Genomic DNA, 115,343 nt, shown 5'->3' with positions numbered 1-115,343 from the left:
TATTTTTCCATTCTCAAGGATGGGAACTCGTACCGAACTTTTTTATCTAAAATCCAAAATCTAAAATTCCCGGTCAGTGGTCAGGAGTGTAAAATAACTGGCAACTGACACAAAACTAAAACTTAAATCAAAATATTATGCCTTATAAGCTACTGTTTGTCTGCCTTGGTAATATTTGCCGATCGCCATCGGCTGAAAATATTATGAATCATCTCATTGACCAAGCCAGGTTAAATAATACAATTCTTTGCGATTCTGCCGGTACTGCTGGTTATCACATTGGTGCAGCACCGGATCGACGCATGAGTGCCGCAGCAGAGAATAAGTTAGGATTTAAACTCATTGGACAAGCTCGGCAATTTCAAATCCGTGACTTTCAAGAGTTTGATTTGATTTTGGCAATGGATCGTAATAATTATGATGATATCCTCGCTGTTGACCGTTCTGGGCAATATCATTCTAAAGTTAGGTTGATGTGTGATTTTTGCTCTACACACACCCTCAAGGAAGTCCCAGACCCCTATTATGGTGGGGTTGAGGGCTTTAATCATGTGATAGATTTACTGATGGATGCCTGTCAAGGTCTATTGAAACATATCACCCAGAAGTAATCATAAATATTATCATTCTCAGATCTCCGACTTCTTTGAGAAGTCGGGGATCTAATATATTTAAACGTAACCGTTCACAGGGGGTGAGAATTTATTAAAAAACCTGAAAGCTTTGTCTGTTGGGTTTTTCAGGCAACTTGACATATTAACGAATGGTTCTTAAATTGGCTAGAAAACGATTTGCAAACCGATATAGAGATTTTGCGAATTTCAAATGACCTAAAAAAATCAAATCTATAACGTTTTTCATGCTGTTTTCGTGGAATCTCATATAGAGTGTTTTTTGTACCCCCCGTGAACGGTTACGATTAAATATTTGTCTGAATCATGATTTCCAGGATTTTAGGATTTTCAGGATTATGAGATTAAATATTTGTCTGAATCATGATTTCCAGGATTTTAGGATTTTCAGGATTATGAGATTAAATATTTGTGATAATTCCGAAATTATGTTAATATTATAATTCAAAAAATGATAATAACTTGATTCTGACAATTATTTAAATGATAAAATCCGCTAAATCATTATGAAAACAAAAATCCTGTAAATCCTGAAATCCTGAGTATCCTGATTCAGACAATTATTTAAATGTTGGGTTTCCTTGCGTCAACCCAACCTACGCAAGTTCTTAAATTAAATCGGTAATAGAAAATTGTCGCTGTTTCTCCAAGTCGTGTAAATGGATTTTTTCTATATATATGGCTTCAGCATAATATTTATCTTTTTCTGGTTCGGTTTGAGGGTCTATTTTTTCCCATTGTTCCATAAAATAACGATAGCGTTTTTCTCTGAATACTCTTTCCATACAAGCTAGTGCTGCTTGGATAACGTGAGGAGTTCGCAATATTTCTGTTTTATTTTTTTCATTGAGATGAAATATATGGGAAACTATGTCTAATTCTTCCCCTAATTCTAAATATCTATTTTGCACACTAGAAATTAAATCAACTTCATCAACTATGAATTCTGCCATTTGTTGCCACAAAAAACGATGATGAGAAAGACTAAATTCTAAATTGCGGGTTTCTAAATCTTCAATAATTATTTGCCGCTGCTGGGAAGAATGAAGATAAATAATTAACAATAATGCCTCGGCTCGTTCTAGTAAACTCCGTTCAGTTGTTACTAAAGATAGCTTTGGGGTTTTAGTAGGTGGTCTGCTTGTGCGCGGAATTGAGGGTTTTATACTACCGGGTTTAATTTGAGTTAAGAGATTTTCAACTCTTAAAGGAATCAGTCTAGTATCTCCTAAACTCAGGATTTCTGCACAGTAGGAAACATAATAATTAAGTGTATCACTATTAACTATATTCTGCAATAGTTTAACTATTTGTTGGGTGACTTGTTGAAAGTCGGTGGCTTGTTTTAAATCTCGATTTTTAATAATATTTTGAATTTGCCAATCTAGCCAAAGTGGCGCATTTGTTAATAGTTGTTGATAATCTGCTGGGGTATGACTATGTAGATATTCGTCAGCATCTTTACCATTAGGTAAATTGAGAATTTTTAATTGGACTTCCCCTGTATAAGCCAAATTAGCAATTTCACCAATTGCCCTTTCTGTGGCGGTTGTTCCGGCTTTATCAGCATCGAAATTCAGGACTAATTGTTTGGATTCTGTGTAACGTAATAAGAGCCGCACTTGTTCTAAACTTAAGGCTGTACCGAGGGAAGCAACGGCGTTATTAATTCCGGCTGCATGGAGAGCGATCGCATCAAAATACCCCTCGACAACCACAGCTTGATCTACTTTAGAAATACCGTCTTTCGCTTCATCTAAAGCAAATAGGGTTTTCCCCTTACTAAATAATTCTGTTTCTGGAGAATTGAGATATTTCGGTTGTTCATCTGTTAAAGTTCTGCCACCAAAAGCAATAACTCTGCCTTGAATATCACGAATGGGAATCATTAGGCGATCGCGGAATACATCATAATATCCGCCCCCTTCTTTCCGGGGTTTAATTAATCCCGCTTGTTCTACCAATTGCACCGGATAATGTTTACTTTCCACCAAATAACGGTAAAGAGTTTCCCAACCCGCAGGAGCATAACCTAAACCAAATTGTTGAATTGTTCCTTGTTTAAATTGACGAGTTTTTTCTAAATACTCTAATGCTTTTTGTCCTTGAGATTGTCTTAAAGTGTGTTGATAAAATTGAGCAGCGGAAGCGAGAACAGTATATAATTGATCACGTAAAGATATCTGCCGTTGTAATTCTTGTCTTTGTTCAGGTTCTAAAGTTTTAACCGGGACTTGATAACGCTTTGCTAAATCTAGTACCACATCTGCAAATTGGCGTTTTCCCAAATCCATGACAAATTTAATTGCATTACCCGCAGCTTGACAGCCAAAGCAATAATACATTTGCTTATTGGGACTAACTGTAAAACTAGGACTTTTCTCATCATGAAAAGGGCATAACCCCACAAAATCTTTACCTCGTTTCCGCAAGACTACATACTCCGAGACTACATCAACAATATCAGCCCTGAGTTTCACTTCTTCGATAGTGTCTGGATGTAAACGAGGAATTTGCATGAGCAGTCAACGATTATAACTGACATCCATTATATAGCAGGAGTCACTGATTAAGTTAACCGGGCGGTTAGAAACCGCGTCTACACAAGCAAAACCCACCTGCGTGGGTTTAAATTCCTTGATTTTTCGTTAGTCCGCGTAGACTAACTATCCCTGCGGGACGCTAGAAGAACTTTTGTGTAGCAGCGGTTGATCTTGGCGTGGGGAAGCCATATTCTATGCGCCAGTCCTAAGAGGATGTTTGAAAAGTCGTATCCCGTAATTTTCATCACATTGTTACCCCCCTTTCCCCTGGGGGTAACAATAAAAATCCAGTTCCCTCCCCTTACTAAGGGCAGGGTTAGGGTGGGGTAAAAAATATTTGATACATCAACCATAACTTTTAAAACACCCTCTAAGTTGACACCAATAAACACTGCTAAACCCTATTCCCCATTACCCATTACCCATTACCTATTACCTATTCCCCATTCCCCATTACCTATTACATATCAGATGCACCAGTAGCAATCAAACGTCTGAATAGGGCTGCTGACCAACCAGTTTCTTTAAGTACCGCAGCGGAAGAAACTTCTACATAAGCTTGTTCAATAAAAGCTAAATCAATCATACAAACTTTAGCCAAGGCATCTTTTAATTCATCTGATTTACCATCAACTTTGAGTTTTTTGCCGACTTTATCAACCACAACTGCCATTGCTGGAACTACGTGCTGAGGAGCAATACCAATTTTCACATGAACCAAGCCAATATGCCAACGACATTTTGCATATTCATCGCCCCAATTATCCATCCCTGTAAACATTTGATTAAACCAATCAATAAAGGTGGCGTGTAAACGATGAACCCGTCCCTCAGTGGCATTTAAAATACCACTCATTTCTGCATCACGTCCCAGGAATTCATAGAAATGATTTGCCATTTCTTCAGCAACTGCTGTTCCCCAATCGGTATTTGCTTGCATTACCTTTTTATCTTCAGCCGTTAGACCAATCCGGGTTTCCATGGTGGTCAAAAAAGCGCGAGGTTCAATAGCCATAATGAATCCTTAAAAATAGTTAGGTGTGGATTTAATTAACTTTTGTTAATACTCTGTAAAAGATAGAGTATCAGTATTTCTCAAAATTTGGTATTCCTACAAAGGAGTGAATTCAAACACATCATGAGTACCACCTCTGAGAACTGAGTCAGTATGTGTTCCTCTCAACCGTTTACCAATTAGTTGTTCAACAGCACCCCAAACTGCACCCATAGTAAAAGTGCATTTACGGGTTGAACCTGCTACTTCACCAGCAGAACACAAGGTTTCAGTTGTATAGACTCTAATAACTTCACCGTCAGCCACAATCTTTTCAACGATACATAAACAAGTACCTTCTTTACCTAAAGCTTGTTTTAATTTATCTGCTGCATCATCTAATGAAAGTGTAGATCCTGCTAAACCTAAATCTTCAGCTAACTTTTTACCCCTAGTACGACCGGCTGTAGTTAGGGCAATAGCTGTAGCTTTTTCCCCAAGAGCTTCTTCCATACCTGTAATAGCAGATTTAAAACAGACAATACTATTAAAATCGCCTAGTTCTTTGCGTAATGACATAATTCAAATTCTCAGTTAAAGGATTCTGTTCATTGATAGTCGTATCTGGATTTAATTAATGTCTGTTTTTACTCTGTAAAAGATAGAGTATAGAAATTTCTCAAAATTAAGCTAGCAAGTAATTGGACAAAAATATTTACAGTCATTGCGAGGGAAGGGAAGCAATCACAACCCTGGCGATTGCTTCATTTCACTTCGTTCCCTATGGCTAACGCCACGCTGCGCTAACGCAATGACATTGTGTAATTAATTCTGTCTCACTACTTACACTGCGGCGTAAGTGAATGAACCATTTTCAATCCTTGTAGGCTATCAAATCTTCAGAGCTTTTAATGGTCATGCTATTTACGCCAACCTGTACTAGTAGCAGTAACAGGATTAATTAAGCAGTTTTACTCCGCAGAAAACCGACTAAATTTTTGAGAAATGATTGACTAACTGCTGGCTTTTGAGTAGGTTCTGGAATTGGTGCAACTATGGGTATTTCGTAAGTAGAAACTTCCTCGGTCATGGAGACAGAAGTAGCGGCAACCATAAAATGTTCTTCTGCTAAACCAATCACAATGAGACGGAAAGCTATTTGCAATACTGTATCTACGGCGAGATTAAGTTGATCGGCGATTTTGGCTAGGGCAACTTCACCATTGGCAAATTCCCATACTTGCCATTCTTGAGCATTTAGCTGTAATTTGGGCTGTTTTGAACTTAGACCTGATAAGCCAGATGTGGGATCTGGTAGTTTTTCAGCTAAGGCATTCCAGTCTCGTAATGCTCGCAATCCGATTAATATAACTTCGGTTGCGGACATACTCAAACCTGTCATTTCTCCCAATGGTAAAGCTGTAATTGGTTCAAATTTGAACTGACCATCTTTAATTTGAAATAAGGCACAGACTGGACGGAGAACCTGAGAGTTAAACAATAGTTTCAGTTGTTCTGGTTGGACTAAACCTTGGGATTTTAGGCACAGTCCCAAAGGTGAATTAATAAAACAGGAAGAAATGTGAGTCACCCTAGAAATTACCCGCTCACTTACCCATCCTCGTTGAGCAATTAACAATGTTAAACCTTGTTGATCTAAACGATCAGATGCAGCTACAACTCGTCCTTGATGCAGCCAAATATAATAAAGTTGCTTGGCGTTAGTTTGATTTTTGTCAGATGACAATTCAATATGAAGTATACCTGTCTTTTTGCCTTGATCTAAAAATTGCAGCAGTTCTGGCAAAGAAAAATCTGCAAAGTTACCATTAATAGACATAATCAGCCTCCTTGATGAAGAAGAGATTTATTAAAACCCAGAATTCAAAATCCCAATTTGTACTTTCAAAAAAGCTCTTAACTCTCAACTGCACAACTTTCCATTAAGTGTTGTACTAAGTGAATTACTGCTTCTGCTACTGAGTCTCTTTCGTTAGGATTCACCTTAACTAAAGGAGGCCGATTCTGCTCATCTACATAACCAATTGCTAAGTATATATCTTCCTCTGCCCAAGCTCCGGGACAATCTGTATGGCTAATACCGATGATCATCGGTACACTAACTCTCGCTTGCATGAAGTTGATAATATTCCGTGCTTGACGAAATTCTCTTGGTCTATGGGCTGCGATGAGTACAATATAAGCGTGTGCTTTATTAATCAAAATATCCCACATAAAGTCAAAGCGAGTTTGACCAGGTGTTCCGTAAAGGTGCAATGCCATATCTGGACCAAATTGCAATCTACCGAAGTCAAAGGCTACAGTGGTTCTTTTCTTCAGCAATGCTGTTTCATCAGTTGCACGGGTATCTGTATCTACAACTTCAATTTCACTAACGGAACGAATAAAGGTAGATTTACCAGCCCCTACAGTTCCTGTGACAACCAAGCGCATAATTTCCATCTTTATCACCCTTCGATACAAAAATGTTTACAGTTGCTCACATTTTTATTTTCTTCTTGTTTAATTCTGGCAAGGTTGGCACTATCCCGTACTCAGGCTGACACGACCAATCTAGCTACTTACTGCAAAAATAAACACATCCAATTAAGTAAAAAGTTCCCTAGAATCAGCAGTATTTATCTATTGGGGAACTCTGGATAAGTTAACCTCTAAGGTGATGTGATTTACATGAGGATCAGCTTTAATTCTGCTAGCACTCGTTTGATTTCTAGCATTAGTAATCCTTGTTTAGCACTTTCACTGGCTAAAACTAGAAGCACGGCATCTTGACCACAACCAGTTAAGATACCAAAGCCTTTATTGCCTTCTACAAAGATTCGGTCAATAGTTCCTCTGGCTAATTCCATACCAATTCTTTCGCCTAAGGATAACATAGATGCGGACATGGCTGATACCCTTTCTTCATCCATTCCACCTGGTAAGCTTGCTGCTAAAGGGAGTCCATCGGGAGTAACAAGTGCTGCTCCCTGTACATCAGTAGTAGCACTAACAAAGTTTTGTAAAACCATGCTGAGTTTTTCTGCGTTGATAGCCATGATGATTATTCTCCGTTGTTTTAAATGGGAAAGTGGGTAGGAAAATCAAGTAAATACGGAATTTAACAAACTCTTTTTACTTGTAGTAGTACAGTATCATTTATTTTAAAGAAACAATAATGGGACTGTGTAAATGGATGCCTCTTTTCTAGTATCCTTGTGATTTAAATTATGCACCAGTCAAAACTAAGATGATACCGAAAAAATACGGAATTTAGTTTTTCTTATTATTAATATAAGTTAAGATTATTGCTTTGTTTGTAATCTTAAGCTGTGTAACTTATATGACATCAGCTTTTGAGGTGATTTAATCGGTGTCAATTTTGGGTATTCTGTTTTAGTTTTTGTTGAGAGTGTCAACTATAGGAAGTTTTGAGTATTGTGTATTAATTTTTGTCAATATTATCAAGTATGTCTATATAAATGTGGTGCTGAGGAAAGGTTGTAATCTGATAATGACTACATCAAAGAAACTACGTGCTATTTATTTCAAATATCTTGTTCTAAGTATGTCAAAAAACTATTGGCTAGGATAGCAGCTTGTGTGCGATCGCGTAAATTCAGCCGATTCAACATATTGGTGACATGATTTTTGACTGTACCTTCGGAAATATACAGTTTTTTGGCAATTTCTCGATTATTATCGCCAATGGCAATTAACCGCAAAACTTCTTTTTCTCTGGGGGTAAGTTCCGTGAGGTGCGGTGGTACAGCTAATACAGCTTGGGGCAAAGTAGCCGGAAATTGAGTAACTAGTTTTTTGACTATTCCTGGTCCTAATTGGGAATATCCTTTGTCAACTGCACGAATGGCAACTGCTAACTCTTCTGAGGGTGTATCTTTGAGTAAATAACCCATTGCACCATTTTGTAATCCGGCTTTTACATATTCATCATCATCAAAAGTTGTTAATATGAGAATTTTGCTGTGAGGAAAATGCTGATTAATTTCTTTGGTAGCAGCAACTCCATCCATGATAGGCATTCTGATATCCATTAAAATTACGTTAGGTTGTAATTTTTCAACTAGATTAATTGCGGTTTGACCATTTTCTGCTTCTCCCACAATTTCTATATCTATTTCTAATTCTAATAAGGCTCTTAGACCTTGACGAATTAAGCTTTGATCATCTACAAGTAAGACTGTAATCATTTTTATGGGTAATGGGTAATGGGTAATAGGTAATAGGCTATTCCATTGCTATGTCTGGATATGAATAAGGGATATCAACTATTATTTGACAACCATGATTATGGCTGCTGTTAATCTGAAATTCGCCTCCTAATGCTAAAGTGCGATCGCGCATACTTTGTAAACCAAATCCAGTAGTATTTTGCCCCACTTCAAAACCTTTGCCGTTATCCTGAATTATTAACTTCAACCCTGCTAAAGTTGTTATTAATTCTAATTGAACTTCTGTGGCTTGGGCATATTTAGAAATATTCGTTAATGATTCTTGAATGATTCGATAAATAGGAGTGCTGATTTCCATAGGCAGTGGAGAGATAATAGAAATTTGACAACTGGGTAAAATGCCATTATAACGCTGAAAATCCGCTGCAAGAACCTTAATTGCCTCCTCTAATATTTGTCCCTGTAAAGGATGGTATCTCATAGTAGAAACCGATTGCCGGATATCTTTTAAGGCTTTTGAACCGAGTTCTTTTGCAGTGGCTAAAAACGTCATTGCTCTAGGTGTATCATGTTTTGATAACTTTAAAGCAGTTTCTAATTGCAGATTTAGAGCCGTTAGAGAATGTCCTAAAGAATCATGAATTTCTCTAGCAATGCGGTTGCGTTCTTCCAAAGTTGCCTGACTTTCAATTTTCAAGGCATATTGACGAAGTTTTTCGTTGGCAGCTTGCAGTTTATCTCTACCTTGCCGTTCAGCTAAAACAGTATTCATTAGTAGTAACACAAATACTAAACTTAAACCAAATAGAACCGCCAAACTAAAACTAAAAAATCTAAATCTTTCCTGCGCTATTGGTGAAAATCTTCCAGGAGGAATCCGTTGTCTCAGAGTAAATAGAAATAAAATAAATGAAGATAAAGTAACTGTTAATCGTCCGGGAAGTTGAAAAATCAAACAACTACGAGTTACCAAAATTAAATAGAGAAAGGGAAAAAGTCTCGCACTTCTACCACCAAAAAAACCAGTAATTAAAATTAAGATAACTTCCAATGCTGTATAAATGATTTTATTGGTTTTATTGAAAGTAGGCAATCTTAAGCCCATTAAACCAAAAATTGTTAAACTACAAATTGTCAATTCTGGATACATTGCCGAAAAGCGCGGTGAGGGAGATGGCATTAATGCCATTAACGCTGAAAATCCCAACAATAGCCATTCTAAATACAACAGAAATCGAAAAGGATGATTATTAAACTGAATAGGACGATTCATAATTGATTAATAATTAATACAGTCATACTAAACACGGGTGAGATTTAAACTTTTGCCAAATGATAAAGAACCCAGATGTGTAGGTGTTTAGCTCATGCTTTACCCCTACGTTTAGAATCAAACAATCAATCCGTTTTGAGTATACAAGGCTGAAATCCTCAACCTGACTCAGAGGGTGTTTGAAAAGTCATGATTGCTGTATCAAATTTTTTACCCCTCCCTAACCCTCCCCTTGTGAAGGGGAGGGAACTGGATTTTCTTGTTTCCCCCCTTCATAAGGGGAAAGGGGGGTAAAAATGTGATGAAAATTACGGGATACCACTTTTAAAACATCCTCCCATATAGCAGTATGCACTTGAATGAGACAGATAAGTAGCGAGACAGAATTAATTGCACAATGTTATTGTGTTAGCACAGTGTGGCGTTAGCCATATATAACGAAGTGAAATGAATCAATCGCCAGGGTTGTGATTGCTTCCCTTCCCTCGCAATGACTGTAAATATTTTTGTCCAATTACTTACATCATAAGCTGCACCCCCTGAATCCCCCCACAGCGGAGGAAGAAAAGGATAAACTTTTGATATTGGAGGGGTTTAGGGGTGGGGTTCTTGTATTTCACTCAGCTAAGAATCGCTATAAATATTTGTATCACGATTAAATTGAAATAGAATCGGAGTAGAATATCTAAATGCTAATGTCATGACTAAAGTAATGGGTGTAGACGTGACTTTTGCCTCATGTGGTTACTGGTGTTAGTCTCTATGATAGGAACATAGAAACCCGACATAACCAAACATAACCAAAAGGTAATTATGAAACTAAAGACATTATCACTAATTGCTGGTACTCTGGCTTTGACTTTAATCGCAACTCCCTTTGCAGTTCAAGCAGAACAAAATTCATCTTCACCCCAACCTGGTCAGGAATGGCAAAAAAAAGGTTCATTTAAAAAGTTGAATTTGACCGTTGAACAAAAAGCTAAAATGAAAGAAATTCGTAGCAATACCCGCACTCAAATTGAGGCTGTTTTGACGACGGCACAAAAGACTAAATTACAAGCTGCAATGGCAGAACATAAAGCACAACGTCAACAAGGACAAGAACAACGCAAAGAAGGACGTGGAAAAAGAGGTGATATTTTTGCTTCATTAGGCTTAACTGCTGAACAAAAAGCTCAAATTAAAAAAATTAGAGAGTCATCAAAACAACAAATAGACGCTGTATTAACTCCTGAACAGAAAGCGCAAATTAAGCAAATGCGGGAAAATATGCGTTCTCGTAGTCAACAAAATAAACCTCAATAGTTTTCAACTATTCAAATAAGATTAATAGGTCATAGGTGAGTATAAGAGGATGTTTTAAAATTTGATGAACAAATGTAGGGGCGATTAAGCTTGATTAGCGATTTTTGTGGAGCGCTGAGTGCAAGGCACACGCTCCGCAAACACTATCGCCCACAATATTAAGTAGTGAGACAGAATTAATTACACAATGTCATTAAGTTAGCGCAGCGTGGCGTTAGCTATATGGAACGAAGTGAAATGAAGCAATCGCCAGGGTTGTGATTGCTTCCCTTCCCTCGCAATGACTGTAAATATTTTTGTCCAATTACTTATAATAAAACCCTAACCTTTCACTGGTGTACCGCAAGGATAAGTAGCTGCTTTGGCATTACTACCCTGACTAACAGGCTTGTCCTTAACCGCTAGATAATCCTTTTGCAAAGTATTTAACAAAGCTTCCCGTCCATCATAGAGCCGCTTTAGGGGGCGTGGTGGACACTGATTCAGAACATAAGCCGTCACCAAAGGCAGAGCAATCGTACTGTCGGTATAACAAACAATAGCGCTAGGTAACTCATCTGGGTCAATCTTACCCCAACTCACCGCCTCTGCCGGAGTCGCACCGGATAAACCACCAGTATCAGGACGGGCATCAGTAAACTGCACAAAAAAATCATGTCCCCGTTCTTCCAATCCTAAAACCTCGTGAAGTTGCGGTTGTGTTTGTAATAAAAAGTTTTTAGGACTACCACCACCAATAATTACCGCCGCACTTGTCCCCTCATTTTCTCGCGCCCCATAAACAATCGCTGCGGTTTCGTTGACATCAATGGACGGATCTATTACCAGCTTTGAACCTTCTAAAGCCAAAGCGGCGACATTCATCCCTATGGAACTATCCCCAGGAGAAGAAGTATAAATAGGTACGCCACACTCATAAGCTGTCGCCAATAAACAGGAATTTTTCACACCCAATTGCTTTTCTATTTCCCAGACGCACTTACCCAGTAAATGATGAAATTCAGCCGTTCCCATGGGTTTTTGGAAAGGTTCAGCTTGGAGAACTTTGCGAATAAAAGCATCGGTTTCTAGCAGTACATCATAACCAAAAACAATGTCATAAATTCTAATTGTCCCCTCTTCCCGCAACTTAACATCATCTAAAAAAGGACTACCAGCAAATAGTTCAAACCCCAAACCATAGTGCATATCATGGTAAAGATTCGCGCCAGTGCTAATCATCCAGTCAATAAAACCATTGCGAATTAGGGGCGCAAGGGCGGAAACCCCGAAACCTGCCGGTGTCATCGCCCCAGACAGGCTAACTCCCACAGTGACACCCTCTTGAAATACTTCCTTAGTCAGCAGTTGACAGGCTTCCCGCAACCGGGCTGAGTTGTAAGCGGTAAAATAGGTATCAATCAAGTCAACCACGCTAACATTGTTAGACATGGGAATAGGTGCAATTTTCTTACCTGGCTTTTGTGACATTTTTGGGAAATCCTGAATAGTAAATATGCTGAATCTAATGTTATCGTATTCAAATGTACGGAAGTTGCTAAAATGTTCTGAAGCGATATAAATTAGTGACAATGCTTAAAAGAATACTTTGGGAGTCATCCAATTTTCTATTTCTATTTAAGTAAATTCAAAGGTATATCTAAACCAATATTTGCTATTATTAAACATAACTAACTTGTTATTAATTATGGCACAAGCGTTAGTGAGTCTCTCTGAAGGAATCGCATCCGAACCCGCACCATTGGAATTTACCACTGATGGTGTCATTAGGATAGGCAAAACTCGTGTAACACTAGATACGGTAATTGCTGTTTTTAAACAAGGAACAACAGCAGAAGAAATTGCTTACCGTTATCCATCCCTTAAACTTGCTGATATCTATGCTACCATTGCCTTTTACCTCAATCATCAACAAGAAGTGGAAGCGTATCTACAGCAAAGACAGCAACAAGCACAGGAAATTCGCAGGATGAATGAGGCAAAATTTGACCCCCAAGGGTTGCGTGATAGATTGCTGGCGAGGAAAGCAGAACGGGAAGTATGTTGAAACTGCTTGCTGATGAGAATTTTGATAATACTATTGTGAGGGGATTGTTGCGACGTAACCCAAATATTGATATTGTCAGAGTCCAAGATGTTGGTCTTTTGGGTGAAGATGACCCGACTATCCTGGCATGGGCAGCCCAAGAAAACCGAGTTTTACTTACTCATGATGTCGCTACAATTACAAACTATGCCTATAAACGAATCACACAAGGTCAGCCAATGCCAGGAGTTATTGAAGTTATTACAGATACACGAATTGGGCAGGTGATAGAAGATATTCTGCTTCTGATAGAGTGCTGTTTAGAGGGAGAATTGACAGGACAAATTTACTATCTTCCTCTGTAAAAATCAAATCGTACTTAAAGGAAAATGGTGATAAAATGGGCGAAACTTAAGATATTTGGAGCATAGAGGTTATTATGGGTGACGCTAAAGATTACTCGGAAATTAAGTATATAGGATTTACGCATTGACAAGATTCCCCAAATATGTGAGATGTGAGGTAAATTTTATCCCTTGTAGGGTGCGTCAGACACGATATTTTGACAAAAAAACAGATTCCCTCTATCTGACGCACCCTACTCAATAAGTTATTCCCAAAGCCGAAAACGACCCAATTTCCTTCATTCATATCATGGTAAATTTGTACAGTGCGTAAGTCCTATGAGATTGAATCCCACCGAGAATCATTCTTGACATTTCTTGAAGAATTACAAAGGGAAATTACAGATAAAGTTTGGGAATTAGAAATCAGTAGAGAGCAATTAGAACTTTGTTTTAATGTTGGTTCGATTGAGATATAAAATATAAGCAGAGTAAAAGCTTAAAAAGAGCGACTTAGCGTTACTCTGCGGCGAAAAATGCGATTTCTATGGAGTGCTTCGCTATCGCTCTTTTTGGTTTACAATAAGATTATTTCAGAGGATTAAGTCAGAAACCGATGCCAACCCTCACAGACATTTCCACTTTGATTGTTAGCACACCAGGTACTTGTGGTGGTCGTCCGCGCATTGCAGACACTCGCATTACTATTCAGTATATTGTCAATGAGATTAAATCTGGTATCACTCCAGAAGAAATTATTGAAGATAAGCCTTTTTTGACAATTGCAGGTATTTACACTGCGTTGGCTTATTATTATGCTAATAAGGAGTTACTCGATGCTGAATTTGCCGCATATCAAGAAGAATGTCAGCGACTCGAAGCAGAATATAAAACAGGACATCTCTCGTGAATCGTATTTGCTTCTATTTGGATGAAGACACTATAAAAATCGCACTTATACAAGCATTAAGAAATGCTGATTTGGATGTTGTTACAGTTACCGATGTTAAGAGATTGGGTTATGCCGATGAAGAACAACTAATATGGGCAACAGAACAAAAGCGAGTAATTTATAGTTTCAATATCGGTGATTTTTGCAGATTACATCGTGATTTTATGGCTGAGGATAAAAGTCATACTGGCATAATTTTGGCTTCACAACAGCAATACTCAGTTGGTCAACAACTCCGAGGATTATTGAAACTGGCTGCTGACAAGTCAGCCCAAGACATGGTTAACGAATTGGTATTTCTTAGTGCTTATGTTTAAAAATTACTGAAAAAATAAATGCTATCAATTTTGAATTATTAAGATCGCAGCTAACATAATTTATATAATTTCTGGTCTATCATGACTCATGAATTTATTAAAGCCGAAAAATTATACTTCATTGTCTTAGTGTTAACAGTTATTTATCAACAGGGTTTATGAAAAGCGACACTCCAGAAGAATTAAATCCAGATCAAGAAATTTCCCGGTTAATTGATGAGGTGATTTCATCATCCCAAACTGATGAAAAATACCGTCAGAAAATGCAGCGACGGAAAGAAGTCCAAGATCAAAGAATAGCTAAAGCCATACCGGAAAAAGGTTTAATTATCGTCAATACTGGTCATGGTAAAGGTAAAACTACAGCGGCTTTGGGAATGGTGTTGCGATCGCTCGGACATGGATATAAAGTAGCTATAGTGCAGTTTATCAAAGGCGCATGGGAACCAGCAGAAAAACGCGCTTTTAGCCATTGGGAAAACCAACTGGAATTTCATGCAATGGGAGAAGGCTTTACATGGGAAACTCAAGATCGTGATCGTGATCTTGATAAAGCTGCTGCTGCTTGGGAAAAATCCCTAGAATTTATCAACAACCCAGACTTTAAATTAGTTCTCCTCGATGAAATTAATATTGCTCTGAAACTGGGTTATTTACAGGTTGAAGAAATATTAGCAGGTTTAGCTCAAAAACCAGCAGACAAGCACGTAATTCTCACGGGAAGAGGCGCACCACCGGCATTAATTGAAAAAGCCGATTTAGTCACTGAAATGACATTAGTTAAGCATCCTTTTAAGGATCAAGGGGTGAAAGCTCAAGCAGGAATTGAGTATTAATTCAAATTAGTCATTAGTCATTGGTCATTAGTCATTGGTCATTGGTCATTGGTCATTAGTCATTAGTCATTAGTCATTGGTCATTAACTTATTTCTCCCTGCTTTATAGCATTTCCTAATCATATCGAGTATATTTATAGCCTCCTCCTCGCTTGCGGGGAGGGGTTTGGGTTTGGGGTTCTTGTACTTCACTAAAAATGCTATATCCCAAGGATAATTATTTACGTTCACCTACTTATTTAAAACCATCGCTTTCTTGTTGACATATCTGCAAAATTTCCCTATCATTAGAACTTACAGAACTCAACTGATGATAGTCTTGTAAAGTTAATGAATAAGGATAAGTTGTGAACTCATTTTCATTAACTTTAGGGATCGTACTTGCTGTAGAAACCTCCATTACACCAACTTCACCGGGAGAACTTTTCACTGTCATTGCTAATTCTCCTGACTTAGCCAAAGTTCCTTGAAAACAACTAAATTCAGAGTGAGGAACATACAAAGCACCAATAATTTTACTTTGTTGTTTTTGAAAGAGAATGTAACCTTGTCCTAATTCATTTGGTGTGGATGATTGTCCATAAAGATAAGTCCCATCTTGTTCGGGAAATTGGATTTGTCCTTTTCTCCCCAATTCTCTCATATTTGTAGATAATGTTGTGATATTTTCTGTTAACTTATCAGTAGAGATTTGATTAGAAATATTCACTGGTGATTTTTGCATACCTTCCTCTTTAATCACAGCAGAATCAAAGTTAATCTGTCTTTGATTTATGGGTACTACGTAATTAGTAGTTAAGTCCGTTGATGAGAGGAGTTTGTAATGTTGTTGACTAGAATAACTAATACCCAAAATACCAGCCGAAACAATTAGTCCAACAATGGGAAATTTAAATTGGCTAGAAGTCATTAATTTGGAAATATGATTAAGCATCGGATTTCTCCTGTAATAAAGTTAACTATTGTTGTTTCCTGGATTTTTGCCATAATAACTGAATACTCATTACTGACGATTCCCTCAAAAGTTTTATCTATATATTTAATTTTAAATTCAGCAAAAACTCACTATTTATGTAAATTTGGGGAATAATCTCAGATTATCATTAGTTAATAAATTTTATCCATCACTTCATAAAATCCTCCACTGGAGGGATGTAAAATCGAGATTGAAAATTCTCAGCCTGTTTCAATGTTTAATTCTTGTATTGATTTGCCAGTAGATACAACTTCCCATCTACAGATTTCGCAAAATAAATCAGAAATTTGCAGAACTTTTGTTATTTCCTCCAAAAAAAATCGCCCCCTGTTTTCAACTCAGGAGGCGCATCACCAAGAGGGATGCTTCAATATACAATTCTGCGCGTATACTGTTTTAGCTGGCAACGTATTCTTTGACATTAGCTCGACGGCGACGTAAATGTGCAAGGGCTTGATGCTCTAACTGGCGGACTCGTTCCCGACTGAGGTTCAACCGTTCACCAACTTTCGCCAAGGACATTTCATTTCCATCTTCTAAACCAAAGCGTAAGGCGACAACTTGACGCTGTTGGGGTGTGAGTTCTGCAAGTAAATTATTCAAGTCTTGACGTAGAAACTCTTGAGTAGTGTAATACTCAGGGGAAGGACCGTCATCTTCCAACATTTCTTGTAATTCGGTATCTTGGTTTTCACCGACGCGCACATCTAAAGAGACTGGTTGACGCGCCATATTCAGATATTCACGAATCTGAGCCGGTTCTAACTCCAGTTCTTTGGCGATTTCTGTCGGTGAGGGTGATCTTCCTAGCTTTTGTGCTAACTCCCGTTGAACTTTTTTAATTTTGTTCAATTTTTCGGTAATATGGATTGGTAGGCGAATGGTTCGACCTTGTTGGGCGATCGCTCTGGTAATTGCTTGACGAATCCACCAGTAAGCATAGGTTGAGAACTTATAACCCCGCATAGGATCAAATTTCTCCACACCCCGTTCTAATCCCAAAGTACCTTCCTGGATTAAATCCAGAAATTCCATATTTCGCTTTTGATATTTTTTCGCAATAGCTACAACCAAGCGTAAATTAGCCTCAATCATTTTTTGCTTGGCTCGCTTACCTTGTACCATCAGATGATTTATTTCTGTTTCTGATTGATTAACACGGGCAGCCCATTCTGATAAACTAGGTTCATGATCAATTTCCTTGCTCAAAGCTTCTTTAGCTTCTAGCAGCGTCATCATCTGCTGTACTTGTTTACCGTAGACAATCTCTTGTTCACGGCTTAACAAAGGTACACGACCAATTTCTCGCAGATAGGTTCTGACCATATCAGCGGTAAATTTCGCATTGACATTCTCTGTATTATTTTTAACTGTAGCCATTGGTGCTTTTATCCTCTACTCCTTAAACATAATCAATATTTTTTTAACAAAGGCAATTCGTAAGCTTACAATATACATCACTGGATATGAAAAGCTACCATCAAGCATGATTGATATTGATCCAACCTTTATGAAGATGTTGTTAGTCTAAAAATATGTCTCCTTACCCTCTCTATAATTTTGATTTTGGAGTTTTAGCAGAAATACATTGGGTTGGTGGCTAGAATTCTTTTGTTTAAGTTATCTAGTAGTCGTTTTGAAAACGGAGTCAGTATGAGTTTACATTGGTTTTATGTTACGACAAACAGAGCCAATAGTAAAGTTCCCAGATAATAAATACTCCAGTAATCAAGCTAAAAAGTTGATGATTATGGAAACTATTGTTTTTTAACTTCCAAAAACTGTGTTCGCATATCCATAGTGACGCGAAAATCCCTCGAAAGTTGCTTTTGATTAGCCGGATAACCGAACTTGAGCTATTTGGGTAATTGGTAATGGGTAATGGGTAATGGGTAATGGGGATTCTAACTTCTTTCTTCTCCCTGAACTCCTGACTCCTACTAAAATCCTAAATCTGCTTTTGCTAGTTCAGCAGCGGTGAACACTTCCTCATCTGTTTTTTCTTCCCAAGCGATCGCACCAATTTCGGAATAAAAGGTAGAATCATAGGGACGAGTCCGCACGACTACTGGCATAGGAACAGCATGACCCAAAATTAGTGCTTGTTGTTTAGAGTCCAACTTAGCTAAGACTGAGCGTAAACCACCCGCACCAGATACACCTGTAAAAATAGCATCAATATCTTTTTCGTCATTCAGCAAAGCGGTGATTCGAGTCCCAATCTGAGACATGACTTCATTATCTATCCCTGATGGACGTTGATCAACTACCAAAAGCGTGACAAAATATTTTCGTAGTTCTCTAGCAATAGTTCCAAAAATTGTACTTTGTACCACTCCTGGGTCAAGAAAGCGGTGTGCTTCCTCTATTGTAATCATTAATGGTGTCGGCCGATCCAAAGGATTTTTACTTTGGAGAAATTTATCAGCTTTTTTGACATAATGCTCATGTATCCGTCTGGTAATCATATTTGTCACCAACATATATGAGAGCATATTGGACTGGGAACCAAATTCGATAACTACGTTTTTTCCAGCTTCTAAAGATTGGACGATATTTTTAATATAATTTTGCGGACAAGCACTTCGCATATATTTTAAACTATCTAAGCGAAAAAGTTTCCGCTGTAATGCCATAATTGAGCCTTTGTGTCCGCGTTTTTCGTCACAAAACATCTCAATATCTTCATTACTCATATTTAGTAATTGAATAATCCACGATTTACCCAACTCTGTAAAGAGGATATTAGCATTATCTAAAGCCGCTTCTGAAAGTCCTAAATCACGATTACATAGTTTTATATCTTCAACTTCGACCTGTTCATAGCTTAGATATAGTTCTTGTGCGTCTCTTACACCTCGGCGTTTTGTTGAATCTGGATCAAGTGTGTAAACTTCAACTTGTCCGGGAAATAGTTGTTTTAAACCTTTTACAGTATTAACGTTCTTTCCTTCTGCGACTGCTTCCCAACCATATTCTGAGTGCATATCAAAAATCAAGTTAACAGCCGCATTCTTACGAATAACCCCAGCTAAAATTAAGCGCGTTAGGAAAGATTTCCCAGTCCCCGATTTACCAAAAATCCCATTACTCCGTTCCACAAAGCGGTTTAAATCAATGCAAATCGGCACATCCATATCTAAGGGTTTACCGATAGAAAAGTTGTTACGATGAGGGTCATCTTCCCAGCCAAACACTTTGCGGAAGTCCTCCTCATTGGCTTCGTAAACTTGGCTAAAGTGACTAGGAATAGTTTTCACAGGTAATAATTCCATCGTCGTACTGGTTTGGGGTTGAAAGGATGCTAAACCAGTGGACGATGGGATAAAAGAATTAGGGGATTTACCATTGTTAGAAAAGCCAGATTCTGAAGATTCAGGGGTAAACATCAACATGGGTGCTAAGTTGATCATCCCATAAGTACCGCTACCTGCTAATACTTCGCGCAAAAAACTATCTTCCCAATTGGGAGGACTAGCTGTAATGCGGTCATTCGCCATACCCAAGGATACATCTGTTAGCATACAGAAAAAGCGCGATCGCATCCCCTGTACCACGAGAAATTTACCTACCCGCATATCTTCCACAGAAATATCTGGGTGTAATCTGACCTCCAAACCCCCAGTCAGAGAACCTTCAATAACAGAACCTAATGGTAATCCCAAATTCATTTTTGTTTGTTGTTCGTTGTTCGTTGTTATAGCAGGGAACAGGGAACAGGGAACAGGGAACAGGAAAAGAAATTATTACCAATTACCAATTACCAATTACCAATTACCAATTACCAATTACCAATTACCAATTACCAATTACCAATTACCAATTACCAATTACCAATTACCAATTACCAATTATTTAGTCAATTTGAATGCTTGTAGGTGCATTTCCTACGGGTGGTGTGATTCCTGGTAATGGTTTTCTAAATTGAGAGTAGATGCGATCGCGCCAAGCGAAAAATGCTTCATAATGAGGATTATTGGCTATACTTGCTAACCCTTTCCCTCTGAGAGATACAGGTAAATCCAAATAAGCACCATCAGGAAACTTCAAAAGCATGGATAAACTAGCAACTGTTAAATCGGCTAAAGTTGGTTCATCACCTGTTAAATAAGGACTACCCACTAATAATTGGGTAATAATATCCAAATCTTGTTTTAAGCTAGTAACAGCCGCATTTACCACATCTGGGGTAAAACCGACACCAAAACCCAGCGCTGACAGAAAATCACTAGGAACACCTTCCACAACACTTCTGAGAATATCTGGAGTAGAAACTGGTAACAACGACTTACGAAAACTCTGATCTTGACTAATAGCTGCAAATAGAACCTTTCTACCTTTAACACCTATAGATTCATCAGCCCAATCTTCCAATAATAAAGTCAAAGCGCGTTTTTTGGGATCTATCGGTATCAGCGGATAATCCGGGTATTCTGAATCTAAATATTTAGCGATTTCTGTAGAATCAGCAATATATCTATTGCCATCTTTTAACACTGGAACTTGCTTTTGTCCAGTTAAACGAAATAATTCTAACTGGCCAATTCCCGGTGCAACTTCAATTTTGCGATACTCTAGTCCTTTATAATCTAGGATTAGACGAACTTTTTCGGAAAATTGAGATAATTCCCACTGATATAGTTCTAGCATATTGTATATTCGGCAACTTGTTTAGTCGTTAATTTTATAATTGTATCTTTAATTCTTAGCATTTTTCCTGTAAATTTACCATTTTCTTGGTTAAGTTGTTGCCCATCAAGTTGGAAATCAATCGAATTTGTGCAACAATCAGGTTCGGATTTTTATGGACATAAATTGATTTAGCACTGTTCGAGATACTTGAAATTTTCCCAATAGTTCATAGCATAAAATAGCATAAAATAGCATAAAAGTGTTGAACTTGTTAGAGGATGTTTGAAAAGTTTTTAATGTATAAATAAATCCCTCTGGTAAACCTCTCCAGTATTAAATGTTGTTCCTTTTCCCTCTCCTCTTAGGAGCTACGGTGTACACACAAGTTATCAAATCACCATTATTCCTCAAATTACCCCACCCTAACCCTCCCCGATGCTTTGGGGAGGGAACTAATTTTTCCTTAATCCCCCCTTCATAAGGGGGGATTAAGGGGGGTAATTTAACTTGTGTGTACGTGATAGCCTCTTAGGAGAGAGTTAGGGAGAGGTAGGGAAGGGGGGATAGGTTTCATCTAATACTTTTCAAACAAACTCTTAGATATTATAAATATTCCTACTCCTGACCACCGATTTTTAGATTCTTTGATCACCTTACCTCAATTTTTGCGAAAAATCTTGTTCCTGAGTCAAGAACCTTTTTGGTTGGCAAAATGTGATAAATCTTGGTATAACTTGTATGCAATCAGGATAAACAAAATTTATGAACGCTAATTACAGCAAATTGTTGCCCAAAATCACAGCAATTATGGGATTAATGAGTATCGCTCTTTTAACTACTATCCCATCTCCAGCCAAAGAAGTCCGCAATCCCAGACCAAATATTTTCAATGAACCACCTTACAATCGTGGTAGCAAACCTAGTGAAACCGCACCGGTCGCCGAACCCAGCCAGCCAGCAACAGAAGTCCCCACTACACCAGTTAGCAAACCCACCCAGTCGACATCAGTGAATTTAGTGACTTTGCTTGAGAAGAATGAATCTTTTAAAACTCTCGCTAAAGCTTTAAAAGCAGCGGGACTTACAGAAACCTTACAAGGAAAAGGTCTTTTTACCATTTTTGCGCCTACAGACGCAGCATTTGCAAAACTACCAGCGGACGCATTAAAGGATTTATTGAAGCCAGAAAATAAGGAAGTATTGGTCAAGATATTAACTTATCATGTAGTCTCTGGTAAAGTCCTCTCCACTGACTTAAAATCTGGGGAAGTGAAAACCGTAGAAGGGGGTGCTATTAATGTTAAAGTTGACCCAGTTACAGGTGTAACTGTAAATGATGCCAAGGTAACTCAGGCAGATATCCAAGGTAGTAACGGTGTTGTTCATGCAATTGATAACGTAATTCTGCCTCCTGATTTATAGATTTTTGAGATTTGAGTGATGAAAATTCGCAAATTAAAATCCCCGAAGCATGAAAAATCGGGGATTATAATATCCGAAAACACTCAGCTTAAACATGATAATTTAAACTGGGTTTTCCTAGAACATACCAATCAGACTAACGAGCCTTAGCAGTAGCCTTAGCTTCAGTTTGCTTTGCTTCTTGAATTAACTGCATCATCAATTGTTCCAGCTTTTGTGCTGTCTGTTCTTCTTGGTGTAAGTTTTGCTCCAACAACTGGACAACTTGGTTTTGTCCCATTTGTTCCGCTATCTTAATTAAACTACGATAACAAGTGATTTCCAGTTGTTCAATCCTCATGTGCCATTCTGCCAGTCCTAAGTCGCTAATTTTGGCATTATCGGCAGCTAGAAGTGCAAATTTTTGACCTTCACTAACTAAACCAGCCGCAACATCACAGGTAATTCGTTGTGGTTGTTCTCCTAGAATACTTAACACCTGTTTCAGGTTTTCGATATGCTGTTCGGTTTCTGGAATATGTGGCTCAATTACAGCTTTCAATTTACTGTTTTGACAACATTGCCACATCATTTGCTGGGCTTCTAAGAAATGATTTTCAGCATCGAACATGATGTTCATTTCATAGATAAGCTGCTGTTGTAAGCTGGTGATTTTTTTCGTACCCGGGCGATCGCTAACTAAAACCATGATCATTCTCCTAATGGTAATTTCGCTGTCTTTAACAGTCGTTCCATTAACCCTACGTCTATTCCGATCTATTCTCCTCTTACTAAAGACACAGTATAGGTGTGAAGTTTTACTGTTATTTAAGTGACGATATCATACCAAAGTCTGAACTATGATTTGTGTGATCTCTTTGATTTAGATGATTAATGGGTTTATTATCGCCAAAAGCATCTAAATCGTCAGAATCACAAGAATCATAGTTTAGACTGCGCTAATTACGTTAAAGTAAAGATAAATTAAGAAATTGCTGTCAAATAAATGGCTGCTCCAAGTTTAGAAGTAATTGCGACTCAGTTAGAAAGTCCAAATTTGCGCGATCGCATGGTAGCTCTTGCTAGTTTGCGTGATATATCTGCCGATGATGCAGTCCCTTTAATTAAAAAGGTTCTAGATGATGAATCCCTGCAACTGCGCTCAATGGCAATATTCGCTCTAGGAATCAAAAAAACCCCAGAGTGCTATTCTATTCTGGTGAAAATTTTAGAAACAGATCCAGATTATGGCATCCGCGCTGATGCTGCCGGTGCATTGGGATATCTAGAAGATAATAGAGCATTAGAAGTGCTATCACGGGCATTTTATGAAGATACGGACTGGCTGGTGCGATTTAGTGCTGCCGTATCTTTAGGTAATATCAAAGACCCTCGCGCCCATGATATTCTCATCCAAGCGTTAAATAGCGAAGAAATAGTCATTCAACAAGCGGCTATTTCAGCTTTGGGAGAAATCCGCGATATAGATTCTGTGACACATATTCTCCGTTTTGCCCAATCAGAGGATTGGTTAGTGCGACAACGACTAGCTGAGGCTTTAGGCAATTTACCGACTCCTAAGAGTGTCTCTGCCTTAAAATATCTAGAGAAAGATAGTCATAAAAACGTTGCTGAATCAGCCAGGATTTCTCTACAAAGACTTGAAGAAACCAATAACCAACAACCTTAGTTGAACTTAAAGTCGCTTCCTAGTTTTTAATAATAAAAGGCATTGTTAAAATTGTGATGCAGGACAACTTTATTTATGAACATTGAAGAATTTTTTGAATTAAGTGCTGGAAAGTGGTTTTCCCATCGCACCAGTCACCATTTAGCGTTCAAGCAGTCAGAAGACGGCAAATCGGACATCGTAATTGAGATGTTAGCCGCTGATCATCCAGAAGTAATTGAACTGTGTGAACAGCATGAAATTGCGCCAAATACGGCTTCCTGTGGGGCGCGAGTTATCTGGAATGGCACAATGGAATGGGACGAAGAAAAACATCAGGGTTCGACTGTTTTAGTCACAGTCCCCAATATAGATAACCCAGATGAAGGTAAATTACTCCGAGCAATGGGTTATGCCGAAAAAGCCCCCGTTTCTGGTAGCTATAAAATCGGTGACGATGGTGCTTTAACTCTGATTACTGAGTATGAAACCATGTGGTCTGAAGAAAGGCTATGGTTTGCCAGTCCTAATCTACGGATGCGGATATGTGTGCTGAAGCGATTTGGTGGCTTTAGTATGGCTTCCTTCACTTCTGAAATCCGTATGGGTAGCACAGATGCTTCTAAAAAGGCTACTGAAGCCGCTAATTCGCAAAAATCCTAGACTAAGTAGTGAGACAGAATTAATTACACAATGTCATTGCGTAAGCGTTGCGTGGCGTTAGCCATATGGAACGAAGTGAAATGAAGTGAAATGAAGCAATCGCCAGGGTTGTGATTGCTTCCCTTCCCTCGCAATGACTGTAAATATTTTTGTCCAATTACTTACAATATTGAGGTTGGTAATGGGTCATTGGTCATTAAGTAGGTGAACACAATAAAACCAAACTGTGTAAAGAAATGTAAAATCGCCCAAACCCTCTTCACTCTTGCCTCTTGCCTCTTGCCTCTTATATATGCAACAAATTAGCTAAAACTTGGGGTAATGGTAAAACAATCAACAGTAACAAAGCCATTGACATTAATCCCATAAAATCACGTTTATTATCTAATTCCGTGACATCGTTTAAAGCAGGTTCGTCAACTAAGGGAACAAATAATAAAATAATTGCCCAAAATAAAAATTCTTCTCGGATAAACGAAAGCATTAGTAATAATAATCTGGCAACTTGACCAATAATCACAGCAGTTCGTTGTCCAAACATAGCATGGACAATGTGACCACCATCTAACTGTCCCACAGGCATCAAATTTAATGCGGTGACAATTAATCCTAAGAAACCTGCAATTGCAACTGGATGTAAATCAATGGCAGATTTTGCAGTTAATTCACTTCCTAAAGCCAACTTTGAGAGTAAAGCTAATAGAATTGAATATTTAGGATTGAGTGCATTGGGGTTTAAAAGTCCGGCTTTTTCGGGTAAAGCTACTATTTCTGAATGAGCTAAACCCCAAATTAATAAAGGTATAGTCATAATAAATCCTGCCAATGGACCAGCCATACTCACATCAAATAACGCTTTGCGGTGAGGTATGGGACTCTGCATTTTAATAAAAGCACCAAATGTGCCTAAGAAGAAAGGTATAGGAATAAAATAGGGTAATGTGGTGCGAATTTTGTAGAATTTTGCTGTTAAATAATGACCTAGTTCGTGAGTTCCTAAGATAGTTATTAAGCCCAAAGCATAAGGTAAACCCTGAAAAAATAATGTGAAATCAGATTCTAGTTGGGTGATATTAAAACCCGCAATTTTCAAGCCGATAAAAGTGGTGCTGAATAAAGTTGCTACTAACAATAGTAATGCTAAGACTGATTCGGAAATTTTTTCTGCGTTTTGTTGGTGATTTTGTTTAACTGCTTGGGGATTGGGAACTAATACAAAGAAGGGTTTATCATTCATTCCTTCTTGAAATATGACTAAGAAGCGATCGCCAAATTGTCCTTCAATATTAGTTTTAATTTGCTCATAAGCCTCACTAGCCATAGTTCGCAACTGTCCCCGACAAATTACTGCTTGGGGACGGTACTCAATATTTTGCACATAATAGACAGACCAAGGAAAGCAGTTTCGTAGTCGGCTTTCTTCTGCTAAGTCTATGGGACGGACAGGCGCTGTTTCTAGGGGAGGATGATTATTTGATGGTGATAGATTTTCTGGAGATTGATTTTCTGGATTTACGGGTAATTGCCGACCCCGATTAAACAATACCCAATATAATAATAAACAACCTCCCGATACCCAAAGAATCAATGCTGATGGGGGAGCTTGTTTAGCACCATATATCAGCGTCCAACCAGTCAATACAAATGCAGGTGTCATTAAAACCAGCCACAATAACCATACAGGGGTTCTTGTAGCCCGTGCAACGCTTTGTTGCATCATTAAATAAGTCAATGACCCCAGAAGGAGGAGAAACCAAAATGCCATATTATTTTCACTATGTTTGATAAAATGCCTTACCTATAATTTTTGTTACAGATTTTAATTATAAGCAAGACTGCACGCCTTAATTTTTCAATCACAGTTCACAGTCATGGTGAATACACTGTAACCTGATTGTTCACCACTCCTCAGTTTGAGTTTTTTCATTTATGTCTTCTTTTCCCCAGCAGTCGAGTTACAAGACTAAACCACCACGTTCTATCTTGACAAAAAGCCCGTCAACGCCAGAAAATCCTCTGATTTTTACGAATAACAGTATTTTTGCCTTTCCACCTAATCGGGACACTTTAGGAGGGACATCTTACTTCATTATCAGCAATGAAGGAAATATTCTCATAGATTGCCCAGCTTTAGAACAAATAAACCAGGATTTTTTGTCCTCACATGGGGGAATTCGGTGGTTTTTTATCAGTCATCGTGGTGCTATTGGTAAAGCCGCAGAATATCAGCAAATCTTAAATTGCGAAATTCTCATCCAAGAACAAGAAGCCTATTTATTGCCCGGTTCAACTGTCACCACTTTTACTCATGAGTTCACTCTCAATGCCACAACGCAAATAATTTGGACACCGGGCCATTCTCCGGGCTCTTCTTGTTTATATTATCGTGAATTTGATGGCGTGTTATTTTCGGGACGGCATTTACTTCCTAACCAGCATGGTGAACCTATGCCACTACGCACTTCTAAAACTTTTCATTGGCTACGACAACTTAAAAGCGTTAAGTTATTAAGCGATCGCTTCACACCACAAACTTTAACTTATTTATGCCCCGGTGCTAATACAGGCTACCTCAGAGGTAAACCCTGTATAGACCAAGCTTACCAAAAAATCACCAACTTGAATTTAGGGGAATAGGTGACAGGTGCTACGCCACGGGGACAGGGGGCAGGGGGCAGGGGGCAGGGGGCAGGGGGCAGTTAAGAGGGGGCAGGGGGCAGGGGGCAGGGGGCAGGGGCAGGGGCAGGGGCAGGGGGCAGGGGGCAGGGGCAGGGGGCAGGGGCAGGGGGCAGGGGCAGGGGCAGTTAAGAGGGAATAGGGAAAGAAATTCTTACCAATTACCAATTACCCATTACCCATTACCCATTACCAAATTCTGACTCAATAGTTCTACAGCCGCCTGATATTGAGTATCTGCCTTTGTGCCGATTTGCTCCCGGTTAAGTGATGGTTGGGGAATAATTTGATCAGGCTTAATTCCCAACTTATTAATATCTCGATGGTTAGGAGTTTCATATTTAGCAATTGTCACCGCCAAACCAGAACCGTCGGACAATTCAAACAAAGATTGAATTAAACCCTTACCAAAAGTTGTTTCCCCAATTAATTGGGCGCGATGATTATCTTGTAATGCACCCGCGAGAATTTCACTGGCACTGGCAGTTCCTTTATTAACGAGAATTACTAAAGGATCTGTGGTTAAAGCCGGTCCAAAGGCTTCATAGGTTCCCTGAATGCCTTGACGGTTGGCAGTGTAAACGATTGTGCCAGAGTCTAACCATAAACGAGCAGTTTCAATTCCCGCTTGTAAGAGTCCACCGGGATTATTTCTTAAATCAAGAATATAGGCAGACGCGCCTTTTTTTTCTAAAATAGAAATAGCTTGTGCCAACTCAGTAACAGCATTGGCACTAAATTGACTCAGTGATAGATAGCCAATCTTGGTTCCTTGGGGGGATAATCGTAAATCAGAAACAACAGGATTCAGCGAAATGCGATCGCGCACCAAGATAACCTCCTGATCCTGTTCTCCTTCCCTGCCAATTAAAAGCGTAACCACGCTGCCTCTTAATCCACGCATCTGCGCCGCCGCCTCATCAAGGGTCAAATTCTCTGTAGATAAACCCTCAATCTTCAAAATGCGATCGCGTGGTTTTAAACCCGCCCTATCCGCTGGAGAATTATTAATGGGTGTAATCACCTCCAAAACACCAGTTTGGGGATTGAGAGTAATTTGTAATCCTACACCAGTTAACTCTCCAGAAGTGCTAACTTGCAAACTGCGATATTTCTCAGGATCAAGAAACCGGGTAAAAGGATCATCCAAACTCTTTAGCATCGCCTGAATAGTAGTATAGGCTGCTTCATGATTAGCAAAATGTCCTTTTAACGCATTTTGTCGCACATCAAGCCAGCTTTGATGGTTAAAAGTCCCATCCAAATAAGAGCGATTAACAATTCGCCATACTTCATAAACTAACTTCTGTTCTGGAGTCAAAGCCGAAGCCGGCGGAACATATCCTGCAAACACCAAACCAAAAAGCAATAGCAGTAAGCATCCTAGCCGCCAAACCCGTTTGTGAATGAACCCTAATTTCAGTGCCATCTCAGACTTAAATTCCCTAAAAATTTCTGTAATGCTCAGTTGCTGATGAAATCTATCTCTCGACTATGTTACTTTTTTTATAGAAGAAGTGCATTCTTCTCATAAAGTTGCTAGTCCAAATTTATGAGCTGCCCATTCTTCCTGATCAACGATAAAATCATCTTTGGAGTCAACATAGTTAGCGTTGGCTCGTAAAGACAAGAAGACAGGAAGATTTATCAAAAATAGGGTGAGTTACACCCAAATCTACGCTCGTGGACAAGTAGAACCCCATTCTCTTGGATGAAGCGAGAAGTGAACCCTCTAACTGAGGTTAGTTGAATAGTCATGGCTGACTAAGCTTCGCATAACAAAACTTATCAACCGCAATCTATTTTTAGGACTTTAAGATTGTATGGCTAACGTCTATGACTGGTTTGAGGAACGCTTGGATCTCCAAGAAATTGCTGATGATATCACCACCAAATACGTTCCTCCCCACGTTAACATCTTCTACTGTTTAGGTGGAATTACCCTAGTATGCTTCCTGATCCAGTTCGCCACTGGATTTGCGATGACATTCTACTACAAACCCACCGTTGCCGAAGCTTTCTCCTCCGTAGAGTACATCATGAATGAAGTCAACTTCGGTTGGTTAATTCGCTCCATTCACCGCTGGTCAGCCAGCATGATGGTATTGATGATGATTCTCCACACATTCAGAGTTTACCTAACAGGTGGCTTCAAAAAGCCCCGCGAATTGACCTGGATCAGTGGTGTTATCCTTGCTGTTATCACTGTTTCTTTCGGTGTAACAGGCTACTCCCTCCCTTGGGATCAAATTGGTTACTGGGCTGTAAAAATTGTTAGTGGTGTACCAGAAGCCATTCCCGTAGTCGGTGTTCTCATCTCCGATTTACTCCGTGGTGGTTCTAGTGTTGGTCAAGCCACACTTACCCGCTACTACAGCGCCCACACCTTCGTTCTCCCTTGGTTAATTGCCGTCTTCATGTTGTTTCACTTCCTGATGATTCGCAAACAAGGTATTTCTGGACCTTTGTAATCAAAGTTATTAGCAAATAGGCAAAACTTGTGTTTCCAGATCATCGTAGTTTGTTTTAAACTAAAGAGAAAATAACTTGTAAGTTGTAGACATAAACTACTATCGGAAACTTGAGCTAGTTGTATTGTTGACAGCTTCCACCAATACTTTAACTTCACTTCAGCCGGAGAGCGCATTTAAAAATGTCAACCCAAAAAAAACCGGATCTAAGCGATCCCAAATTAAGAGCTAAACTTGCCCAAGGCATGGGTCACAACTACTATGGTGAACCCGCTTGGCCTAACGATTTACTCTATATATTCCCAGTCGTAATTATGGGTTCTTTCGCCTGTATTGTGGCTCTAGCAGTTCTAGATCCCGCTTTAATAGGTGAACCAGCCAATCCTTTCGCTACTCCTTTGGAAATTTTGCCAGAGTGGTACTTATATCCTGTATTCCAAATTCTCCGCTCACTACCTAGTAAACTATTAGGTGTGTTAGCAATGGCTGCTGTACCCTTGGGATTAACTCTCGTTCCCTTTTTGGAAAACGTGAATAAGTTCCAAAACCCCTTCCGTCGTCCCGTAGCAACAACAGTATTTCTTTTTGGTACTCTTGTTACCATCTGGTTAGGTATTGGTGCTGCAATGCCATTAGACAAATCCTTAACTTTAGGATTATTCTAAGGTAGTTACAGTTAACACTAAATCTAGTAGCGTCTGTGATTTTCATGAGTATATACAGGATAATATCTGACAAACAAATAGCCGTAATTATTTGATGGTCTAATTGTTACTGGTATTTTGAAACAGATATACTTTTGAAGATCAACAGACGCTAACTGAACTAGAATTGCGGGAAGATTATTTCACAAAAAACAGAACTACTGTTCAATTACTTTCTATTCAAGTCACGGTCAATGCTTAGCATAGTGCAGCAAGACCATCGGACGGTAAGGAGCGATCTTAAGCTCTTAAATCCAGTACAACAATGGTTTGAAGAATTTTGTCAGCAATATTTACCTAAATATGGCTGGTCAGATAGCCAAATTTATCGTCTTAACCTAGCTTTAGCAGAAGGTTTTACTAACGCAGTTCGTCATGCTCATCATGCTTTACCACCGGAAACAACTATAGAAATTCAAGTCAGTTTATGGACTGATAGGCTAGAGGTGAGAATTTGGGATTACGGAAAACCATTTAATCCCGATGTAATCACTGAGCCAGAACCGGGGACTCTACAAGTGGGTGGATATGGATGGTTTTTACTCCGCCGCTTGGCGGATAAAGTTGTATATGAACGTGATTCAGATAGTAGAAATTGCCTGTTGATTGTTAAATATTGTTTGGAAGAACGGCAAAATTAAAAATTGGTAAGCTAATCGGCATTTAAAAATCAAAAGTCAAAATGATTACAACTTGTAATTATTTTGTGATGTTTGTTATGATTCAGACAAGACTAAAAAACCTTGTTCCCCACAAAGAAATAATATTTAAAGAAGAATTAATATTTTATTAGCCAAAAGAAATAGACATGACCTTTAAAAACTTGCAATTTAATTTTGAGAAAATCCGCCCCTGGCTAACCCTGTTAGCGATCGCCTGGTTATTAGCATCATTGGGATTGGGCTGGTTAGTTAATTCCTTGGTAATTATTTTGGGTTTATTGTTTCTTTTACCTGTAATCGCATTCTTTGGGTTTCGCTGGTGGTTACAAAAGAATTTAGTTACTAACCAGTGTCCTGTATGTGGATATGAATTAACAGGGGTAAATAACAGTCAAGTACAATGTGCTAACTGTGGTGAACAACTATTAGTTAAAAACTCTCAATTTCAACGCTTCACACCAGAAGGAACAATTGATGTGAAAGCCGTTGAAGTGCAATCCCAATCACTGGAAGATTAGGAAGTGGTTAGTTGTTAGTTGTTAGTTGTCGGTTGGAATCTAGTAGTTCGTCAAAGTTATTTTGACGGGTAATAATAGGAAAAACTTCTGTTTTCCCTCCCCTACTCCCCCTACCCCTCTTCTCCCCCTACTTGCCTTTACCCGTCATTTTTGGATTGACAGACTACTAGAAGGGTGAATTCATGAAAGTTGCCCATTTATCTAGATTTTTGAGAAAATGTGGTTGTTGTAGTTCAGACAGCCAGAGAATCAAAGCATCCTCATTGTTATCTTTGTAATAACCCCGTCGTTTTCCCGCAGTTTTGAAACCAAATTTTTGATACAAAGAAATAGCAACGTGGTTAGAATCACGGACTTCGAGGGTAGCTCTCTCCAAACCAATATCAGCCGCAGTTTGCAGAAGGGAATATAATAGAGCTTTTCCCAGTCCTTGACCATGATATTGGGGATGAACTGCCAAAATCGTAATGTGTGCTTCCTCTAAAATTGACCAAAAGCACCCCATTCCTAACAATTCGGAGTGATTAAAAGGTGAAAATAACCCCAAAAAATGACTATTAGGACTTTCTAACTCCCGCAGGTAGCCTTCCATAGTCCATAAACCATCAAAACAGGCTTTATCTAGTTCTAATAGTTCAGTTAAATTATCTGTGGTTAAAGGTTGAATTTTTAAGTCGGATGAAATCACAATTTTTGAGGATTGAGGAAGGTTAATTACCAATTACTAATTATCCATTACCAATGAGAGGGTAAACTGGAAATCAGGACATATACTCATGGCCTGATTTTTCACAAAGACAACTCTTATTAGTTATGGTATCGACTTACCCTGTCGAAGTTCAACTTTCTGGCCGTCAATATTTACAGTCAACAAGCGGTGACAGTGCTGATATTTCTCCTAATCAACAACTCTTACCTTTGACGGCGAGAGTTAATGATCATGATCATCTAGAAATCGGTGGCTGTGATGTCACAACCCTAGTTGAACAGTTTGCTTCACCTTTATATATTTTAGATGAGGAAACCCTGCGGACAGCTTGTAGGCAATATCGAGATACCTTTAAGGAATATTACAAGGGAGAATCTCAGGTACTTTATGCTTCTAAGGCATGGAATTGTTTAGCGGTTTGTGCCATTGTTGCCTCAGAAGGTTTAGGAATTGATGTAGTCTCTGGTGGCGAACTTTATACTGCGTTGAATGCGGGTATGAGTCCTGATAAAATTTACTTACATGGAAATAATAAATCTCATGATGAGTTGGTTTTAGCGATTCAGTCTGGATGTACTATTGTAGCGGATAACTGGCATGAATTAGATATGCTGGTGAAAATAGCAGGGGAGAAAACGGAAAATTATTCTCTTTCGCCCATTCGGATCATGCTACGCTTAACTCCTGGGATAGAATGCCATACTCACGAATATATTCGCACTGGACACTTAGATAGTAAATTTGGTTTTGATCCCCATGATTTACAAGAGGTGTTTGCTTTTGTGAGTCAACAGCCTAGTTTAAACTGTGTGGGGTTACACGCTCATATTGGTTCACAAATTTTTGAACGTCAACCACATAGAGATTTAGCGGCTGTGATGGTGCAGTGGTTAAGAGATGCGGCTAAACATGATTTGCAGGTGACAGAATTAAATGTTGGTGGTGGTCTAGGGATTAAATATACAGAATCTGATGATCCACCAAGCATTGCCGAATGGTCTAAGGCAATTTGTGAGGTTGTACAAGCTGCTTGTACATCGGAAAACTTGCCTTTACCAAAGTTACTCTGTGAGCCAGGGCGATCGCTTATTGCCACATCTTGTGTTACTGCTTACACGGTTGGTGCTACCAAGGTGGTTCCTGAAATTCGCACCTACGTGGCGATTGATGGCGGAATGTCAGATAATCCGCGTCCTATTACCTATCAATCAGTTTATCGGGTGGTGGTTGCGAATAAAATATCTGATCCTTGCACCGAAATTGTGACATTGGCGGGTAAACATTGCGAATCAGGAGATATTCTGATTAAAAATGCCCAACTGCCAAAAACTGAAGCAAATGATATTCTCGTAGTTATGGGAACTGGTGCATACAATTACAGTATGGCATCTAACTACAATCGCCTCCCTCGACCGGCAGCAGTTGTAGTGGCAAATGGCGAAGCAAATTTAATTTTGCAACGCGAAACTTATCAAGACTTGATTCGACAAGATCGCCTACCAGAAAGACTTAAATAGTCCGTAGTCAGTGGTCAGTGGTCAGTGGTTAAAAAATCACAAATCACAAATGACAACTGACGACTGACAACTGACAAATGACTATAAGAATCCAGATGTCATGAGAGATTGGTGGAAGCAATGGCTGATAAACCTGGGAGATTGGTCGCAGTCCTTGCTCCTTGGGACTCTGGATATGGTGTTGGTGCTGGCACTGACATACATGATCCTGGTGATTATTAGTGAACGGCGCACATTATGGATGGTGCGAGGGTTTATAGTCTTAATGCTTTGCTCGGCGCTCAGTGGCAAGTTAGGATTACCTTTGCTAAATTTTGTTCTCGAAAAATTGGTGATTGGCTGTGCTGTGGCTATGGCTGTGGCACTGCAATCAGAATTTCGCCGTTTTTTGGAACAATTGGGACGTGGCGAATTTTGGCAATTATTTCAAAATAATGCCAGAGCAATTCCTAAGTCAGATAGTGTAATTGATGAAATTGTTGATGCAATTAAAGAGTTATCAAAAAATCGTATTGGCGCTTTACTAATTTTAGAAACCACAGGACCTATTGAGGAACAGGATTTTTCAGTCCCAGGAGTGAAGCTAAATGCTGAAGTTTCCAAAGAACTGATCCAAACTATTTTTCAACCGAGAACTTTGTTACATGATGGAGCAACGTTAATTCGCGGTTCGCGCATTGTATCATCTGGTATAATTCTACCACTTTCAGGACGCACAGCGTCGCGGCAGTTGGGAACACGCCATCGGGCGGCAATGGGAATTACTGAAAGGGTCGAAAATTGTATTTGTGTTGTTGTATCAGAAGAAACGGGTTCTATTTCCTTAGCGGAAAAGGGAACTCTATATAGACCACTAACTATTAAAAAGCTCAAAGAGTCTTTAGAAACTCGATTTTCTCCGACTGTAGATCGGGAGGCTCATGCACCTGGTCTTTTAGGTTTAGTTCGTCAACTTGGTGATCAAGCACTAAAATTAATGTCCCGGCTACTTGGCTTACCTTGCCTTCGACACGCTACCCGTAGGGATACGACCGCTTCTCAAGATAAAAAATGAAAACACAACAAACTGAATTGCAATATTTACCTCTTGATTTAAAACAAGAATTACTACCTCAGCACGTCGCGGTAATTATGGATGGTAATGGCCGATGGGCAAAAAGTCGTGGTTTACCCCGCATGATGGGTCATAAAGCTGGTGTCAATGCTCTCAAGGATTTGCTCCACTGTTGCAAGGACTGGGGAATTAAAGCCCTAACTGCCTATGCTTTTTCAACGGAGAATTGGCAAAGACCAGAGGAGGAGGTGGAATTTTTGATGAATCTATTTCAGCGCGTTTTACGCCAAGAACTGCGGGAAATGGTGGAGGAAAATGTGCAAATTCAGTTTGTGGGTAATTTATCGGCTTTACCACAGGCTCTTCAGGCTGAGATTTCCCATTCTATGGATCAAACTAAGGATAATCGGAGTATCAGGTTTACAATTGCGACTAATTATGGGGGTAGGCAGGAGATTTTACAGGCTTGTCGGGCAATCGCTCAAAAGGTCAAGGAAGATTTACTACAGCCTGATGATATATCTGAAGAAGTATTTGAAGCTCATTTATATACGGCTGGAATAGCAGATCCAGATTTATTAATTCGCACCAGTGGGGAAATGCGATTATCTAATTTCTTACTTTGGCAAATGGCTTATAGTGAAATTTATATTTCTGATATTCTTTGGCCGGATTTTAACCGTCATGAATTTCATCGAGCTTTATCTGCTTATCAACAACGAGAACGTCGTTTTGGGAAGGTGTGACAATTTGGGATTTTAGATTTGTGCCAAATCCCAAATCCCAAATTAGATTATGGTCCTGAAAAAACCGCTTCTTCAATGTCTTCCCGACTCAGGGAATATTTAAAGGAACGTTGTATATCTTGACGGTTTTCTCCTGATTGAAAATAGCGAACTGTAATTTGTTCAGTATCTAACCAAAGTTCCGCTTCCCAACTAGATCGTTGGACACGCCAACAATGTAGTTGGGTATCGTCTTGTTGACAACCTTGGTTTTTTAGCCATTGTTCGATTTGTGGTAAAGAGTGACTATATAGGGGTGTATCAGCGGAAAGCATAAGCAGTTCAATTCAGAATTATTGGTGATTTTAGAGGTGGGAAATTGAGTTTAACTGATTGCTTCTCCACGGAGAATGGCGATCGCCAGAGCTAATAGCATACAACCAACAATGGTTAACCCCAAAATAAATAATACAAATATTTCTCCAGCAGACAAGGGGCGATCGCTTGCATCCAAATACATTGATTTGGAAAAATCGTAGGGTTTATGCACGGAGTGATTTAAATCTGGTGGGACTTGAATGACACCAAAACGGGAATAGCCAATTTTTAAATCATAGTTTAAGCGCCGTTCTGGATTACTCAGGGTAGCGTAAGCTGTATTAATTTGCTGAAATTGATCTGTAGCAATGTTAGCAGGTAATTCCGTCGTATCTGGATGATAGAGTTTACTCAGTTCCCGATAAGCACGACGGATATCAATTACTGATGCTCCGGGATGGAGTCCTAGCAGAGAATAATAATTAGTATTGCTGCTTTGTGGGACTTCCCCATGATGATTTACGTTTTTTTGAGTCACTTTACTCAAATAAGTTTTTTTATATTCTAAATCTCTTGGGTAGCTATAGCAGAAATAGCCACAAAACATCTTATAATATGTATTATTAAGCATTTTATTAGATGCGATGCAAACTAGAATTAATCTCCAAAATATCCAAACTCTTACCGATTTCAAACGTAACGCCAAAGACTACGTAGAAAAAATTAAGTCTACAAAATCCCCACTGGTGCTGACTGTCAATGGCAAAGCTGAGGTTGTAGTGCAGGAAGCACAAGAATTTCAACAGATGTTAGATCGACTGCAAAACCTTGAGGAAGAACTGCAAAAACTCAAATTAGCAGCTTTACGCCATGAAATTAACATTGGTATTCAGCAACTAGAAAATGGTGAGTATACTGAATATGATGAAGAGTTACTGAGCAATTTTTTTGCCGCTATTAAAGGGCGAGTCCAGAAAAACTTGGCTGATAGTGGTTCTGTATGAGTCAATTTCGGATTTCTAGCCAAGCAGCAAAAGATATTGAGAATATCTGGAAATACGTGGCGCAAAATAACTCCAAAGCTGCTGACAAACTTTTTGACATCCTACGATTCACCTTTCCCAAACTAGCCAAATATGAATTATCAATTGACAATTGATAGCTAACTATGCAAAATTAATCAAATATTTTAAATGTTGGGTTGACGTAAGGAAACCCAACTACATAAAGTGTATTTTTTTATAAAATGTCAGGGTCAATATTCAATTCTCTTAGTTTGTCCGCTAAACGTTCCCCTATCCTCACCTGTATCTTTCAACAAGGCTTCAAAGGTATCCCAGCTAACGTTATATAAAACCGTTCCTTGTTCAGCAGTAATTGACTCCGGAAGCATATACAATAACTATTCCATCACGATACTAGATAAAATACCGAGAATTTTACCGACATTATTAATATAATAATCTGTCAAGTCAATTTCTACCACTTGATTAATAAGTTTTAAAAATTTCCAGTTAGTACCAGTGGTGACAGTACCATAAATTGTTTGAATATTATTACCTTCACGTTCATTAAACATTCTGGCGGCTATCATTTCTGCTACACATTGTCCTAAACCTGCATTAATATTTTCTTTTTTAGCTTCTACAATTGTGACAACGGGAGCATTAATAATTAATAATTCAGGTGAACGGCTAATAATGAAATCACAATTACCGTTTAATCCTTGTTCAGTGTCTACTGTAAAATCAATCCCTGAAAATAAACTGATTTGATTGTTTAAATATTTTCTAGCAGCTATTAAAATCGGCGCAATTATCATTTCAGAACGGGATTTTTCAGTATTACTAGCAAGTGCTAAAGGTAGATTTTCTTTTAATACTTCTGTTAGTAAATCTGGACATTCAATTTCTGGGATAGATGCAAAAATATTAATTTTATCTATAATCGTTAAAGCAAAGGCTTTTCTAACTTTGTCTAGAGTAAATTCACTATATGACATTTGAGTTATTCCTGTAAATTACGCACCCTAAATGACTTCGCTTCGTGCCTATTCCCTGATTATTAACAAACCCATTTCCATAAAGGATGAGAAGATCCTTGTTGACGAATCCGATAAAGTTGCTTTTTTAAATTTTCCTGTTCTTGTAATGGTAATCCCCATATAATATTACGACTTTGCCAAACTAAAACAGAAGTCGTCATACCAATACATAAACTTAAACCCAGTGTAGATAGGGGATGAAAAATCAGTGTATATCGTAGTCCTACCCAGGTAAAATATTCTCGTAACAAAGAAATTTCAGTTCGTAAATTCCATAAGCAAAAAGGCGCAATAGTCAGCCATAAACAACCGGCAAATAACCATCTGCCATATACTCTTAACCTATGTAGTTTTTGTAATTGTTGAGCAAAAGCCGGGTCTAATTCCACTGTCTCTGGTTCAATTTGTGGTTCTTCAGGTTTATCCATAGGAAAGATATACTGTGCGCCTACAAAATCTAGTTCAAAATCTCGTTCCCAGTCTCGGACTGGGAATGCTCATCATTGCGGCTCTGCCGCTAGTTATACTCAACACGGTTGGGACATGGACTTTTGTAAAATCACGAAAAACCTAGACTTGTAGGGGTTTAGTGTAGTAAGGAGGCAGAGCCTCAACGGAGACATTCCCAGCCAGAGGCTAGGAACGAGTGAAGCCAGAGGCTAGGAGTGAGTGAAATTTAACTTTCTTGAGAACTTATAGGAGTTGCAACTGAGTAATTTCCACTGCGTTCTCGCCACCAAATCAGGAGTGTACTAGCAATGAAAATACTAGAATAAGCTCCCATTACAAAGCCCACAATTAACGCCAGAGAGAAATAATGCAGCGTTTCCCCACCAAATAGGAAAATAGCAGTTAATGTCAGTAAGGTTGTTAAGGTGGTGTTGATTGATCTAGACAAAGTTTGGTTAACTGCATCATCAACAATTTCAGCAATTGGTTGTTCAGGATGAAGTTTAATAGTTTCCCGAATGCGGTCATAAATTACCACAGTATCATTGACAGAGAAACCTGTGATAGTTAGCAAAGCAACAATGAAAAGACTATCTACTTCAACGCCGAAAACTAACCCTAAAATTGAGAAAACTCCAGTTGTTACCAGAATGTCGTGAAACAAAGCCACAATAGCTAATAAGGCATAGTCCAACTGAAACCGGAAAGCCATATAAACAGTTATCCCGACAAAAGAAACTATTAAAGCTAAGATTCCCGAAGTAAATAATTCCTTTCCTAAAGTTGCACCAACGGAGTCAATTTGATTTTTTTGGGGGTCGAAAGTGCCAATTTTTTCAGTTAAGGCATTTTGCAAATTACTCCGCTGTTCTGTTTCCAGGTTTTTGGTGCGAATGGTAATGCCATTTTCCTGTCCATTTTCCGAGATTAACTGAATGCTGCTGTCTCCAAGTCCTTGGGATTTGGCGACTTCTCGAACTAGGTTAATATCTATGGGTTGGTCACAGTTACCAGGTTTGTCACAGTCCCGCACAAATTGCAACCTGGTTCCGCCGATAAAGTCTAAGCTGGGACGCAGAGGTGCTTTGATGCTGGGATTGAGTGTGGATATCACCATGGAGATTATCCCCACCAGGATAATCACAGCGGAAATAGTCCACCAAGTACCCCGTGCCTTGTTAATATCTAGTCTCATTGTGCCACTCCTGTCTTATTTGCTACTGGCACATTAGGAGCATAAAGTTGTGTGTTCCGCAAAGAGGGAATAGAAATAACTAAAAACATCAATGTGCGACTACAAGTAATTGCGGTAAACATACTCACCCCTACGCCTAAAGCTAAGGTAAGTGCAAAGCCTTTGACTAATCCTGAACCTAACCAAAATAATGCAGCACAAGCAATCCAGGTAGTAACGTTACTATCTAAAATACTGGAAAAGGCGCGGTAAAAACCAGATTCTACAGAACGATATAAAGATTTACCTGCTTGTAATTCTTCTCTGGTGCGTTCAAAAATCAAGACGTTAGCATCAACAGCCATACCAATACTGAGAATAAAACCTGCAATTCCCGGCAAAGTGAGGGTAACACTTAGTAAACAAAATGCAGCCCAAGTCAGTATGGAGTAAATTATTAGTGAAACATTGGCTATCATTCCCGGTAGGCGATAGTACCACACCATAAATATTAATACTAAAGTCAGACCACCAATACCAGCGTAGATACTTCTTTGAATACTATCTTTTCCTAAAGTAGCGCCTACTGTTCTTCTTTCCGCAATTTCCACAGGAACGGGTAATGCACCACCGCGCAATTGTACCCCTAAATCATTAGCCTCTTGGGCTTGAAAACGACCCGTAATAATAGCAGAACCACCAGTGATTCCAGTAGCAGCGTGTTCTGGTCCTACGGTGGGTGAACTAATGACTTCATTATCTAGAAAAATACCAATACTCCGACCTGTACCAGCCAGGTCTTTTGTGAGTCCAGCAAAAAGTTCTCCACCTTTTTGATCAAAACGGATAGCCACATTCCAGTTAGTGCCTTGATTGGGTTCACCGTAGGCATCCTTGAGATATTTGCCGGTGAGGGGTGGGTTGGTACTTTCAAACAATTCTGCAACTGCTTGATTACTTTTATCAAACTCTTCCTTATTCTTGGTAATTGCCGCTTGATCTGGGTTCTTTTTCAACTCATCCCGCTTGGTTTTCAGGTCGTTCCTTGTTACCTGGAGGGCAAAAAGTTGAGTTTCTGTATTCGGTTTTTGGATGCGGAACTCTAATTGCGCCGTACCACCTAATACTCGTTCTGCTTGTTCTGGGTCATTGACACCCGGTAGTTGTACGGATATCTTATCTGTACCGATAGTTTGAATTAATGGCTCAGAAACACCAAGACCATTAATTCGCCCTTCGACTACTTTTTTCACAGCTTCTAATTCTCTTTCGGTGATTTGGGGAATTTCCGCCGTTGGTTTCACCTGAATAGTAAGCTGTGAGCCACCTCGTAGATCTAACCCCAAGGGGACAGGAATTGTCAGAATCACCGTAATAGCGGCGATGACCAAAACTATAATTAACGCTAATAGCGATCGCTGTTTTTGCATACTATCACTCACAACTAACAAAGGTTATAATAACGTTCTTTGATTGCGTTGTGAGTAGAAGTTTGAGTTGACACTCCCCGCGTCTTTAGACGCGGAGATTCTTAATCGAATAATTGTCAAGACAACTGCTCGAATAATATCCGCTTTTCAGGTATTACCTTAGATGTACGGTTCTTGCCTTGATTCTGTTTGCCATTACTGGCAGAATCATCTCTGACAAGCGTAACTTTCAAAAGAGTCCCCCGGTAGCTTTTTATGTCTTTAGTGACAATTTAATTGTATCACGAATATTGAAGGCAATCAATTCGCCCGTGTGCGTTTTCCCCTGCGGTTTGAAGACGCGAAGCTCCCAACGCTACTGTGTTCCTCTTGTGGTCAGTAGTCAGTGGTTATTGGTTCACAGCAACGAACAACTGACAACTGACAAATACCTAAACTCGCAAAGCTATCATCTTCTGGACGGCTTCTACGATTTGTTCTGGTTGGACAATGGTTAGACGCTCAAGATTACCGTTGTAAGGTGTGGGAATATCTTGGGAAGAAAGCCGCAATACAGGTGCATCCAATTCATCAAATAAGCGGTCATTAATCGAAGCGGTTAATTCCGCACCAATACCCCCGGTTCTCATACACTCTTCCACAATAATTACCCGGTGAGTCTTGCGAATTGATGCGCCAATGGTCTCAAAATCAAGAGGTTTCAGGGAAATTAGGTCAATAATTTCTGGATCATAACCTTGTTTTTCCAGCACTTTTACAGCTTGCAGCACATGATACCGCATCCGCGAATAAGTTAAAATCGTCACGTCCTTACCTTGACGGACAACCTCAGCCTTATTTAGCGGTAGTACATATTCTGTTTCTGGCAAGTCTTCTTTTAAATTATAAAGTAAAACGTGTTCAAAAAATAACACAGGATTGTCATCGCGGATAGCTGCTTTCAGCAATCCTTTAGCGTTATAAGGTGTAGAACAAGCCACAATTTTTAAACCAGGAACAGCTTGAAAATAAGCTTCGAGACGTTGGGAGTGTTCCGCACCTAGCTGTCTACCCACGCCCCCAGGACCACGAATCACCATAGGGATTTTAAAGTTACCACCGGAAGTGTAGCGTAACATACCCGCGTTGTTAGAAATTTGGTTGAAGGCGAGGAGCAGAAAGCCCATATTCATCCCTTCAATAATCGGTCTTAACCCAGTCATAGCAGCCCCTACAGCTATCCCTGTAAAGCTATTCTCCGCAATAGGGGTATCTAAAACTCGCAGATCACCATACTTTTGGTGTAAGTCTTTAGTAACTTTATAAGAACCGCCGTAGTGTCCCACGTCCTCGCCTAGAATAAATACGCTAGAATCGCGTGCCATTTCTTCGTCAATAGCTTCCCGCAGGGCGTTGAAAAATAGTGTTTCTGCCATTTAGACCTTTATTACATTTTATCGTTATAGAATTTTATCGTGCCATTGCCCCGAATACCGTCAAGCGTAGCACTGTTGTTGAGAACAAGAAATAATTTTCATATATTTTACAGCAGAATTCAGGAGTCAGGAGTCAGGAGTCAGAAGTCAGGAGTCAGGAGTCAGGAGTCAGGAGTCAGGAGTAGGGGGAGTAGGGGAAGTAGGGGAAGTAGGGGGAGTTAGAAGTCAGGGGTCAGGAGTTAGGAGTCAGAAGTTAGGAGTAAAACTGGCTTTTTGTATAGGTTTCAATTTAGATTTTATACCTCATAACTACGTAACTTGCTGTATATCCTGTTGTCAAGTTAAGAGCATAACTGAAAAGCTAACCCTAGAGCGCAACGTCTTCTTTCCTCTTTCTTCTTCTTCCTAACTCCCCCTACTCCCCCTACTCCCCCTACTTCCCCTACTCCCCCTACTCCCCCTACTTCCCCTACTCCCCCTACTTCCCCTACTCCCCCTACTCCCCCTACTTCCCCTACTCCCCCTACTCCCCCTACTCCCCCTACTCCCCTACTCCCCCTACTCCCCCTCCTCCCCCTACTCCCCCTACTCCCCCTACTTCTGACTCCTGAACTTCTCCTCCATAAAATTTTTATATTTCAATCAGGATTTTCTCGATTGAATCATGAACATTGTGGGAAATAAATATCAAGTATTAAAGCTATGACTAACAATATGTTATTTGTCCGTAAAAAACCACTGTTATTATTAGCAATGGGATTTTTTACTGCTTCGCTTTTACTCATTCTCCCATCAAAAGCAGAAAATATGTTTCTCCCCTCTGATGCACCTTTGCAGCTAGATTTACTTACCCAACCAAAGGATAATATCATCACAGCTAAAACTATTGATCCCCAAAAATTAACAGTTCCTAGTTTATGGTGGGCTAAGGAAAACTCGGAAAAACAACTTTTAGATAATTGGATAGTTTACCCACCCTCGCAAACAGAACCACACCGGGCAGATTTAATTGTTAATCAGGAAATTTGGGGCTTATTAGACTATTTTGGTAAGTATGTTTTTGTGAATCGTTTAGGTAGCCTAGCTAGTAAATTTGGTTACAATATCCGAATTTTTAACTACCAGAAAGAAGCTTTAGCAACGTACACCTGCAATTTTTCTCAAAGTCCTGCTTCCTGTCGGCTTCAGATGAATCATCGAAGTCAAATCGGTTTCAGTTTTGCTTTGTCAAATTAGGATTTTTTAATCTTCATAAATAAATCTTCGTAATCTTTCATCACTGCTGGAGGGAAAGGCAGTAAAAATTCACTTTTGGCAAAAGTTTCTGAATCAGTTAATAATAAATTCTGTAACTGCTTCTGAATATCCCCATTAACCATAGTCTTGTCAATGGGAGAATTGCTTTTAGTTAGTAGGGCAATTTGTTTAGATGTATTGGGTTGTAAACAAAAATCTAGCCATTGGTATGCTAAACTGTCATTATTAGCACCTGTGGGACTTACCCATAAATCAGCCCAAATTGCTGTTCCCGATTTGGGGACAACTGCGGCAAATTTTGGATAACGATTGATGATGGGGATAATATCATCAGACCAACCAACTGCTAACCAAGTGTCCCCAATTATTAATGGTTCTAGATAGTTTTTAGAATCATAGAATTTGACTTGTTGATTTAATGCTTTTAATTCCGTTTCTAAGGCAGAGATTTGATTGATATTGTCTGTATTATAAGATTTTCCTAATTTCTTCAAAACTAAACCAATGACTTCTCTGGGATGATTTAGTAAAGAAATGCGATTTTGCAATTCACTCCGCCATAAATCACTCCAATCTGTTGGTGTCCAACCCAATTGTTGAAACTTTTCTTGATTATAAATAATTACTGTATTCCCCCACCGATAAGGAACGCCCCAAATTTTACCCTCTTGGTCATGCTTAATTATCTGTTGCCATTTTTGATTGAGGTTAACTAGATTTTTGATATTTGCTGTTGCTAATGGTTGAATTAATTTTTGATCAATTGCTGCTTGTAACCAATAATCTCCCAATGTGATTAAATTGGCAGTTGGTGATTTTTGATTTTGATTGAATGGTAAATAACGAGTCCATTGTTGCTGATTATTAGTTGGTGGTTGTTGCCAAGTTTGTAATAATTTGAATAAATCCTCCAACTGATTAATTGGGGTAAATTTTAATTTACCCCCTTGAGTGACGGTTTTCCGAAACTGATTAACTACCTGACCGGGGATAGAATTTTTTAATAATTGGACATTTAAGAGTGGTTGCTGGTTTGTTCCGCAGCCGGCGATCGCCTGAGAAAGTGCTAAGATACTTGTACCTAATAAAAAAGATCGTCTGTCCATAGTTCTATATGTATAATTACGGCTGATAAGTAGGTGAACGGGAAAAAACCGTAGACGCGGAGCGGCTTCTCATAAGAGTAATATATAACGAAAAGTAAAGTTGCCCAAAACCAAAACCTCTTCTAGAGTTCTCTGTTCCCTTGTCATAACGACAATTTTTAATGCCAACCTGACTTAAAAAAAGACCCCACCCCTAATCCCTCCCTGCTCTTCGAGAGGAGAATAAGAAGTTTTTTCATCTCTCCTAGTGTACGTAGTTCATCATAGCTACTTAATTATCAGTTTAATTTATCAATATTATTGATTTACTTCTATACATATCATCAAAATTTAACGAAAGTCATCAAAAGTTAAATAATTCATAAGTATAACTAAGATCGTCAGTAAAGTGAATAACATAGAGAAAATATTTTTTTGGTGCAGGTATTAAATGGAATCATTAGAAAAACAAATTCTCACCTTAAGCCAGCAGGTTAATGCCATCCATGAAGTGATTGAAAGGCTCGATATGCGCCTATCTCAAGCTTTGTCAGATTCATCTTTACGGCAATTACCAGCCATAGAGCATTATTTGGAAAAAAAGCAGTCAGCAAATGAGTTAAAAGAATGGAAGCATAAGGATATTTTACTTGATAGTATTCCCGAAATGAGTTATCAGGCTATAGATAAACAAATAACACCAGAAATTCAAATTCAACGGCTAACAACTCAGTTAACTGCCGCATATCATCGGATTGCTGCCTTAGAAGAACAGTTACTCAAACAGAGGGTTTATTGATAGGTGCTAAGTTGCTCAAGTTGGGCTTCAATGGCTGCTAATAGTTGATTTTGTTGCCAATTTCGACTTAAAGCAGCAGCAATACAAGCTGCACCGGCACCAACACCTTCTTTCACAAAACCCCGTTCATAAGCTTGAAGTTGGGGATATCGGGAATTAGCAAAACTCAATTGTGTGGCTAATAAGGGAGGGATGCTATTTTTATTGAAACTTTGGGCTAAGTCAATTGTTGCGCCTGTGGAATCTTCTGCTACCCAACGGGTTGTACCAATGATAATTTCTGCGGGTTGCCAAGGTAGGTCATATCTGTGAGTGATCGCTTGAATTAAAGCATAAACTGCTAACATTTGCGTACCTCCACCTAATAATACCCCACAACTTCGACTGGCAGCGATCGCCATTCCTGCTACTACCACCTGCATAGGATCACCTACCGCCGCCACCAGTTCTAAAGGATCAACTGACGGAGGAATTTTTGCCAATCCAGTCTGCACCAAATCCCATTTTTGCCCATGATTACACACAGGATGGCTACTATTAACTTTGCCAGCAGCATCAATCCCCAAACCAGTTAAAATTGCCAAAGCCGTTGTTGTGCCACCGACAACGCACTCACTAATAATTAAATACCCATCAGAATTTAATTGAGAACTTAATTGAGAACCCCAACGTAATCCTTCAGCTAGTAAATGTTTAACAGTATCTACATTCATAGCCGCACCCCCACTTAAACATCTCGCCGGCGCACCACCCAACTCAATTAATGGCACAGGTGGAATATTTAGTAATCCGGCATTAAATAAGTAAACAGGGATATTTAAATTAGCCACCACCGCCCGCGAAATCAGCACAGGAGAAGCCCCCGAAGTCAAAGGTGGCAGAGGGTACTTAGGTTGATATTCAGCGCCGTAATAGAGAAATTCCGCATCAGCACAAGCCGTATATCGGCGATCATCTGGAGTCAAACCAGCGGCAGAAATCCCAGGAATCAAACCAGTTTCTGTAAATCCTAAAACACAGGCAAATATCGGTAATTTACCGCGATAACGATTGAGCCATGCTTCACTCTGGGGAACTTGGGTGTAAATATTAATCATCTAAACTGTGATTTTCCTGATTTTCCTGAATAAGTAGGTGAACACAATAAAACCAAACTGTGTAAAGAAACGTAAAATCGCCCAAACCCTCTTCCCTCTTGCCTCTTGCCTTTTGCCTTGCCATAACGACAATTTTCAACGCCAACCTACTTAATTAATCATCTTCATCAAATTAATCAAAAAAATCATAGTTATGACTACTCATAATCCATCAACACTTGCACCCAATGAGGTGGACGGGGAATGGGATTGCCTAAACGGTCTAAAAGTAACCAAGCCGTAAGATGAACTATAAACAAGTAAATAAAATTATTGAGAAGAATAAGAGCGATCGCTCCCAATTGAATTAATAGTAAATTGGGAGTCATTAACAATTCCAATTTTAAAAAAATCCATTCAATAATTTCCGTCACCTGAGTAATCACATAAACCCACAAATCTTCCCCCGATAGCACCGACAAAAACCACAGGCGAAAAAACACCCCCAGCGTCCCCAACAGCGTCCCTAAAGCAATAGAAACAATCCACGGCACACGGCGATACCAAGTCGCCCCTAGCAGCACACCCATCAAGGCAAAAGGCATGACAAATAATAAACTCCGAACCGGACCCATCAACACAGACAACAACAACCCAGAAGTCACCGCTGCCATCCAAGCTGCTCGTTTACCCCAACGTAAATAAACCAAAGCAATAGGAATAGGGAAAAATACCCGCAATACTGGACCCAAAGGAAAATAAAAATTAATAAACCAAATTAAACTCGCCGTACTGGCTAAAAAAGCCGTTTCCACCATCCTTAATGTACTTTCAACCTTCAGAGGTTGGTACTGTAATCGCGGTTGGGAAAGAGATTCAGGAGATGAATCTTGCTCTGGTTCTTCTGGTAGGGAATCAACGATACTCATGCCAAACAACTAAATTAAACTATAGTTTTTTCCAAAGCTGACCAATCTGGAATATGAATTCTATCTTGATCCCTCACAATCAAACCCTTTTTTTCTAGCTTTGTCAGCACTCTTGTCACAGTTTCCCGTGCCAATCCACTTAAACTACTTAACTCTCGGTGTGGTAAATTAGGAATTTGCGTGCCAGCATTCTCTTGTTTTCCTTGTCCCTCTGCCAAAAATAGCAACGTATCAGCCACCCGTGACTGACTATCTGATTCCCGAAGACGTAATCTTTTGTTAACCTGTCGCAACCTTCTCGCCATTAATTGAGCCAATCTTACGCCGGCTAAAGGTTCTGTTTGCAGCAAATTCACAAAATCCTGAGCAGGTATACTCGCAATCGTCGTCGCGGCCAGAGTAATAACATCAGTAGAACGGGGGACTTCATCTAACGCTGCCATTTCCCCAAATAATTCCCCTCTACCAATAATATTTAGCGTTACTTCTTTCCCCTCTAAATTGTATGTACGGATTTTTACCCATCCATTTACAATAAAGTATACAGAACCTCCCCAGTCATTTTCTAGTAAAATTACTTGGTTGGCTGGATGAGTACGAGTAACAAGATGAGTTAGAACCTTTTCTACGCCTAGTTCTGGCAAGCCTTGAAAAAATGGTGCTGTAATCATCCATGTACGGGATGGGTTATTTGTATTATATCGTTCTTCCATCAGGGCATCTTGTTTATTAAAGTTGCTATCATCACAACACTAAAATCGTTATTCTCAACCCAATACTGCTCGGTTTAGCCTAAAAAGTCATTATCCGGTAGGTTGGGTTGTAGAACGTAAACGTATCCATGCGGGACACTGCGTGAACGCGGAATAATGAAACATTTACGTATTCCTGACGGGAGGCGTTAGCCATAGTGTGGCGTATCCCTGTGCTGAACAGAGGCATCGTTTTGTTGGGTTTTGCCGTCGCTCAACCCAACCTACATTTCATTAACCGACGAGTATTGATTCTAAACCTACATCATCATAGTAAAATCACCTCTAACAGAGATTGTCTTAAATTGGACTAACTATGTTGTGTAAAAAAGTAAAAATATACCCCTAATATAACCTTTTTTCTGAGATTGTTGTCACTGTTGTCGTAAATACTGATTGACAATATTGACTAATGCAGAAGTATTATTTGATTTTCGTGTATTCTCAACGAGAGTGCATGACCAACATCACGCAATCTCATTAACTGTATACTACACGGAGAAACTAGCTAAACCTTAATCGTATCAATACCTTCGCCATTTTTTGTAGGTTGGTTGGAGCGACAGCGCAACAAATACACATTTGTTGGGTTGTGCCTAATCTCTCCGGCACGCTAAAGTAAACAACATGACCTACGAATCAAGGCTTTTTGAAATTTGGCAAAGGTATTCCTTTTACAATTTTTTTCACTGTCTTTATCAGTAAATATGGCTATAAGTAGGTGAACACAATAAAACCAAACTCTATAAAGAAACGTAAAATCGCTGAAAACTTCTTTACTCTTGCCTATTGCCTATTGCCTATTGCCTCTTTCCTTTTTTTGTAATTGTCAGTCTCTTACAAATCAATGTACATTTTTAACTAAGGTAATTTAACGTGACTTACCATACTGATGAAATTCACCAACTAATTGCAGATATTGATCACTTACTGTCTCATAGTGCTAAAGGTCTTTCTAAGTTCCTTTCTAACCAAGGACAACAGGAAAAAGAGATTTTACAACGAGTGCGGAGCTTTTTAGTGCAATTGGAGGAAGATGAAGTATCAAAGAATGATGTCCTACCAGAAACTACTCAATCATCTCCCACACCAGGATTTTCATCTCTGTTGACACAATTTAACCAAAAGCATCTTCCATCTATTTTAGAGTCTTCTGGACACCCACCAGAGACAAGTAGTGATGAAACCGCGCAAACCAAACAAGAAATAACGGTTTTATTTCAGCCTTTACAAGCAGAATTATCCAGGCTATTGGCAGAAAGAGCAGATTTGATTGAGGAAATTAGACAACTAGAGCAAAAGCGACTACAAAACTCTTCATTAAGCCAGCAGTTACCTAATCAACAGGAGATGATTTCTGATTTTTTAGAAGTCCTCATGGGTCGTTTAGTACCACATTTACAATCAAATTCTGGGTTAATAATTAACGCTAATGTCCAGAACTTAGAAGCAATTACTTCTGGTATTCAACCGATTTTAGAATCACCAGAACGGATAGAACAGTTAGCAAGTTTAGCTCGGAATTTAGATCAACGGTTACTGTCTTTAGATGGAACTGTCAATAGTGTTTTTGAAGCCCTAGAACGTAATATTAACGCCTATTATCATTCCTTATCTCAGGCATTAGCTAAAATGCACGATCAGGGGATACAGGGTGAACAATTAATGGCAAATTTCCTCAATAATTTGACTCAATATTTACAACAGCAAGTTTTGATTAATGAGTCTTCTATTTCTGCTGTAAATCCTCAAATAGTATCGGCATCACCATTATTAGCTGAATCTTCGGTTGTTGAGGAATCAAAAACCTCAGAAGATATATCTATAGAAAATCCTGATGCGGAAATATTGCCAATTAATATGGCTACAGAATTGTTACAGAATCAATCACAATCTGCTAAAGATTTACAGTTAACAAATACTGATGAAGTAGATGAACTTTATGCAAGTTTCTTTAATACCGAAATTTCCTCGTCGTTAAATTTCTCCTTTTCTCCTGATCTGAAATTTAGGGAAAATGAAAGTTTACCCATTGCTGCTGAAGAGGGCAATAATAATTTATCAGCACTGGAAATTAACAGTTCAACATTTTCTAGTATGGCTGACACTGCTATGTTAGCAGAACCAAAAGACGATGATGATAACCGCAAGCCACAAACAATAATTTCTCCTGCTCCCACAGAAGTTAAAGTCCCATTTTTGCTAGAAGAAAAAGAAGTAGTAGGACAACTTCAAAAAGAACCCGATCCTGTTGATACAATCACAGTTTTAACTGATTTATTAGTGGATACTAGTAATGAAATATTACCGTCAGAAGTTATCAATCAATTAGATAATGCAGACACAGAAAATCAGCAATTAGTATTGAATAACTTTATTGCTGATTCTGCTGAGGAAAATTTGCTTTCTGTATTAGATAATGATGTTTCAGAAATACCAGAAATTGTTTTAGATGCCAAGCAGTTGCAACAATTAGATCAAGATTTAGCTAATTTTGATCAACCATTAAATTATGGTGGAGAATCTATAACTAAGTTAGATTCTACCAGTCAAGTTGATAGTGTAAATATAGTTTCGGATCAGGAAGTAGATTTAAGTTTAACAACTCAGACAGATGTAGAGGCTGAACCAGAAGATGTTAAGCAATCTCCACTCACTGAGGAGCAATCTCCAACTACCAATAATCAAACATCACTTCACCAGGAAGAAGAGAATAATCTGATTTCTAATGATACTTTGGAGACCAGTTGGTATTTAGGAATTGATATTGGGACGACGGGAATTTCTGCGGCTTTATTAAATCGCTCTCAATTGATAGTTTATCCAATTTATTGGTCAGCCGAAAGTCAAGTTGATGGTTCTAGTTTTCAGCAATCATTCCGCTTACCCGCAGAAGTTTATTTACCTACTAATTCAGGTTCTCATCAGGGGAAAAGTGGAGAATCGGATTTTTCCCCTCATCTTTATTCAGCACAGTTAAAGCCTTATTTGCAAATAGCAGTTCCCTATCAGCAAGAACGGCAAAAATGGGAGCCGATGTTGCAATTGAACGAGTTTTCTGCAGGTCCGTTAATTTGGGTGGTGCGATCGCTTTCTAAGTTATTATCAACTCTCAGGTCTATTCAAACCAGTACCACACCGGCTTTAACTGCTAATGCTGTGGGCATGAATACAGCGACTTTTTCAGGAGTAATTAAGAATATTGCGGGTGTTATCTGTACTTGTCCTTCCAGTTGGAATGAACAATATCGTTTTAATGTGCGGGAAGCGATTGTCACCAGTGAACTTGTTTCTCATCCCCAACAAATCTCGTTTGTTGAGGAAGCGATCGCCAGTTTGCTGCCAGAATTAGACAGTGCTAATGGTCAATCTATCCAAATTAGCGAAAATCAAGGTTTACGCCCTTTAAAAACCAGCGATTATCCCTTATTAGGTAACACTTTAGCCATTAATATTGGCGCAACTCAAGTAGAAATGACCTTGGTAGATATACCAGCAAATCTGGAAAAACTGACATACAAAGACTTCATGCTGCACAATTTTGCCTACTCTGGCAAAGGCATTGAACAGGACATTATTTGTCAATTACTACTACCACCAAAATCCCGCCAACCCCGTCAACCCGGACAATCTCATCATGAACCAACCAACACAAATCCTTGGCATTGGCAACCCTCGATTCCGGGTTTAGACCAAATGCAATTTTCTAACTTGGGTTTAGAAGCCTTATCATTACCCAAAGTTGGTGAACCAGACACAGAAGCACGAATTCGTCTCCAACAACGCCTAGAAAGTTCCCTTCTGGGACAAGCTTTATTAGATGCAGCCTTAGCGTTGAAATTGATTTTACAGCACCAAGAAACCTTTACCCTAGAATTTGCCGACCAATGTTGGGTATTACAGCGCCGAGACCTGGAAAGTCAAGTCTTCGTTCCCTTTGTCCGTCGTCTCAATCGAGAACTTAACAAATTATTAGTAGCTCGTGGTATTCCCACCGAAGCCATTAATCAAGCCGTCCTCAGTGGTGGTGTAGCTTCCGTTGGCACAATTAACCGTTGGTTACGGCAAAAACTGCCTAATGCCAAAATTATTCAAGACTTATACCTAGGTGAAAATGGCACTCCCAATTGTAGTCGCGTGGCATTGGGTTTAACTATGTTACCTTTGCATCCCCAAGTTTTAGACATACCCAAACAACAATACACAGATTATTTCCTGTTTTCCGAACTGCTAAAACTACTACCCAATCGTTCTTTATCCTTTGGTGAAGTCTTACACTTATTTGAAAGTCGTGGTATTAATACCCGCATCTGTCAACAGCGATTATTAGCTTTCTTAGAAGGTGAACTACCACCGGGGTTAATTCCTGGGACTTCAGATCACCTTTGGCTTACCCGTCACTCCCAGGAAAACCTCGATTATAAAGCGATTGATGCCCTGAAAACAGGCATAAATTCTCCACCACTATTTGAAAAACAAGGCAATCTTTCCTATCGTCCCAATCTTCAACAAGTCCAGTTATTACTGCGTTATTTAGATGCCATCAAATCCAGTACCGTACAATCACTCGAAGAACCATATAGTTACCTACTTTAATCACCAAATTTAATTAGAGAATTTCACAAAAAAGATAATCCAATCTTCTGGGATGGGCATCTTGCCCGTCCTTGTATTATTAGCAGGCTTTTCGGACTGCACCACAAGAAATTTTGGGAGATTTTTTTAATTGGAAGTCTCTTAACAGATCAATCAAAATTGAGTATTTATCTATACCGCATTTTTAATTGATGTTAAAAACTAGTAGTTCGTCAAATTTATTTTGACGGGTAATGATCGGAAAAAACTTCTGTTCTTCCCTCCCCCACCTCCCCTACCTCCCCCACCTCCCCCACCTCCCCTACCTCCCCTACCTCCCCTGCCCCCTGCCCCCTGCCCCCTGCCTCTCTTCTCCCCCTGCTTGCCTTCACCCGTCATTTTCGGGTTGACAGACTACTAGTAAAGACGTTCCGGGGAACGTCTCCACTCTGTTCTCAGATGTCTATTTGTAAAATTCTAAACATCCACCTCGCTCAACTCACGAGTGATATAGTCAAAAGGTTCGTCAACAAAAGCAGTGTTAGCAACACCAGCAGCCGCCACCTGTTCCTTAACAATACCCTTCATAATTTGGATACCTTGAACAGTTGAACCAATGGGTACACCCAAAGAATTGTAAGTTTCCCTGAGTCCTTGTAATACACGCTCATCCAGAACATTCATATTACCAGCCACTAGTGCATAGGTAGCATAGCGCAGATAATAGTCCATATCCCGTAAACAAGCCGCAAAGCGACGAGTTGTGTAAGCATTACCACCAGGACGAATTAATTCTGGTAGTTCTTCAAATAACTTTGCACCGGCTTGTTTGACAATTGCGGCTGCATTGGAATTAATTGCGGCTGCGGCTTGGACTCTAGCTGTTCCACTATCAAAGTATGATTTGAGACTATCAATGGCATTCCGGTCAAAATAACGTCCGGTTAAGTCATAATTCTTAATTAAAGTTGTAACGGCATCACGCATTCTTTTTCTCCCAATCATTTAGTTATCTATGATTTGATATTAATTTGGCTGCAATTACGCACCAACAAGATCCAGTACCAATTCACATGAAATAGACACTGGCACAAAAACTATCCATCTGCTATCTAAGAATTTTATGCCAAAGTTGACCCATGATCATGAATTTTCTAGTTTTGTACAAATTAAAAAAGAAAGGTTAACATAACCTGTAATCCAGACAATCTGTAACAAACAGGACAAAATCAGGTCAAGTTAACTATTTAGGATATTTCAGGTGGTGTGTGACAACTTGGATTAGGGTAAAGGCTTGAGATTGAGCAGACTTTGGGTTTATATTGGATAATTGGATACATCAGGAGTAAAGTAAAAATGACAACCCCAAAAGAAATCTTAAAGAAGATTCAAGACGAAAAAATTCAGATGATTGATCTGAAATTCATTGATACACTGGGAACTTGGCAACATTTGACTATGTACCAAGACCAGATTGATGAGAGTTCATTCTCTGATGGTGTTCCCTTCGACGGCTCTAGTATTCGTGGTTGGAAAGGTATCGAAGAATCTGACATGACAATGGTACTCGATCCCAACACTGCTTGGATCGATCCATTCATGAAAGAACCAACTCTAAGTATCATTTGTAGTATTAAAGAGCCGCGAACAGGTCAGTGGTATAACCGTTGTCCCCGCGTTATTGCCCAAAAAGCAATAGACTACCTAGCTTCTACCGGACTTGGTGATACAGCTTTCTTTGGGCCTGAAGCTGAATTCTTCATTTTTGATGATGTCCGCTACGACCAAACCACCAACTCAGGTTACTATTACGTAGATTCTGTAGAAGGTCGTTGGAATACTGGTAGAGAAGAAGGACCTAACCTGGGTTACAAAACCCGCGTTAAGGAAGGTTACTTCCCCGTACCTCCCACTGACAGCTTTCAAGATATGCGGACAGAAATGCTGCTAACGATGAAAGACTGTGGCGTACCCATTGAAAAACAACACCATGAAGTTGCAACAGGTGGTCAGTGCGAACTTGGGTTCAAATTTGGTAAGTTAATTGAAGCTGCTGATTGGTTGATGACTTACAAGTATGTCATCAAGAACGTTGCTAGAAAATATGGCAAAACCGTCACCTTTATGCCCAAACCCATTTTTGGTGATAATGGTTCTGGTATGCACTGTCACCAATCCATTTGGAAAAATGGTCAACCTCTATTTGCGGGTGACAAGTACGCTGGTATGAGTGAAATGGGACTTTACTACATTGGTGGTATTCTCAAACACGCTCCAGCATTGTTGGCAATCACCAACCCCACTACAAACTCCTACAAACGCCTTGTACCTGGTTATGAAGCACCTGTAAACTTGGCTTACTCCCAAGGTAATCGTTCTGCTTCTGTGCGGATTCCTCTTTCTGGAGACAACCCCAAAGCCAAGCGGTTAGAATTCCGTTGTCCAGACGCTACTTCTAATCCTTACTTGGCTTTTGCGGCAATGCTTTGCGCTGGTATTGATGGTATCAAAAACAAAATTCATCCTGGTGAACCCTTAGATAAAAACATCTATGAACTTTCCCCAGAAGAGTTGTCTAAGATTCCTTCTACTCCCGGTTCTTTAGAATTGGCTTTGGAAGCTTTGGAAAATGATCACGCTTTCTTAACTGAAACTGGCGTTTTCTCTGAAGATTTCATTCAGAACTGGATTGATTACAAGGTTGCTAACGAAGTTAAGCAAATGCAATTGCGTCCACATCCTTATGAATTCTTCCTATATTACGATTGCTAATTGCAACAGGCACTAAAGCTAAATCTAGCAATTCTTTAGCCACCCTCTGGGGTGGCTTTCTTTTTCACTTAACTCATAGTCGCTTGGCTACGTCCATAAAGTGTCTGGGTAGCTGGGTCCATTTTACCTTGAATGGGATTCCAATAGTGAGACATTCCTTCATGTAAACCAAGCTCTTGTGCAGCTCGCATTAACATGGATTGTTGACGGTTTTTAGCTTGCTGATGTTGACGCACCATCAATTGACGAGCTTTTTCTTGAATAGACATGACACTACCTCCTCTACATTGATTTACTAAGAAATAATTTACTATTTCCCGCAATCGAATCATAACACAAAAATCTGTAGCGTAAACTACAGAATCCAAAATATAGATGATTCTATTTCCTCTATGCTGCTTTTTATTTCGATGAGAACATAAAATCTGTAGCGTAAACTACAAAATAAAGAAATGATATAAAAATTCATAAGTTCTTTCCCCCTCTTCCCTGCTTTTCTTACGGATAGATTAAAATTCTATAAGTTTCTGCCGTGGGGTCGTAGGCGCAGCCCGTCGTAGACATCGCTTGGTCTACGGCTTGTGGTAAATCTTGGAGTTGCCTGAATCAGGATTTCCAGGATTTAAGGATTAATCCCCAAATCCTAAATTGATTTACGGATAGATTAAAATTTTATAAGTTTCTGCCGTGGGGGCGATCGCTTGGTCTACGGCTTGTGGTAAATTTTGGAGGGGATAGCGATCGCTAATTAAAGCTTTGACATCAATGCGGCGATTGAATACAATGTCCGCAGACAGGCTTTGCAGGCGATAGGATGAGCTATAACTGCCCATTAAGTCTATTTCCCGACGGTAGAGAGTATTGGGGTTAATGGGGATGGTTAACTCGTCAGGGAATTCTGCAAAGAAGAGAATTTTTCCACCTTTACGAGTACAGTCTAAAGCTTGAAAGAATGCTTTATCACTGGGAACAGCTAACAAGGTGACATCAACACCCATTCCTCCAGTTAAAGCTTGGATTTTGGTAGGTAAATCAGGGTCACGGGCATCAAAAGCCGCTTCTGCACCTACTTCCAGAGCCTTTTCAATTCTAGATGGTAGGAGGTCAGTAGCGATCGCCCTCCCGCCGAAATACTTCACCAACATCATAAACATTAACCCAATTGGACCAGCACCAGTTACTAATACAGTTTGTCCCGGTGCAATTTGGGCTTTTTTCACTGCTTTTAAACAGCAATTAGTGGGTTCAACAAAACTCGCCTCTTCAAAACTGATATCATCAGGAATGGGAATTAAGCCACCATTCTCCACAATATGTCCTGGAACTTTCACATACTCTGCAAAACCGCCTCCACTAGGGTTAAAACCTGCGGTAGTCGAGATATTTTTATAAACATCGCACATGGAAAAATTATCATTCAAGCAGTAAGCGCAACGCATACATGGTATATGGTGCATCACCGCTACCCGTTGTCCTACTTGCCACCCTTTCACCTGTGAACCAACAGCCGCAATAGTTCCAGCGGTTTCATGTCCAAATATGCGTGGCGGTTCATACAAAGGATAACGAATCTTTTTAATATCTGACTGGCACAAACCTACAACCTGCACCTGTACCAGCACCTCATCTGCTGCTAGTGTTGGAACTGGAACTTCTTCGTAGGATAAATGATTTACGCCTCTAAATACTTGTGCTTTCACGTTGGTTTTCCACTATTCAACGTTACTAGATTTAACATTTTGTGGTTGAGGTTAGGTTATGGAGTTTGATATTTCTGTCTTTTAGCTTCTTGTAATTCCTGCTCTAAGCTTTTTTCAATATTGCTTCAATATCTGCTGATGAAAGATATCCTCCGATTTCCCCATTCTCAAATCTGAGAATCTCACCACGATTGTCTTTAGCAGTAATTGTTAAAATTTCCCCTTTTTGCCAAAGACTATATCGCTTACCTTCATAGTACCGCCCACCATCTGGTGCTACTTTACCTAGTTTATCTAATGTTTTTTTGGCACTTTGCACAATTTCGTCACCATAGAATTGGCAGCGAATAGTACGAGTAAATTTTGGTACTCTATTCTTTCTATTTAAATTAGTTGTTTCTAACTTGTCAATAATCTCAGGAACATTTTTTGGATCTTTAAGCTCATTAGACTGTTCCCAAATAATTTTAATCATTGTTCCTGGATTTTGCTCATCAAGGTACACCAGAAAATCATCGGCGTGCCAAGCTTCAATACCCCAAGGAGCTAAAGCTTCTGTGGGAAAACCATCCATGTCAACAGTAACGATGACTTCTGCCTTAGCAACTATAGCAGCAGCAATAACATGACGACCCCTTGGATTGTTGGTCATTGCTGCTATTAACTGTGAAGGTACTTCCACCATCGCATCAGGAAAGTTTGTCTTGATTTGTTCTTGGAAGTATGCTGCTTGAGCGTCAGTTTTCATTCTTCCATTTTTTATTAGGTTGCGAGTAGCACCATCCAGAATTTCTTGTGAAAGATGAAGTTCGTATAATTCTGCCTCAGCAGCACGCATCAAAGTATCACACAAAGGCATAGGGTAGATGACACAGGAATCTAAAATTACAGAGAGTACCATTTTACTGATCTAATTCGCTACTCTCATTATCATAGAACCCTTCAGCTTCCAAAAACTGAGTAAATTGCTTAATTCCTTCCCGACGCTTAGTATCTCGTTCCTGATACTTTTAACCGAGACATTCCCTGACATCTGAGATATCGTGAATGTCCAGTACAACATCACCAACTGAGTTGGTAAAGGTGGTATCCCACATTGCCTTGAGGAAAATCCCCACGGCTCCATTAAAATCTCGCGATATTTCATAACCGCAATTAGGGCAAACAAAGTTCTTAGAACTACCAAGTTTTCTATGAACGTGTCCGCATTTCGTGCAAGTCTTCGATGTATATTCTTCAGTTATTCTCACTAATTTGGAACCGTAACGGTTACACAAATGCTCAAGAGTTTGAGAGAACTGATAGAATGCCCAAGTCATCATTGCTCTAGCTGTTTTGCTCCTTAGCTTCCGTTTCTTTTTAACAACCATTTGGGAAGTTTCAAAGGTAGGAAGTACAATCACATCATAGTTTTTAGCTAGATATGAACCGACTTGTTTATGGCACTCAGAGCGTAGGTTTCTAATCCTAGTTCTGAGTTTTTCCATCGCAAGTCTAAGTTTATATCTAAGACGTTTGAATTTATGTCCAACACTTAGATCGTGTTTTGATTTAAGTTTGTCAAGATGTGAGCAAAGTTTAGCTATTTTGTTGAAATCTCCATTCCCAAATTCTAAGAAATCGCTGCCATCAAAACCAGTCATAAAAGTTCTGATGCCGGGGTCGAGCGCAATCACTTTATTTGTAATGCTTACCGTTCGCTGCAATTCCACAGGGAAGTGAGCAAACCAGCGACCCTTGTTATAGGTGAGTTCTGAAGACCCGTTAGTTAAAACACAAAAATCTTGTCCTCTAAATTCAGGACGCGGTAGATGTTTAGTTGTTGATACCATCCATCTACCATTTTTATATGCTGACGGGTCAAATTGAATGGTTAGTTTTTGGTCACGGATACTTCGGAACTTAGCAATCCTTAGTCCTGCTTGAGGATGCGGTTTTTTGTCTTTACCTTTATTAATTGTTTTGGGGTTTTTGGCTGTTTCTGACCATGCTTTATATGCTTCCATTGAAGCGTTGTCTAGTATTTTAGAAACATTCAAATCTAAACACCATTGAGGGATTAAACCAGAGGCTTTAAGCATGGTTCTAAACCCCATTTTTCCACCTTTTTTACCAACCTTACTAAAGCCTTGATTTTCGTTTAAGTAGGCAATGGAAATGTTGTAAACCTTGCGAACGGCAGCCACCCATTTTTTCCAAATAAACTCAAGTTCCTTTACTGGATACACTCGGTAACTCACTGTCTTCAGCAACTTGTTTTTTGTACTTTCTGAGTCCGTACAATCGGCAACTGAAGACATGGATGATGGCAAGGATATCTTCAACCATTTCGCGCTCTGGACTGAGGTTCGTTTGGTTGAGAACCAATATTTGAGTTTGCTGCCTAGCACAGAGCCATGAGATAAGATCGAATCCAAAGCGACAAAGCCGATCTTTGTGGGCAATGACAACAAGTTTGCAAGTGTTGCCGAGAACTCTGTCCAGTAAGGATTGAAGACCTTTTCGCTTGAAGTTGAGTCCGCTGCCGATGTCAGTGATGATTTCTGCGCCAGGGTAACGAGACTGAAGAAACTGAACTTGTTGCTCAAGGTCGTTTTTCTGACTGCGGCTTGAAACTCTGGCATATAGAAGGGTGGTTCGCTCGTCTGGCGGATTGCCATGTCGAACAGGGATAATTGAATCGAGGTTATATCGTCTTTGTCCACCTTGGGTAAAGATGCCTTCGATTTTCCCGTCTTCAAGCCACCTTTCAAGTGTTTTGGTGCTGACTCCCAATCTGGTAGCAGCGACTCTTGGAGGTACATAATTTACTGTCATCTGATAGAACTAAGTTTGTTGCTTGTCCTATCATACCACGAATGTCTGGCTATGTCTAGTATGTCATGGTAAATTACGTCCTATCTCTAACTCCTTATATTTCATCAAATCATCAAAGCGAACACGCCGATGTGTTCCTACTTTAATACAAGGAATTTCACCTTGATCTAATAACTTAATCAGGTAAGGACGGGAAACTTTAAGAAGGTCTGCTGCTTCTTGTGTTGTCAATTTTTGCTCTTGTGGGACTATAGAAATGGCCTTACCTAAAGCCATTGCATGAATAGCTTGAAGTAATATCTTATACACTGATTCGGGAATAATAATTTCTTGACCGTCTGCTGCTACTAATTTTGGTTGAGAAGGTTGAGCTTTGAGTAAATTTTCCAGGTATTTGATTGATAACTGTTCCTCTACTACATGAAGATGAGACTTAATTGCCTCTACAGACTGGTTTTGGACAGGCATGATGTTCTTCATAATGGTTAGATTTGTGATATATTATCGTATTTAGATAATATCTTTTATTTTCACTAAACGCAATATCCGAAACAATAATCAGGGTAAGTGGTTTTTATCTGTATAACTGCTATCTAACTAAAGATGTGAGAATTTTGTTAATCACCTGTAATAGAATAGATATTAGATTTTGTCACCTCTGAATAATTACAAACAAAATGTCAATAAAATATTTTTAATTTTTATCACAATTTTACATATCTGTAAATAAAAATACAGATTAATAAATGATTTTTATGAGAGAATATACATAAGAAATAATTGTTTTTACTTAAAAAATAAATGTGATTTTTAATCAAAATACACAGAGAACATAATAATGGCAAAATGCCTTTATCTTCAATTTCAGATAAACTATAATTGAGAAAATTGGCAGTAATAGATATTTTCAGCTTTTCCATATTTAAGAAAAGTAACTTTTGTATTTCCAGGTTAAATATAATTACTAATTGCCATAGTCAAATCTAGGTTTATCTATATATTTTATCATGCAGATGCACCATATAGATCATGATCTGCTGTCTAAATCCCGATTGTTCAAGTCCGCAAAATCCAGATCATCATCAACTTTGTCAAACTTGCCACACTCCGTTAGTGCCACTTTTGAGAAATCGGTTTCGTATCATCCGTGTTCTTTCTGACGAAGGGGGATTTGGCAGAACTTATATATCAGAAGATATTGATAAATTAAATGAATTATGTGTAATTAAACAACTAGCACCAAAATTTCAAGGTACTTGGTCACAAAAAAAAGCAACTCAGCTATTTTTGGAAGAAGCAAAGCGACTTCAAGAATTAGGACAACATCCCCAAATCCCCACTTTAATAGCTTACTTTGAGCAAGATAAATGTTTGTATTTAGTACAACAATTTATTGATGGTCAGAATCTATTTAATGAATTAAAATCTCGGAGAATTTATAAAGATTGGGATATTCAATCTATATTATTAGATTTGTTACCAATTATCAAATTTGTTCATCAACATGGGGTAATTCACCGTGATATTAAACCAGAAAATATTATTCGTCGAAAATCTGATGGGAGATTAACACTTATTGATTTTGGTTCTTCCAAACAGTTAACTGCACAGGTACAGCGAAAAAATGGTACTTCTATCGGTTCACATGGTTATTCTCCCATTGAACAAATTAGGGATGGAAAAGCATATCCCGCAAGTGATTTATTTAGTTTAGGTGCTACTTGTTTTCATCTATTAACAGGAATTTCTCCTTTTCAATTATGGATGGAATATGGTTATGCTTGGGTAGAAAATTGGCAGCAGTATTTATGCTTTTCTTTGAGTTCAGAATTATCAGAAATAATAGATAAATTACTCCAAAAAGAAATAGATAGTCGCTATCAATCTGCTGATGAAGTAATTAGAGATTTGATAAAACAACATAATCATATTCTACCAGCAGCAAATCATGAAATTATGAAATCACCTAAAAAAAAGGCTCAACCACACTCATCAAAATATACTTGGGTCAGAAATTTAATTTTCATTTTTGGGATAGTTGTCTCTTTCGCATTAGTAGAATCTGGTTATCGAGAATTTCGCAAATTAAAAACCAACTTTTCATTTAGTTGGAGTCAACCTCGCAATAGTCCACCCACATTTGTAACATCAGAAAAAAAATTGTCTTTAGTCAATACTTTCTCTGGACATAAAAGCAAAGTTTTGTCAGTAGTTATGAGTCCAAATGATAAACTAATTATCAGTGCTGGGGATTGCGAAAAAAGTAATAATAGTCTATGTCATAATATTAAATTATGGGATATCATTACAGGTAGAGAAATTGCCAGTCTTCAGGGACATTCCCAAAACGTCAATGCAGTAGCTATTACTCCTAATGGTAAAACTTTAGTTAGTGCTAGTGATGATAAAACTATTAAGATTTGGAATTTACAAACAAATCAATTAATTCATACCTTAAAGAGTCATACTGATGCGATTCATAGTTTAGCTATTAGTAGTAATGGTAAAATTCTAGTTAGTGCTAGTGATGATAAAACTATCAAAGTTTGGAATTTAATCACAGGTAAGCTAATTCGCACTTTAATTGGTCATAAATATTGGGTGCGTTCTGTAGATATTAGTCCTGACGGTGTTACCTTAGCAAGTGGTAGTTTTGATAAAACGATTAAATTATGGAATCTTAATCAAGAAGCACCAATTATGAATTTAGCTACCAGTTCACAAACAGTTATAGCTGTGGCTTTTAGTCCTAATGGTAAAATTTTAGCAAGTTCCAGCCGCGATAGCGTAAGCGCTGACCGAAGGTATCGCACAATTAAATTATGGAATCTGCAAACCCTCAAAGAAATTCGGACTCTCATGGTAGAAGATAATAGTGTGAATACTATTGCTTTTAGTCTCGATGGTCAAATTTTAGCAAGTGCTGGGCGAAATATTTCTGAAGAACAAATCTATCACACCATTAAACTCTGGAACGTAGCTACAGGAGAGGAAATGCTAACATTGACGGGACATAGTAATGCTGTCACCTCCCTTGCTTTTAGTGCTGACGGGAAGTTTTTAGTTAGTGGTGGTGAAGATAATTTAATTAAAATTTGGCAGATTCCAGTCAATGATGACAAAAATTTTTCCCGTCGAGGTTTGGTACTTGATAAAACTAAATTTCGGTAGTTTGTGAGATGACGGATTATAACTCTACAACGTCCCCGATTCTAGTTGATCTAAATATATGAAATCAGGAGACTTGACTCCAGCTTCTTGTCTAATTTTCACGAGTTTGGGAGATTCAAAAAACCGCTTTGCATCTTCTATAGATGTCCATGATGAAAAATGCACTATTTTATTGGGATTACTTTCATGCTTTAAAACCTGATATGCTATTTCTCCAGCTTGCTTACGGATATCGGCTGCATTATCAAAAACCTTTTTCCATGCTTCATAGTCTGCAACTTCATGGATAATCAATACATATTTCATAATTTTGTTTAATTAGTAGTGTTTATTGATTAGTTGAATAAATATTTTAAAAATCGTAGTTAGATATTATAGTAGTAATTAGGTTATATCAATTTTATGTAAGGCTGCACAGAATAATCACATCCATCAATTTATTAGTAATTTTTGTAAAACAGAAACAGATTTAGGAATTTGTTGTTTTATTAAAATTTCTAACAACTCATCTAAATTGATTGGAGGTTTTTTTAAGGTATTTAATTGATTCTTAACTGCTTGACAAACCAGATCAGAATTAAGGTTAATTAAATGCAAAATAAACTCATCTGGATGCTGTGCTTTAATACCATATTGTCCAATATTTTCAGATAGAAAATCTTTTAAATTAAAAGTAACAATTATTTCAGCATCACTTTTAATAGCTGCTGCTAAAACATGGCGATCATCTGCATCTGGAAGTTCTAATTCATCAATTAATTGTTCATATCCTGTTACTAAACAATCTCGAACATTTTGATTCATTAATTTTTTTGTTCTTTCTAACTGTTTATAAGTCAGATCCGGGCGATTTTTTAAAACATAATTCATCCATTCTTCATGAATTTTCTCAGTCCATTTCGCCTGAAATAAATCGGTTAAAGCTAACCACATCAAAAAATCTCTCAGAGGTGCAGGATATAAAACACAAGCATCATAAACAACGATCAAACCAATTGCTTGCATTTAATATCCCATATTTAATTCTTGAGCTTGATTTGCTAATTCTGCTAAAGTTTCTCTGCGTTTAGCATCAATTGTATTTTTATACTCTGTCAAATCTTGATAGAATATCCGGCGACGATTTCCCACTTTATGACAAGGGATTTCACCAGAGTCTAATAATTGAATCAAATAAGGATGAGAAACATTGAGAATTTTAGCCGCTTTTTGTGTGGTTATTTGATCGAAAGTAGCAAGATTTGCCTTTCTGGTTTGCATTTTATTAACCTAACCTAACAAACTAAAACCATAAATAATATTGTGGCTCTTGCGTCACTTTTATGGAGAATTAATACTAAAGTGCCAGTTTAATAAACTACGTAATCTAAAATTACTAAAGTTACGAAATCCATATCCAAGTCTTTTGATTAATTTGAGTTTATTATTAATTCCTTCTACAGTACCACTGGTAGTTCTATCGTCAAAATAACCTACGACTTCACCAAACCATCTAATTATTGTTCCTATACTTTTGGGAAAATACTTCATTCCATCATGCATCCAATCTAATAAATTTATTATGTTTTCACCCCAAGGCTTAGTAGATTCAAATATGTCTCGAAACTCTTCTTTGAGGGCGTGCATTTTTGCCAGAATAGGGGAAACTTCTTGAACATTATCTAATCTTTCTTTTTGTTGTTCATTCAAGGAATCTTCATTTTTTATTAAGCTATATTTGCTTTTATTTAATCCTGCTAATATTCGATCTTTCTCTGATTTATTATCTAAAGACATAGCGGCTCTCTTTTCAGATTTACGCATAGCATCTAACTCATCATTTACTTGTTTCATTACATGAAATCTATCAGCAGTTATATTTGCATTTGGCATTAATTCTTCTACTAAACTTTTATAAGGAGACCACAGATCCATACTCACTTCAACTATTTGTTCCAGTACCTGAGATCCCCATTTCACAATAACTTCACGTATTTCTTCTATTCTTCTTGACTTCACTAACTCAATTGGTTTACGAGTATCTAAATCTACTAATACTGCTAAATAATTTCCTTGACCTTTCACTAAAGCAATTTCATCTATGCCTAACCTTTTTACCTCACTTAAATTAATATTTAATATTTGTGATGCTTGTGCTTTTAACATTGATTCAACTTCTTCGTCGCTCAAGTCATTTCTTTTGGCAACACTATGAATATTACTATCTAATACTTGTTTCACTATATCTATGGCTAATCTTTTAGTATATCCTTTACTTTTATCTACAAAATTTAGATTTTCACTAAAGACCTTTTTACACTTCTTACATTTAAATTGACGGCGATTTATTTTTAACAATACTGGTTTTTCACTCCAAAATAAATCATGAATCATCCGCCAATGATTTTGATGTATACTATAGGTAGTTTTTGCACAGTTCGGGCAATTAGAATAGTTGACAGCTTTCTCTATTGTTATAATTATTTCTTCCCCTTCGATTTCTTGAAAATCTAACACTTTCATCTCTGGCAGATTGAGAATTTGATCTACGCTAAATTTCATAACTATCCCTAAAACTTTTGTATTTGATAATTATGATTATACTCTTATGCTAATTCACTTGTATCTAAAAGTTTGCAAACCTTTACAGAGATAGAGTTTTCAGCTTTTATGATTTAAATTTATCAGCATTAAATTTTAGTGATCTTAGTTTTTACCATAAAAGTGACGCAAGAGCCAATATTGTTAATTCAAGTTATAAATTAACCATTATCAACATCTTCTGACACAGATTCTAGATCGTCTGAAGCCTTTAAAAGATCATCCCAACTATCTGGAGGATTACCACTTGCAAGCATTTTAGTAAAAATGTTGTATGGATCTGTTTTTGCTCCCTCTTTCCGCAGCGAATTTTCATCATTTATCCAAGAATAAATAATAACTTTTTCCGTACTGCTATAACGAAAGAATAAACGAAATCTTCTATTAAATTTAGCTCGAAACCAATGCTTTTTATCTGTTCCTAATGTTTTACCTTGCCTAAATTCTGGTGCGCTCGGATCTTCAGGTATTCGCCTAAAAATAAACTCATTAATATTGTTGAGGAACTTTGTAGCTGGGTGCTGCTGATATTCTTCAGGATTTTTTTCTTTAAGTTCCTCAACCTGAATAATCAATTTGTTATATTTTTCACCAAAGGCAGGATGAATCTTTAGTGTCCACCCATTAACATTCATACAAATATGAAATCCTCTGGGAACTCTTCATCAAGATCAACTTCCATACCTTCAGTAAGCAATGAGGCACGACGACACATATCTTCTGTAAGTGGTTCAATAGTGCTGGGATTTTTCTTGATATCTCTAGCAAGGAAATCTAAGAAGGCCTTGACAAAATAATGCTTTTCCATATTTGGGGACAATATTCTATTCATTCCTAGTGTTTCTCCCTTTTTCTGATAAACAACTATGTACTTGATGGAACGTTTTACCGCAGTACGAGAAGAATTTGCATTGTTGCGAAGCTTCACTTTCATTACTTGCAATGATTTATATACCCATCCTCAATGGTACCATATTTTTCTGAAAAAGTCTGTAGGATGGGTTGACGCAAGGAAACCCAACATTAATCAACAATAATACATAGGTTGGGTTGCATTTCATTTAACCCAACCTTGTATCTTAGAGGTATGTTAGAAGAAGTGGTAGACCGTCCCAACCTGGGTCAGAAAAGACCGCTTTGTAGCAAGGATCACCACAACAATCTCCATGACAGAACTCGAACAGTCGCCTGGGGTAAAAACTATGAACAAAGACATAGATAATATAGCCCGTATCGTGCAAGGATGAGTGAAATCAAGGGGATGAATAAAAACAAAACAAATTAAAAAGAAGTAATTGAAATTGGAGAGTTAAAAATGGATTATATCTCCCAATGGGTAGGCATTGACGTAAGTAAAGCAACACTTGATGTTTATATCCGTCCAATGGGTAAAGCATTTCAATTTGCTAATACTGAAACAGAAATAGCTAATCTAGTTAAGCAACTTCAATCTAACGATTTAAACCTAATCGTACTGGAAGCAACAGGAGGACTAGAAACAGAATTAATCATTCAATTGCAAGCGGCTCTTTTACCAGTAGCATTAATCAATCCTCGTCAGGGAAGAGACTTTGCTAAAGCTACAGGTAAGTTAGCCAAAACCGATGCCATTGATGCACAGATTTTGGCGCATTTCGGTGAAGCAATGAAACCGGAGGTGTTAGCAATCGAAAGTGAAATGTCACGTCAATTAGGCGAATTAATTAGTCGCCGAAGACAATTAGTAGAAATGTCTACAGCGGAAAAGAATCGCCGTGACCGCGCTCGTGGTAAAGCTTTGACAGATATTGAATCCCATATTGATTATCTTGAGCAACATCTTCAACAACTCAATCAAGAAATTGAGACGTTGACCCAAAATAATCAACAATGGATTGATAAAGTCAATCTACTCAAAACTACTCCTGGCGTTGGTCAAGTAATTTCTACCACTTTAGTTTCTGACTTACCAGAATTAGGTCAATTAACTGCCAAACAAATCTCTCGCTTAGTTGGTGTTGCACCAATTAATCATGATAGTGGTCAGCACAAAGGTAAGCGCATGATTAATGGTGGTCGCGCCCATGTTCGTGCCATTCTTTATATGGGTGCTGTTGTTGCCATGCGTCATAATCCTGTTATCAAAACTTTTTATGAGCGCTTGGTTGAACGTGGTAAACCCAAAAAATTGGCCATTACTGCTTGCGTTCATAAAATGTTAGTTATTTTAAATGCGATGATTCGAGATCATCTTCCTTGGTCTATTTCTCAAGACTCACAACCAATTTCTGCATAAAGTTCTACTGTCGTTTTTATACCTCCAATCTAGTTTGGTAATTTATGGCAATCTATAATTTACCTGTTTTGTTCTGTTCTGTTTTTCTCCTCTATTTTCTGACTTTTTTCCTAGACTTTAAATTTTTCCTAACGATCGCTTGACAATCAAGACAGTCGCTACAAAAAACCTAACCCAAAACGAAATTCACCAACTTACCAGGAACAACGATCGCCTTTTTAACTTCCTTACCTTCAAGATAACGTTGTCCAACCTCCGACTCACGGGCATATTTTTCCAACTCCGCTTTGTCAGATTTTGAAGGAACTTGAATAGCACCACGAGTTTTACCCATAATTTGAATCACCAAAGTAATTTCATCAGCTATCAAAGCCGCAGGATCAAAACTTGGCCAAGTTTGGGTATGCACAGAATTTTTATTCCCCAACAATTGCCATAATTCATCACCAATATGCGGTGCAAAAGGTGCTAACATAATCACCAAAGTTAGAATCCCTTCCGCGTAAATTGGCGAATTATGACAATCAGCATCAGTTAAGGCATTACTTAACTTCATTAATTCTGAAATAGCAGTATTGAATTGATATTCATCTACCACATCTTCCGTAATTGCTTGAATCGCAATATGAATGGCGCGACGCAAATCTTTTTCCGCTTTATTTAACTTATCAACTTCCGCTTTTTGCTGACAAACTCCCGCAGCAGCATAATCTGTCACCAACCGCCAAACGCGATTTAAAAAGCGGAATTGTCCCTCAACATCAGCCTCATCCCATTCTAAATCTTTTTCAGGAGGTGCTTTAAATAAAATGAACATTCGCGCCGTATCAATGCCATATTTATTAATCACATCTTCCGGGGCAACACCATTGCCTTTTGATTTTGACATGGTAGCATAGAGACGTTGTAAAGGTTCTCCAGTTTGTGGATCTACAGGATTATTAGCATCAACTAAATTTGAAGGAATCCATTTATCCTTACCACCTTTATTTGGGTTCATGTAAGTTAAACCCTGTACCATTCCCTGAGTTAACAGCTTTTGAAATGGTTCATCAAAGTTAAATAAACCTCTATCTCTCAATACTTTAGTGAAGAAACGCGAATACAATAAATGTAAAATTGCGTGTTCAATTCCCCCCACATATTGATCTACAGGCATCCAATCATTTACTTTACCAGAATCAAAAATCTTTTCCCCATTCTTGGCATCAGAATAACGTAAGAAATACCAAGAAGAATCAATAAAAGTATCCATTGTATCGGTTTCCCGTTTCGCAGGAGTACCGCAAGTTGGACAAGGGACATTTACCCAACTTTCTAATTGTGCTAAAGGTGAACCACCACGGCCATTTAATTCGATATCTTCTGGTAATTGTACAGGTAACTCTTTGTCAGGAACTGGCACAATTCCACATTCAGGACAGTGAATAACAGGGATAGGTGCGCCCCAATAACGTTGTCGAGAAATTAACCAATCTCTGAGGCGATATTGTATTCTTAATTTACCAAAGTTTTGTTTTTCGGCAAATTCGATAATGGCTTTTTTCGCATCTACAGAATTCATGCCATTGAAGTCACCAGAATTAACTAAAATTCCCGCTTCTGTATAGGCTGATTTTAAAGTTTCTTCTCCACCAATTTCCGGAACAATTACCACTTTAATAGCTAAATTTTGTTCTTTGGCAAATTTGAAATCTCGGACATCATGTGCAGGTACACCCATTACCGCACCTGTACCATATTCATAAAGAACATAATCAGCTATCCAAATCGGTACTTCTTCCCCAGTGAAAGGATTAATTACTTTACCCCCGGTAGGAATACCCCGTTTTGGTTTGTCTTCTGCGGTTCTTTCCAACTCGCTTTGGTTAGATACTTCTTTAATAAAGGCTTCTACCGCTGCTTTTTGTTCGGAAGTTGTCACCACTTTAGTTAAAGGGTGTTCTGGGGCTAAGACGACGTAACTCACACCATAAATGGTATCGGGACGGGTGGTATAAACGCCGATTTTTTCATCTAAGCCCACAATAGGAAATTCTAAATATGCACCTGTGGATTTTCCTATCCAGTTGGCTTGCATTAATTTAACTCGTTCTGGCCAACCTGTGAGTTTATCTAAATCATTTAATAATTCTTCGGCGTAGTCTGTAATCTTGAAAAACCATTGACGCAGTAATTTACGTTCTACGATTGCCCCACTGCGCCAAGAACGTCCTTCATTGTCAACTTGTTCGTTTGCTAATACGGTTTGGTCTATGGGGTCCCAATTCACTGCGGCTTCTCTTTGATAAGCTAAACCTGCTTGTAAAAATTGCAGAAAAATCCACTGTGTCCACTTATAATAATCGGGGGAACAGGTAGCAAGTTCAGTTTCCCAATCTAAGGATAAACCCAGACGTTGTAATTGTTGCCGCATTTGGGCAATATTTTGATATGTCCATTTGGCAGGGGGTACACCTCGATCAATGGCGGCGTTTTCTGCGGGTAGTCCGAAAGCATCCCAACCCATTGGATGTAATACCCGATACCCTTGCATCCGTTTGATTCGGGCAATAACATCTGTAATTGTATAGTTACGAACGTGACCCATGTGCAAGCTACCGGAGGGGTAGGGAAACATGGAAAGCGCGTAGAATTTTGGCTTATTTTGATCTTGAGGTGTTTTATCTAAGCCAAGTTCTGACCATGTTTTTTGCCATTTTTCCTCAATTGTGGCTGGTTGGTATAACGTTTTTTGGGGGGACTCCACAACTAAAACTCCTAATGCTGTTAGCTAATTTCGCTATTGTGGCATAATCTCGGCTGCCTCCGAAGGTATTGTGGCTAGAAATTAAATGTTCCACTCAATGTGCCACAAAAATTCGTTCTGAGGCAGGTTCTTTAACTAACGCGCTTTTTAGATAACTGGTTGATTTTGCCGACGTTTCTCCTTGAGAATCATCTTGACACCACCACTAGGACCTAATAATAAGCCTTTGCGAACAGGCTTAACTGGTTCGGTTTCCGCTAATTTTAGATGCCAATTAGATAGCACTTTTGCCAAAACAATTTTCATTTCAAATAATGCAAAAGCCATGCCAATACAGCGACGATTACCACCACCAAAAGGTAAATATTCAGAAGGAGAAAATTGCCGTTCTAAAAAACGCTCTGGTTTAAAATGTTGCGAATTGGGATATAAATCTTCTCGATGATGGGTTAAATAAATACAGGGAACGACAATAGTTCCCGGCTCAAATTTTTCACCTCCAATTTCTAATGGTGATTTCACCAAGCGATTTAAACCTAACATTGCTACTGGATATAAACGCAGTGTTTCTGAACAAACAGCATTTAAATAAGGCAATTTGAAAATTGCATTTGCATCAAGAGTTTCACCCAAGCTATCCAATTCTGCTAATAGCTTTTCACGGACTCCTGATTGAGAATGAATCCAATATAGAGCAAATGCTAAAGAACTGGCTGTAGTTTCATGACCTGCGACTAACAAAGTCATCAACTCATCACGTAATTCTATATCTGTCATTGCTTCTCCAACTTCATCACGAGCAGCCATCATTAAAGATAGAATATCAGTCCGAGATGGATCTGGTTGTAATTGCCTTTCGTGAATTTCTGCATAAATGATATCATCTAGCTCTTGACGTAATCTTAAAAAGCGTCCCCAAGGACTCCATGCACCTAAATCCCGTCGCAAGAATGGAAACATAATCATTGCTACCCTGAACAAAGGTCTTTTGGGATTGAGAATAGCAATTAGATTTTGTTTGAGTTTGTCGTAACGTTCCCCGTCTTTCAATCCAAATACAGCTTTTAAAATTACCTGAAAAGAAATTTCTTGCATAGAAGACAAAATTGGAAAAACTTCCCCAATTTGCCATTTACTAGTTACTTGCTGAGTAATATTATTAATTAATTCACCATAATTTAGCATTCGTTCCCCATGAAATTGAGGAGTTAATAATTTTCGCTGCCTTTGGTGAGTTTTACCTTCTAAGGATAAGAGAGAATTTGGTCCTAAAAGCGGCACTCCCGAACCTGCAGGCGTACCAGAATCTAGCCGTTTGGGGTCTGTGGTAAAAATCTGTTGAATCCCTTGGGGATTGCTAATAAATACTTGTGGTTTAAAAAGTGGACCGATTCTTAAGGTGAAAGCATCACCATAATTTTTGGCGCATTCTTCCAGATATCCCAAAGGGTTTTTTACCCATTGGAATGTTTGTATCCAAGGGTGAGTGTTCGGTCCATTAGGTAGTTTTAAATTAGACATTTTGATAAATTCTCTATTGTTCTAGATAATTCAGAAAAATCGGCAGGTATGAGTTCACGATTCTAATTGAGAAATCGTTTTCATTGTTAATTCTTGCACATTATTAAACACTAGCTTTGCCCCAGCTTGTACCAGCTTTTGTGTATAAGCTTCACTAACTGCTGTTGTTTCCTGAACGTGGGGAGGTAATACTCCAACACCTAACCAAATCCGAGAATTATCTATGGCTTTGGCTTTTTCTACAGTGTGCATATCTGCTACAGTATCACCTACATAGACAACTGTTTGTTTTTGATTATTACCATTTTCTAAGATGTTAATAGTCGCAAAAAGTCCGGTAGGATCTGGTTTACCGGGTGCGTCTTCCATAGCAATTAGGATAGGAGATTGTAAACCTAAGCGTTTTTCTAAAACGTAGTTAGCACTCAAGCGAGTAGCACCACTAAAAAAACCCCAAGCAATACCAGATTGCGTGAGTTCTTGAAAATAACTAGGCTGTGCTAATAAAGGTTCATGACAAATGTAGCCGTTCCAATTTTCGCAGTCTGTACCCCGATAAAGGCTTTGAAAATAAGTAACAATATTTTCATAATCTAATTGTAGTTGTTCTCGCTGTTGTCCTTGACTGACAAAATGCCGGTAAATTAATTCTTGGGAGGCTTCCCAATCGTTATTCCAAATTCCTTCTGATTTGAGGTTGTCAATGTCTGTTGGTGTGGGACGATAGGCTTGGCAGGTAAAATGTTCGACTGTATCAGATATTGCCCGACGATATGAGCCGCTAACGTCACGGATAACCCCGTCTATATCAAATACAACTATTGCTCTTGTGCTTGCGGTCATGACAGAAACTAGAAAAGGATGATATACAAAATTCTATAGTAATTCTAATTTGATTTTTGGTGTTACTGATTAAATACATGAATATGTTTTACACGAAGGTACAAAAGCGTACAAGCGCAAAGAATTAAGGTTGCAAAGGTTCAATTTACCAATTTCATCTTTCCATATGGCTATCGCCACGCAGGCTATCAGTAACGCCTGATTTTTTAATTCCCATAGATAGATAAAAGGCTAAAAACTGACAATGCTGATATAATAAGGCTACAATTGCGATTAAATCAGTGGCAAGCAATATAAAGTATGGTAACTATCGTTGTCCTGATTAACATCTTTATTTCTATTATGCTCTTTCATTTAGCTCAACAATTACGAAAAGCAAAAAATACTCTAGCGTTGATAACAGATATATTTAATCAATATGAATGTGCTAGTTATGCAGCTTTACATAGGTTACCAGATAATATTTATTTAGCTAAAAAAAAGATTAGAAATCTCCATTTAGAGAACCAACTTTTTAAACAAAAAATCCAACAATTTCGGCAAATTCTCAGTCTCATTGTCCTGGTTAGGCAAATTTCTCAAGGATCGTTCCCGTTTCCATATCTAAATTTGAAAAATCCGAGTAAACTAGGATAGAATCTCCAGAGTCATCAATTATGCTTAAGCGTTCTAAGTTCGAGACAACTCAGTCTCAAATCATGCACCGTTCTGAAGAATTAATTAGTGCTGCGTCAAACCGCTATCGCATTACTGTACAGGTGGCAAATCGTGCTAAACGGCGACGTTATGAAGATTTTGAAAATAACGAAGATTCTATCATGAAACCCGTACTCAGAGCAATTATTGAAATGTCTGATGAATTAAATCAGCCAGAAATTATCGGTGAATTGTAATTTAAGGAGTCAGGAGTCAGAATATTTGTTCGCTTCAGGAATATAGAGAGGCAAGTTTTTCAAGAAATTACAGCACTTCCCGGTGTTATGAGCTACACTCCACCCCCAACCCCCTCCCCGCAAGCGATGAGGGGGCTAAGATGCAGTAATTCTTTGAAACGAGTTTGCGCCATTTCAGCGAACTGCTTGCAGCAGTGCTTCGCTATCGCCGGATTTGTTAAGAATTGTAAAACCCTATGAATGTAAGGGTTTAAATGTCATGAAACCTTAAAATGAGAATTGCTGGCTAAGGGAACACCAAAAAATAAATTACCCAATTTTGTGGGATGGGCATCCTGCTCGTCCTTGATGATTAAGCTGTTGTGCATTTAGTTTGTATAATTCTAGCGGGCAAGATGCCCGCACTACAAAGTTCAAGTAAATTATGGTTATCAAATTTAGCTGCGTAACAGCTTAGCAGGCTTCTCGGCCCGCACCACAAGAGATTTTTGGGTATTTTTTTAATTGGAAGTCCCTAAGAGGATGTTTGAAAAGTTTCCGGCGATTAGAAAGATGCCTCCGGCACGCTTCGCGGACGCTACTACACAAACAAAGTCCACCTGCGTGGACTAACGAAAAATCAAGGCTTTTGAACTTTACCAGATATGGTGGATAAAAATTTAGAAGATCTAATCGTCAAAATTGCGAAGAAGGTCATTAAAAAAGAACTTAAAAATGGCAATTTAGATAATTTACCAATTATTTCTACTGAATCTAATCATGGATTGGATAATTGGCAAAATCCAGACACGACAGAGGAAGTTATTAATGATATCCAAATTATTCCTTACACTAGATTACCTGATCAAGAAGATATAGAACTTGAGCGTAAATTACGAGAACTCAAGTTTAAACAGGAGTTGAGAAAAGATTGGATTTCCTTTTTAGTGAAAGATGTAATTGTCTATTCTACAACTATGATTTTTATTTTGGTACTTATTGGCTTTTATCTATTTCGGATTAATTAACTGTCAATATACACTAAATGCAAATGTATATGTATAGGGCATTTTTTAACCCCACCCCCAACCCCTCCCCGCAAGCGAGGAGGGGGCTATAATATGCTTGTAAACCAGTTTTACTCCTGACTCCTGAATTCTACTGTATTATTATTGATTATTCATTACTGATCGTTGATTCTAATGGAACTACCGTAGCAGGTAAATGTTGATCCATCCAATTAACTAAATCAGTGATTACTTGAAGATAATTAATATCGTAGTGTAAATCATGATAAGCTCCAGGATATTCAATTCTTAATTTATCTGGATAGATAACATTTTGATAAAATATTTCACTTCCTGCTGGCAAGGCAATTCTATCCGCACCACCATGTAAAATTAACAATGGTACTTGCCATTTTTTCGCATGATTATGAATCCAATCTACTGTGGTAAAAAACTCCGTAGATAACCTAGCAGTAGCGAGAGTATGGCGTAATTTATCTTGAGTATAGGAATCTAAGATTTTCTGATCTCGTGAACCTGCGCGGACATCCAAGCCAATATTTAAGGAAAAACGAGGCCACACCTGGGAGAGTAATTTACCTAAAACGACGCGACTCAGGGGTACTCCTACTTGACCAATGCTGGGTGCAAAAGCAATCACACCTGACAACGCAGATTTATCTTGCACATAACGAAGAGTATAATCTAAGGCAATTACTCCCCCCATGCTATGTCCTAATAAAAAAATTGGGCATCCTGGTTGTTGTTGTCGAATTAAATTGAGGAAAGTTTGTAAGTCATCACGAAATTCAGCCCAGGTATTAATGTAACCTCTTTGACCAGATGAACGCCCGTGACCACGTAAATCACAGCCATAGATAGCATATTCTTTTGGTAACAAATGGTCAACTATCGTCTTGTAAAGTCCGCTATGTCCTCCGAGTCCATGGACTATGACTAAGATTCCCTTGATTTCACCGCCAGGATGCCAACTTTGGTAATACAAATCAAGCCCACACACACCTGAAAATTTTCCCTCTTTACGAGATGCGATCGCATTGCTATGGTAAATCATAAAGTTAATTTTTTATGTTCCTATCTAGTAAGCTACTAGCTTATTAACGTATATTGTAGAGAAAAGTGCTTCTAACTGTAGGAATAAATACAGATAATTTTCCTAAAAACAATCATGTTATCAAAATAACCAGAATAATTAATATAGATCCCCAACTTCTTTAAGAAGTCGGGGATCTGGATATGTTCAGTGACTTACATAACAATACTTTATATTGGCATAGATTACTATTAAACATTTAGTTATTGCCCACACCAATTCTTAATACAGCTTCACAAAATTACCACATTAAGCCTTTTCACCTGAAGAAGTTAGTTTGATAAAGCTGAGATAAAATTGGCATCAATCAATAAAAAAACAACTAACAAAACTGACAAATTATGAAATTTTCCCTAGCTGCAAATGCTGTACAAGCGCGTCAAACAAAAGAAAGATTTGCAAAACCAGAAGAACAATTATCCTATGAATTGGGGAAAGCTGTCCAGGAATTACCACCGCTTTATACAAGATTATTAGCAGGAACAATTAGTTTCATCATCTTTGGAACAATTTCCTGGGCGCATTTTTCAGAAATTGATGAAGTCGCCACAGCAACAGGAGAATTAATTGCTTCTACCCAAGTTAGACCGGTGACAGCTTTGGGTAATGGTTCTATTTTAGCAGTAAAAGTGAAAGAAGGCGATCGCGTGACCAAAGATCAAATTCTCATTCAACGTGATCCCAATTTTCAGCAAACAGATGTCAACCGTCTAGCCAAATCTAGTAAATTAATTGAAGATGATTTACAACGATTACAAGCTGAACGTTCTGGAGGCAAAACTGCGGGAACAATCCTCCAAGATGAACTTTTAAACTCGCGGTTATTAGACTATAAAGCCAAACAAGCAGCAGCAGCAGCAGAAGCCAAACGTCAACAATCAATTCTCAATCAATCCAAAGTCCGTTTGAGTCGCTTACAAGAAAATTTAGCCAATGCTAAAGTCAGTTTTACCAATGTGCAAAAAAACTTAGAAAATGTCAAAAGTCTACGTTCTATGTTAGATAATAATTTATCTATTGCTAAACAACGGGAAGAAAATCTTCGTACCTTAGTTGAACCAGGTGCTTTAACCAGAGTTGATTATTTAGATGCTAAAGAAAGATTAAATCGTGCCAATGCAGATATTATCAGAAATGCCGATGAAGTTACTAAAAATCAAAATAACTTAACAGAAGCAAAAGATAAAATTGCCTCTTTGGAAAAAGACGTTGCTGCCCAATTTCAAGAAATTAATCAAGCAGAACAGGCTTATCAAACAGCCCGAAATCAAAACATCCGGTTAACCTCAGAACGTCAAAGTGAAATTCTCACCCAAATCAATAAACGCAAAGAAGAATTAGCTACCGTTGCCGGTCAATTAGAACAAGCCAAACAACAAAAAGACGGAGAAACTATTAAAGCCCCCGTTGCTGGCACAATTTACAAAATTAAAGCTACCAAAGGTCCAGTCCAATCTGGAGAAGAACTACTATCAATTTTACCAGAAGGGGAAGAAATGCTGCTAGAGGTAAAAGTTATTAACCGTGATATTGGTTTTGTTAATCAGGGAATGAAAGCAAAGGTCAAAATCGCCACTTTTCCGTTTCAAGAATTTGGTGTAGTTGATGGTGAAGTATTACAAATCAGTCCCAATGCCATAATTGATAAAGACTTAGGTTTGGTTTTTCCCACCAGAATTAAATTAAGTAAACATTCTTTAAATGTCCGCGGACAAGACGTAGAATTCAATCCAGGAATGGCGGCTAATGCCGAAATAGTCACTCGCAAAAAGTCAGTTTTAACATTCATTATTGAACCGATTACTCGACGTTTTAGCGAGGCATTTTCTGTCAGATAAAAGTCACAGATTCAGGATGTAGGGGCGCAGGGACTACGCCCAGTCAGGAACGAGTCTCAAAACAATTTATCCTAATTCTTCAAAAACAATATCCTCATAAACCGACTCAATGGGAAAACTTAAATCAATACTTCGTAGCTCGATATTATCCCCCGACTGATAATTAAAAATTTCCCAATTACCGCGATCATTTTTGCGGTATAAATCAATCGCTATTTTCTCAGCATCAACCAGAACATAATCTTGCAAACTAGGATTGCGACGATACAATCTAAATTTATCCCCTCGGTCATAACTGGCTGTACTGGGAGATAAAACCTCGACAATTAGACAGGGATATTGAATGGCTTGGATTGCGGTCCTATCTCTCTCGTCGCAAGTAACGCTCACATCAGGATAAACATAATCTTTCGTTTCCACAATATTTACACGACAATCGGAATTACCAACCTGACAACCACCGCCCCGTAAATGACCTTTAACAATGAAAATAATATTACTAGCAATCCGTCCATGATTTTGAGTCCCCCCACTCATAGCGTAAATTTCACCATTAAGATACTCATGGCGAAGCAGTTGTTGTTCTTCCCAGACAAAATATTCTTCGGGTGTTAACTTAGGGAACTTATCTTTTACAGCAATCATTTTTTATTACCTCATCTGCGCTCAACACAAATTAAAATCGGGCGTTGCTGAAACCAGGTATGAATTTAGGTGTAGAGACGTTCCATGGAACGTCTCTACAAGGGTTTTGAAATCATCAAAAATCATTTTCATACCTCAAATCAGCAACGCCTAAAATCGCTTTCATCAACAATACCTTGTTCTTTGGTGTTTGTGGCTAATAATGTAGATAAGCGGCTAAAGGTCTACAAACATCCAAGTATGGGAAGTTGTTGGAGTTTTCGTTGATACCACCTTGGCGGCATGATTTGATCGAACAGGCGATAGCTTCGCTCGCCGCAGGCATCGCTTCCCTTGCTGCAAGACTCTCCTGTAGTGTTCATTTTTGGTGATTTACTGTTTCTCGAAGGCCTTTTTTACTTTATATGTCTGTTTTTCTGCTCACTTTTGCTTCTATTCTATTGTTAACCGCCTAACTTTTAACCCATCAGGACTTACGCAACTGGCACATTGGTAGGGTGCGTCAGATATCAACAATCTGTTTATTTGCAGGATTTATGCAGTCTGACGCACCCTACAACAGATTTTTGGTGTGGCACTTGCGTAAGTCCTACCCATGACTTACGTCACGCTGCGCTATCACAGATAATTTTTCCGCAAACCCTAATTACTCCATTGTTTCATTCACAGGGAATCTATCAATTAACTGCATCGCCCGTTGAGCATTGCGCCGCAACACATCTGGTAAATTAGGAACATGAGGAATCTGGGATAATAAATCCAGAGTGCGGCGTAAAATTCGCACTACGTCCCCTTCATCTAAAGTGGTTTTCTCGCATAATGCTTTCCACTCTACCCCTAGCGCCCATTGTTCCACCAAGGAAATCAAGCTGATAAAACGAGTTTCTAAACCTACAGGTAAGGCCACCCCATGACGATACTGTACCTTTAACACAGAACGGCGAATCGGTTGTAATGTTAACCAGGCTGCATCTGCTTCTGTAGACAGGTTGAAATCAACCCTAGTATCTGGGCGGGGGCTTTCTGTCACCAAAGCGGCTATTACTGCTGCTAGGTTATGGGGACCAATATTATCTAATTCTCCACTGGCTAGAACTAAACCTAACCACAATTCATTTTCACCGCGAATGGCTGCCGCAATTTCTCCTAATTTTGTGGGAACTAAGTTATCCAAACATTCAAAGAATTGCAAAATTTCAATTAAACAGAGAAACTCTTCCCAATATCTTTGAGACTGTAGTAATACCTGTTCTTGTAGGTGTTCAATTTCTGCTTCTAATTCGACACAACGCGCCCTATTTTTGAATATTTTGGCAATGTTACCCGATTTATAAATGGGATGGTTTTCTAACTGTTCTTGGACAGCAGTTAGGCGACTGAGTTGTTCTCTTACTTCTGTGGGTAGATGGTTAAATTCTTCAGGATTAGGTATGCTTTGAGCGATCGCAATGGTGCTTTCATCACCACGAATTGATTGTCCTCGTTTCAAGCTCAATTCTGAAGGTGGTATTAGCTCAGATGGAACTTCTACTCGTGGCATTTCTGCATACATATCTAATATATCTGCTGAAGTTGCCACATACCAACGGTTATTTTGCCCCAAGCAAACAAAGTAAGATGTCTCACCCACACTCACGGCTTTGTCAACCAGCACTACTGTTATTGGTAGGGGTGACATGGCGTTTCTGTCGTTGAGACTCAACATAGTTCCAGATATGGCAAAATCCAGCATCATTGCCAGTTGTGCCTGTCTATCTTCCTGTGCTTGTTCTTGCAAGGTTTTGAAAATCTGGCGTTCTACTTTCAAGCGTTGACGCAGCTTTTCGTATTGCATCAATTCACTTTCATCAATCGCCGCCAGTTGTGATTGAATTTGCGATAATTCGCTTTGAAATTGTCCCAGTTCTTCAAAATCTGGTTGGAGGTGCAAATTGGACATATATTGTCCAAAACTGCGTTCTATCAGTTCTCTGGCTTTTTCTATGGTGTGGGTTTGCAGCAGGTTCAAGACCATGCCGTAACTGGGTGTAAACTGACTAACTAAGGGATCAGCTTTGGATGTGGCTAAATAGGATGCTTCTTTTGCGCCTTCAAAGGGGGTTTGTAATGTTACTACATAACCTTGCATATCCATCCCTCGACGACCAGCCCGCCCTGCCATTTGCAAGAATTCCGAAGCATTGAGTAAGCGGTGTCCGTTATCAGTGCGTTTAGACAAAGTAGAAATAACTGTTGTCCGAGCAGGCATATTAATTCCCGCTGCTAAGGTTTCTGTGGCAAATACGACTTTAATTAATCCCTGTTGAAACAGTTCTTCGACGAATCCTTTCCAAGCTGGTAAAATGCCGGCATGATGGGCAGCTATGCCTCGATACAGTGGGGCAACTTGTCCAGCCCTGCCAGCATCGGGGTTACGGCGTAAAAATTCGTCAATTTGTTGGCGGAGGATTTGGGACTCATCATTATTAACTAACCATAAATCACCAACTTCTTCAACGGCTTTATCACAGCCCCGACGACTGAAAATAAAGTAAATGGCGGGAAGCATATCCCGTTCTTGGAGTTGGCTCAGGGTATAAATAATACCAGGCGGTTCTGGTCTACCAGCTTTGCCTTTTTCCCAATATCCTTTTTTAGCCTTTTTGACTAAGCGAGGATTAATTTTGGTATTGGTTTCATTTAATAACGGAAATAATCCTTTGGGATTACAAAAGTTAAATTCTAAGGGAACGGGGCGAAAATCGGAGTAAATCAGGTCTGTGGGACCATGAACATGATTTAACCAACTGGTAAGTTGATCACTGTTGGCAACGGTGGCAGAAAGGGCTACAAGTTGGACGCTGCGGGGACAGTAGATGATGGATTCTTCCCAGACTGTACCCCGTTGGCGATCGTTCATGTAGTGGCACTCATCTAACACTACAGCCTCAACGTCGGCTAAGGAGATGCCAATTTGACCTATGGGCGTGCCATAGAGCATATTGCGGAAAATTTCTGTGGTCATGACCAAAATTGGTGCATCCCTATGAATGGAAGCGTCTCCGGTGAGGAGTCCAACTTGATCAAAGCCAAATTTTTCGCGGAAGTCTCGGAGTTTTTGATTAGATAACGCCTTCAAGGGAGTGGTGTAAAATACCCGTTTCCCGCGAGATAAGGCGCGATAGATGGCATATTCCCCGATGAGGGTCTTTCCTGAACCTGTGGGCGCACAGACAACTACTGAACGGTCAGCATTGAGGGAGGCGATCGCTTCTCTTTGGAATTGATCTAATTCAAAGGGGAAGATTGACCCAAGGTCAAGTTCATTAGCGAAGTCGGAATAATTCACTCAATCATAATTTACAAGCAGACTATCCACTATCATAACGTGATTCGTGGTTTGCTACGTTGACAGGAAAAGCGCAAGTTGTGAAGGTATTACTGAGCTTTTTTTAATCATTTTACTATTTCAGCAATTTTGCGGAGACCTCGCCAAGCAATTACACTGACTACTTCCGCCAAGAAGTTTGTTGCAAAATTTGATCTATTTCTTGAGGAAAAGGACAATCATCAGGAAAAGAAAAAGATTGATAATCAGAGTTCTCTCGCAGCGTCGTTAATGCGCTGATATAACATTCTATAAATATTTCATCCCAATACGGTCTTAAGCTGGGAGAGTCTTCCAATAAGCCTTTCAATTCTCGCTGACTACGCTTAATTGTTTCTGTCCAACCACGATAGTCTTGAACGTAGTCTGAATAACAAAGTTTAAGACAATGTTCTAGCATTGTGATGAGCCGATTTCGCAATTCTCGCTTTTGACTCCTTCCCAAACTTTCAATCTCCTCAATTAAGTCTTCCCAGTCAACACTATGATAATTTTGCTCTTTCAATAGATTAATTGTCTCTTCAATCCAGAGGGCGTAATCTGTTTGGGTTAGCATAGTATTTCTCCTCTTTCCCTAATTTTACACTTTTTTATCATTTGACTATTTCGGCAATTTTGCACAGAACTCGACAGGCAGATTCTAATTCGCTTTGGGTAGACAATGGGGCAAATACTCGTGATATGGCATAGTGTTGATTTTCTAGTTTGACAAACACAATATCGTCGCCATTGGTTAACATTCCAAAATTAGGTAAATCAGTGTTGGGACTAGCCATTAAGTAAGTCAGGGTTTGTGGCAATGCTGACCAAACTGATAACATGGTTTTTTTGGATTCTAAAACAATTACCCATAGACGGTCTTGTAATACCAGTAAATCTATTCGACCCTGGAGAGTTTCTTCGCTATCAGCTATTGTTATTTGTACAGATTCTTCTGCTTTGATGCGAAAAGGTGGATCATATAAACCTGCAACTGTAAGTAATGGAGAAACGAGTAATAGCATTACTGTATTTTCTAATAAATGTCCACCTGAACGATGATAAAGATAACGTTTCCAGAGAATTTCTAGGTTTGTGCGATCATTGGGATTAATTGCGGGTAGTTGATCATGCCATTCTGTGAAAAAATCCAAGCTACTGCGACTCAAGCCAAATCGTTTTTCTGCTTCAGCAATGGTGGTGATAGTTTCAGTAACGGCTAGTCTTTGCATGGTGAATTTTTTCCCGGTAGCTGCGTTTATATCGTCACTGCAACTTTACCAACTTCTGTTGATGGTTCGGGTATGGGTTGTCCATCTTCTTTCAAGACTTCTAGATAGAGTGCGATCGCTTCTTTAATATTTTCCTGTACTTCTGCTAAAGTATCGCCAATGCTGACACAACCAGGTAAGTCGGGAACATAAGCACCCCAGTTTGTCTGTCCACGTTCGTAGATGACTGTGTACTCAATCATTTTTTCGTTCATAATTTTGCTTGCTTCCAAATTGATGAGAGTGTACCTACTGGAATATCATCACTTGGTTTTCCAGGTATAACTACGATACCTGATTTGCTTTGATGTTTGAGGATACGATGACTAACTATGGTGCGATCTATATACCAGCCAACTTCTTCAAGGATTGTGACAATCTCTCTATAGTTATAGTATTGAATAGAATAGTTGGTAAAATTAACATAACCACTATTGTAATATTTTATCTCAATATGAACTGGCAAGAATATCAAGATGCTGTTGGTGAACTTTACGCTCAAATGGATGATATCGGGTGTGTTCGCAAAAATATTACGCTACCAGACAAGGAGACTGGTCAAGCAAGGCAAATTGATGTTTGGCTGGAGTATAAATTCAAGGGTCATACAATTGGTATTTTAGTTGATGCAAAATATCGTAAAGAAAAATTGGATGTAAAAGATGTGGAAGAGGTTATTGCATTAGCTGATGCAGTTGGAGCGACTAAAAGCGTTATTGTCGCTCTAAGTGGCTGGACTGGTCCAGCTGGTATTAAAGCTCAATTAAAAGGCATGGATCTAAAGCTATGGACTCTAGAACAAGCTTTGAATCAGACAAGACCAAACAAGAAAATACAGTTTCTATTATCCCTGCTAGATAGTACAGATGAAAAGTATAAATATCAAGCAATTAATGATTTAGCAGATTTTGGGGTTGATGCCAGTGCAGCAATCCCTCAACTTATCAGCATTCTTCAGGATGAAGACACTCAATTACATACCTCAGCATCAATTGCACTAGCAAAAATTGGTAAAGAATCTGTGCCTTTTCTTGCTGACCTACTTCAGCATAAAAGTCTGAAGGTAAGACGAAGAGTTGCAAGTACACTTGAGCAAATTGGCTCACAAGCAGAAGCAGCTATTCCTCAACTTATCCACGCATTAGAGGATAATGATCCTGATGGTGATATTCGTTGGTATGCCGTTATTACAATTGCAAAGATTGGAGTGCCAGCAAAAGAAGCTATTCCTGCATTAATTCAAAGGTTACGGGATTCCAAGGCCGGGATTAGAGCATGGACACTTTATGCACTAGGTAGGATGGGATATCTTGCAAAAGAAGCTGAAACTGTAATCTCGGAGGAAATCTTACCCCAAGAGGAGCCTAATGATGTAGGTAATAGCGTAGTCATTGCTGGAATTGAGGCTCTAGATGCAATTGGGTTTAATATTGATGAAATTCAAATTAACTCTACTGACGATAATACTGTTAGAACAGCTAGAGAATGGGTTCTCCTTATAAGAGAGGAAGCTATTAAAGCAAGAAACGTTAAGAAAGCTAGAGGCGCATTAGAGTATCAACGTCCATTAAGCGTCTATACTCCACCGCAAAAAGACCCATCTCAGTTCCGACAGATACATAGCAATAAGTAAACATAAGTGGTAGTGTAACTCATATCTTAGGGACTTCCAACAAATAAATTGTCCCAAAAAATTTGTACATTTGTCGGGGCGGAAGGTTTTACGACTTGGAGGTGGGATGTTTTTTAAATTGGAAGTCCCTTAAAAAGTTAGTGTGATCGCAAATCTTATAGAGTAAGTTAATGAAACGATTACAAATACTTGCTGATTTTGCGGCTTACTTAGCAAATGCGGAAAGTGAAGCTGCAACCCAAGAACTTTTAGCAATTCCTGGATTGCTAGAACGAGTTAAGCAAAATCAAACAACTCCTAAAACCCATTACACAAACTGGAGAACCCTTTCTAAAATTAACTGAATTATGCCAAATCTTCACGAACTAATTGACAGTAATTTCCATCATCCACACTACGGACGGTTACTACAGCATCGTGATCATCGCAATCCGAGTATTTTACACTACTCCATACAACTTAATGATTGGGATTCTTTAGCATGGGAACCAATTCATGCTGGTAGAGAAAAAGATACTGGAAGGCTGGCAATTTGGCCTATTGATTGGAATCATTTCCAACCTGACCAAGCACGAAGTTGGCACAGAGAACAGATACATCAGGCTTTGCATATTTCTGTAAAAGAATTTCACGAAAATTGGCATTATGAACTTTATCGCTTCAATTGCGAACATTGGGCGCGAGTTGTATCAACAGGAGACTGTAGATGCTACCAGATTGCTGAGTTGAAAAAGTTGCAAAACATTCCTGTTCTCGGTTTTCTGATTGTCGGTATTGCTGGAGCAGTAACAGGCGCATGGGAACATAATGGATATGCTCAACAAGTAGTTGAAAAAGTTTGTAGTGCAGCATAATAATCTATCCCTTTCAAGGTGAATAAAAACTTTAGTGAAAAAAAGATTTTTGAGTCACCTTCAAAGGGTTATTACAGCAGATTCCGCTCTAATGAGGTACAAAGTTGAATTATGAAACTCTTGTGGTGCGGGCATCTTGCCCGCAAGATATGTACCTCATAACACCGGGAAGTGCTGTATCACCCTTTCCCCAATTCTTGAGCGCGTTCTTTCGAGGCTTTGACGGCTTCAATGATAGCGGAACGAAAACCGGCTTTTTCTAAGGCGCTGACACCGGCAATGGTTGTACCATCAGGACTGGTAACTTGATCTTTAAGTTCGGCGGGGTGGATTTTGGTTTCTTGTATCAGTGTGGCTGTTCCTAAAAACGTTTGTATAGCTAGTTGTTGAGCGATCGCTCTTCTAGGCTAAGTGAATGAAATTGAGGACAGCGATTCCTACGGAGCGCTTCGCTATGATGTAAAAACGCAAGTTATTACCTTCTCAAGTATAAACTGGGGATTTTTAGTCATCTTCAGATGACTTTTGCTATTAGACTGGGAATTCATTCCCAGGCGGGCTACAGGTTTTACGTTAAATTACCCAATTCTCACAAACTTCTTGCACTACCAAAGGTCATCTTTATGCCACCAATACCACTTTACTTGATTCTCATCACTCTCTTGCTGGTTGTTATTCCATCTCTATTTACTATTTTTCTTCGCATATCTCTTTATCTCCATTTAATAAATTTGACTAACGAAGTCCAAAGATTAATCAAAACAAGATCAGCGGGGGGACAACGGAAAATTATCCAAACATTAGAAGCTAGATTTCAAGAAGCTAGTAAACAATTAGAACAGGTAAACACAGGAGCATTAATAGATCAAATTTATAGTCAGGAAACAATCAAGGGATTTACCTTTACCTGTGAACAAATAGATTATTTATGTCGCATTTTGCCAAATTTACTGTTAGCTTTTGGGTTACTGGGTACTTTTTTGGGGATTACGATTAATTTATCTACTTTGAGTCAAACGATTAATCAAGTTAATGCTAGTGATGTCAGTAATTTAGTTACTGAATTGAAGAAACCATTGGAAGGAATGAGTATTGCATTTACTACCAGTTTAACAGGAATATTTTTTAGTGCTTTGTTAACAATAGTCAATTTTATTTTTAATAGTGGACTTGCTAAATATCGCTTAATTAGTTCTTTAGAAGATTATCTAGATAATGTATATTTTCCTGAAGTGCAGGGTGATACCCGTCTTGATAAAATAGTCAATAGAATGGTATCCCAGCAAGATGAATTTTTAACAAACTTTGGGGAAACAGTGCGAAAAGCTGTAGAACAATCTATGGGAAAAGTCGCAAAACAAATTGCTGACGGGAATCAAAAAACTATGGAGTTAGCTACACAAGTTTATCAAAAATTTGATGCTGCTGCTGGAACTATATCTAGTGCTGCTAATGAATTTAAACATTCCATGACAGAATTAAATTCAACATCTCAAATATTTAAACAGTCTGCTGAAAGTTTTAATCAAAGTCAGTTTCCTCTCAAATTATCATTAGCTGTTGTAGATTTGAGTAATACACAACAAAAATTTTCTGAGTCAGCTACAAGTTTAGCAGCAACAACGGAATTGATTATAAATGCCTTAATTGAAATAGAAAATTCTAGTCAGAGTTTAATTAATTTAGGAGAAGAAATAAAATCTATGAACCAAACTTCAATTCAGGTATTAGAATTACATCAAAATAACCAAAATTTTCTTAGTGAAATTATCCCCCAACTTCATGCAGGAGCTAATAGTTACGAAAAAGCAACTAGTAAATTAGATGATTTAGATCAAAGAGTGGGAGATAAATTCAATAATTTTGATCAATTAATCACAGCTATGAGTCAGTTATTAGAAAATGTGAAAACATATACAACGGAATTAATTAGCACGGTTTCAACGGAAACTGAAAATTCTAGTCAGAGCTTAATTAGTTTAGCTGAAGAGATAAAAGCTATGAACCAAACTTCAATTCAAGTATTAGATTCACATCAAAATAACCAAAATCTTTTAACTAAAATTATTCCCGGACTTCAGCAAGGAGCTAATAGTTACGAAAAAGCAGTTAATAAATTGGATGATTTAGATCAAAGAGTGAGCGATAAAGTTAATAGTTTTGATCAATTAATTACAACTATTGGTCAGTTATTAAGACAAACTAATATTAACAAGAAGGGTTTTGAGGCTAATGTTCAAGGTTTGGAACTATTAATCAAGAATCTTGAGGAATATCAACAAAAACTTGGTGACACAAATACCGATTAAGATCAATCATCTAATTAATGGTTAATGTTCACTAACAAATTTACAAAAATAAAACATTGCAACTATGGCTCGTCGTTCACGCTACACAGAATATAATGAAGACCTAAACGTTTGGCCAGCATTTACTGATTTAATGTCTAATGCGTTTATGATATTGGTTTTATTTTTGTTTTTAACCATCATATCACAAATTAATAAATCACAGATTAGTAAAAATATCAATCAAAGTGTTCAAAGTTCGGAACAGTTAGCTTTAAAAATTAAACAATTAAATGAGCAGATAAAATACTTACAAACACAATTAGAATCTCAAAAAAAGTTAACAGATACACCACCAATTATAGTTATAAAAGATCAAGGTGTTTATAGATTTGCTTCTGGTAGTGCGGAAATTCCTCAACAAATGTCAAATTATATCTTGAAGCAAATAGTACCAGAAATAGAAGCTAGAACTAAACAATATGGGATTAATGTTGTGGAAATAATTGGACACACAGACGGACAAGCTAATGGTAATGTAACGAGTAATTTAGATGTCAATTTAGAAAATGTAGTTAGTGGTAATATACCGATAGGAAAATTACAAGCTGGTTCTAATGCTGATTTAGGATTGCTGCGTGCTTTGTCAGTTGTTAAGGTGCTGCGTGATATTCAAAAAAAAGAAGGCAAACTATCTGGATTATCATTTCGCGCTTATTCTGCGGCACAGTTAATATTACCAAATGGACAATTTGCAGGAACAGCGCGTCAAGATGATGTTACCCGACGACGAATTGAAATCCGATTTACACGGTTAGGAGAAGTGCAAGAAGTTAGATAAAAAATCACTATTTTCTCTATCAAAATCTTGCCTTTTGCTTTGCCATAACGACAATTTTCAAAGCCAACCTACTTAACTGGCGAAACAAGATCACTTTTTCACCCTCGCAAACAGAAATGGTCAGAACATTTTACCTGGAGTCCTGACGGTACAAGAGTGGAAGGTATAACTGCTATAGGTCGCGCTACAATAATTAGGCTACGCATGAACAACCCAGTGATTATATTTGCTCGTAAACGGTGGGTAATAAGTGGTTGGCATTCTCCTAATGATTGATAGTATAAAAAACAGCTATGACACAAGAACCGATACAAGTAATTGGCGGCGGACTCGCGGGAACAGAAGCAGCATGGCAAATAGCCCAAGCCGGCGTGCCTGTGATTCTCCACGAGATGCGCCCTAAACGCTTCAGTCCTGCCCATCATACCGAAAATTTGGCAGAATTGGTCTGTAGTAACTCTTTCGGGGCTATGGCGAGCGATTCGCGCGGCCGGTCTCTTACACGAAGAACTCCGCCAACTCGGTTCTATTGTCATTTCCAAAGCAGATGAACACGCAGTCCCCGCTGGTGGGGCTTTAGCGGTAGACAGAGGACAATTTGGGGAAGATTTGACCCAAACCTTAGCAAATCACCCTTTAATTGATTTCCGACGGGGGGAAGTTACCGCAATTCCTGAAGGTATTGTTGTTTTAGCTTCTGGTCCTTTAACCAGTCCCGATTTAGGCGCAGATTTACAGCGATTTACGGGGATGGAATATCTCAACTTTTTTGATGCTGCGAGTCCCATTATTACGGGAGATTCTATCAATAAAGATATTGCATTTATGGCTTCTCGCTATGACAAAGGTGAGGCAGCTTATCTAAATTGTCCGATGAATAAAGAGCAGTATTTACAATTTCGAGAAGCACTTTGTCAAGCGGAACAAACAGAATTAAAAGACTTTGAAAAAGAAACAGCGAAATTTTTTGAAGCTTGTTTACCAATTGAAGAAATGGCAAGACGGGGAGAAGATACCATGCGTTATGGACCGCTCAAACCAGTGGGTTTATCTGATCCTCGCAATGGAGAACGTAATTATGCGGTAATTCAATTACGACAAGAAGATAAAGCTGGTCAACTTTGGAATATGGTAGGTTTTCAAACTAATTTACGTTGGGGTGAACAAAAACGAGTATTTCAAATGATTCCCGGTTTAGAAAAAGCCGAGTTTGTCAGATTAGGAGTCATGCACCGCAATACTTTTTTAAATGCACCACAGTTAATGTCTGCAAGTTTGCAATTTAAAGAACGTCCAACATTATTGGCTGCGGGACAATTAATAGGAACAGAAGGTTATACTGCTGCATCTGCTGGAGGTTGGTTAGCGGGAACAAATGCTGCTAGATTAGCTTTAGGAAAAGAACCCCTAATTTTGCCCGTGACAACGATGATGGGGGCTTTATTTGAGTTTATCAGATCCGCTGCACCTAAGCATTTTCAACCGATGGCTCCTAATTTTGGAATTGTGCCAGATTTGGGCGTGAAAATAAAAAGCAAACCGGAAAAATATGGACGTTATCGGGATAGATCCTTGGCAGATTTGGCAACTTGGAAAACAGAAAATTTAGCCGTTTAAATCAGACATTTGGTGATAAATAATGTAGAGACGTTCCAGGGAATGTCCAGATCATCAAATTTACAGCAAATTGTCATCAAACCCGGAACAAGAACCCCACCCCCAACCCCCTCCAGTATCAAAAGCTTATCCTTTTCTTCCCCCCGCTGCGGGTGGATTTAGGGGGGTGCCATGAGGGGGCTAAGATGTAACTTATAAGTAATTGGACAAAAATATTTACAGTCATTGCGAGCGAAGGGAAGCAATCACAACCCTTGGAATTGCTTCATTTCACTTCGTTCCATATGGCTAACGCCACGCAACGCTTACGCAATGACATTGTGTAATTAATTCTGTCTCACTACTTATGATTGGAAATCGCTGTAGGACTGAAGTAAAGAACCTCTCAAACCATGATTTCTCTGTGTCCTCTGTGGTTCGTTCTTAGTTTTGTCGGATTTTAACTAAAATAAAGCTGCATAGAATAAGATTTCAGGAATTATTGACCGCAGATAAACGCAGATAAACGCAGATAAATACGGGTGATTATTATGTGCAGCCTCGCATAAAATTGGTATAAGACCTGAAAATCAAGGTTAGAATAACAAAATTAAATTATGGTTAAACCTATAAAAATTGTCAAAACAACTAACTAACAATGTGTTTCCCGGTTCTGTTGTCAAACTAGATAATGGTTTAACACTCATTCACCAAGAGATATCCACTACACCCGTAGTGGTAGCTGACGTTTGGGTGCGTGCGGGAACTAACCTAGAACCAGAACCTTGGTTTGGAATGGCACATTTTCTAGAACACATGATTTTCAAAGGGACATCAAACCTGCTTCCTGGAGAATTTGATTATCACATCGAAAAAATTGGCGGGGTGAGTAATGCCGCAACAAGCCACGATTACGCCCATTATTCCATTACAACCGCTGCTAATCACCTAGAGCATACTCTTCCCCATTTAGGGGAATTACTCCTGAATGCAGCCATTCCTGACGATGAATTTATCAGAGAACGGGATGTGGTGTTAGAAGAAATCCGTAGTTACAATGATGATCCCGATTGGGTTGGTTTTCAATCTCTTGTGAAAAATGTTTACCAACGTCACCCTTATGGACGTTCTGTACTGGGAACTGAGGAAGAATTAATGCAGCATTCCCCGGAAGCTATGCGCTGCTTTTATCGCAGTTACTATCAACCAGAAAATATGACTGTGGTTGTGGTGGGGGGAATTAGCGAAACAGCCGCGAGGGAATTGGTTAACCGTTCGTTTGCAGATTTTCCGCAACGGGATAATTGTCCCCAATTTACCAAAGTTGTAGCACCGCTAATTAACGGAATTCGTCGTCATGAGTTAATCTTACCCAGACTAGAACAAGCGCGGTTGATGATGGCTTGGAAAGTACCGGGAGTAGAAGAAATTCGGGCTGTTCATGGTTTAGAATTATTATCAGTGTTGCTGGGAGAAGGGAGAATTTCTCGGTTAGTATCTGATTTGCGGGAAGAAAAGCAACTTGTTCAAGAGATTTGCTGCAATTTTTCTCTACAACAAGAATCAAGTTTATTGACAATTACGGCTTGGTTAGAATCAGAATATCTAGAACGAGTTGAGGATTTGATTTGTGATCATTTACAAGAATTACAAGATCAAGAAATTAGCACGTCAGAACTAAATCGTATTCAAAGGTTTTTATGTAATGATTACGCCTTTTCTACGGAAACACCAAATCAGCTAACTAATTTTTATGGTTATTATCATACTATTGCTAACGCTGAATTAGCTGTTACCTATCCTCAAGAAATCCAGTCTTTCAATCCTCAAGAACTGCAAAAATTAGCTCAACAGTATCTTTCATCAGCTAATTATGCAGTTACCATGCTCAAACCTTGTTAATTATTAAGTGAAAATGCAAACTATTAATAGTCACTCTCTGATTCATCGCACCATATTAAGTAATGGCATTGTTTTGTTAGTATCAGAAAATCAAGCCGCTGATATTATTGCGGGACGGATTTTTATTCGCGCTGGTAGTTGTTATGAACAGCGAGAAAAAGCAGGGTTAGCTCATTTGTTATCAGCGGTGATGACAAAGGGATGTGATGGTTTATCGAGTTTAGAAATTGCCGAAAAAGTTGAATCGGTGGGAGCTAGTTTAGGCACAGATGCGGCTACAGACTATTTTTTGCTGTCTTTGAAAACTGTCACTACTGATTTTATTGACATTTTATCATTAGCTGGACAATTATTGCGATCGCCTACTTTTCCTGAAAATCAGGTAGAACTAGAAAAGCGGTTAGCAATCCAAGATATTCGTTCCCAAAAAGAGCAACCTTTTGGTCTGGCTTTTGAACAATTGCGTCAGGTAATGTACCCAAATCATCCCTATTCTATGTCAGTTTTAGGTGATGAAACAACCATGAGCAGCATTACCCGGTCTGACTTAGTAGAATATCATCAAACTCATTTCCGTCCTGATAATATTGTCATTAGCATTGCTGGACGCATTACCCCAGCACAAGCTGAGAAATTAGTAACAAAGATTTTTGGTGATTGGGAAATACCAAATTCTGCCCAACCTACCCTGAATTTACCACCAATTACTGTATCACCTAAACCTTGCCTCAAACCCTTAAATACACAACAATCAATTATCATGCTGGGTTATTTAGGACCATCAGTAACTCACCCAGAATATGCAGCCCTCAAGTTACTTGCTACCTATTTAGGTAATGGTCTTTCTAGTCGTTTATTTGTAGAATTACGGGAAAAGCAAGGTTTAGCTTATGACGTATCTGCTATTTATTCAACTCGACTTTTTCCCGCTGCCTTTGTAGTTTATATTGGCACTGCACCGGAAAATACCAAAGTTGCTTTTAATGGACTTCGCCAGGAAGTAGAACTATTGTGTAGCACCGAACTGTCAGCAGAAGCATTACAAACTGCTAAAAATAAAATCATTGGTCAATATGCTTTGGGTAAACAAACTAATGGACATATTGCTCAAATATATGGTTGGTACGAAATTTTGGGTTTAGGGATTGAATTTGATCAACAATTTCCCGAATTAATTAATAATGTCACTGCAACGGAAGCAATTACAGCCGCTTGTAAATATTTGCAAGCACCATACCTATCTTTAGTTGGACCAGAAGAAGCTATTCAGACAGCTATTTTGTGAAACCTTAAATTTACTAGGTTGGGTTGACGCAAGAAAACCCAACCTAGTAAAATCCTGGAAATATGCGGTGATGTTTGATCTTCATGCCCAAAAAATTAACAACTAACTAAGCGATCGCAATAGGTGTAAGATCAGCATCAGAAAATTATACAAAACTTGTATGAAAAATACTTTGATAGCTGGTATTTCCAACATGAGCGCAAATTCTTGGTATTGCTTAATCTTGTTAACCACAACACCCGCCTTAATTACTGCCACTGGGTTCATTTCCACAGCCACACCACTCAAAATTGTCCAAGTCAACACAGACATTAAAATCAATCGTCCGCCCCTGAACATGGGTAGTCAAGGTGAAGGAGTTAACGAACTTCAAGCCGCTTTGAAGCTTTTAGGATTTTATGCGAGCGCTGTAGATGGTAAATATCAACAAAGTACAGTCATTGCCGTTGCCCAATTTCAACAAGCTGCCGGTTTAAACCCCACTGGTAATGTAGATAATATCACATGGCAAAAACTATTTCCCAGCCCCTCAAATATTACCGCTACCACAGCCAAACCTGCCAGTAGTTTTACAACTGTTCCCACCCAACCGGTAAGAGTTACAAAACCACAAATTACCAAACGCCCAACCACCAAAAATCCACAAAATACCAGCATTAAACCCACTCCTCCCCATCAACAAATGCCCGGTATCCAATATACTGAAGAAGGATGGCCAATTTTGCGTTTACCCATGAGTGGTACAGAAGTGATTAAATTGCAAAAACAACTACAAAACTTGGGGTTCTTAAATGGTAAAATAGATGGATATTTCGGACTATCCACAGAAACCGCAGTTAAAGCTGCACAAGTTCGTTATGGCTTAAAACCTGACGGTGTAGTCGGTGGTGGTACATGGAAAGTTTTCTTAAAACGCACTTCCCAATAACATTAAACTATGAAGCACTTTATTTTAACTTGGCTTGGTACTGCGGTAGCATTGTTAATTACCTCTAAAATTGTCCCCGGAATTATTCTCACGAGTTTTACTGCTGCCTTAATTGCCGCTGTTGTCATTGGTTTAGTAAATGCCATTGTCCGGCCAATTTTGCAGATTTTAGCATTTCCCATTACCTTAATAACTTTAGGTTTATTTACCCTTGTAATTAATGGTTTAACTCTATGGTTTGCTAGTGCAATAACTCCCGGTTATGGTTTTGAAATTCGGGGTTTTATTCCTGCTTTTTTAGGTTCAATTGTTTTATCAATTGTCTCTGGTATTATTAATCAAATAGTTAATATGCTTGACTAAATATTTAGTCTATAATCACTTTTAGCCACAGCTACTGTGACTGCTCCTATTTCCCCTGATAATCGAAAAATCTGTTTAGGAACTAATAATATTATTTTCGCAGATGTGATTTTCGAGACTGCAAGCATAGCCGAAGCCTCAGCTACGCTAGATGTTTCCACAAACTTAGTAATACTATGATTAGGATGGGGAACAAGGACACTATTTAAAAGTTCAGCACTAAAGACTTTCAAAAGTAACTGTTCTGAGTTACAAAATTCTACTAAACCAATTTCTGAGGCTTTTTTATCAATAGTTGCAATTCCAGATATTTCACTATATATAAGTTGGTATTCCTGAAAAACCTGTTTAATTGCACTATTAATTAGGTTCTGAGAAACTCCCTTTTGACAACCAATTCCTACCCATAACAATTTTTTGTCTGTCACATTATGCACTTTGTTTTGTAATATTGAGTGTCCCGCAAATAAGAACTAATTAGCTGAGAATATGCCGATTTGTAATCCTTAAAATACGGAAAACCTATCATTGCTGGTTATATAGTCCTGAATCTATTCCTGCTTGTTGAATTAACCACCACCAACTATTGTGACTACTTCCAAGCGATCGCCATTTTTGATGTGAGTTTCCGTCCAAAATTGACGATGTAAGATTTCACCGTTGTATTCTACTGCGATTAAGCGCAGATTAAAACCCAACTGTTGCAGTAATTCCGGTAAAGCAGTTGGGGATACACAATTGCGCGTTTCTCCGTTGACTTGGAGATTAATTTGATTTGACATAAAGCTGTGAGAAATTTTGAATTTAGGACTTATAAAAATAATAATGTAGTCAGAATCAGGATGTCCAGGATTAAAGGATAAACAGGATAAAATAGGGATTGTATCACCAATTGTCAATACTCCCGAATGGGCGCAGGCCCTGCGCCCCTACCTCCTGATAGCGCAGCGTGGCGTTAGCCATTTCTGACAATTTACCTAACTAGCAACTTACATTACTTAGAATATTAAATATCATCTTCACTGAGATTAGCCACTTTTAGAAAATGCCGTAATAGTCCAGGTTTTAGTGATTGATTCCCATGAATAGGAACAGAAATTCGGGCTGGATTATCGGATTTACCGTAGATATGATGGCTACCATTAATGCGGAGAAGTTGCCATCCGTGAGACTCTAATACTTTAGCAAAATTTTTCCCTGAAATTGATTTCATACGGCAATTTCTAATATTTGAGCAGATTCATCAAGTTCTAATGAATCAACATCAACGAGTAAACAACCTTCAACGGCTTCATATATATTTTGTAGTAATTCTTCAAAAGTATCACCTTGAGTAGCACAACCGGGAATAGCAGGAACTTCTGCCCAATAACCTGCTTCTTCTTTGTGAATAATGACTTTTATTTTCATGGTTTGAAGTTCAATTTTTTAGGTGAGTGATCCTCAAAGATAATTATATCTTAATAGTATTCCTTTTTTTATAGTCGATGGCGATTATAAATCGCCACTACACAAACGAAGTTCACACTATGGCTAACGCCACGCTACGCTATCGACAGGCTCAGTGACCACCTACGTGGACTAATGAAAAATCAAGGGTTTCAGGGTTTTGACCAAGGTATTGTCATGGTAAAGGTGGAATTTGGAACTCGCTAAATAAGTGGACATGATAAGATTAAGTGGCTAAAGCCTTGACTAGCTTTTTATCCAAAGTCAGCAAATTAGCATTATTTTGTTGAGAAAGTGCAACATAACAAGCATCGTAAGCAGAAATATTGTAATTTAAGGCAATATTAACTGCATCATCCATCAAATTCGCTGTGGAAACAACCTGTAATTGTAAATTTTTGAGTGTAGTTAAATCGGCTTGTACCTCAGCAGCAGTGTACATATTTGCACGTACATATTTCAGAAAAACATTTGTACATTCTATATAAAATAGGTCTGGTACAAACATTTTTGTTTGTGGATAGGCAAGATGAGCAAAAAGTTCAATAACTTTAGGGGTGAGTGGATCTGCAATAAAATATTTGATACACACGCTGGTATCTAATACGCATCTAAAAGTAGTAGTCATCTGTCCCGATCTTCTCTAATCATTTCTGTACTATCTGGTAATCCAAAATCGGCAGGATTTAAGCGCCGACGATTGCGGCTTTCCTCTAGGACTTTTAGGACATTTTGACGACGTTGTGTTTCTGTTTGCTGTTGTTTTTCCTGTAAGGCTTTCTGTAATAGTGTCACAACTTGAGATTCTATGGAATCATTTTCAGATTCAGCTAATTTTTGTAGTTCTTGATATAGTTGATCGGGTAAAGTGATGACATTAAAATTATTCATCTGTCAAACTCCCAAGGTTATTTATTAATAATGGTAACACGATATATTAAGGAGGAGCATAGACATGAGACTAATTTATATTTTTTTGACAATAAACTGTTGGTTATAGTTGTTCTGAAGATTCCTGTTTTAGTTCTGGAGAATAGTATTACCCCATTTCCTCTAACCAACTTTGAACGACTCCTAATAAATTATCCTGTTGAGGTAGAAAACTACTCAAGGGAGATGCTATTTGTGTATCGGTAATAAAGGCGATCTTTAACCAGTCATTCTGTAATTGCTGACAGAAATTAATTAATTCTGGGTGAGGATTAATGTGACAGAAAATGAGGGCAATTTTATCTATATTTAGATGTTCTCTCAGGGTTTGGAGTTCATTTCCTAAGTCGAATATATCTTCTATGTCTAAGCGACTGAGACTAATACAAATAGGGCTAGGATAATCAGTTTTAGAAACTGAAGGCTCATAAATCAAATCAAACTTGCCCGTTAACAACTTTCCAGTTTTAAAAAATGTTTGTCGAGCAAAATAAACACCGCTGTTATATAGTTTGCCAGATTGCTCACAAAGATACTCTAACACTGCCTTTGTTTCATTAGTGGGAGACAACAAAACCTGCTGTACTCCCATCGCTTTTTTATTTTTTCCCACCAATTTTTGATGTAATGAAAATTGACTTTTCAGTGATAATTGATTAAGCCAAGGTCGTCAACATCACGGTTGATATAGAAAATACCAAAGAGGTTAAAACCGTGGTCAGTGAGCTTGTCGAACTGCTCGTGTCGCTTATATCTCAGGTCTAAAGACACTGAGTTTTACACTTACCGGATGTCTCTATAACAAGGGAATAAAAGCCATTGACTAAATCACAATATTAACAAACACAGCAAGGTGGCTAACCCACCATAATGAGTAGTTATTCACTCCCCCCCTCTCTAAAATTATCGAAACCCTTGATCTCTCGTTAAAGATAGGGGGGAGTGTGAACAGTTACTCTCTAAAATTATCGAAACCCTTGATCTCTCGTTAAAGATAGGGGGGAGTGTGAACAGTTACCATAATTACTGTCAACATTCCTGATTTATTTAATTCGGTGCAGTTGGGAAAGAAAATACTGAGTTGAGAATGTAGGTTGATCTGATTCGATGAGCGATCGCACTACAGCTACCCGTTGCGCTCCTGCATTCATCACATCATTCAAATTACTCATATCTATTCCCCCAATCGCAAACCAGGGAATTTGACAATTTTGGGATACATATTTCACATACTCTAAACCCGCTGCGGCTTTACCCGGTTTAGTCGGTGTTTCATACACGGGTCCCACACCAATATAATCCGCGCCTTCGGCAATTGCCCCTTGCATTTCTTGAGGATTTGTGGTGGAGCGTCCGATAATGCGCTGAGTTCCTAGTAATTGACGCGCTATAGCAATGGGCATATCCTGTTGTCCCAAATGGACACCATCAGCGTCCACAGCCAAAGCCAAATCCACCCGATCATTAATAATGAATAAAGCCCCGTAATGGTGACATAATTCCCGCAGTCTTGTCGCCCGTTCTAGGCGGACTAAATCATCAGCAGTCTTTTCCCGATACTGTAACAGAGTTAAACCACCTTGAAGAGCCGCTTCGGCAATGGCGAATAAGTTATCGGTGGGAGATGTTACTAGATATAAATGCGATCGCCATAATAACTGATGACGCTGATAACCCATCAAATTACTTTCTAGGGTATAAACCTGATAACGCATTTGTTTACAAGCTATTCCCATATTTCCATGATAAAGTTTGCCATATTCTTCTAATACACGCAATGCTTCTTGCACACGGCAAAAATTAGCCTGTAATAGCGATGTAATATCAGCCCTTTGTTCCTCTTGGGGGTGACTTAAATCCGTTCCTGCATCACCCGGTGTATCGCGGGCTGCGCGGATTTCTGCCGTATGCCAAGCACCCAACTCTTGGCGCAAGTGTTTGCATATACCTGAAAACTGGGCATTATTTAAACCAAACCGACACCATTCTTCAATAATTCGCAAACCCTCACGAGCGCGATCCAAATTAGCATCTAAAATGCGATAAACAGTTTGTTGTGTGTGACTATGGGCTGAAACCATTACAAAACCTCATTTTTAATGTTTTTATAGTAATAGCCAGCTTGATTCATATTTTAATATTTTGATTATTAAATATTTGCTAACTAATCGCGGTCAATTTGTCAAGATACAAGTAACATCATGGACATACTAAGTAGGCTGGCGTTGAAAATTGTCGTTATAGCAAGGCAAGAGGTAAGGGGTAAGGGGCAAGAGGTAAGAGGTAAGGGGCAAGAGTAAAGAAGTTTTCAGCGATTTTACGTTTCTTTACACAGTTTGGTTTTATTGTGTTTACCTACTTACTATATAAATAGTATAAAAATTGATTGTATAGCAGTTGCCAGGTAGCAGTTGATATCCAGTCTCAGATCCAAATAGACTTTCAGTGTTGTTGCTATAAGTTTTAGAGGAGTTTTAGAAACAATGATAATCCCCCAAAAATCTGTGAACACCCTCCATAACTCCCTGAGTTACTCAATTCTGAGTTTAACACTTGGTTTAGGAGTGACGAGTACAATACTCTTGATGACAAGTGTAAGTAGTGTATTTGCTCAAGTTCCGACGGTCGGCGAACAAATACTTCAAGGTGAAAAAACAATTTCTCAGATTAACCAGTCATTTGTCAACCCCAGTACAGGAAATGACAAAACAGGTAATGGTAGTATCAGCGCACCTTGGCGGACAATTAGCCAAGCCTTGGAAGCATCACCATCCAATAGTGTAATTATCCTCTCTTCTGGTACATATAGCGCCCAAACTGGGGAAGTATTTCCTTTAATTTTGAAACCAGGTCTAGCTATTCAGGGCAATATTAACAATAAAGGCCAAACTGTGACAATTACTGGTGGTGGCGAATTTCTCAGTCGCAAGTTTGGTGGTCAAAATGTGACTATTGTTGGTGCCAACCAAGCTAGTTTGAGTGGTGTTACCGTTACTAATAGCAATCCTCGTGGTTATGGACTATGGATTGAATCCAGTAACATTGTAGTTCGGGAAAGTACCTTTACTAATAATACCCAAGACGGAATTGCGATCGCAGGTGATGGCACACCCAGTATTAGTAAAAATGTTTTTGTTCGCAATGGTGCTAATGGCATAACTATTTCTGGGAATGCTCGCCCCGAGATCAGGGAAAATATCTTTCAAGAAACTGGTTTTGGGATTAATATTGCCCAAAATGCGTCTCCGGTGGTGGTAGCTAACCAAATTCAGAATAATAGATCGGGGATTATTATCCAAGCCAATGCTACACCGATGTTAAGGAATAATTTTATTCAAAATAACAGAGAAGATGGTCTAGTCGTAATTGCCCAAGCTAAACCAGATTTAGGTAGTAGTTATGACCCAGGCAAGAATATCTTTCGCAATAATGGTCGTCTTGACATCAATGCCAAAGCTGCTAAGTTGGTAATTTCTGCGGCTGGAAATAATTTGCTTAGTAATCGCATCAGCGGTAATGTGGATTTGAAAGGTACAACCGTATCTACAGACAGAATTTCTGGTACTAATCCTTCACTAACACCAAGTTCAGTCCGCAAACCTATCACTTTTACTCCCTCTCAAAGAACGGTAACACCCTTAAAAGTTCAACCTGTTGCCAATCCCAATCAATTACCATCATTACCCAATAATTTAGCGGATTCCCCTCGCTTTAATTATACCCAACTTGATTCGGGCGCTATTGAATTTGTCGCCCCTCAAGCAGCTATTGTATCAAACCCCGAAATGTCTACGGCTACTGGTCAAAATGTCAGTTACCGGGTGTTAGTGATGGTCGCCAATCAACAGCAACAGAATTTAGTCGTTTCTCTAGTTAATGACGCTTTTCCCAAGATTTGGCAAGGTCGTAGGGTGATGCAGGTGGGAATTTTCAATAGTCGAGAAAGTGCCGCTAAAGCAGTAAACCTCTTTAATAGCAAAGGGTTAAAATCAGTGGTTGAGACTGTGAAGTAATTAGTCATTGGTTATTGGTCATTGGTCATTGGTCATTGGTCATTAATAACAACTGACAACTGACAACGAACAACTGACAACTGACAACTGACAACGAACAACTGACTAAAATGCCAACTCCAATCTTTCACTGGTCATGGATTTGAGTTTGGAGGTGAAGGATTCGGTGCGAATCGCTCTTTTGGGGCATAAACTGACCGATAGGAGGATGATTGGCTGTTGCTGTGAGCATCAACGGTTGGGCGGGTGGGGGTGAAATTTCCTCAATAACTTGCTTTTGTCTGATATTTCCGGTTAATTGCCCAGAAGAAGAGTCTGGGACTGGGCTTTTTGGAGCATAGTCTCGGTTTTCTTCTATTGGCTGTAAATTCTTATTTATTTGATACTTATAACTCACTGGAGCAGGTAATAAACGAAGATTTTTATATTCTTCCATCCTGATTTCCTGTTTAGTGGGTGGTAAAACTTGTAGAGGCGCAGAAGTGAGCCGTTCAGGGAATTTGCTACAAATCATGCGCTCAAATTCCATATTGAAATGGTAGGTTGTCTCGCCCTTTCGTCGCCAAAAGTTCAAGATTTGCTGTACAGATACGGCTTTATAACGACCTTGATACAAAGCTTCAATAACTGCCAAGTGTAACCAATGCAGGGGATATTCAGATTGCCATTGGTTAACCAACTCACTGGCATTGTATCCGTTGAGATCAAAGCTGTAGTGAGTTAATAACTTAGCTGCTAGTTCCGCAGGAGGTGCAAAAGTTTGAGTGACCGGGGCTGTTGTTAACATGGGCTGTGAGTTATAGGCAATAGGTATAAACATTGCACCCATCGCATCTAGTCTAACGTACTTTTAGCTACATGAGTGTTTTTTTTCACCAGCAGCAAAAGTTATAGGCAGTGTTTTCCATTCTACTTGTCAATTGCTGATATGCAAAACAATATATGGTGAGTTAATAACTTTTGTGCGTTGACTGGTGACTAATGCCTGATACACCATTGCAGCAACTTCAGCACGGGTGGCTTCTCTGGTTGGTGCTAGTAAATTGGGGTCGGGATAATTAACAATAATTTTTTGCTGGGTGGCGATGGTAACGGCTGTGCGGGCGTATTCGGGAATTTTCTCTTGGTCAATGTAGGTCAGGGTTTTTTGATCACTTGCCACAAGTCCCAGTCCGTTGACTAGGGAGACGATGACTTGCAGCCGTTGGACGTTTTGGGTAGGACGGAAGGTGCGATCGCTAAATCCGCCGACAAAACCGCCTCTGGCTGCAACTTCAATGGCGTTAGCTGCCCAAAAATCCTTGGCTATGTCTGTAAATTCTGGGGATGGACGTTTGGCTGGGGGATTAAAGGCGGCAGCAATTAAAGCTGTATATTGGGCGCGGCTCATGGCTTGATCTGGTTGGTATGTGCCATCAGCAAAACCCTGGGTTAAGTTCATACTAACTAATGCCCGAATAAATGGTTCTGCCCAATGACCAACAATATCGGAAAAAGAGGGAATCTCTGTCTCTGGTTTGACAATATAGGCGGAGGGGAGGGGATTTTCTTGACCGGTGGCGACTAATGCCTGATAAATTAGGACTGCGATTTCCGCGCGGGTAATTTCCCGCAGTGGTTCTAATTGATCTGGTTGGGGATAATTGACGACTAATAGTTTTTGCGTAGCTACGGTAGTGGCATTGGTAGCGTAGCTGGGAATTTGGGCGCGATCGCGGTATACCATTAAGACGTTAGGATTACCACCACTCAAGTTTAAACCGTTGACAATGGAGACTATTGCTTGAATTTTGGTGATGTTGTTTCCGGGTCGAAATGTGCCATCGGGAAAGCCTTTCAGAAAGCCTCTATCGGACGCACTGGCTATGGCTTTGGCAGCCCAAAAGTCGGATTTGACATCTTTGAATTTATCTAGTTGATTACTTTCTGGTAGTTGGAATGTTTTGGTGATTAAGGCTGCGTATTGGGCGCGGTTAACGGGTGTGGCTGGTTGAAAAGTGCCGTCGGGAAACCCGTTAATAATATCTTTACTGACTAAGGCTTCGACGAAGGCTGCTGCCCAATTTCCTTCTAAATCAGCAAATCTACTGCTAACTCCAATTTGACTGGGGGTGTCAGCGGTAGCAGCAATGAAATCTATCGCCCCAATTACCTGGGGAATACTTAATTGATTACCGACGGAGATAATTTTTTGATCTGTGACATTTTGTAAATCGAATTTACCCTGTTCTCGAAAAATGTTGTCGGCTGGGTCTTGGGGACTGCCTAAATCGGGAGTGGCATTACCGGCGATTAACAGACCGCCTTGGGTATTGCCGGTGATCAGATTTCGCCGTAATACTGGTTTAGCATCACGAGATAGGGCGATCGCTGTCCCATTGGCTAAAAGTTGGTTATTGGCGACTAAAGGGGCGGCAAAGTCACTAATGGCTATGCCTAAAGCATTATTTTGAAATACATTCCGCAGCACTTCTCCTTTGCTATTCTTGGCTATGACTAACCCACAGACTTTGTTATTAATAAACAAATTATCCACAATCCCCGGTTTGCTATTGCCGGTAATGAAGATGCCTTCTCTGGTACAGTCCTTAAATGTACTATTAGCTACAGTCGGTATTGATGATTCAATCCACGCCCCAGTCCCTTTAGCGGCAGGATTCATCACTGTCATACCTAAAAGACTAGCATCACCTAGTAAGAGTAATGTAATATTCTGTATTCCAAAACTAGAGCTTTGATATTCCCCACTGCCGGCAATAATCGTTTCCTGACCTTTATTTGCTTCATTTCCTACTACTAATACTCCCGGTGCAATGACTAAGGGAAATACTTCACCATTGGCTGTGCTGTAAGTTCCACTGGCTAACTGAATAATTGTTGATGTTTTCGCTTGTTTAAGGGCGCGGGTAATGGTTTTGAGGGGATCAGAACGAGAACCAGTATTAGCATCGTTTCCTGTCACAGGATTAACATAGAGTGTGGCAACAAGACTAGAATTAACCATAAATTTTTAAACGAGCAGGGTTTTAATGGTGACATCCATAATTAACCATATTTTTAGCACAATCAGGAAGAAGGAAGAGGTTTTGGGCAACTTTACTTTTCGTTACATATTACTCTTCGAGAAGCCGCTCCGCGTCTACGGTTTTTTCTGTTTATCTATACTAAACACGGGTAAGATTTAAACTTTTACCAAATGACAAAGAACCCAGATGTGTAGGGGTTTAGCAGTGCTTAATGGTGTCAACTTAAGCCCTGGCGAATGGAAAATTCACATTTGCAGAATGTGGGATATAAAAAATCCAGGAAATAAATTCCCAGGCTTTTGCAGTATAAGTTACGGAGCTATATTTGTGTTAACCAATTCTAATACAGGTTTTGGTTTAAATTGTTCCATAACGTACTCCATAACTACAGGTCTCAAGTTGTATTTACCTGCTTTCTCCTCAATGAAAGAGCGTAAATGTAGCCTTTCTATTGCTTGCCAAAAATGGGATCTAGAAACATGAGGTAATATATTTGCTAAATCAGTAATTGTTGTTAATTGCGAGTTAATTGCCAAATAGTACATGATTTCCCGTTCTACATCACAGAGACAATTTAACTGTTGTTCTAACAATCTGTAAAGATGATGACTGACCAATAGGGTGTTCTCTGCTAGAAATTTGTTAATATCACTATTAAATAATAGAATGATAGTATTAACAACTATTTTAATTTTTAAAGGATTATTAGCATATAAATCGCATAACTCATATTTTTGTTGTTCTGCCCCCAATAGTTGTTTTGATTGCAGTAGGGAAAAGGCTACTTCTAAAGAACCAAACAATCTCAAAGAACGTACTGATGATGACCAGTTTTCCAGTAAGCTGATTTGGGCAGGTTGATCTCGACTGCTGAAAATTATACAGCTTTGATGATTGGTCTCGGCAATTATTTGGATAAAATTACTGTATTCAATACTAAGCTCGTCTAAAGCTGTTTCTAAGTTATCCAAGATGATGAGACAACGACGGGTACGCAAATAATAGATAATTCGATTAATGTCGGGTTTGCTTTCCTTGTGATTGGAGAAAAAGGAGAGCATTTCCGCAATCATATCATTAAAGGATAGGACTGTTGACACTGAACGCCAAAAAACGTAATCAAATTGATCTTGAATTTGTTTTGCTAGTTGGATAGCTAAAGTTGTTTTTCCAACTCCACCCATACCGAATAATCCTATCAAGCGACAGCCATCTCCTAAAATCCATGATTTTAGCTGTGTCAGTTCTTCTCTGCGTCCATAAAACACTGAAATATCAATTGCAGTTCCCCAGTCTAGGAATTGATTTGAATTTGTTTTTTTTTAGATATTTGTGTGTATTCTGTGGGGGGGGTAGATATTGCTTCAACACTGGTAGTAATTTCTTGCCAATCTAGATTTAATCGCCGACATAATTCTTCAAAGGTTGCATAACTAACGGGTTTACCAGTCAGGAATTTGCTAATTGTAGCTAAGGAAAATCCAGTATCACTAGCTAAATCTCTTTGACTGGCGTATCCATTGCGTGTAAGTGCTATATTAACCTTTTTAATAAAATCAGGACTTACTTTGATTGACTTTGACATAATATAAACATTTTCTTTAGTACTACGGGGCATAAATAGACATACTTGGTTAGTACGTCTTACTTGATTACTCTTGCAAGCTTAATCCCTTTATGGCTGGGTCACTGACATCTTTTTGTACTATGGACAACAAGATGTCAGTATTTCAGGAATATTTGGCTAAATTTCAGGTGTAATGGATAATATCTTCTCATGATGAGTGCGCCATAAAAATCTATCTCTAGATAGATAACAATGGTTTTTTTGTTTCTTGGTGTCAAAATTAGCTCTGAACTTAGATGAAGTTAGATGAACTCAGTATTTCCTGGTACGGAAGTCAGTACGGGCTTGAGTAGAATGAGAAGGAGAAGTATTTAATTACGAACTAATACAGGGTTACAGGGTTATAATCATGGCAGAATCTACCAAAACCGTCGTTTTCATTGATCCCAATGTCCCAGATTATAAAAATATAGTTGATCAAGTTAAACCTGGTACACTGTTGTTTCTTCTCAGAGCCAACCAGGATGGTATTAGGCAAATTACTAACAACTTATCAGGACTTAGAGACATTGATAGCCTTCAGATTATTTCTCAGGGGGCAGAAGGCAGTTTGTCACTTGGTTCAACTGTGTTCAACTCAGCAAACCTCAGCAGTTATACCTCACAATTGCAGCAGTGGGGTCAATCTCTTACCACCAAAGCAGATATTTTGTTGTATGGTTCCAATGTAGCTCAGGGACTAGCGGGTAAAGTTTTTGTCCAGCAAATTAGTCAGTTGACTGGGGCGGACGTGGCTGCATCTGATGACTTGACTGGGAATACTGCATCAGGTGGAGACTGGGTGTTAGAATACACTACTGGATTGATTGAAGCATCTCCAGTGCTGGAAATTGCACCTATTACCTCGAACCCAAATAGTCAAGATACCGTAGGAAAATATCCAACTCCGCAACCAGCCTATGCCTCTGATAAACTGATTGTCAAATTGAAGCGACAAGCCGATATCGCTCAAGCCAATGAGATTAAAAACACCCTGGGAGTAGTTAGCACAAAAACTATTGATCTCACAGGCGCTCAAATATGGACATTATCTGGAAGAACCTCTGTAGAAACTGCCCTCGCTACATACAGAAATAGTTCCTTATTCGAGTACATCGAGCCAGATTATATTGTCACCAAAGCAGCCACCCCCAATGATCCAAGCTTTGGTCAACTATGGGGATTACATAACACAGGTCAAAGTGGAGGAACTCCAGACGCAGACATTGACGCTCCCGAAGCCTGGGATATCCAAACAGGCAATCCCAACCTCGTCATAGGAGTGATTGATACAGGAGTTGATTATAACCACCCTGATTTAGTAGGCAATATTTGGACTAATTCAGGAGAAATCGCCGGAGATGGCATAGATAACGACAATAACGGATATATAGACGATATTCGCGGTTGGGATTTTGCCTATAATGACAACAACCCCAGTGATGTTGATGGCCACGGAACCCATGTTTCGGGAACCATTGCTGGTAAAGGTAATAACGGCGTTGGTGTGACAGGGGTGGCCTGGAATGCCAAGATTATGCCTCTGAAGTTTTTGAACGATAGTGGTTCAGGTTCTACTTCCAATGCCATTTTAGCAATTGCCTATGCCACAGCCAAGGGCGTGAAACTAACCAACAACTCCTGGGGAGGTGGAGGCTATAGCCAAGCTTTGTATGATGCCATTAATGCAGCAGGTCAAGCTGGAGCTTTATTCGTTGCGGCGGCGGGTAATGACTCTAGTAACACTGACATACTCCCCGCTTACCCCGCCAGCTATAACCTAGCCAATATTATCTCTGTTGCTTCCACCACACGCACCGATTCCCTCTCTTCCTTTTCCAACTATGGATTGACTAGCGTGGATTTAGGCGCACCAGGTTCAGACATTTATAGCACCCTGCCTAACAACAGTTATGGAACTCTTTCTGGCACATCAATGGCTAGTCCCCACGTTACTGGGGCGGCGGCTTTAGTCTGGTCTCAAAATCCCACCTGGACGGCACAACAGGTTAAAAATACCTTGATGCAAACCGGTGACTCGATTTCTGCCTTAGCAGGGAAAACTGTATCTGGAAAACGCCTCAATGTTTTTAATGCTTTGGCAGCAGCTAACTTACCTTCTGTAACTGTCAGTGTCAGTCCTGCCACTGTTCAAGAAGATGGTGCGACTAACTTGGTTTATACTTTTACTCGCACCAATTTAAACCTAAGTTCTCCCCTGACCGTTAACTTCGGGACGAGTGGCATAGCAAACGCCGCCCCAGTGGGAAGCGACCCAGCAGACTATAATGTCTTAACCAATGGCAGTGTTACCTTTAATCCGACAACGAAACTGGGAACTGTCACCTTTGCTGCTAATGCCACAACTGCTCAAGTAGTTATTGATCCCATAGCTGATACATTAGCAGAAATTCAGAATGAGACGGTAAATATAACAGTTAATTCCGGCACGGGTTATATCGGTGGGTCTCCAGGTGCGGCGATTGGAACTATTGTTAATGAAGAACCTTTTGTCAATCTATTCTATGATTCATTTGCTAATAACAATGCAGGGTGGACATTGGGAACAGAATGGGGCATAGGTTCTGCCACAGTTTCTACTGGTGGAGTCGGCAATCCAGACCCAGGAACTGACAATACTCCAACTGCTGACAATGGTGTAGCCGGAGTAGTAATTGGTGGTAATGCTTCTACGTCTTCACTACATGATTATTACTACCTGACAAGTCCTGTAATTAACACCATTACCTCCGGTAATGTTTTCTTTGAATACTACCGTTGGCTCAACAGTGATTATACTCCTTTTATGCAGAACACTGTTGATATTTATAATGGCAGCAGTTGGGTTAATCTTTGGAGTTCAGGTGCACCTCCAGCAGTTCAGGATAGTTCTTGGACTCTCAACACATTTAATATCAGTACTTACAAAAGTGCATCCACACAAATTCGATTTGGTTTTAATATAGGTTCCGCTGGAGTTTGGACTGTTAGCTCATGGAATGTTGATGACTTCAAAATCTATACTGACTCTTCCCCTTCTCTACCCATAATCACAGTAGTAGCCACAGATGCAGATGCTGCCGAAACCCCACTAGGAACAACACCAAATCCCGGACAATACACCCTAACCCGGACAGGTCCCACCACCAGTAGCTTAACAGTTAACGTCAGTTTGAGCGGAACAGCCACCAATGGCACAGATTACACAACCATTCCCAGCACCGTTACCTTTGCCGCAGGTTCTAGCACAGCCTTAGTCAACCTGAACGTTACTGATGACACCCTTGGCGAAGGAACAGAAACTGCCATCCTCACCGTCACATCAGGAACAGGCTACACCGTCGTGGGCGGGACACCAGCTAGTGCCACAGTCAATATTGCTGATAATGAGTTACTACCCACAATCACCGTTGCTGCCACAGATGCAAGTGCTGCCGAAACCTTACTAGGAACTACTCCAAATCCCGGACAATACACATTAACCCGGACAGGTGCTACCACCAGCAGCTTGACAGTTAACGTCAGCTTGACCGGAACAGCCACCAATGGTACAGATTACACAACCATTCCTACTACTGTCACCTTTGCCGCAGGTTCTAGCACAGCCTTAGTCAACCTGAACGTTACTGATGACACCATCGTAGAAGGAACAGAAACTGCCATCCTCACCGTCACATCAGGAACAGGCTACACCGTCGGCACATCAGCTAGTGCCACAGTCAATCTTGCTGATAATGATTTACCAGTAATTACCGTTGCTGCCACAGATGCAAGTGCTGCCGAAACCCTACTAGGAACAACACCAAATCCCGGACAATACACATTAACCCGCACAGGTCTTACCACCAGCAGCTTAACAGTTAACGTTGTCTTGAGTGGAACAGCCACCAATGGAACAGATTACACAACCATTCCTACTACTGTCACCTTTGCCGCAGGTTCTAGCACAGCTTTAGTCAACCTGAACGTCATTGATGACACCCTTGGCGAAGGAACAGAAACTGCCATCCTCACCGTCACATCAGGGACAGGCTACACCGTCGGTACATCAGCTAGTGCCACAGTCAATCTTGCTGATAATGATTTACCAGAAATCACAGTAGTAGCCACAGATGCAAGTGCTGCCGAAACTTTACTAGGAACTACTCCAAATCCCGGACAATACACATTAACCCGGACAGGTTCAACCACCAGTAGCTTAACAGTTAACGTCAGCTTGACTGGAACAGCCACCAATGGCATAGATTACACAACCATTCCTACTACTGTTACCTTTGCCGCAGGTTCTAGCACAGCCTTAGTCAACCTGAACGTTACTGATGACACCCTTGTCGAAGGAACAGAAACCGCCATCCTCACCGTCACATCAGGAACAGGCTACACTGTCGGGACATCAGCTAGTGCTACAGTCAATATTGCTGATAATGATTTACCAGAAATCACAGTAGTAGCCACAGATGCAAGTGCTGCCGAAACCGTACTAGGAACTACTCCAAATCCCGGACAATACACATTAACCCGGACAGGTCCTACCACCAGCAGCTTAACAGTTAACGTTGCCTTGAGTGGAACAGCCACCAATGGAACAGATTACACAACCACCGTTGTCCAGCAAATTAGTCAGTTGGCTGGGGCTGATGTAGCTGTATCTGAAGTTTTAACCAACACAACCATCACCTCGAACGGAAATAGTCAAGATACCGTAGGAAAATATCCAACTCCGCAACCAGCCTATGCCTCTGATAAACTGATTGTCAAATTGAAGCGACAAGCCGATATCGCTCAAGCCAATGAGATTAAAAACACCCTGGGAGTAGTTAGCACAAAAACTATTGATCTCACAGGCGCTCAAATATGGACATTATCTGGAAGAACCTCTGTAGAAACTGCCCTCGCTACATACAGAAATAGTTCCCTATTCGAGTACATCGAGCCAGATTATATTGTCACCAAAGCAGCCACCCCCAATGACCCAAGCTTTGGTCAACTATGGGGATTACATAACACAGGTCAAAGTGGAGGAACTCCAGACGCAGACATTGACGCTCCCGAAGCCTGGGATGTCCAAACAGGCAATCCCAACCTCGTCATAGGAGTGATTGATACAGGAGTTGATTATAACCACCCTGATTTAGTAGGCAATATTTGGACTAATCCAGGAGAAATCGCCGGAGATGGCATAGATAACGACAATAACGGATATATAGACGATATTCGCGGTTGGGATTTTGCCTATAATGACAACAACCCCAGTGATGTTGATGGCCACGGAACCCATGTTTCGGGAACCATTGCTGGTAAAGGTAATAACGGCGTTGGTGTCACAGGTGTGGCCTGGAATGCCAAGATTATGCCCCTGAAGTTTCTCAATGATCAAGGATCAGGAACTCTCTCCGCGGCCATCTTGGCAATTAACTATGCCACAGCCAAGGGCGTGAAACTAACCAACAACTCTTGGGGAGGTGGAGGCTATAGCCAAGCTTTGTATGATGCCATTAATGCAGCAGGTCAAGCTGGAGCTTTATTCATTGCGGCGGCGGGTAATAGTTCGGCTAACGCAGATATCAATCCCATGTATCCCGCTGCCTACAACCTAGCTAATATTATCTCTGTTGCTTCCACCACACGCACTGATAGCCTGTCTTCCTTCTCCAACTATGGATTGACTAGCGTGGATTTAGGCGCACCAGGTTCAGACATTTATAGCACCCTGCCTAACAACAGTTATGGAACTCTTTCTGGCACATCAATGGCTAGTCCCCACGTTACTGGGGCGGCGGCTTTAGTCTGGTCTCAAAATCCCACCTGGACGGCACAACAGGTTAAAAATACCTTGATGCAAACCGGTGACTCGATTTCCGCCTTAGCAGGGAAAACTGTATCTGGAAAACGCCTCAATGTTTTTAATGCTTTGGCAGCAGCTAACTTACCTTCTGTAACTGTCAGTGTCAGTCCTGCCACTGTTCAAGAAGACGGTGCGACTAACTTGGTTTATACTTTTACTCGCACCAATTTAAACCTAAGTTCTCCCCTGACCGTTAACTTCGGGACGAGTGGCATAGCAAACGCAGCCCTGGTGGGAAGCGACCCAGCAGACTATAATGTCTTAACCAATGGCAGTGTTACCTTTAATCCGACGACGAAACTGGGAACTGTCACCTTTGCTGCTAATGCCACAACTGCAACGGTTGTGGTTGATCCGATTGCTGATACATTAGCAGAAATTCAGAATGAGACAGTAAACATAACAGTTAATTCCGGCACGGGTTATATTGGTGGTTCTCCGGGTGCGGCTACTGGAACTATTGTTTCGGAAGAAACTTTACCAACCATTCCTACTACTGTTACCTTTGCCGCAGGTTCTAGCACAGCCTTAGTTGACCTGAACGTCACTGATGACACCCTCGTAGAAGGAACAGAAACTGCCATCCTCACCGTCACATCGGGAACAGGCTACACCATTGGTACATCAGCTAGTGCCACAGTCAATATTGCTGATAATGATTTACCCATCATTAATCTGAGCGCCAACCAAACGGTTGTCGAAGGCAACACCAGTCCCCAAAATGTCACTTACACTGCGACTCTTTCCAGCGTCAGCCCTCAAACGGTTACTGTTCAATATGCCACTGTTGATAATACGGCTATAGCAGGGTCTGACTATACTACCACTAACGGAACTCTAACCTTTGCTCCTGGTGTTACCAGTCAAGTCATCAATATTCCCATTCTCAATGATGACCTTAACGAAGCAGATGAAACCTTTACTCTCACCCTGTCTTCTCCCAGCAATGCCAACTTGGGTACAAACGCAACTGTAACTACAACTATAACCGATACCCTCACATCTGCGGTTACTACCACCCTACCAGCAGACGTAGAAAACCTCACCCTGACTGGAACAGCAGCAATTAACGGTACTGGTAACGCTGGTAATAACATCCTTACGGGTAATAGTGCCAATAATACCCTCAATGGTGGGGCAGGCAATGACACCCTTGATGGTGGTGCGGGTATTGATGGGTTAATTGGTGGTTTGGGTGATGACGTTTACATTGTTGATAGCAATACTGACACCATTACTGAAAACGCCAACGAGGGTACAGATACCATTCAATCTAGTGTCACCTTTAGTATTGCTGCCCTTGCTAACATCGAAAATCTAACCCTGACAGGAACAACAGCAATTAATGGTACTGGTAACGCTGGTAATAACATCCTCACGGGTAACAGTGCCAATAATACCCTCAATGGTGGGGCAGGCAATGACACCCTTGATGGTGGTGCGGGTATTGATGGGTTAATTGGTGGTTTGGGTGATGACGTTTACATTGTTGATAGTGCCACTGACATTATCACCGAAAATGTAGGGGGTGGCACAGATACCATTCAGTCCAGTATCACTTTTAGTATTGTCACCAGAACCAATATCGAAAATCTAACCCTGACAGGAACAGCAGCAATTAACGGTACTGGTAACGCTGGTAATAACATCCTTACGGGTAACAGTGCCAATAATACCCTCAATGGTGGGGCAGGCAATGACATCCTTGATGGTGGTGCGGGTATTGATACCTTAATCGGTGGCACGGGTAATGATACTTACGTTGTTGATAGTACCACTGACATTATCACCGAAAATACAAGTGGTGGCACAGATACCATTCAATCTAGTACCACTTTTAGCATTGCCACCCTAACCAACATCGAAAATCTGACCCTGACAGGAACAACAGCAATTAATGGTACTGGTAACGCTGGCAACAATATCCTTACGGGTAACAGTGCCAATAATACCCTTGACGGTGATGCGGGTGTTGATACTTTGATTGGTGGTGATGGTAATGATACTTACTATGTTGACAATACTAGTGACACCATTACCGAAAATGCCAACCAAGGAACAGATATAGTTTACAGCACTACCAACTATGTTCTGTCTGGAAATGTCGAAAACCTGACACTAACAGGAACAACAGCAATTAACGGGACTGGTAACGCAGGTAATAACGTCCTTACGGGTAACGCTGCTGATAATACCCTTGACGGTGGGGCAGGTAATGACACCTTGGATGGCGGTGCGGGTAATGACACCCTTGATGGTGGTGATGGTAATGATACTTACATTATAGACACCACAACTGATACCATTATCGAAAATGCCAACGACCTATTAGGAACAGATACTATTCAATCCAGTGTCACCTATAGTCTTGCGGCTCTTGCTAACGTCGAAAACCTGACACTAACAGGAACAACAGCAATTAACGGGACTGGTAACGCCGGTAATAACGTCCTCACAGGTAATGCTGCTGATAATACCCTTGAAGGTGGGGCAGGTAATGACACCTTGGATGGCGGTGCGGGTATTGATACCTTAATTGGTGGGTTGGGTGATGATACTTACTATGTTGATGATAGCAGTGATATCGTTACCGAAAATGCCAACGAAGGCACAGATACGATTTTCAGCGCCATTGACTATGCTCTCTCTGAAAATGTCGAAAACCTGACTCTAACAGGAACAACAGTAATTAACGGTACAGGAAACGCAGCTAATAACATCATTGTAGGTAACGCTGCTGATAATATCCTTGACGGTGATGCGGGTGTTGATACTTTGATTGGTGGTGATGGTAATGATACTTACTATGTTGACAATACTAGTGACACCATTACCGAAAATGCCGACGAAGGCACAGATACGGTTTACAGCACTATTGACTATGCTCTCTCTGGAAATGTCGAAAACTTGTTCCTGTTAGGGTTAGCCACTGAGGGTACAGGGAATGCTAGTAATAACACTATCATAGGCAATGAACTCAATAATACCCTCAATGGTGGTGCAGGTGTTGATACCTTAATTGGTGGTGATGGTGACGATACTTACATTGTTGATAGTATTACTGACATCATTACGGAATATTTTGGGGAAGGTACAGATACCATTCAATCCAGTGTTACTTATGATCTTGACCCTCTGAGCAATATTGAAATCGTGATTCTGGCGGG

Annotated in this window: 105 protein-coding genes and 4 pseudogenes (1 of these 109 cut by a window edge); 43 read left to right on the top strand and 66 right to left on the bottom strand. The window is 39.3% G+C overall.

Annotated elements, in window-relative coordinates:
- Positions 1 to 137 precede the first annotated feature (137 nt).
- On the top strand, positions 138 to 611 hold the full coding sequence (locus NG743_RS06435; protein WP_071992849.1) for a low molecular weight protein-tyrosine-phosphatase: 474 nt from the start codon (positions 138 to 140) through the stop codon (positions 609 to 611).
- 629 nt (positions 612 to 1,240) lie between these two features.
- On the opposite strand, the gene dnaG is transcribed toward NG743_RS06435, so the two are convergent.
- From dnaG to NG743_RS06395, 8 genes are all read right to left on the bottom strand, one after another.
- Entirely contained in the window at positions 1,241 to 3,151 is a 1,911-nt protein-coding gene (gene dnaG, locus NG743_RS06430; protein ID WP_027404349.1) for a DNA primase, read from the bottom strand.
- Positions 3,152 to 3,635: 484 nt separating this feature from the next.
- Positions 3,636 to 4,190, bottom strand: coding sequence for a protoglobin domain-containing protein (locus NG743_RS06425; protein ID WP_027404350.1), 555 nt, complete (start codon positions 4,188 to 4,190; stop codon positions 3,636 to 3,638).
- A 96-nt stretch (positions 4,191 to 4,286) separates the two neighbouring features.
- Positions 4,287 to 4,748 (bottom strand): hypothetical protein, encoded by a 462-nt coding sequence (locus tag NG743_RS06420; RefSeq protein ID WP_027404351.1) that lies wholly within the window; start codon positions 4,746 to 4,748, stop codon positions 4,287 to 4,289.
- A gap of 382 nt (positions 4,749 to 5,130) precedes the next feature.
- Entirely contained in the window at positions 5,131 to 6,009 is an 879-nt protein-coding gene (locus NG743_RS06415; protein ID WP_027404352.1) for a DUF4388 domain-containing protein, read from the bottom strand.
- Between the two features lie 77 nt (positions 6,010 to 6,086).
- On the bottom strand, positions 6,087 to 6,632 hold the full coding sequence (locus NG743_RS06410) for a GTP-binding protein (protein WP_027404353.1): 546 nt from the start codon (positions 6,630 to 6,632) through the stop codon (positions 6,087 to 6,089).
- A gap of 224 nt (positions 6,633 to 6,856) precedes the next feature.
- Positions 6,857 to 7,228, bottom strand: coding sequence for a roadblock/LC7 domain-containing protein (locus NG743_RS06405; RefSeq protein WP_027404354.1), 372 nt, complete (start codon positions 7,226 to 7,228; stop codon positions 6,857 to 6,859).
- 489 nt (positions 7,229 to 7,717) lie between these two features.
- Positions 7,718 to 8,380, bottom strand: coding sequence for a response regulator (locus tag NG743_RS06400; protein WP_027404355.1), 663 nt, complete (start codon positions 8,378 to 8,380; stop codon positions 7,718 to 7,720).
- A 37-nt stretch (positions 8,381 to 8,417) separates the two neighbouring features.
- The gene (locus tag NG743_RS06395) at positions 8,418 to 9,635 is read right to left on the bottom strand and encodes a sensor histidine kinase (protein ID WP_257121713.1); all 1,218 of its coding nucleotides are present in this window, start codon (positions 9,633 to 9,635) and stop codon (positions 8,418 to 8,420) included.
- Between the two features lie 813 nt (positions 9,636 to 10,448).
- Here NG743_RS06395 and NG743_RS06390 point away from each other — a divergent pair.
- A complete protein-coding gene (locus NG743_RS06390) occupies positions 10,449 to 10,940 on the top strand; it encodes a Spy/CpxP family protein refolding chaperone (RefSeq protein ID WP_027404357.1) in 492 nt (163 codons plus the stop codon).
- A gap of 321 nt (positions 10,941 to 11,261) precedes the next feature.
- Here the strand turns inward: NG743_RS06390 and NG743_RS06385 are convergent, their stop codons facing one another.
- Positions 11,262 to 12,410: a homospermidine biosynthesis protein gene (locus tag NG743_RS06385; protein ID WP_193962684.1), complete on the bottom strand. Its 1,149-nt coding sequence runs from the start codon at positions 12,408 to 12,410 to the stop codon at positions 11,262 to 11,264.
- Positions 12,411 to 12,627: 217 nt separating this feature from the next.
- Between NG743_RS06385 and NG743_RS06380 the strand changes: the two genes are divergently transcribed.
- The 5 genes from NG743_RS06380 (at position 12,628) to cobO (ending at position 15,415) form a co-directional block, all read left to right on the top strand.
- Positions 12,628 to 12,987, top strand: coding sequence for a DUF433 domain-containing protein (locus NG743_RS06380; protein ID WP_027404359.1), 360 nt, complete (start codon positions 12,628 to 12,630; stop codon positions 12,985 to 12,987).
- Entirely contained in the window at positions 12,981 to 13,331 is a 351-nt protein-coding gene (locus NG743_RS06375; protein WP_027404360.1) for a DUF5615 family PIN-like protein, read from the top strand. Before NG743_RS06380 ends, NG743_RS06375 begins: the two co-directional genes overlap by 7 nt.
- 595 nt (positions 13,332 to 13,926) lie before the next feature.
- Positions 13,927 to 14,220, top strand: a complete 294-nt coding sequence (locus NG743_RS06370) for a DUF433 domain-containing protein (protein ID WP_027404361.1) — start codon at positions 13,927 to 13,929, stop codon at positions 14,218 to 14,220.
- A complete protein-coding gene (locus NG743_RS06365) occupies positions 14,217 to 14,579 on the top strand; it encodes a DUF5615 family PIN-like protein (RefSeq protein ID WP_027404362.1) in 363 nt (120 codons plus the stop codon). Before NG743_RS06370 ends, NG743_RS06365 begins: the two co-directional genes overlap by 4 nt.
- A 158-nt stretch (positions 14,580 to 14,737) precedes the next feature.
- A complete protein-coding gene (cobO, locus tag NG743_RS06360; protein WP_027404363.1) occupies positions 14,738 to 15,415 on the top strand; it encodes a cob(I)yrinic acid a,c-diamide adenosyltransferase in 678 nt (225 codons plus the stop codon).
- 235 nt (positions 15,416 to 15,650) lie between these two features.
- On the opposite strand, the gene NG743_RS06355 is transcribed toward cobO, so the two are convergent.
- From NG743_RS06355 to NG743_RS06345, 3 genes are all read right to left on the bottom strand, one after another.
- Positions 15,651 to 16,349, bottom strand: a complete 699-nt coding sequence (locus NG743_RS06355; RefSeq protein ID WP_257121712.1) for a hypothetical protein — start codon at positions 16,347 to 16,349, stop codon at positions 15,651 to 15,653.
- 438 nt (positions 16,350 to 16,787) lie between these two features.
- Positions 16,788 to 17,771: an RNA polymerase sigma factor, RpoD/SigA family gene (locus tag NG743_RS06350; RefSeq protein ID WP_027404365.1), complete on the bottom strand. Its 984-nt coding sequence runs from the start codon at positions 17,769 to 17,771 to the stop codon at positions 16,788 to 16,790.
- A 560-nt stretch (positions 17,772 to 18,331) separates the two neighbouring features.
- Positions 18,332 to 20,062, bottom strand: a complete 1,731-nt coding sequence (locus tag NG743_RS06345) for a helicase HerA domain-containing protein (protein ID WP_027404366.1) — start codon at positions 20,060 to 20,062, stop codon at positions 18,332 to 18,334.
- 71 nt (positions 20,063 to 20,133) lie between these two features.
- On the opposite strand from NG743_RS06345, the gene NG743_RS26830 reads away from it, so the two are divergent.
- Positions 20,134 to 20,250 (top strand): alpha/beta hydrolase, encoded by a 117-nt coding sequence (locus NG743_RS26830; RefSeq protein ID WP_371316531.1) that lies wholly within the window; start codon positions 20,134 to 20,136, stop codon positions 20,248 to 20,250.
- Here the strand turns inward: NG743_RS26830 and NG743_RS06330 are convergent.
- Complete coding sequence (locus tag NG743_RS06330) at positions 20,247 to 21,041, bottom strand: glutathione S-transferase family protein (protein ID WP_027404367.1); 795 nt, start codon at positions 21,039 to 21,041, stop codon at positions 20,247 to 20,249. The genes NG743_RS26830 and NG743_RS06330 overlap by 4 nt on opposite strands.
- Before the next feature lie 744 nt (positions 21,042 to 21,785).
- On the opposite strand from NG743_RS06330, the gene NG743_RS06325 reads away from it, so the two are divergent.
- Positions 21,786 to 22,445: a fasciclin domain-containing protein gene (locus tag NG743_RS06325; RefSeq protein ID WP_027404368.1), complete on the top strand. Its 660-nt coding sequence runs from the start codon at positions 21,786 to 21,788 to the stop codon at positions 22,443 to 22,445.
- Between the two features lie 136 nt (positions 22,446 to 22,581).
- Here the strand turns inward: NG743_RS06325 and NG743_RS06320 are convergent, their stop codons facing one another.
- Positions 22,582 to 23,133, bottom strand: coding sequence for a YciE/YciF ferroxidase family protein (locus NG743_RS06320; protein WP_027404369.1), 552 nt, complete (start codon positions 23,131 to 23,133; stop codon positions 22,582 to 22,584).
- A 297-nt stretch (positions 23,134 to 23,430) separates the two neighbouring features.
- On the opposite strand from NG743_RS06320, the gene NG743_RS06315 reads away from it, so the two are divergent.
- Positions 23,431 to 24,114, top strand: coding sequence for a HEAT repeat domain-containing protein (locus tag NG743_RS06315; RefSeq protein ID WP_027404370.1), 684 nt, complete (start codon positions 23,431 to 23,433; stop codon positions 24,112 to 24,114).
- Between the two features lie 75 nt (positions 24,115 to 24,189).
- Complete coding sequence (locus NG743_RS06310) at positions 24,190 to 24,756, top strand: phycobiliprotein lyase (RefSeq protein WP_027404371.1); 567 nt, start codon at positions 24,190 to 24,192, stop codon at positions 24,754 to 24,756.
- Between the two features lie 286 nt (positions 24,757 to 25,042).
- Here the strand turns inward: NG743_RS06310 and NG743_RS06305 are convergent, their stop codons facing one another.
- Positions 25,043 to 26,521, bottom strand: coding sequence for a site-2 protease family protein (locus tag NG743_RS06305; RefSeq protein WP_027404372.1), 1,479 nt, complete (start codon positions 26,519 to 26,521; stop codon positions 25,043 to 25,045).
- 164 nt (positions 26,522 to 26,685) lie between these two features.
- Here NG743_RS06305 and NG743_RS06300 point away from each other — a divergent pair, with 164 nt between their 5' ends.
- Positions 26,686 to 27,393 carry an MBL fold metallo-hydrolase gene (locus NG743_RS06300; RefSeq protein WP_027404373.1) on the top strand — a complete coding sequence of 236 codons (708 nt, stop codon included), beginning with the start codon at positions 26,686 to 26,688 and terminating at the stop codon, positions 27,391 to 27,393.
- A 214-nt stretch (positions 27,394 to 27,607) separates the two neighbouring features.
- Here the strand turns inward: NG743_RS06300 and ctpA are convergent, their stop codons facing one another.
- Positions 27,608 to 28,861: a carboxyl-terminal processing protease CtpA gene (gene ctpA, locus NG743_RS06295; RefSeq protein ID WP_027404374.1), complete on the bottom strand. Its 1,254-nt coding sequence runs from the start codon at positions 28,859 to 28,861 to the stop codon at positions 27,608 to 27,610.
- Positions 28,862 to 29,255: 394 nt separating this feature from the next.
- Here ctpA and petB point away from each other — a divergent pair, with 394 nt between their 5' ends.
- The 4 genes from petB to NG743_RS06275 all read left to right on the top strand — a co-directional run bounded on the left by petB (position 29,256) and on the right by NG743_RS06275 (position 31,787).
- Positions 29,256 to 29,903 (top strand): cytochrome b6, encoded by a 648-nt coding sequence (gene petB / locus NG743_RS06290; RefSeq protein ID WP_027404375.1) that lies wholly within the window; start codon positions 29,256 to 29,258, stop codon positions 29,901 to 29,903.
- A 182-nt stretch (positions 29,904 to 30,085) separates the two neighbouring features.
- Entirely contained in the window at positions 30,086 to 30,568 is a 483-nt protein-coding gene (petD, locus tag NG743_RS06285; protein ID WP_027404376.1) for a cytochrome b6-f complex subunit IV, read from the top strand.
- A 233-nt stretch (positions 30,569 to 30,801) separates the two neighbouring features.
- Positions 30,802 to 31,248, top strand: a complete 447-nt coding sequence (locus tag NG743_RS06280) for an ATP-binding protein (protein WP_027404377.1) — start codon at positions 30,802 to 30,804, stop codon at positions 31,246 to 31,248.
- Between the two features lie 167 nt (positions 31,249 to 31,415).
- Positions 31,416 to 31,787, top strand: coding sequence for a hypothetical protein (locus tag NG743_RS06275; RefSeq protein WP_027404378.1), 372 nt, complete (start codon positions 31,416 to 31,418; stop codon positions 31,785 to 31,787).
- Between the two features lie 166 nt (positions 31,788 to 31,953).
- Here the strand turns inward: NG743_RS06275 and rimI are convergent, their stop codons facing one another.
- On the bottom strand, positions 31,954 to 32,475 hold the full coding sequence (rimI, locus tag NG743_RS06270) for a ribosomal protein S18-alanine N-acetyltransferase (RefSeq protein ID WP_027404379.1): 522 nt from the start codon (positions 32,473 to 32,475) through the stop codon (positions 31,954 to 31,956).
- Between the two features lie 125 nt (positions 32,476 to 32,600).
- Between rimI and lysA the strand changes: the two genes are divergently transcribed.
- The 3 genes from lysA to uppS all read left to right on the top strand — a co-directional run bounded on the left by lysA (position 32,601) and on the right by uppS (position 35,813).
- Complete coding sequence (gene lysA, locus NG743_RS06265) at positions 32,601 to 34,013, top strand: diaminopimelate decarboxylase (RefSeq protein WP_027404380.1); 1,413 nt, start codon at positions 32,601 to 32,603, stop codon at positions 34,011 to 34,013.
- 100 nt (positions 34,014 to 34,113) lie between these two features.
- Positions 34,114 to 35,067 carry a diadenylate cyclase CdaA gene (cdaA, locus tag NG743_RS06260; RefSeq protein WP_027404381.1) on the top strand — a complete coding sequence of 318 codons (954 nt, stop codon included), beginning with the start codon at positions 34,114 to 34,116 and terminating at the stop codon, positions 35,065 to 35,067.
- Positions 35,064 to 35,813: an undecaprenyl pyrophosphate synthase gene (gene uppS / locus NG743_RS06255; protein WP_027404382.1), complete on the top strand. Its 750-nt coding sequence runs from the start codon at positions 35,064 to 35,066 to the stop codon at positions 35,811 to 35,813. Before cdaA ends, uppS begins: the two co-directional genes overlap by 4 nt.
- A 47-nt stretch (positions 35,814 to 35,860) precedes the next feature.
- Here uppS and NG743_RS06250 read toward each other — a convergent pair whose 3' ends face one another.
- Complete coding sequence (locus tag NG743_RS06250; protein ID WP_035083275.1) at positions 35,861 to 36,127, bottom strand: DUF3143 domain-containing protein; 267 nt, start codon at positions 36,125 to 36,127, stop codon at positions 35,861 to 35,863.
- Positions 36,128 to 36,177: 50 nt separating this feature from the next.
- Positions 36,178 to 36,648 (bottom strand): J domain-containing protein, encoded by a 471-nt coding sequence (locus NG743_RS06245; protein WP_035083456.1) that lies wholly within the window; start codon positions 36,646 to 36,648, stop codon positions 36,178 to 36,180.
- Between the two features lie 106 nt (positions 36,649 to 36,754).
- Here NG743_RS06245 and NG743_RS06240 point away from each other — a divergent pair, with 106 nt between their 5' ends.
- The gene (locus NG743_RS06240) at positions 36,755 to 37,114 is read left to right on the top strand and encodes a type II toxin-antitoxin system Phd/YefM family antitoxin (RefSeq protein ID WP_027404384.1); all 360 of its coding nucleotides are present in this window, start codon (positions 36,755 to 36,757) and stop codon (positions 37,112 to 37,114) included.
- Complete coding sequence (locus tag NG743_RS06235; protein ID WP_152540510.1) at positions 37,111 to 37,269, top strand: type II toxin-antitoxin system RelE/ParE family toxin; 159 nt, start codon at positions 37,111 to 37,113, stop codon at positions 37,267 to 37,269. The genes NG743_RS06240 and NG743_RS06235 overlap by 4 nt, the downstream gene beginning before the upstream one ends.
- Before the next feature lie 129 nt (positions 37,270 to 37,398).
- Here NG743_RS06235 and NG743_RS06230 read toward each other — a convergent pair.
- The 6 genes and pseudogenes from NG743_RS06230 to NG743_RS06205 all read right to left on the bottom strand — a co-directional run.
- Positions 37,399 to 37,503: pseudogene (locus tag NG743_RS06230) on the bottom strand (Uma2 family endonuclease); the annotation flags it as partial.
- Positions 37,504 to 37,512: 9 nt separating this feature from the next.
- Positions 37,513 to 38,112, bottom strand: coding sequence for a hypothetical protein (locus NG743_RS06225; RefSeq protein ID WP_027404385.1), 600 nt, complete (start codon positions 38,110 to 38,112; stop codon positions 37,513 to 37,515).
- Between the two features lie 62 nt (positions 38,113 to 38,174).
- Positions 38,175 to 38,582, bottom strand: coding sequence for a hypothetical protein (locus tag NG743_RS06220; protein WP_027404386.1), 408 nt, complete (start codon positions 38,580 to 38,582; stop codon positions 38,175 to 38,177).
- A gap of 248 nt (positions 38,583 to 38,830) precedes the next feature.
- Positions 38,831 to 39,799 carry a protein translocase subunit SecF gene (gene secF / locus NG743_RS06215; protein WP_027404387.1) on the bottom strand — a complete coding sequence of 323 codons (969 nt, stop codon included), beginning with the start codon at positions 39,797 to 39,799 and terminating at the stop codon, positions 38,831 to 38,833.
- Complete coding sequence (gene secD, locus NG743_RS06210; RefSeq protein ID WP_027404388.1) at positions 39,796 to 41,208, bottom strand: protein translocase subunit SecD; 1,413 nt, start codon at positions 41,206 to 41,208, stop codon at positions 39,796 to 39,798. The genes secF and secD overlap by 4 nt, the downstream gene beginning before the upstream one ends.
- Positions 41,209 to 41,639: 431 nt before the next feature.
- Positions 41,640 to 42,623 (bottom strand): alpha-ketoacid dehydrogenase subunit beta, encoded by a 984-nt coding sequence (locus NG743_RS06205; protein ID WP_257121709.1) that lies wholly within the window; start codon positions 42,621 to 42,623, stop codon positions 41,640 to 41,642.
- A 702-nt stretch (positions 42,624 to 43,325) separates the two neighbouring features.
- Between NG743_RS06205 and NG743_RS06200 the strand changes: the two genes are divergently transcribed.
- Positions 43,326 to 43,859, top strand: coding sequence for a hypothetical protein (locus NG743_RS06200; protein WP_257121708.1), 534 nt, complete (start codon positions 43,326 to 43,328; stop codon positions 43,857 to 43,859).
- On the opposite strand, the gene NG743_RS06195 is transcribed toward NG743_RS06200, so the two are convergent.
- A complete protein-coding gene (locus NG743_RS06195) occupies positions 43,856 to 44,986 on the bottom strand; it encodes an extracellular solute-binding protein (protein WP_027404391.1) in 1,131 nt (376 codons plus the stop codon). The genes NG743_RS06200 and NG743_RS06195 overlap by 4 nt on opposite strands.
- Before the next feature lie 430 nt (positions 44,987 to 45,416).
- On the opposite strand from NG743_RS06195, the gene NG743_RS06190 reads away from it, so the two are divergent.
- Positions 45,417 to 45,764, top strand: a complete 348-nt coding sequence (locus tag NG743_RS06190; RefSeq protein ID WP_027404392.1) for a hypothetical protein — start codon at positions 45,417 to 45,419, stop codon at positions 45,762 to 45,764.
- Here NG743_RS06190 and cobT read toward each other — a convergent pair.
- From cobT to NG743_RS06175, 3 genes are all read right to left on the bottom strand, one after another.
- Complete coding sequence (gene cobT, locus NG743_RS06185; RefSeq protein ID WP_027404393.1) at positions 45,758 to 46,861, bottom strand: nicotinate mononucleotide-dependent phosphoribosyltransferase CobT; 1,104 nt, start codon at positions 46,859 to 46,861, stop codon at positions 45,758 to 45,760. The genes NG743_RS06190 and cobT overlap by 7 nt on opposite strands.
- 197 nt (positions 46,862 to 47,058) lie before the next feature.
- Positions 47,059 to 47,769, bottom strand: a complete 711-nt coding sequence (locus NG743_RS06180; RefSeq protein ID WP_027404394.1) for a DUF2232 domain-containing protein — start codon at positions 47,767 to 47,769, stop codon at positions 47,059 to 47,061.
- 14 nt (positions 47,770 to 47,783) lie between these two features.
- Positions 47,784 to 48,482 carry a Crp/Fnr family transcriptional regulator gene (locus tag NG743_RS06175; RefSeq protein ID WP_027404395.1) on the bottom strand — a complete coding sequence of 233 codons (699 nt, stop codon included), beginning with the start codon at positions 48,480 to 48,482 and terminating at the stop codon, positions 47,784 to 47,786.
- A gap of 915 nt (positions 48,483 to 49,397) precedes the next feature.
- On the opposite strand from NG743_RS06175, the gene NG743_RS06170 reads away from it, so the two are divergent.
- A complete protein-coding gene (locus tag NG743_RS06170) occupies positions 49,398 to 53,117 on the top strand; it encodes a hypothetical protein (RefSeq protein WP_027404396.1) in 3,720 nt (1,239 codons plus the stop codon).
- A 456-nt stretch (positions 53,118 to 53,573) separates the two neighbouring features.
- Here the strand turns inward: NG743_RS06170 and apcB are convergent, their stop codons facing one another.
- Complete coding sequence (gene apcB / locus NG743_RS06165; protein WP_027404397.1) at positions 53,574 to 54,083, bottom strand: allophycocyanin subunit beta; 510 nt, start codon at positions 54,081 to 54,083, stop codon at positions 53,574 to 53,576.
- A 369-nt stretch (positions 54,084 to 54,452) separates the two neighbouring features.
- On the opposite strand from apcB, the gene glnA reads away from it, so the two are divergent.
- Entirely contained in the window at positions 54,453 to 55,868 is a 1,416-nt protein-coding gene (gene glnA, locus NG743_RS06160) for a type I glutamate--ammonia ligase (protein WP_015080355.1), read from the top strand.
- 68 nt (positions 55,869 to 55,936) lie between these two features.
- Here the strand turns inward: glnA and gifA are convergent, their stop codons facing one another.
- The 6 genes from gifA to NG743_RS06130 form a co-directional block, all read right to left on the bottom strand.
- Positions 55,937 to 56,137 (bottom strand): glutamine synthetase inactivation factor IF7A, encoded by a 201-nt coding sequence (gene gifA / locus NG743_RS06155; protein ID WP_027404398.1) that lies wholly within the window; start codon positions 56,135 to 56,137, stop codon positions 55,937 to 55,939.
- Positions 56,138 to 56,521: 384 nt separating this feature from the next.
- A complete protein-coding gene (locus NG743_RS06150) occupies positions 56,522 to 57,568 on the bottom strand; it encodes a zinc-dependent dehydrogenase (protein WP_027404399.1) in 1,047 nt (348 codons plus the stop codon).
- Positions 57,569 to 57,671: 103 nt separating this feature from the next.
- Positions 57,672 to 58,469: a PIN domain-containing protein gene (locus NG743_RS06145; protein ID WP_071992850.1), complete on the bottom strand. Its 798-nt coding sequence runs from the start codon at positions 58,467 to 58,469 to the stop codon at positions 57,672 to 57,674.
- Positions 58,470 to 58,578: 109 nt separating this feature from the next.
- The gene (locus NG743_RS06140; protein WP_257120844.1) at positions 58,579 to 59,868 is read right to left on the bottom strand and encodes an RNA-guided endonuclease InsQ/TnpB family protein; all 1,290 of its coding nucleotides are present in this window, start codon (positions 59,866 to 59,868) and stop codon (positions 58,579 to 58,581) included.
- A complete protein-coding gene (locus NG743_RS06135) occupies positions 59,774 to 60,385 on the bottom strand; it encodes an IS607 family transposase (RefSeq protein WP_257120845.1) in 612 nt (203 codons plus the stop codon). The genes NG743_RS06140 and NG743_RS06135 overlap by 95 nt, the downstream gene beginning before the upstream one ends.
- Positions 60,386 to 60,448: 63 nt before the next feature.
- On the bottom strand, positions 60,449 to 60,865 hold the full coding sequence (locus tag NG743_RS06130) for a helix-turn-helix domain-containing protein (protein ID WP_257121707.1): 417 nt from the start codon (positions 60,863 to 60,865) through the stop codon (positions 60,449 to 60,451).
- A 549-nt stretch (positions 60,866 to 61,414) separates the two neighbouring features.
- Here NG743_RS06130 and NG743_RS06125 point away from each other — a divergent pair.
- Positions 61,415 to 63,556 (top strand): serine/threonine-protein kinase, encoded by a 2,142-nt coding sequence (locus tag NG743_RS06125; RefSeq protein WP_257121706.1) that lies wholly within the window; start codon positions 61,415 to 61,417, stop codon positions 63,554 to 63,556.
- Between the two features lie 24 nt (positions 63,557 to 63,580).
- On the opposite strand, the gene NG743_RS06120 is transcribed toward NG743_RS06125, so the two are convergent.
- From NG743_RS06120 to NG743_RS06095, 6 genes are all read right to left on the bottom strand, one after another.
- Complete coding sequence (locus NG743_RS06120; RefSeq protein WP_027404402.1) at positions 63,581 to 63,862, bottom strand: putative quinol monooxygenase; 282 nt, start codon at positions 63,860 to 63,862, stop codon at positions 63,581 to 63,583.
- A 126-nt stretch (positions 63,863 to 63,988) separates the two neighbouring features.
- The gene (locus NG743_RS06115) at positions 63,989 to 64,561 is read right to left on the bottom strand and encodes a PIN domain-containing protein (protein WP_257121705.1); all 573 of its coding nucleotides are present in this window, start codon (positions 64,559 to 64,561) and stop codon (positions 63,989 to 63,991) included.
- Positions 64,562 to 64,816, bottom strand: a complete 255-nt coding sequence (locus tag NG743_RS06110; RefSeq protein WP_257121704.1) for an excisionase family DNA-binding protein — start codon at positions 64,814 to 64,816, stop codon at positions 64,562 to 64,564.
- Positions 64,817 to 64,876: 60 nt separating this feature from the next.
- Positions 64,877 to 66,097 carry an ISL3 family transposase gene (locus NG743_RS06105; protein ID WP_027400610.1) on the bottom strand — a complete coding sequence of 407 codons (1,221 nt, stop codon included), beginning with the start codon at positions 66,095 to 66,097 and terminating at the stop codon, positions 64,877 to 64,879.
- Positions 66,098 to 66,297: 200 nt separating this feature from the next.
- Complete coding sequence (locus NG743_RS06100) at positions 66,298 to 66,771, bottom strand: type II toxin-antitoxin system YhaV family toxin (protein WP_257121703.1); 474 nt, start codon at positions 66,769 to 66,771, stop codon at positions 66,298 to 66,300.
- On the bottom strand, positions 66,768 to 67,070 hold the full coding sequence (locus NG743_RS06095; protein WP_257121702.1) for a type II toxin-antitoxin system PrlF family antitoxin: 303 nt from the start codon (positions 67,068 to 67,070) through the stop codon (positions 66,768 to 66,770). Before NG743_RS06095 ends, NG743_RS06100 begins: the two co-directional genes overlap by 4 nt.
- A gap of 381 nt (positions 67,071 to 67,451) precedes the next feature.
- On the opposite strand from NG743_RS06095, the gene NG743_RS06090 reads away from it, so the two are divergent.
- Positions 67,452 to 68,411, top strand: a complete 960-nt coding sequence (locus NG743_RS06090) for an IS110 family RNA-guided transposase (protein ID WP_193965010.1) — start codon at positions 67,452 to 67,454, stop codon at positions 68,409 to 68,411.
- A 169-nt stretch (positions 68,412 to 68,580) separates the two neighbouring features.
- On the opposite strand, the gene leuS is transcribed toward NG743_RS06090, so the two are convergent.
- The 3 genes from leuS to NG743_RS06075 all read right to left on the bottom strand — a co-directional run bounded on the left by leuS (position 68,581) and on the right by NG743_RS06075 (position 73,524).
- Positions 68,581 to 71,160 (bottom strand): leucine--tRNA ligase, encoded by a 2,580-nt coding sequence (leuS, locus tag NG743_RS06085; protein WP_257121701.1) that lies wholly within the window; start codon positions 71,158 to 71,160, stop codon positions 68,581 to 68,583.
- A gap of 147 nt (positions 71,161 to 71,307) precedes the next feature.
- Positions 71,308 to 72,681, bottom strand: coding sequence for a cytochrome P450 (locus NG743_RS06080; protein ID WP_257121700.1), 1,374 nt, complete (start codon positions 72,679 to 72,681; stop codon positions 71,308 to 71,310).
- Positions 72,682 to 72,735: 54 nt separating this feature from the next.
- The gene (locus tag NG743_RS06075; protein ID WP_257121699.1) at positions 72,736 to 73,524 is read right to left on the bottom strand and encodes a TIGR01548 family HAD-type hydrolase; all 789 of its coding nucleotides are present in this window, start codon (positions 73,522 to 73,524) and stop codon (positions 72,736 to 72,738) included.
- Between the two features lie 300 nt (positions 73,525 to 73,824).
- Here NG743_RS06075 and NG743_RS06070 point away from each other — a divergent pair, with 300 nt between their 5' ends.
- The 3 genes from NG743_RS06070 to NG743_RS06060 all read left to right on the top strand — a co-directional run bounded on the left by NG743_RS06070 (position 73,825) and on the right by NG743_RS06060 (position 75,424).
- The gene (locus NG743_RS06070; RefSeq protein ID WP_051424443.1) at positions 73,825 to 74,160 is read left to right on the top strand and encodes a hypothetical protein; all 336 of its coding nucleotides are present in this window, start codon (positions 73,825 to 73,827) and stop codon (positions 74,158 to 74,160) included.
- 20 nt (positions 74,161 to 74,180) lie between these two features.
- On the top strand, positions 74,181 to 74,417 hold the full coding sequence (locus NG743_RS06065; protein ID WP_027404411.1) for a DNA-directed RNA polymerase subunit omega: 237 nt from the start codon (positions 74,181 to 74,183) through the stop codon (positions 74,415 to 74,417).
- Between the two features lie 644 nt (positions 74,418 to 75,061).
- Complete coding sequence (locus tag NG743_RS06060) at positions 75,062 to 75,424, top strand: hypothetical protein (RefSeq protein ID WP_027404412.1); 363 nt, start codon at positions 75,062 to 75,064, stop codon at positions 75,422 to 75,424.
- A 148-nt stretch (positions 75,425 to 75,572) separates the two neighbouring features.
- Here NG743_RS06060 and NG743_RS06055 read toward each other — a convergent pair whose 3' ends face one another.
- Positions 75,573 to 76,478, bottom strand: a complete 906-nt coding sequence (locus NG743_RS06055) for an alpha/beta hydrolase (RefSeq protein ID WP_257121698.1) — start codon at positions 76,476 to 76,478, stop codon at positions 75,573 to 75,575.
- Between the two features lie 380 nt (positions 76,479 to 76,858).
- Here NG743_RS06055 and NG743_RS06050 point away from each other — a divergent pair, with 380 nt between their 5' ends.
- On the top strand, positions 76,859 to 78,355 hold the full coding sequence (locus NG743_RS06050) for a beta-barrel domain-containing protein (RefSeq protein WP_257121697.1): 1,497 nt from the start codon (positions 76,859 to 76,861) through the stop codon (positions 78,353 to 78,355).
- A gap of 66 nt (positions 78,356 to 78,421) precedes the next feature.
- Here the strand turns inward: NG743_RS06050 and NG743_RS06045 are convergent, their stop codons facing one another.
- From NG743_RS06045 to NG743_RS06020, 6 genes are all read right to left on the bottom strand, one after another.
- Positions 78,422 to 79,000, bottom strand: coding sequence for a Uma2 family endonuclease (locus tag NG743_RS06045; protein WP_027404415.1), 579 nt, complete (start codon positions 78,998 to 79,000; stop codon positions 78,422 to 78,424).
- A gap of 646 nt (positions 79,001 to 79,646) precedes the next feature.
- A complete protein-coding gene (locus tag NG743_RS06040) occupies positions 79,647 to 82,328 on the bottom strand; it encodes a DEAD/DEAH box helicase (RefSeq protein ID WP_027404416.1) in 2,682 nt (893 codons plus the stop codon).
- 160 nt (positions 82,329 to 82,488) lie between these two features.
- The gene (locus NG743_RS06035) at positions 82,489 to 82,923 is read right to left on the bottom strand and encodes a DUF29 domain-containing protein (RefSeq protein WP_015078603.1); all 435 of its coding nucleotides are present in this window, start codon (positions 82,921 to 82,923) and stop codon (positions 82,489 to 82,491) included.
- Between the two features lie 37 nt (positions 82,924 to 82,960).
- Positions 82,961 to 83,578, bottom strand: coding sequence for a type I restriction endonuclease (locus tag NG743_RS06030; RefSeq protein ID WP_257121696.1), 618 nt, complete (start codon positions 83,576 to 83,578; stop codon positions 82,961 to 82,963).
- A gap of 26 nt (positions 83,579 to 83,604) precedes the next feature.
- The gene (locus NG743_RS06025; protein WP_041458210.1) at positions 83,605 to 83,820 is read right to left on the bottom strand and encodes a type II toxin-antitoxin system HicB family antitoxin; all 216 of its coding nucleotides are present in this window, start codon (positions 83,818 to 83,820) and stop codon (positions 83,605 to 83,607) included.
- Between the two features lie 8 nt (positions 83,821 to 83,828).
- Entirely contained in the window at positions 83,829 to 84,083 is a 255-nt protein-coding gene (locus NG743_RS06020) for a type II toxin-antitoxin system HicA family toxin (RefSeq protein ID WP_306459829.1), read from the bottom strand.
- Between NG743_RS06020 and NG743_RS06015 the strand changes: the two genes are divergently transcribed.
- The 3 genes from NG743_RS06015 (at position 84,072) to NG743_RS06005 (ending at position 86,104) form a co-directional block, all read left to right on the top strand.
- A complete protein-coding gene (locus NG743_RS06015; RefSeq protein ID WP_257121695.1) occupies positions 84,072 to 85,250 on the top strand; it encodes a HEAT repeat domain-containing protein in 1,179 nt (392 codons plus the stop codon). The genes NG743_RS06020 and NG743_RS06015 overlap by 12 nt on opposite strands.
- A 170-nt stretch (positions 85,251 to 85,420) precedes the next feature.
- Positions 85,421 to 85,594, top strand: a complete 174-nt coding sequence (locus tag NG743_RS06010; protein WP_257121694.1) for a hypothetical protein — start codon at positions 85,421 to 85,423, stop codon at positions 85,592 to 85,594.
- Between the two features lie 3 nt (positions 85,595 to 85,597).
- A complete protein-coding gene (locus NG743_RS06005; RefSeq protein WP_257121693.1) occupies positions 85,598 to 86,104 on the top strand; it encodes a hypothetical protein in 507 nt (168 codons plus the stop codon).
- A 179-nt stretch (positions 86,105 to 86,283) separates the two neighbouring features.
- On the opposite strand, the pseudogene NG743_RS06000 reads toward NG743_RS06005, so the two are convergent.
- Positions 86,284 to 86,505: pseudogene (locus NG743_RS06000) on the bottom strand (pyrroline-5-carboxylate reductase family protein); the annotation flags it as partial.
- Positions 86,506 to 86,727: 222 nt separating this feature from the next.
- On the opposite strand from NG743_RS06000, the gene NG743_RS05995 reads away from it, so the two are divergent.
- From NG743_RS05995 to NG743_RS05965, 7 genes and pseudogenes are all read left to right on the top strand, one after another.
- A complete protein-coding gene (locus NG743_RS05995; RefSeq protein ID WP_257121692.1) occupies positions 86,728 to 88,413 on the top strand; it encodes a hypothetical protein in 1,686 nt (561 codons plus the stop codon).
- 64 nt (positions 88,414 to 88,477) lie between these two features.
- Entirely contained in the window at positions 88,478 to 89,233 is a 756-nt protein-coding gene (locus tag NG743_RS05990; protein WP_257121691.1) for a flagellar motor protein, read from the top strand.
- 293 nt (positions 89,234 to 89,526) lie between these two features.
- Positions 89,527 to 90,850, top strand: a pseudogene (gene trmFO / locus NG743_RS05985) (FADH(2)-oxidizing methylenetetrahydrofolate--tRNA-(uracil(54)-C(5))-methyltransferase TrmFO).
- A 639-nt stretch (positions 90,851 to 91,489) separates the two neighbouring features.
- A complete protein-coding gene (locus NG743_RS05980) occupies positions 91,490 to 92,731 on the top strand; it encodes a M16 family metallopeptidase (protein ID WP_193961935.1) in 1,242 nt (413 codons plus the stop codon).
- Positions 92,732 to 92,744: 13 nt separating this feature from the next.
- A complete protein-coding gene (locus NG743_RS05975) occupies positions 92,745 to 94,016 on the top strand; it encodes a M16 family metallopeptidase (protein ID WP_257121690.1) in 1,272 nt (423 codons plus the stop codon).
- Positions 94,017 to 94,176: 160 nt separating this feature from the next.
- Positions 94,177 to 94,944 (top strand): peptidoglycan-binding domain-containing protein, encoded by a 768-nt coding sequence (locus NG743_RS05970; protein ID WP_027404430.1) that lies wholly within the window; start codon positions 94,177 to 94,179, stop codon positions 94,942 to 94,944.
- A gap of 9 nt (positions 94,945 to 94,953) precedes the next feature.
- Positions 94,954 to 95,307 (top strand): phage holin family protein, encoded by a 354-nt coding sequence (locus tag NG743_RS05965; RefSeq protein WP_027404431.1) that lies wholly within the window; start codon positions 94,954 to 94,956, stop codon positions 95,305 to 95,307.
- Here the strand turns inward: NG743_RS05965 and NG743_RS05960 are convergent.
- From NG743_RS05960 to NG743_RS05925, 9 genes and pseudogenes are all read right to left on the bottom strand, one after another.
- Positions 95,304 to 95,735, bottom strand: a complete 432-nt coding sequence (locus NG743_RS05960) for a cobalamin biosynthesis protein (protein ID WP_257121689.1) — start codon at positions 95,733 to 95,735, stop codon at positions 95,304 to 95,306. The genes NG743_RS05965 and NG743_RS05960 overlap by 4 nt on opposite strands.
- 141 nt (positions 95,736 to 95,876) lie before the next feature.
- Positions 95,877 to 96,089, bottom strand: a complete 213-nt coding sequence (gene thiS, locus NG743_RS05955) for a sulfur carrier protein ThiS (RefSeq protein ID WP_039203927.1) — start codon at positions 96,087 to 96,089, stop codon at positions 95,877 to 95,879.
- A 224-nt stretch (positions 96,090 to 96,313) separates the two neighbouring features.
- A complete protein-coding gene (locus NG743_RS05950) occupies positions 96,314 to 96,520 on the bottom strand; it encodes a type II toxin-antitoxin system HicA family toxin (protein WP_193961932.1) in 207 nt (68 codons plus the stop codon).
- Positions 96,517 to 96,717 carry a type II toxin-antitoxin system HicB family antitoxin gene (locus tag NG743_RS05945; protein ID WP_027404435.1) on the bottom strand — a complete coding sequence of 67 codons (201 nt, stop codon included), beginning with the start codon at positions 96,715 to 96,717 and terminating at the stop codon, positions 96,517 to 96,519. The genes NG743_RS05950 and NG743_RS05945 overlap by 4 nt, the downstream gene beginning before the upstream one ends.
- Positions 96,718 to 96,982: 265 nt before the next feature.
- Positions 96,983 to 97,384: a type II toxin-antitoxin system VapC family toxin gene (locus NG743_RS05940; protein WP_257121688.1), complete on the bottom strand. Its 402-nt coding sequence runs from the start codon at positions 97,382 to 97,384 to the stop codon at positions 96,983 to 96,985.
- A complete protein-coding gene (locus NG743_RS05935; protein WP_027404437.1) occupies positions 97,381 to 97,647 on the bottom strand; it encodes a ribbon-helix-helix domain-containing protein in 267 nt (88 codons plus the stop codon). Before NG743_RS05935 ends, NG743_RS05940 begins: the two co-directional genes overlap by 4 nt.
- A 148-nt stretch (positions 97,648 to 97,795) precedes the next feature.
- Positions 97,796 to 97,993 carry an NACHT C-terminal alpha/beta 1 domain-containing protein gene (locus NG743_RS26825; RefSeq protein ID WP_371316530.1) on the bottom strand — a complete coding sequence of 66 codons (198 nt, stop codon included), beginning with the start codon at positions 97,991 to 97,993 and terminating at the stop codon, positions 97,796 to 97,798.
- Between the two features lie 99 nt (positions 97,994 to 98,092).
- A pseudogene (locus tag NG743_RS05930) lies at positions 98,093 to 98,278 on the bottom strand (RNA-guided endonuclease TnpB family protein); the annotation flags it as partial.
- Between the two features lie 451 nt (positions 98,279 to 98,729).
- Entirely contained in the window at positions 98,730 to 99,767 is a 1,038-nt protein-coding gene (locus NG743_RS05925; protein WP_027404439.1) for a thiamine phosphate synthase, read from the bottom strand.
- A gap of 504 nt (positions 99,768 to 100,271) precedes the next feature.
- Here NG743_RS05925 and NG743_RS05920 point away from each other — a divergent pair.
- A complete protein-coding gene (locus NG743_RS05920; RefSeq protein ID WP_236630665.1) occupies positions 100,272 to 101,699 on the top strand; it encodes a DUF1565 domain-containing protein in 1,428 nt (475 codons plus the stop codon).
- A 127-nt stretch (positions 101,700 to 101,826) separates the two neighbouring features.
- On the opposite strand, the gene NG743_RS05915 is transcribed toward NG743_RS05920, so the two are convergent.
- From NG743_RS05915 to NG743_RS05900, 4 genes are all read right to left on the bottom strand, one after another.
- Positions 101,827 to 102,519, bottom strand: coding sequence for a hypothetical protein (locus NG743_RS05915; RefSeq protein ID WP_257121687.1), 693 nt, complete (start codon positions 102,517 to 102,519; stop codon positions 101,827 to 101,829).
- 96 nt (positions 102,520 to 102,615) lie between these two features.
- The gene (locus tag NG743_RS05910; RefSeq protein WP_257121686.1) at positions 102,616 to 104,703 is read right to left on the bottom strand and encodes an S-layer homology domain-containing protein; all 2,088 of its coding nucleotides are present in this window, start codon (positions 104,701 to 104,703) and stop codon (positions 102,616 to 102,618) included.
- 333 nt (positions 104,704 to 105,036) lie between these two features.
- The gene (locus NG743_RS05905) at positions 105,037 to 105,993 is read right to left on the bottom strand and encodes an NB-ARC domain-containing protein (protein WP_257121685.1); all 957 of its coding nucleotides are present in this window, start codon (positions 105,991 to 105,993) and stop codon (positions 105,037 to 105,039) included.
- A 26-nt stretch (positions 105,994 to 106,019) separates the two neighbouring features.
- A complete protein-coding gene (locus tag NG743_RS05900; RefSeq protein WP_257121684.1) occupies positions 106,020 to 106,310 on the bottom strand; it encodes a helix-turn-helix domain-containing protein in 291 nt (96 codons plus the stop codon).
- Positions 106,311 to 106,701: 391 nt separating this feature from the next.
- Between NG743_RS05900 and NG743_RS05895 the strand changes: the two genes are divergently transcribed.
- Positions 106,702 to 115,343: the 5' portion of a S8 family serine peptidase gene (locus NG743_RS05895; RefSeq protein ID WP_257121683.1), read on the top strand. 3,226 nt of this gene lie beyond the right edge of the window; only the first 8,642 of its 11,868 coding nucleotides appear in the window; the start codon lies at positions 106,702 to 106,704; its stop codon lies off the right edge, out of view.

The sequence above is a fragment of the Dolichospermum heterosporum TAC447 genome (assembly GCF_024584745.1).
Classification (GTDB): domain Bacteria; phylum Cyanobacteriota; class Cyanobacteriia; order Cyanobacteriales; family Nostocaceae; genus Dolichospermum; species Dolichospermum heterosporum.
Note: the sequence above shows the minus strand (reverse complement) of the source record. Positions and strands in the feature narration are given on the sequence as shown.

Bases quoted from the DNA above. Each gene is read 5' to 3' on its own strand.
- NG743_RS06435 (WP_071992849.1), top strand. From the start codon at position 138: ATGCCTTATAAGCTACTGTTTGTCTGCCTTGGTAATATTTGCCGATCG.
- dnaG (WP_027404349.1), bottom strand. From the start codon at position 3,151: ATGCAAATTCCTCGTTTACATCCAGACACTATCGAAGAAGTGAAACTC.
- NG743_RS06425 (WP_027404350.1), bottom strand. From the start codon at position 4,190: ATGGCTATTGAACCTCGCGCTTTTTTGACCACCATGGAAACCCGGATT.
- NG743_RS06420 (WP_027404351.1), bottom strand. From the start codon at position 4,748: ATGTCATTACGCAAAGAACTAGGCGATTTTAATAGTATTGTCTGTTTT.
- NG743_RS06415 (WP_027404352.1), bottom strand. From the start codon at position 6,009: ATGTCTATTAATGGTAACTTTGCAGATTTTTCTTTGCCAGAACTGCTG.
- NG743_RS06410 (WP_027404353.1), bottom strand. From the start codon at position 6,632: ATGGAAATTATGCGCTTGGTTGTCACAGGAACTGTAGGGGCTGGTAAA.
- NG743_RS06405 (WP_027404354.1), bottom strand. From the start codon at position 7,228: ATGGCTATCAACGCAGAAAAACTCAGCATGGTTTTACAAAACTTTGTT.
- NG743_RS06400 (WP_027404355.1), bottom strand. From the start codon at position 8,380: ATGATTACAGTCTTACTTGTAGATGATCAAAGCTTAATTCGTCAAGGT.
- NG743_RS06395 (WP_257121713.1), bottom strand. From the start codon at position 9,635: ATGAATCGTCCTATTCAGTTTAATAATCATCCTTTTCGATTTCTGTTG.
- NG743_RS06390 (WP_027404357.1), top strand. From the start codon at position 10,449: ATGAAACTAAAGACATTATCACTAATTGCTGGTACTCTGGCTTTGACT.
- NG743_RS06385 (WP_193962684.1), bottom strand. From the start codon at position 12,410: ATGTCACAAAAGCCAGGTAAGAAAATTGCACCTATTCCCATGTCTAAC.
- NG743_RS06380 (WP_027404359.1), top strand. From the start codon at position 12,628: ATGGCACAAGCGTTAGTGAGTCTCTCTGAAGGAATCGCATCCGAACCC.
- NG743_RS06375 (WP_027404360.1), top strand. From the start codon at position 12,981: ATGTTGAAACTGCTTGCTGATGAGAATTTTGATAATACTATTGTGAGG.
- NG743_RS06370 (WP_027404361.1), top strand. From the start codon at position 13,927: ATGCCAACCCTCACAGACATTTCCACTTTGATTGTTAGCACACCAGGT.
- cobO (WP_027404363.1), top strand. From the start codon at position 14,738: ATGAAAAGCGACACTCCAGAAGAATTAAATCCAGATCAAGAAATTTCC.
- NG743_RS06355 (WP_257121712.1), bottom strand. From the start codon at position 16,349: ATGCTTAATCATATTTCCAAATTAATGACTTCTAGCCAATTTAAATTT.
- NG743_RS06350 (WP_027404365.1), bottom strand. From the start codon at position 17,771: ATGGCTACAGTTAAAAATAATACAGAGAATGTCAATGCGAAATTTACC.
- NG743_RS06345 (WP_027404366.1), bottom strand. From the start codon at position 20,062: ATGAATTTGGGATTACCATTAGGTTCTGTTATTGAAGGTTCTCTGACT.
- NG743_RS06330 (WP_027404367.1), bottom strand. From the start codon at position 21,041: ATGCTAGAACTATATCAGTGGGAATTATCTCAATTTTCCGAAAAAGTT.
- NG743_RS06325 (WP_027404368.1), top strand. From the start codon at position 21,786: ATGAACGCTAATTACAGCAAATTGTTGCCCAAAATCACAGCAATTATG.
- NG743_RS06320 (WP_027404369.1), bottom strand. From the start codon at position 23,133: ATGGTTTTAGTTAGCGATCGCCCGGGTACGAAAAAAATCACCAGCTTA.
- NG743_RS06315 (WP_027404370.1), top strand. From the start codon at position 23,431: ATGGCTGCTCCAAGTTTAGAAGTAATTGCGACTCAGTTAGAAAGTCCA.
- NG743_RS06310 (WP_027404371.1), top strand. From the start codon at position 24,190: ATGAACATTGAAGAATTTTTTGAATTAAGTGCTGGAAAGTGGTTTTCC.
- NG743_RS06305 (WP_027404372.1), bottom strand. From the start codon at position 26,521: ATGGCATTTTGGTTTCTCCTCCTTCTGGGGTCATTGACTTATTTAATG.
- NG743_RS06300 (WP_027404373.1), top strand. From the start codon at position 26,686: ATGTCTTCTTTTCCCCAGCAGTCGAGTTACAAGACTAAACCACCACGT.
- ctpA (WP_027404374.1), bottom strand. From the start codon at position 28,861: ATGGCACTGAAATTAGGGTTCATTCACAAACGGGTTTGGCGGCTAGGA.
- petB (WP_027404375.1), top strand. From the start codon at position 29,256: ATGGCTAACGTCTATGACTGGTTTGAGGAACGCTTGGATCTCCAAGAA.
- petD (WP_027404376.1), top strand. From the start codon at position 30,086: ATGTCAACCCAAAAAAAACCGGATCTAAGCGATCCCAAATTAAGAGCT.
- NG743_RS06280 (WP_027404377.1), top strand. From the start codon at position 30,802: ATGCTTAGCATAGTGCAGCAAGACCATCGGACGGTAAGGAGCGATCTT.
- NG743_RS06275 (WP_027404378.1), top strand. From the start codon at position 31,416: ATGACCTTTAAAAACTTGCAATTTAATTTTGAGAAAATCCGCCCCTGG.
- lysA (WP_027404380.1), top strand. From the start codon at position 32,601: ATGGTATCGACTTACCCTGTCGAAGTTCAACTTTCTGGCCGTCAATAT.
- cdaA (WP_027404381.1), top strand. From the start codon at position 34,114: ATGAGAGATTGGTGGAAGCAATGGCTGATAAACCTGGGAGATTGGTCG.
- uppS (WP_027404382.1), top strand. From the start codon at position 35,064: ATGAAAACACAACAAACTGAATTGCAATATTTACCTCTTGATTTAAAA.
- NG743_RS06250 (WP_035083275.1), bottom strand. From the start codon at position 36,127: ATGCTTTCCGCTGATACACCCCTATATAGTCACTCTTTACCACAAATC.
- NG743_RS06240 (WP_027404384.1), top strand. From the start codon at position 36,755: ATGCAAACTAGAATTAATCTCCAAAATATCCAAACTCTTACCGATTTC.
- NG743_RS06235 (WP_152540510.1), top strand. From the start codon at position 37,111: ATGAGTCAATTTCGGATTTCTAGCCAAGCAGCAAAAGATATTGAGAAT.
- NG743_RS06225 (WP_027404385.1), bottom strand. From the start codon at position 38,112: ATGTCATATAGTGAATTTACTCTAGACAAAGTTAGAAAAGCCTTTGCT.
- NG743_RS06220 (WP_027404386.1), bottom strand. From the start codon at position 38,582: ATGGATAAACCTGAAGAACCACAAATTGAACCAGAGACAGTGGAATTA.
- secF (WP_027404387.1), bottom strand. From the start codon at position 39,799: ATGAGACTAGATATTAACAAGGCACGGGGTACTTGGTGGACTATTTCC.
- secD (WP_027404388.1), bottom strand. From the start codon at position 41,208: ATGCAAAAACAGCGATCGCTATTAGCGTTAATTATAGTTTTGGTCATC.
- NG743_RS06205 (WP_257121709.1), bottom strand. From the start codon at position 42,623: ATGGCAGAAACACTATTTTTCAACGCCCTGCGGGAAGCTATTGACGAA.
- NG743_RS06200 (WP_257121708.1), top strand. From the start codon at position 43,326: ATGACTAACAATATGTTATTTGTCCGTAAAAAACCACTGTTATTATTA.
- NG743_RS06195 (WP_027404391.1), bottom strand. From the start codon at position 44,986: ATGGACAGACGATCTTTTTTATTAGGTACAAGTATCTTAGCACTTTCT.
- NG743_RS06190 (WP_027404392.1), top strand. From the start codon at position 45,417: ATGGAATCATTAGAAAAACAAATTCTCACCTTAAGCCAGCAGGTTAAT.
- cobT (WP_027404393.1), bottom strand. From the start codon at position 46,861: ATGATTAATATTTACACCCAAGTTCCCCAGAGTGAAGCATGGCTCAAT.
- NG743_RS06180 (WP_027404394.1), bottom strand. From the start codon at position 47,769: ATGAGTATCGTTGATTCCCTACCAGAAGAACCAGAGCAAGATTCATCT.
- NG743_RS06175 (WP_027404395.1), bottom strand. From the start codon at position 48,482: ATGGAAGAACGATATAATACAAATAACCCATCCCGTACATGGATGATT.
- apcB (WP_027404397.1), bottom strand. From the start codon at position 54,083: ATGCGTGATGCCGTTACAACTTTAATTAAGAATTATGACTTAACCGGA.
- glnA (WP_015080355.1), top strand. From the start codon at position 54,453: ATGACAACCCCAAAAGAAATCTTAAAGAAGATTCAAGACGAAAAAATT.
- gifA (WP_027404398.1), bottom strand. From the start codon at position 56,137: ATGTCTATTCAAGAAAAAGCTCGTCAATTGATGGTGCGTCAACATCAG.
- NG743_RS06145 (WP_071992850.1), bottom strand. From the start codon at position 58,469: ATGGTACTCTCTGTAATTTTAGATTCCTGTGTCATCTACCCTATGCCT.
- NG743_RS06140 (WP_257120844.1), bottom strand. From the start codon at position 59,868: ATGTCTTCAGTTGCCGATTGTACGGACTCAGAAAGTACAAAAAACAAG.
- NG743_RS06135 (WP_257120845.1), bottom strand. From the start codon at position 60,385: ATGACAGTAAATTATGTACCTCCAAGAGTCGCTGCTACCAGATTGGGA.
- NG743_RS06130 (WP_257121707.1), bottom strand. From the start codon at position 60,865: ATGAAGAACATCATGCCTGTCCAAAACCAGTCTGTAGAGGCAATTAAG.
- NG743_RS06125 (WP_257121706.1), top strand. From the start codon at position 61,415: ATGATCTGCTGTCTAAATCCCGATTGTTCAAGTCCGCAAAATCCAGAT.
- NG743_RS06120 (WP_027404402.1), bottom strand. From the start codon at position 63,862: ATGAAATATGTATTGATTATCCATGAAGTTGCAGACTATGAAGCATGG.
- NG743_RS06115 (WP_257121705.1), bottom strand. From the start codon at position 64,561: ATGCAAGCAATTGGTTTGATCGTTGTTTATGATGCTTGTGTTTTATAT.
- NG743_RS06110 (WP_257121704.1), bottom strand. From the start codon at position 64,816: ATGCAAACCAGAAAGGCAAATCTTGCTACTTTCGATCAAATAACCACA.
- NG743_RS06105 (WP_027400610.1), bottom strand. From the start codon at position 66,097: ATGAAATTTAGCGTAGATCAAATTCTCAATCTGCCAGAGATGAAAGTG.
- NG743_RS06100 (WP_257121703.1), bottom strand. From the start codon at position 66,771: ATGAATGTTAATGGGTGGACACTAAAGATTCATCCTGCCTTTGGTGAA.
- NG743_RS06095 (WP_257121702.1), bottom strand. From the start codon at position 67,070: ATGAAAGTGAAGCTTCGCAACAATGCAAATTCTTCTCGTACTGCGGTA.
- NG743_RS06090 (WP_193965010.1), top strand. From the start codon at position 67,452: ATGGATTATATCTCCCAATGGGTAGGCATTGACGTAAGTAAAGCAACA.
- NG743_RS06080 (WP_257121700.1), bottom strand. From the start codon at position 72,681: ATGTCTAATTTAAAACTACCTAATGGACCGAACACTCACCCTTGGATA.
- NG743_RS06075 (WP_257121699.1), bottom strand. From the start codon at position 73,524: ATGACCGCAAGCACAAGAGCAATAGTTGTATTTGATATAGACGGGGTT.
- NG743_RS06070 (WP_051424443.1), top strand. From the start codon at position 73,825: ATGGTAACTATCGTTGTCCTGATTAACATCTTTATTTCTATTATGCTC.
- NG743_RS06065 (WP_027404411.1), top strand. From the start codon at position 74,181: ATGCTTAAGCGTTCTAAGTTCGAGACAACTCAGTCTCAAATCATGCAC.
- NG743_RS06060 (WP_027404412.1), top strand. From the start codon at position 75,062: ATGGTGGATAAAAATTTAGAAGATCTAATCGTCAAAATTGCGAAGAAG.
- NG743_RS06055 (WP_257121698.1), bottom strand. From the start codon at position 76,478: ATGATTTACCATAGCAATGCGATCGCATCTCGTAAAGAGGGAAAATTT.
- NG743_RS06050 (WP_257121697.1), top strand. From the start codon at position 76,859: ATGAAATTTTCCCTAGCTGCAAATGCTGTACAAGCGCGTCAAACAAAA.
- NG743_RS06045 (WP_027404415.1), bottom strand. From the start codon at position 79,000: ATGATTGCTGTAAAAGATAAGTTCCCTAAGTTAACACCCGAAGAATAT.
- NG743_RS06035 (WP_015078603.1), bottom strand. From the start codon at position 82,923: ATGCTAACCCAAACAGATTACGCCCTCTGGATTGAAGAGACAATTAAT.
- NG743_RS06030 (WP_257121696.1), bottom strand. From the start codon at position 83,578: ATGCAAAGACTAGCCGTTACTGAAACTATCACCACCATTGCTGAAGCA.
- NG743_RS06025 (WP_041458210.1), bottom strand. From the start codon at position 83,820: ATGATTGAGTACACAGTCATCTACGAACGTGGACAGACAAACTGGGGT.
- NG743_RS06015 (WP_257121695.1), top strand. From the start codon at position 84,072: ATGAACTGGCAAGAATATCAAGATGCTGTTGGTGAACTTTACGCTCAA.
- NG743_RS06010 (WP_257121694.1), top strand. From the start codon at position 85,421: ATGAAACGATTACAAATACTTGCTGATTTTGCGGCTTACTTAGCAAAT.
- NG743_RS06005 (WP_257121693.1), top strand. From the start codon at position 85,598: ATGCCAAATCTTCACGAACTAATTGACAGTAATTTCCATCATCCACAC.
- NG743_RS05995 (WP_257121692.1), top strand. From the start codon at position 86,728: ATGCCACCAATACCACTTTACTTGATTCTCATCACTCTCTTGCTGGTT.
- NG743_RS05990 (WP_257121691.1), top strand. From the start codon at position 88,478: ATGGCTCGTCGTTCACGCTACACAGAATATAATGAAGACCTAAACGTT.
- NG743_RS05975 (WP_257121690.1), top strand. From the start codon at position 92,745: ATGCAAACTATTAATAGTCACTCTCTGATTCATCGCACCATATTAAGT.
- NG743_RS05970 (WP_027404430.1), top strand. From the start codon at position 94,177: ATGAAAAATACTTTGATAGCTGGTATTTCCAACATGAGCGCAAATTCT.
- NG743_RS05965 (WP_027404431.1), top strand. From the start codon at position 94,954: ATGAAGCACTTTATTTTAACTTGGCTTGGTACTGCGGTAGCATTGTTA.
- thiS (WP_039203927.1), bottom strand. From the start codon at position 96,089: ATGTCAAATCAAATTAATCTCCAAGTCAACGGAGAAACGCGCAATTGT.
- NG743_RS05950 (WP_193961932.1), bottom strand. From the start codon at position 96,520: ATGAAATCAATTTCAGGGAAAAATTTTGCTAAAGTATTAGAGTCTCAC.
- NG743_RS05945 (WP_027404435.1), bottom strand. From the start codon at position 96,717: ATGAAAATAAAAGTCATTATTCACAAAGAAGAAGCAGGTTATTGGGCA.
- NG743_RS05940 (WP_257121688.1), bottom strand. From the start codon at position 97,384: ATGACTACTACTTTTAGATGCGTATTAGATACCAGCGTGTGTATCAAA.
- NG743_RS05935 (WP_027404437.1), bottom strand. From the start codon at position 97,647: ATGAATAATTTTAATGTCATCACTTTACCCGATCAACTATATCAAGAA.
- NG743_RS05925 (WP_027404439.1), bottom strand. From the start codon at position 99,767: ATGGTTTCAGCCCATAGTCACACACAACAAACTGTTTATCGCATTTTA.
- NG743_RS05920 (WP_236630665.1), top strand. From the start codon at position 100,272: ATGACAAGTGTAAGTAGTGTATTTGCTCAAGTTCCGACGGTCGGCGAA.
- NG743_RS05915 (WP_257121687.1), bottom strand. From the start codon at position 102,519: ATGTTTATACCTATTGCCTATAACTCACAGCCCATGTTAACAACAGCC.
- NG743_RS05910 (WP_257121686.1), bottom strand. From the start codon at position 104,703: ATGGTTAATTCTAGTCTTGTTGCCACACTCTATGTTAATCCTGTGACA.
- NG743_RS05900 (WP_257121684.1), bottom strand. From the start codon at position 106,310: ATGTCAAAGTCAATCAAAGTAAGTCCTGATTTTATTAAAAAGGTTAAT.